At 38.9% G+C, this 104,494-nt stretch carries 95 protein-coding genes and 1 tRNA gene; 6 read left to right on the forward strand and 90 right to left on the reverse strand.

From position 1 onward, the window contains the following. Window positions 1-193: 193 nt before the first annotated feature. The 12 genes from E7303_RS03705 to E7303_RS03760 form a co-directional block, all read right to left on the reverse strand. Window positions 194-463, reverse strand: a complete 270-nt coding sequence (locus E7303_RS03705) for a DUF1858 domain-containing protein (RefSeq protein ID WP_292143896.1) — start codon at window positions 461-463, stop codon at window positions 194-196. 66 nt (window positions 464-529) lie between these two features. Next, window positions 530-1,564: an aldo/keto reductase gene (locus E7303_RS03710; protein WP_292143897.1), complete on the reverse strand. Its 1,035-nt coding sequence runs from the start codon at window positions 1,562-1,564 to the stop codon at window positions 530-532. Between the two features lie 33 nt (window positions 1,565-1,597). Next, the gene (locus E7303_RS03715) at window positions 1,598-3,970 is read right to left on the reverse strand and encodes an alpha-galactosidase (protein WP_292143898.1); all 2,373 of its coding nucleotides are present in this window, start codon (window positions 3,968-3,970) and stop codon (window positions 1,598-1,600) included. Next, window positions 3,967-4,545 carry a TetR/AcrR family transcriptional regulator gene (locus E7303_RS03720; RefSeq protein WP_292143899.1) on the reverse strand — a complete coding sequence of 193 codons (579 nt, stop codon included), beginning with the start codon at window positions 4,543-4,545 and terminating at the stop codon, window positions 3,967-3,969. The genes E7303_RS03715 and E7303_RS03720 overlap by 4 nt, the downstream gene beginning before the upstream one ends. A 25-nt stretch (window positions 4,546-4,570) precedes the next feature. Next, window positions 4,571-6,010, reverse strand: coding sequence for an aminoacyl-histidine dipeptidase (locus tag E7303_RS03725; protein ID WP_292143900.1), 1,440 nt, complete (start codon window positions 6,008-6,010; stop codon window positions 4,571-4,573). A gap of 138 nt (window positions 6,011-6,148) precedes the next feature. After that, complete coding sequence (rplT, locus tag E7303_RS03730) at window positions 6,149-6,505, reverse strand: 50S ribosomal protein L20 (protein WP_022773739.1); 357 nt, start codon at window positions 6,503-6,505, stop codon at window positions 6,149-6,151. 59 nt (window positions 6,506-6,564) lie between these two features. Next, the gene (gene rpmI, locus E7303_RS03735; protein WP_013280183.1) at window positions 6,565-6,765 is read right to left on the reverse strand and encodes a 50S ribosomal protein L35; all 201 of its coding nucleotides are present in this window, start codon (window positions 6,763-6,765) and stop codon (window positions 6,565-6,567) included. 68 nt (window positions 6,766-6,833) lie between these two features. Beyond that, window positions 6,834-7,358: a translation initiation factor IF-3 gene (gene infC / locus E7303_RS03740; RefSeq protein WP_022773738.1), complete on the reverse strand. Its 525-nt coding sequence runs from the start codon at window positions 7,356-7,358 to the stop codon at window positions 6,834-6,836. Window positions 7,359-7,530: 172 nt separating this feature from the next. After that, complete coding sequence (locus E7303_RS03745) at window positions 7,531-8,076, reverse strand: VanZ family protein (protein WP_103870203.1); 546 nt, start codon at window positions 8,074-8,076, stop codon at window positions 7,531-7,533. After that, window positions 8,073-8,687, reverse strand: a complete 615-nt coding sequence (locus E7303_RS03750) for a flavin reductase family protein (RefSeq protein ID WP_292143901.1) — start codon at window positions 8,685-8,687, stop codon at window positions 8,073-8,075. The genes E7303_RS03745 and E7303_RS03750 overlap by 4 nt, the downstream gene beginning before the upstream one ends. Before the next feature lie 46 nt (window positions 8,688-8,733). Continuing rightward, complete coding sequence (pepF, locus tag E7303_RS03755; RefSeq protein ID WP_292143902.1) at window positions 8,734-10,530, reverse strand: oligoendopeptidase F; 1,797 nt, start codon at window positions 10,528-10,530, stop codon at window positions 8,734-8,736. A gap of 13 nt (window positions 10,531-10,543) precedes the next feature. Beyond that, on the reverse strand, window positions 10,544-11,227 hold the full coding sequence (locus E7303_RS03760) for an HAD family hydrolase (RefSeq protein ID WP_292143903.1): 684 nt from the start codon (window positions 11,225-11,227) through the stop codon (window positions 10,544-10,546). 126 nt (window positions 11,228-11,353) lie between these two features. Here E7303_RS03760 and E7303_RS03765 point away from each other — a divergent pair. After that, window positions 11,354-11,425, forward strand: a tRNA-Trp gene (locus tag E7303_RS03765). A 1,130-nt stretch (window positions 11,426-12,555) separates the two neighbouring features. Here E7303_RS03765 and E7303_RS03770 read toward each other — a convergent pair. From E7303_RS03770 to E7303_RS03785, 4 genes are all read right to left on the reverse strand, one after another. Continuing rightward, window positions 12,556-12,903, reverse strand: a complete 348-nt coding sequence (locus tag E7303_RS03770; RefSeq protein ID WP_292143904.1) for a HEPN domain-containing protein — start codon at window positions 12,901-12,903, stop codon at window positions 12,556-12,558. A gap of 85 nt (window positions 12,904-12,988) precedes the next feature. Beyond that, window positions 12,989-13,369, reverse strand: a complete 381-nt coding sequence (locus tag E7303_RS03775) for a nucleotidyltransferase domain-containing protein (RefSeq protein WP_292143905.1) — start codon at window positions 13,367-13,369, stop codon at window positions 12,989-12,991. Window positions 13,370-13,720: 351 nt separating this feature from the next. Further along, the gene (locus tag E7303_RS03780; RefSeq protein ID WP_292143906.1) at window positions 13,721-14,137 is read right to left on the reverse strand and encodes a hypothetical protein; all 417 of its coding nucleotides are present in this window, start codon (window positions 14,135-14,137) and stop codon (window positions 13,721-13,723) included. Between the two features lie 694 nt (window positions 14,138-14,831). Continuing rightward, window positions 14,832-16,544 (reverse strand): alpha-amylase family glycosyl hydrolase, encoded by a 1,713-nt coding sequence (locus E7303_RS03785; protein WP_292143907.1) that lies wholly within the window; start codon window positions 16,542-16,544, stop codon window positions 14,832-14,834. A gap of 146 nt (window positions 16,545-16,690) precedes the next feature. On the opposite strand from E7303_RS03785, the gene E7303_RS03790 reads away from it, so the two are divergent. Continuing rightward, complete coding sequence (locus E7303_RS03790; protein WP_292143908.1) at window positions 16,691-17,212, forward strand: peptidylprolyl isomerase; 522 nt, start codon at window positions 16,691-16,693, stop codon at window positions 17,210-17,212. A 64-nt stretch (window positions 17,213-17,276) separates the two neighbouring features. Here E7303_RS03790 and E7303_RS03795 read toward each other — a convergent pair whose 3' ends face one another. The 43 genes from E7303_RS03795 to E7303_RS04005 all read right to left on the reverse strand — a co-directional run bounded on the left by E7303_RS03795 (window position 17,277) and on the right by E7303_RS04005 (window position 68,757). Next, window positions 17,277-17,888 (reverse strand): GTP pyrophosphokinase, encoded by a 612-nt coding sequence (locus E7303_RS03795; protein ID WP_442861642.1) that lies wholly within the window; start codon window positions 17,886-17,888, stop codon window positions 17,277-17,279. 285 nt (window positions 17,889-18,173) lie between these two features. Then, the gene (locus tag E7303_RS03800; protein ID WP_292143910.1) at window positions 18,174-19,409 is read right to left on the reverse strand and encodes a bacterial transcriptional activator domain-containing protein; all 1,236 of its coding nucleotides are present in this window, start codon (window positions 19,407-19,409) and stop codon (window positions 18,174-18,176) included. Window positions 19,410-19,418: 9 nt separating this feature from the next. Then, the gene (locus E7303_RS03805; RefSeq protein WP_292143911.1) at window positions 19,419-19,634 is read right to left on the reverse strand and encodes a hypothetical protein; all 216 of its coding nucleotides are present in this window, start codon (window positions 19,632-19,634) and stop codon (window positions 19,419-19,421) included. 180 nt (window positions 19,635-19,814) lie between these two features. After that, window positions 19,815-20,849: an acyltransferase gene (locus E7303_RS03810; protein WP_292143912.1), complete on the reverse strand. Its 1,035-nt coding sequence runs from the start codon at window positions 20,847-20,849 to the stop codon at window positions 19,815-19,817. A gap of 122 nt (window positions 20,850-20,971) precedes the next feature. Continuing rightward, window positions 20,972-28,888 (reverse strand): InlB B-repeat-containing protein, encoded by a 7,917-nt coding sequence (locus E7303_RS03815; protein ID WP_292143913.1) that lies wholly within the window; start codon window positions 28,886-28,888, stop codon window positions 20,972-20,974. A 36-nt stretch (window positions 28,889-28,924) separates the two neighbouring features. Beyond that, complete coding sequence (locus E7303_RS03820) at window positions 28,925-29,158, reverse strand: hypothetical protein (protein WP_292143914.1); 234 nt, start codon at window positions 29,156-29,158, stop codon at window positions 28,925-28,927. A gap of 332 nt (window positions 29,159-29,490) precedes the next feature. Next, window positions 29,491-29,682: a hypothetical protein gene (locus E7303_RS03825; RefSeq protein WP_292143915.1), complete on the reverse strand. Its 192-nt coding sequence runs from the start codon at window positions 29,680-29,682 to the stop codon at window positions 29,491-29,493. 239 nt (window positions 29,683-29,921) lie between these two features. Next, entirely contained in the window at window positions 29,922-31,913 is a 1,992-nt protein-coding gene (locus tag E7303_RS03830) for a thiamine pyrophosphate-binding protein (RefSeq protein WP_292143916.1), read from the reverse strand. Between the two features lie 6 nt (window positions 31,914-31,919). Further along, window positions 31,920-32,699: a glucose-1-phosphate cytidylyltransferase gene (rfbF, locus tag E7303_RS03835; RefSeq protein ID WP_103868408.1), complete on the reverse strand. Its 780-nt coding sequence runs from the start codon at window positions 32,697-32,699 to the stop codon at window positions 31,920-31,922. An 83-nt stretch (window positions 32,700-32,782) separates the two neighbouring features. Then, entirely contained in the window at window positions 32,783-33,583 is an 801-nt protein-coding gene (locus E7303_RS03840) for a glycerophosphodiester phosphodiesterase family protein (RefSeq protein ID WP_292143917.1), read from the reverse strand. Between the two features lie 91 nt (window positions 33,584-33,674). Further along, window positions 33,675-34,625 (reverse strand): hypothetical protein, encoded by a 951-nt coding sequence (locus E7303_RS03845; protein ID WP_292143918.1) that lies wholly within the window; start codon window positions 34,623-34,625, stop codon window positions 33,675-33,677. Window positions 34,626-34,772: 147 nt separating this feature from the next. Further along, window positions 34,773-35,840 carry a galactitol-1-phosphate 5-dehydrogenase gene (locus E7303_RS03850; protein WP_292143919.1) on the reverse strand — a complete coding sequence of 356 codons (1,068 nt, stop codon included), beginning with the start codon at window positions 35,838-35,840 and terminating at the stop codon, window positions 34,773-34,775. 67 nt (window positions 35,841-35,907) lie between these two features. Beyond that, a complete protein-coding gene (locus tag E7303_RS03855; RefSeq protein WP_292143920.1) occupies window positions 35,908-36,615 on the reverse strand; it encodes an IspD/TarI family cytidylyltransferase in 708 nt (235 codons plus the stop codon). A 14-nt stretch (window positions 36,616-36,629) separates the two neighbouring features. After that, window positions 36,630-37,670 (reverse strand): ATP-binding protein, encoded by a 1,041-nt coding sequence (locus tag E7303_RS03860; RefSeq protein WP_292143921.1) that lies wholly within the window; start codon window positions 37,668-37,670, stop codon window positions 36,630-36,632. Between the two features lie 223 nt (window positions 37,671-37,893). After that, on the reverse strand, window positions 37,894-38,091 hold the full coding sequence (locus tag E7303_RS03865; protein WP_292143922.1) for a hypothetical protein: 198 nt from the start codon (window positions 38,089-38,091) through the stop codon (window positions 37,894-37,896). Then, window positions 38,084-38,671 (reverse strand): hypothetical protein, encoded by a 588-nt coding sequence (locus E7303_RS03870; RefSeq protein ID WP_292143923.1) that lies wholly within the window; start codon window positions 38,669-38,671, stop codon window positions 38,084-38,086. The genes E7303_RS03865 and E7303_RS03870 overlap by 8 nt, the downstream gene beginning before the upstream one ends. Window positions 38,672-39,137: 466 nt before the next feature. After that, on the reverse strand, window positions 39,138-39,479 hold the full coding sequence (locus E7303_RS03875) for a hypothetical protein (RefSeq protein ID WP_292143924.1): 342 nt from the start codon (window positions 39,477-39,479) through the stop codon (window positions 39,138-39,140). Further along, window positions 39,476-39,853, reverse strand: a complete 378-nt coding sequence (locus E7303_RS03880) for a hypothetical protein (protein ID WP_292143925.1) — start codon at window positions 39,851-39,853, stop codon at window positions 39,476-39,478. Before E7303_RS03880 ends, E7303_RS03875 begins: the two co-directional genes overlap by 4 nt. Continuing rightward, entirely contained in the window at window positions 39,850-41,100 is a 1,251-nt protein-coding gene (locus E7303_RS03885) for a hypothetical protein (RefSeq protein WP_292143926.1), read from the reverse strand. The genes E7303_RS03880 and E7303_RS03885 overlap by 4 nt, the downstream gene beginning before the upstream one ends. Window positions 41,101-41,312: 212 nt before the next feature. Continuing rightward, the gene (locus E7303_RS03890; protein WP_292143927.1) at window positions 41,313-41,495 is read right to left on the reverse strand and encodes a hypothetical protein; all 183 of its coding nucleotides are present in this window, start codon (window positions 41,493-41,495) and stop codon (window positions 41,313-41,315) included. Window positions 41,496-41,839: 344 nt separating this feature from the next. Then, window positions 41,840-42,886: an FkbM family methyltransferase gene (locus E7303_RS03895; protein ID WP_292143928.1), complete on the reverse strand. Its 1,047-nt coding sequence runs from the start codon at window positions 42,884-42,886 to the stop codon at window positions 41,840-41,842. A gap of 87 nt (window positions 42,887-42,973) precedes the next feature. Beyond that, window positions 42,974-43,849 carry an SGNH/GDSL hydrolase family protein gene (locus E7303_RS03900; RefSeq protein ID WP_292143929.1) on the reverse strand — a complete coding sequence of 292 codons (876 nt, stop codon included), beginning with the start codon at window positions 43,847-43,849 and terminating at the stop codon, window positions 42,974-42,976. 18 nt (window positions 43,850-43,867) lie between these two features. Next, entirely contained in the window at window positions 43,868-45,238 is a 1,371-nt protein-coding gene (locus tag E7303_RS03905) for a radical SAM/SPASM domain-containing protein (RefSeq protein WP_292143930.1), read from the reverse strand. 19 nt (window positions 45,239-45,257) lie between these two features. Continuing rightward, the gene (locus tag E7303_RS03910; protein WP_292143931.1) at window positions 45,258-45,515 is read right to left on the reverse strand and encodes a hypothetical protein; all 258 of its coding nucleotides are present in this window, start codon (window positions 45,513-45,515) and stop codon (window positions 45,258-45,260) included. Continuing rightward, window positions 45,506-46,459, reverse strand: a complete 954-nt coding sequence (locus E7303_RS03915; protein WP_292143932.1) for a hypothetical protein — start codon at window positions 46,457-46,459, stop codon at window positions 45,506-45,508. Before E7303_RS03915 ends, E7303_RS03910 begins: the two co-directional genes overlap by 10 nt. 312 nt (window positions 46,460-46,771) lie before the next feature. Beyond that, a complete protein-coding gene (locus tag E7303_RS03920) occupies window positions 46,772-47,878 on the reverse strand; it encodes a glycosyltransferase (protein WP_292143933.1) in 1,107 nt (368 codons plus the stop codon). A gap of 270 nt (window positions 47,879-48,148) precedes the next feature. Next, a complete protein-coding gene (locus E7303_RS03925; protein WP_292143934.1) occupies window positions 48,149-49,024 on the reverse strand; it encodes an NAD-dependent epimerase/dehydratase family protein in 876 nt (291 codons plus the stop codon). Between the two features lie 5 nt (window positions 49,025-49,029). Then, window positions 49,030-50,940 carry a glycosyltransferase gene (locus E7303_RS03930; protein ID WP_292143935.1) on the reverse strand — a complete coding sequence of 637 codons (1,911 nt, stop codon included), beginning with the start codon at window positions 50,938-50,940 and terminating at the stop codon, window positions 49,030-49,032. A gap of 33 nt (window positions 50,941-50,973) precedes the next feature. Beyond that, window positions 50,974-51,771, reverse strand: coding sequence for an ABC transporter ATP-binding protein (locus E7303_RS03935; protein ID WP_292143936.1), 798 nt, complete (start codon window positions 51,769-51,771; stop codon window positions 50,974-50,976). Between the two features lie 5 nt (window positions 51,772-51,776). Continuing rightward, window positions 51,777-52,823 carry a taurine ABC transporter substrate-binding protein gene (locus tag E7303_RS03940; protein WP_292143937.1) on the reverse strand — a complete coding sequence of 349 codons (1,047 nt, stop codon included), beginning with the start codon at window positions 52,821-52,823 and terminating at the stop codon, window positions 51,777-51,779. After that, the gene (locus tag E7303_RS03945; protein ID WP_292143938.1) at window positions 52,820-53,587 is read right to left on the reverse strand and encodes an ABC transporter permease; all 768 of its coding nucleotides are present in this window, start codon (window positions 53,585-53,587) and stop codon (window positions 52,820-52,822) included. The genes E7303_RS03940 and E7303_RS03945 overlap by 4 nt, the downstream gene beginning before the upstream one ends. Window positions 53,588-53,634: 47 nt before the next feature. Beyond that, window positions 53,635-55,161: an ATP-grasp fold amidoligase family protein gene (locus E7303_RS03950; RefSeq protein ID WP_292143939.1), complete on the reverse strand. Its 1,527-nt coding sequence runs from the start codon at window positions 55,159-55,161 to the stop codon at window positions 53,635-53,637. Beyond that, complete coding sequence (locus E7303_RS03955; RefSeq protein WP_292143940.1) at window positions 55,161-56,282, reverse strand: hypothetical protein; 1,122 nt, start codon at window positions 56,280-56,282, stop codon at window positions 55,161-55,163. Before E7303_RS03955 ends, E7303_RS03950 begins: the two co-directional genes overlap by 1 nt. 22 nt (window positions 56,283-56,304) lie before the next feature. Next, window positions 56,305-57,228 (reverse strand): DegT/DnrJ/EryC1/StrS family aminotransferase, encoded by a 924-nt coding sequence (locus tag E7303_RS03960; RefSeq protein ID WP_292143941.1) that lies wholly within the window; start codon window positions 57,226-57,228, stop codon window positions 56,305-56,307. A gap of 17 nt (window positions 57,229-57,245) precedes the next feature. Further along, entirely contained in the window at window positions 57,246-58,538 is a 1,293-nt protein-coding gene (locus tag E7303_RS03965; protein WP_292143942.1) for an ATP-grasp domain-containing protein, read from the reverse strand. A gap of 47 nt (window positions 58,539-58,585) precedes the next feature. After that, on the reverse strand, window positions 58,586-59,299 hold the full coding sequence (locus E7303_RS03970; RefSeq protein ID WP_330601615.1) for a WbqC family protein: 714 nt from the start codon (window positions 59,297-59,299) through the stop codon (window positions 58,586-58,588). Between the two features lies 1 nt (window position 59,300). After that, window positions 59,301-60,416: a DegT/DnrJ/EryC1/StrS family aminotransferase gene (locus E7303_RS03975; RefSeq protein WP_292143980.1), complete on the reverse strand. Its 1,116-nt coding sequence runs from the start codon at window positions 60,414-60,416 to the stop codon at window positions 59,301-59,303. A 27-nt stretch (window positions 60,417-60,443) separates the two neighbouring features. Beyond that, window positions 60,444-61,046, reverse strand: a complete 603-nt coding sequence (locus tag E7303_RS03980; RefSeq protein WP_292143943.1) for an SIS domain-containing protein — start codon at window positions 61,044-61,046, stop codon at window positions 60,444-60,446. Beyond that, window positions 61,043-62,605: a sugar phosphate nucleotidyltransferase gene (locus E7303_RS03985; protein WP_292143944.1), complete on the reverse strand. Its 1,563-nt coding sequence runs from the start codon at window positions 62,603-62,605 to the stop codon at window positions 61,043-61,045. The genes E7303_RS03980 and E7303_RS03985 overlap by 4 nt, the downstream gene beginning before the upstream one ends. Before the next feature lie 404 nt (window positions 62,606-63,009). Beyond that, on the reverse strand, window positions 63,010-64,092 hold the full coding sequence (locus E7303_RS03990) for a CgeB family protein (RefSeq protein ID WP_292143945.1): 1,083 nt from the start codon (window positions 64,090-64,092) through the stop codon (window positions 63,010-63,012). Between the two features lie 82 nt (window positions 64,093-64,174). Continuing rightward, window positions 64,175-66,112: a LicD family protein gene (locus tag E7303_RS03995; RefSeq protein ID WP_292143946.1), complete on the reverse strand. Its 1,938-nt coding sequence runs from the start codon at window positions 66,110-66,112 to the stop codon at window positions 64,175-64,177. Window positions 66,113-66,147: 35 nt separating this feature from the next. Then, entirely contained in the window at window positions 66,148-66,864 is a 717-nt protein-coding gene (locus tag E7303_RS04000) for a ribulose-phosphate 3-epimerase (protein WP_292143947.1), read from the reverse strand. A 12-nt stretch (window positions 66,865-66,876) separates the two neighbouring features. Then, window positions 66,877-68,757 (reverse strand): LicD family protein, encoded by a 1,881-nt coding sequence (locus E7303_RS04005; RefSeq protein WP_292143948.1) that lies wholly within the window; start codon window positions 68,755-68,757, stop codon window positions 66,877-66,879. A 132-nt stretch (window positions 68,758-68,889) separates the two neighbouring features. On the opposite strand from E7303_RS04005, the gene E7303_RS04010 reads away from it, so the two are divergent. The 3 genes from E7303_RS04010 (at window position 68,890) to E7303_RS04020 (ending at window position 71,801) form a co-directional block, all read left to right on the forward strand. Then, window positions 68,890-69,834 (forward strand): LicD family protein, encoded by a 945-nt coding sequence (locus tag E7303_RS04010; protein WP_292143949.1) that lies wholly within the window; start codon window positions 68,890-68,892, stop codon window positions 69,832-69,834. Between the two features lie 29 nt (window positions 69,835-69,863). Further along, the gene (locus tag E7303_RS04015) at window positions 69,864-71,198 is read left to right on the forward strand and encodes a hypothetical protein (RefSeq protein WP_292143950.1); all 1,335 of its coding nucleotides are present in this window, start codon (window positions 69,864-69,866) and stop codon (window positions 71,196-71,198) included. 93 nt (window positions 71,199-71,291) lie between these two features. Then, window positions 71,292-71,801 (forward strand): hypothetical protein, encoded by a 510-nt coding sequence (locus tag E7303_RS04020; RefSeq protein WP_292143951.1) that lies wholly within the window; start codon window positions 71,292-71,294, stop codon window positions 71,799-71,801. Window positions 71,802-71,849: 48 nt separating this feature from the next. Here E7303_RS04020 and E7303_RS04025 read toward each other — a convergent pair whose 3' ends face one another. From E7303_RS04025 to rsxC, 31 genes are all read right to left on the reverse strand, one after another. Then, a complete protein-coding gene (locus tag E7303_RS04025) occupies window positions 71,850-73,283 on the reverse strand; it encodes a hypothetical protein (protein WP_292143952.1) in 1,434 nt (477 codons plus the stop codon). Window positions 73,284-73,286: 3 nt separating this feature from the next. Beyond that, window positions 73,287-74,336 (reverse strand): glycosyltransferase family 2 protein, encoded by a 1,050-nt coding sequence (locus tag E7303_RS04030; RefSeq protein ID WP_292143953.1) that lies wholly within the window; start codon window positions 74,334-74,336, stop codon window positions 73,287-73,289. Window positions 74,337-74,339: 3 nt separating this feature from the next. Continuing rightward, complete coding sequence (locus E7303_RS04035) at window positions 74,340-75,293, reverse strand: glycosyltransferase family 8 protein (RefSeq protein ID WP_292143954.1); 954 nt, start codon at window positions 75,291-75,293, stop codon at window positions 74,340-74,342. A gap of 7 nt (window positions 75,294-75,300) precedes the next feature. After that, window positions 75,301-76,254 carry a glycosyltransferase family 8 protein gene (locus E7303_RS04040; protein WP_292143955.1) on the reverse strand — a complete coding sequence of 318 codons (954 nt, stop codon included), beginning with the start codon at window positions 76,252-76,254 and terminating at the stop codon, window positions 75,301-75,303. 112 nt (window positions 76,255-76,366) lie between these two features. After that, window positions 76,367-77,257: a glycosyltransferase family 2 protein gene (locus E7303_RS04045; protein WP_292143956.1), complete on the reverse strand. Its 891-nt coding sequence runs from the start codon at window positions 77,255-77,257 to the stop codon at window positions 76,367-76,369. Further along, window positions 77,254-78,432: a glycosyltransferase family protein gene (locus E7303_RS04050; protein WP_292143957.1), complete on the reverse strand. Its 1,179-nt coding sequence runs from the start codon at window positions 78,430-78,432 to the stop codon at window positions 77,254-77,256. The genes E7303_RS04045 and E7303_RS04050 overlap by 4 nt, the downstream gene beginning before the upstream one ends. Before the next feature lie 148 nt (window positions 78,433-78,580). Continuing rightward, window positions 78,581-79,552 (reverse strand): flagellin N-terminal helical domain-containing protein, encoded by a 972-nt coding sequence (locus E7303_RS04055; RefSeq protein ID WP_292143958.1) that lies wholly within the window; start codon window positions 79,550-79,552, stop codon window positions 78,581-78,583. A gap of 229 nt (window positions 79,553-79,781) precedes the next feature. Next, window positions 79,782-80,705, reverse strand: coding sequence for a flagellin N-terminal helical domain-containing protein (locus tag E7303_RS04060; RefSeq protein WP_292143959.1), 924 nt, complete (start codon window positions 80,703-80,705; stop codon window positions 79,782-79,784). A gap of 260 nt (window positions 80,706-80,965) precedes the next feature. After that, window positions 80,966-81,445, reverse strand: coding sequence for a hypothetical protein (locus E7303_RS04065; protein WP_292143960.1), 480 nt, complete (start codon window positions 81,443-81,445; stop codon window positions 80,966-80,968). A 23-nt stretch (window positions 81,446-81,468) separates the two neighbouring features. Beyond that, window positions 81,469-81,873 carry a flagellar export chaperone FliS gene (fliS, locus tag E7303_RS04070; protein ID WP_292143961.1) on the reverse strand — a complete coding sequence of 135 codons (405 nt, stop codon included), beginning with the start codon at window positions 81,871-81,873 and terminating at the stop codon, window positions 81,469-81,471. A 29-nt stretch (window positions 81,874-81,902) separates the two neighbouring features. Further along, window positions 81,903-83,462 carry a flagellar filament capping protein FliD gene (fliD, locus tag E7303_RS04075; RefSeq protein WP_292143962.1) on the reverse strand — a complete coding sequence of 520 codons (1,560 nt, stop codon included), beginning with the start codon at window positions 83,460-83,462 and terminating at the stop codon, window positions 81,903-81,905. A gap of 97 nt (window positions 83,463-83,559) precedes the next feature. After that, the gene (locus tag E7303_RS04080; protein ID WP_292143963.1) at window positions 83,560-84,039 is read right to left on the reverse strand and encodes a flagellar protein FlaG; all 480 of its coding nucleotides are present in this window, start codon (window positions 84,037-84,039) and stop codon (window positions 83,560-83,562) included. 155 nt (window positions 84,040-84,194) lie between these two features. Continuing rightward, window positions 84,195-85,391: a CgeB family protein gene (locus tag E7303_RS04085; RefSeq protein ID WP_292143964.1), complete on the reverse strand. Its 1,197-nt coding sequence runs from the start codon at window positions 85,389-85,391 to the stop codon at window positions 84,195-84,197. Window positions 85,392-85,450: 59 nt separating this feature from the next. Then, window positions 85,451-85,666, reverse strand: a complete 216-nt coding sequence (gene csrA / locus E7303_RS04090; RefSeq protein WP_022773626.1) for a carbon storage regulator CsrA — start codon at window positions 85,664-85,666, stop codon at window positions 85,451-85,453. 75 nt (window positions 85,667-85,741) lie between these two features. Continuing rightward, a complete protein-coding gene (gene fliW, locus E7303_RS04095) occupies window positions 85,742-86,197 on the reverse strand; it encodes a flagellar assembly protein FliW (RefSeq protein ID WP_292143965.1) in 456 nt (151 codons plus the stop codon). 125 nt (window positions 86,198-86,322) lie between these two features. Further along, window positions 86,323-88,419, reverse strand: coding sequence for a flagellin N-terminal helical domain-containing protein (locus E7303_RS04100; RefSeq protein WP_292143966.1), 2,097 nt, complete (start codon window positions 88,417-88,419; stop codon window positions 86,323-86,325). A 78-nt stretch (window positions 88,420-88,497) separates the two neighbouring features. Then, on the reverse strand, window positions 88,498-90,345 hold the full coding sequence (flgK, locus tag E7303_RS04105) for a flagellar hook-associated protein FlgK (protein WP_292143967.1): 1,848 nt from the start codon (window positions 90,343-90,345) through the stop codon (window positions 88,498-88,500). Window positions 90,346-90,399: 54 nt separating this feature from the next. Next, on the reverse strand, window positions 90,400-92,058 hold the full coding sequence (gene flgK, locus E7303_RS04110) for a flagellar hook-associated protein FlgK (protein WP_292143968.1): 1,659 nt from the start codon (window positions 92,056-92,058) through the stop codon (window positions 90,400-90,402). A 99-nt stretch (window positions 92,059-92,157) separates the two neighbouring features. After that, entirely contained in the window at window positions 92,158-92,676 is a 519-nt protein-coding gene (locus tag E7303_RS04115) for a flagellar protein FlgN (RefSeq protein ID WP_292143969.1), read from the reverse strand. Window positions 92,677-92,708: 32 nt separating this feature from the next. Further along, complete coding sequence (flgM, locus tag E7303_RS04120; protein WP_022773617.1) at window positions 92,709-92,996, reverse strand: flagellar biosynthesis anti-sigma factor FlgM; 288 nt, start codon at window positions 92,994-92,996, stop codon at window positions 92,709-92,711. Between the two features lie 217 nt (window positions 92,997-93,213). Continuing rightward, window positions 93,214-93,831: a thymidine kinase gene (locus tag E7303_RS04125; RefSeq protein ID WP_022773616.1), complete on the reverse strand. Its 618-nt coding sequence runs from the start codon at window positions 93,829-93,831 to the stop codon at window positions 93,214-93,216. Window positions 93,832-93,872: 41 nt separating this feature from the next. Beyond that, window positions 93,873-94,655 carry a mechanosensitive ion channel family protein gene (locus E7303_RS04130; protein WP_292143970.1) on the reverse strand — a complete coding sequence of 261 codons (783 nt, stop codon included), beginning with the start codon at window positions 94,653-94,655 and terminating at the stop codon, window positions 93,873-93,875. Window positions 94,656-94,804: 149 nt separating this feature from the next. Next, window positions 94,805-95,860 carry a hypothetical protein gene (locus E7303_RS04135; protein WP_292143971.1) on the reverse strand — a complete coding sequence of 352 codons (1,056 nt, stop codon included), beginning with the start codon at window positions 95,858-95,860 and terminating at the stop codon, window positions 94,805-94,807. 237 nt (window positions 95,861-96,097) lie between these two features. Next, a complete protein-coding gene (locus E7303_RS04140; protein ID WP_103868339.1) occupies window positions 96,098-96,301 on the reverse strand; it encodes a hypothetical protein in 204 nt (67 codons plus the stop codon). A gap of 56 nt (window positions 96,302-96,357) precedes the next feature. Next, complete coding sequence (locus tag E7303_RS04145) at window positions 96,358-96,825, reverse strand: Hsp20/alpha crystallin family protein (RefSeq protein ID WP_292143972.1); 468 nt, start codon at window positions 96,823-96,825, stop codon at window positions 96,358-96,360. A 326-nt stretch (window positions 96,826-97,151) separates the two neighbouring features. Beyond that, window positions 97,152-97,949 (reverse strand): RnfABCDGE type electron transport complex subunit B, encoded by a 798-nt coding sequence (locus tag E7303_RS04150; RefSeq protein ID WP_292143973.1) that lies wholly within the window; start codon window positions 97,947-97,949, stop codon window positions 97,152-97,154. Window positions 97,950-97,972: 23 nt separating this feature from the next. Beyond that, on the reverse strand, window positions 97,973-98,560 hold the full coding sequence (gene rsxA / locus E7303_RS04155) for an electron transport complex subunit RsxA (RefSeq protein WP_292143974.1): 588 nt from the start codon (window positions 98,558-98,560) through the stop codon (window positions 97,973-97,975). A 2-nt stretch (window positions 98,561-98,562) separates the two neighbouring features. After that, the gene (gene rsxE / locus E7303_RS04160) at window positions 98,563-99,333 is read right to left on the reverse strand and encodes an electron transport complex subunit RsxE (protein WP_292143975.1); all 771 of its coding nucleotides are present in this window, start codon (window positions 99,331-99,333) and stop codon (window positions 98,563-98,565) included. After that, the gene (locus tag E7303_RS04165; RefSeq protein WP_022775990.1) at window positions 99,330-99,941 is read right to left on the reverse strand and encodes an RnfABCDGE type electron transport complex subunit G; all 612 of its coding nucleotides are present in this window, start codon (window positions 99,939-99,941) and stop codon (window positions 99,330-99,332) included. The genes rsxE and E7303_RS04165 overlap by 4 nt, the downstream gene beginning before the upstream one ends. Window position 99,942: 1 nt before the next feature. Continuing rightward, window positions 99,943-100,887, reverse strand: coding sequence for an RnfABCDGE type electron transport complex subunit D (locus E7303_RS04170; RefSeq protein WP_292143976.1), 945 nt, complete (start codon window positions 100,885-100,887; stop codon window positions 99,943-99,945). A 15-nt stretch (window positions 100,888-100,902) separates the two neighbouring features. Next, window positions 100,903-102,219, reverse strand: coding sequence for an electron transport complex subunit RsxC (rsxC, locus tag E7303_RS04175; RefSeq protein WP_292143977.1), 1,317 nt, complete (start codon window positions 102,217-102,219; stop codon window positions 100,903-100,905). 376 nt (window positions 102,220-102,595) lie between these two features. Between rsxC and E7303_RS04180 the strand changes: the two genes are divergently transcribed. Continuing rightward, window positions 102,596-104,398: a hypothetical protein gene (locus tag E7303_RS04180; RefSeq protein WP_292143978.1), complete on the forward strand. Its 1,803-nt coding sequence runs from the start codon at window positions 102,596-102,598 to the stop codon at window positions 104,396-104,398. Window positions 104,399-104,494: the final 96 nt, after the last annotated feature.

Below are 104,494 nucleotides of genomic sequence, written 5' to 3' on the forward strand. Positions count from 1 at the left end.
GCAATTATTCCAATGATCATAATCTTCCTCATCGCCCAGAAGCAGATCATGGAAGGCATGATCGAAGGCGCCGTGAAAGGCTGACCTCTTTTTACATCATATCGCTCGGAGTATTTGCAAAGAAACAGTAAATACATAAAAATTCGCCTCGTTTTCTTTCATGCTTATTCAGAACAGAAAACGAGGCGATTTTTTATGCATTATGCTCTGCGAGGTAGTCGTTGAGGGCGTCGACGATTTCTTCGGCGTCGATTCCGTGTACTGCGCAAGCCTCGGCAAGTGACTCCATCTGTGATGCAGGGCAATGAATACATCCCATTCCACATTCCATAAGGAACTGTGCAGCAAGAGGATGCTTTGTGATGATATCACCAACAAGCATTTCTGTTGTGACTAAGTTCTCGTTTTCCATTTCTGTTCTCTCTCCTTCTTCATTTCCGAAAAGTAGGTCCTTTAATCCCATATGATGACCTCCTTAGACTTTAAACTATAATGTTTTATTATATAAATTAAATTGTGTAAAATGATTTTACCGCACACTCACTTTACCTGCAAGTACATTTTTGTAATCTTCGTAATTCTTTTTAAGAAGTTCAGGTGTATTAAGCTCATATGGGCATTTCTTTGTACAGGCTCTGCAGTTTATGCAGTCATCAATCTTAGCCATTTCTTTTTGCCAATGCTCATCAAGCCAGCTTTCAGATGGGGCTCTTCTGATCATAAGTGACATTCTGGCGCAGTTATTTATCAAAATCCCCTTAGGGCAAGGCATGCAATAACCACAACCTCTACAGAAATCTCCTGACAATTCCTCTTTTTCCCCGGCAATAAAGTCCTTAATAGAATCTGTTAATGACGGTGATTCATCCATATATGAAAGCCATTCATCAAGCTCTTTTTCTCTCTGAATGCCCCAAATAGGCATAACATTATCAAATTGGCTCATGAAGGCAAATGCAGCATCTGACTTGTTTATAAGTCCTCCGGCAAGTCCTTTCATAGCTATAAAGCCCATGTTGTGCTCTTTGCACTTATGAACAAGCTCTATTTCTTTATCAGTAGAAAGATAGCTAAATGGATACTGCAAGGTCTCATAAAGTCCACTTTCTATGATCTCTTCAGCAACCATGAGCTTGTGAGTTGTGATTCCGATATGCTTTATAAGTCCTTTTTCCTTGGCCTCCACCATGCACTCATACATACCCGTGCCGTCGCCGGGTCTGTAGCACTGCGAAACCATATGGAACTGATAAATATCTACATGATCAGTCTGTAGAAGTTTAAGAGAAGTCTCTAAATCCTTCCAAAAGTTCTCGGGATCTTTGGCCGCAGTCTTGGTTGCGATATAGATGTTATCCCTTACTCCATATTCCATAAGGCCTCTGCCGAGCTTTTCCTCAGAATCACTGTAAGCTCTGGCAGTATCAAAAAATCTCATGCCGCCATCGTAAGCCTTCCTTAAAATATGGATTGTAGTCTCCATATCATCTCGCTGGATGGGAAGTGCTCCGAAACCATTTTGAGGTGCAGTAATGCCGGTACTGCCCAAAGTAATATTCTTCATATTAAATCCTCCTACCAGAAAGCAGCCTCTGCTTTAAGCCTGTGTGAACACGTAAAGCCTTGTGTCGCCGGTGCGCATTATACGTGTTCCATCATTGTTGCCCGTGCCACAAAATGCAGAGTTAAAAGCTACTCCATGTCCATTAAATGCAGCTCCAAGAGCAGTAGCCTTCTGCTCCTCACCATTAATGTCCATAAATTTATCGATTATGCCATGAACAATTCCGTCCTGCTTTACATGAACAGGTGTGAACATATTTATAAGACTTCCAAATTCCTTAATGCTGTGTGGAACTACTCTTCCGACCATGTTATAGATCTTTTCATCATCAAGGCCGATTGTCTTAAGGCACTTGTAGTCATTATTTGGTCTTGCATCCTTCTGGACAACAAAAGCAACTGCCTTAGTCTTATCTTTACTTACTATAATATAACCATCTTCAGGAAGTCTATAATAATCTCCGAACTGGAACAATTCTCTGTTCTTCTTATAGAATTCTACCTGATTTGTGATAGCTTTTTTGTCTGCATCAGACATATCACAAAGATTGAGCTCGTATCCAAAACAGCCTGCCGCTGCAACTTCAAATCTTGTCTCAAGAGGCACAGTATTGAGTGTCTGATGGTTAGGACATGCAGAAACATGGGCACCTACTGTACTTGCAGGATAGCCATAGCTGTATCCTCTCTGAATATCAATCCTGCACATTGCATCAGTATCATCACTTCCCCAGATCTGTGGGAAGTAGCTAAGGATTCCAAGATCAAACCTGTTGCCACCGGCAGAGCAGCCCTCGAACAGTATTTCAGGGAAAGACTCTGTGAGTTCTTTCATGATCCTGTACAGTCCAAGATAATATCTGTGCTGGAACTCGCCCTGTCTCTCAGCAGGAAGGCTCTTTGAATATCTGTCAGAGAATGTTCTGTTCATATCCCACTTTACATATGAGATCTTTCCTGATGAAAAGACCTTTTTCATGGACTCAATTATGTAGTCCTGAACTTCACTTCTTGTAAGGTCCAGGTTCATCTGATTTCTACAGGTTGAATGATGATGTCCCGGAACAGTAACAGCCCAGTCAGGATGTGCTCTGTAAAGATCACTGTTCTCATTGACCATCTCAGGCTCAACCCAGATTCCAAACATCATTCCAAGTGCATCAAGCTTTTCAGAAAACTCCTTTAAGCCTCCCGGAAGTTTCTTCTTATTTTCATACCAGTCACCAAGGGAGCAGTTGTCATCATTTCTTGCGCCGAACCAGCCATCATCCATTACAAAGAGCTCTATTCCGCACTTCTTAGCTTCTTTTGCAAGAGAAAGAAGTGAACCCTGAGTAAAGTTAAAGTATGCTGCCTCCCAGCTGTTGATAAGGATTGGGCGCTCTTTCTTTTTCCAGGTTCCTCTCACCACATGCTCTCTCACAAAGTCGTGCATGTTAATGCTCATAGCATTCATGCCCTTTGAAGAGAATGTCATGACAGCTTCAGGAGTCTCAAAGCTCTCTCCCGGTGCCAAAAGCCAAGTAAATCCTGTTGGCTGAATACCGCTTACAAATCTGCTCATGCTATAGCCATTAGAAGAAAGAGCTTCATAGTGGTTACCGCTGTAAATAAGGTTAAATCCATAGCAATCGCCATGGTCTTCACCCGCATCAACGCTGCTTACGATAACAAAAGGATTGGATCTTGATCCTGATTCTCCGGCTGCAAGCTCCTCACTTACTACCTTTCCGCCATTGCAGACGCTCTCATATTTGCCCATCTCATCTGCCCATCTTCCATGGAAAGATGTCATCTTATAGGATGAAGAGTTGAAGTCAACGGCAGTACTAAGGATTCTGTCCACTTTAATTTCCTTGTCGGAATCATTGTAAAGAACTGCACTTCTGGTGATCACATCACATTCAGGAAATACTGAATAGATAAGATCAAGTCTTGAGCCATACCCTTTGTCCTTCAAGGTAACTATAAGCTGCTCAACCTTACCATCAGAAGTTTCAACAGACTCCGCATAAGACGAAGGAAGAGACGTAAGCGCTGCCTTGCCTTCTTTTATCTCATATTTATCAAAAAGAAAATCCACAGTATTGGATCCATCGGCATAAGTAAGTTCTACAAAAGGATCCCTGATATCGCCCTTTCCAAAGCTGCTCATTTCAAGGCAGAGCTGCTCAAGAAGAATCTTATTGTGTTCATCTGAATATACGATTGTATTGCCGGCTCCGTTGAAATGCTTGGGTGCGATGGTCTCTGCAATACTGTCAAGCATGCTTACCCCGGTCTCTCTGTTTGAAAAAATCCTGTCCCCATAATGCAGGTGCTCCAAGTGGCCACTAGCAATCTTTCTAAACATGTATGATGTGTTTTTTGTCTGTAATAAAAATACCTTCTCGTTTGTTAAGATCATTTATCTTCTCCTTGTGGAAGTTTAAGTCCGTTCATTACTATATTGATCATCTCGTTAAGAGACTCCTCATAGCTGTATCCTGTGCTTGAGAGTTCTTTTGAACTTAAGAATTTCTCGATAGCACCTTCTATTATGAGCTTGATAAAAGAGATTGGCATTTTCCTGATCAGTCCTTCATTCATAGCCTGCTCAAGAAGTCTTTCTGTCTCCCCCCAGTCACTCTCTACTCTTTCAGCTATCTTTTTATATACATCAGGGAACTTTTCCCTTAACTGGTAAACCCTTCTGAAATCAATATTTTTGTAATTATCAGGAAGACAAACAATAAGCTTTTCTATCTTTTCAAGAAGCTCTAAAGAATCATCTGCAACGATCTCTGCCTCTTTTTCCTTAATGGCAGAAAAACCGTAGTCTACAGTTGCAAAGAATAGCTCGTCCTTGTCATTAAATTCCTTATATATGGTCTTTTTACTGATATGAAGCTCCTTGGAAATATCATCCATAGTGAACTTCATTCCCTTACTGTTGAACTGGCTGATAACCGCATCCATGATTTTCTTTTTAATTTCGTTCAATTGCAATCCCCTCCTACTTAAAATATCACTTCAAAACTGCCTTAAGGTATTCCCAAACATTTCCTGCTGACTTAACAGAAAGTCTCTCTTTTGTTGAGTGAATATCCTGCATATCAGGACCGATTGAAATGCAATCAAGGCCCTTTATCTTTTCACTTAAGATGCCACACTCAAGACCTGCATGAATAGCCATAAGTCTTGGACTCTTTCCGTACATTTCTTCATAGACCTTCACCATGTGTTCACGAAGTTCTGAATGCTGTCTGTATTTCCAGCCCGGATACTGGCCTGATACTGAATATGTTCCGCCAAAAGTAGTAACGATTGTTGTAACCTTTTTGATAAGCATGTTCTTGGCAGACTCAACGCTGCTTCTGACTGAGTGCTCAAGTGTGATAGCTGAATCTTCTGTCTTAATGATTCCAAGGTTCAATGAAGTCTCAACAAGTCCCTCAACAGCTGCGCTCATAGCCTGAACTCCGTCAGGTAAAGAAATGATTGCGCTGATGATCATTCTTCCATCTTCAAATTTAGCACATGCATAGTTATCCTCAGCTCCTACCTCAGTGCATGTGATATTTACGTTAGGATCCTTAACTTCAAGCTCACCCTTAACTTCCTCAAGAGTCTGCTCTACGCTCTCCTTAAAATCAACTACGTTTCCAGCAGGAACAACAACCTTAGCTACAGCGCCTGAAGGGATAGCATTGTCAGCAACTCCGCCTTTGATTGATACAAGTGAGATCTCAGCAGCATCCATCGCATTCAAAAGAGTTCTTGCCAAAATGTGATTAGCATTACCTCTTCCGCACTTGATCATTTCGCCTGAATGTCCACCGAGCAAACCGTCTACTTTTACTTCATATAAAACGCCGCTCTTATTTTCCTTTTCAAAAGAAAAATCCGAGTAAATTCTGGCACCACCTGCACAGCTTGTAATGAAAGCGCCTTCCACTTCGTTATCGATATTGATCATCTTCTTACCCTTTAAGGATGAAAGATCTATTGCTGTAGCACCAAACATTCCTGTCTCTTCATTGGTTGTGATAACAACCTCAAGTGGTGGATGAGGAATCTCATCAGAGTCAAGAAGTGCAAGGCAGTAAGCAACTGCAATTCCGTCATCTCCGCCAAGGCTTGTTCCCTCAGCCCAAACATATTCTCCATCTGTCTTGCAGCGAAGTCCCTCTGTGAGCATGTCGATATCACAAGAGTCGTCCTTAACTGCAACCATATCCATATGTCCCTGCAGGATTACAGGCTCTTTGTCCTCGTATCCCTTGCTTCCGGGAGCTTTAATAATTACATTAAGTTCACTGTCCTGAATAACTTCAAGGTTTCTTTCCTTGGCAAAAGAAACAAGATAATCACTTATTTTCTGTAAATTTCCGGAACCATGTGGAATATTACACAGCTCCTCAAAAAAATGAAATACTTCTTTTGGTTGTAAATTCTCGTATGCCATATCTATATCCTCCACTATAAAAATATCAGTTTCCTTCAAATCTACATTTTTACTGCATAAAAAAAGGAATATCACAATGTGATACTCCTTAATTCTATATCAAAAAAACTATTTTTTCAATGAAAGTTTCCGATTGAATTATGCAATCTTTGTTTTTGCAAGCTCAGCAAGTGTCTTGAATCCTTCTGGATCATTTACTGCGAGCTCAGCAAGCATCTTTCTGTTGATGTCAACACCTGCAAGCTTAAGACCATGCATAAGGTTGCTGTATGAAAGACCGTTGATTCTAGCAGCTGCGTTGATACGTGTGATCCAAAGAGATCTCATATCTCTCTTCTTCTGCTTACGTCCAGCAAATGCAGATGTAAGTGCTCTCATAACTGACTGCTTTGCTACTCTATACTGTTTTGATCTTGCTCCTCTGTAACCTTTTGCAAGCTTTAATACTCTATTGTGCTTCTTCTTGGCATTCAATGCGCCTTTAACTCTTGCCATCTTAATATCCTCCTAATTTCTAATAACCAAACTTGTCAATTCTTCACTAAGCGTAAAATTTATGCATAAGGAAGAATGCTCTTCATTGCCTTAACATTTGTAGCGTCAACAAGTCCAGCATGTCTAAGATTTCTCTTTCTCTTTGTAGACTTCTTTGTTAAGATGTGGCGCTTATACGCTTTGTTTCTCATGAGCTTTCCTGTGCCAGTAACTTTGAATCTCTTGGCAGCAGCTCTCTTTGTTTTCATCTTTTGCTGCATAACTTAAATCCTCCTGTGAATCTCAGTAATTTTGTGGAACTTTATTTTTAACCAATACTTGGCAAAAATCAATTCTTCTTTTCGGCAAGGAACATTGTCATACTACGTCCCTCAACCTTAGGCTGTTTCTCAACAACAGCAACATCGCTAAGTGCCTGAGCAAAATCTGTAAGAATATGTACGCTTGCTCCCATGTGAGCCATCTCACGACCACGGAAACGAAGAGTGATCTTAACTCTGTTTCCTTTCTCAAGGAACTTCTTAGCTGCATTCACCTTAGTATTAAGATCGTTTGTATCAATATTAGGTGAAAGTCTGATTTCTTTAATCTCGACAGTTTTCTGTTTCTTCTTAGCTTCTTTCTCTTTGCGAAGCTGTTCGTACTTAAATTTACCGTAATCAACAACTCTGCAAACAGGTGGTTTAGCTGTTGGCGCGATCATAACAAGATCAACACCCTCATCGTCAGCAATCTTTCTGGCATCTGCAATAGCCATAACCCCAAGCTGCTCACCATCAATACCAATTACACGAACTTCCTTAGCTCTGATCTGTTCATTAATAAATAACTCGCTAATGGTTTTATCCTCCATACTATGAAAAAAGGTGAATACACATTGTATCCACCTGTAATCTCAATTCATCCAAACATAATAAGTTTGTTTTGAAAGATATTAACACCTGAAGCCCTTGCCGCAGGGTGAGAGTGGATACTCTGCTTTGTTTTCAAATACTCATATACGATATCACAGTCCAAATATGCTGTCAATACCCTTTTTGTTTTTTCTTGTTAGCAAGTGGTCTGAATATCGTCATTCGCCCTGTCCAGCCAACAATTCTGGTAATAATTATACCAGGCAAAATTCCCATGCAGTCAATCAGGACATCTCTTTTTGAAGGACTACGCCCTGATACAAAGGACTGGTGGTACTCATCAAGGCAGGCAAATCCAGCGCAGAAAGCTCCGGCAAAAAGCACCAGGAGCGGCCCCCTGAGTCCATATACATATAGAGGAAACGCAACAGACACTGCCAGTAAAAAATATTCTGTGACATGGGCGGTCTTTCTGACATAGAACTGCGATGCTTCGGACAGATCTTCAATCTGAGCCTTGGACCAGCCCCTGTCAAGCTTCTCATTGGCATAGCTGAAAACCTTTATACCAACCTGATAGCTGAGCTGGCTGCTCACGTCGCCTTCCTGTCCTGAAAACATGAATATCACACACATCATTATGATCGCGGGTACAAAAGAAAGTGGCTTAAGCACAAACCGCAATGTTTGTTTGATATACATTAAAAAATACTTCATTTTTTCTTCTTTGCCTTAGCTGTTTTGCTCTTTCCTTTTTTATCAGCAGTCTTTTTTGCAACACTATAGCCAAACTTTCCGACTTTTTCCCCAAGCATAAAATACTCGCCATGGGAATAAGCCACAAGCTTAGCCTTTCCAAGATCAAGCCTTCCCTTGTCATCAAGTAATTTGTCATCTACTGTAACACACATAACCTCTGCGATAAAGATAGTATGGCTTCCCAGATCAATTGACTGTTTTACCTTGCACTCGATATTAACAGGGCTTTCAGCTATTCCCGGAGCTGATATTTTCTGGGATTCAAGAGGTGTTAAGTTCATTTCTTTAAACTTATCGTATTCACGTCCAGAACGTACACCGCACCAGTCTGCTGCCCTTGTAAGCTTTTTACTTGTGAGATTGACTACAAATTCCCCTGTCTCCTTGAGAATATCATAGGAATATCTCTCTTTACGCACAGATATTGATAGCATGGCCGGGTCACTACAGATAGTCCCAGCCCATGCAACAGTTATTATGTTAGGCTTTTCACCCTCACGCTGACAGCTAACCATAACTGCAGGTGTGGGATAAAGCATATTACCTGGTCGCCATATTTCTTTTGCCATATAAGCACCGCCTTATATCCAGGCAGAAAAAACTTTCTGCCACAACTTACTTCATGATTTCTTCCATCTCATCGAGAGCTTCGCCAAATACCTTAAGTGCCGCATCGATAGGAGCCTTTGTTGTAAGATCAACACCTGCGATCTTTAAGAGGCTTACAGGATCCTGTGTGCATCCGCTTGAGAGGAACTTCTTGTACTGCTCTACTGCAGGAGCACCCTCTTTAAGAATTCTGTCTGCAATCGCAACAGCAGCAGCAAAGCTTGTAGCATACTGATAAACATAGAAGTTGTAATAGAAGTGTGGAATTCTGCACCACTCCCATCCAATAAGTTCATCAGAGATCATATCCTCGCCAAAGTACTCCTTATTGAGGTTATAGTATACATTATAAAGAGACTCTGCTGTAAGAGGCTCACCATCTTCAGCCATCTTGCAGGTCTTTCTCTCAAATTCCTCAAACATTGTCTGACGGAACATTGTGCTCTTAAAGCTCTCAAGGAAGTGATTTACGATAAAGGCCTTTTCTTCCTTGCTCTTAGCATGATCTTTAAGATAATGATACAAAAGAACTTCATTAGTAGTAGACGCTACTTCTGCAACGAAGATCTTGTAACCTGCATCAAGAATGTGCTGTGCCTTGCTTGAATACCATGAATGCATTGAATGTCCCATCTCATGAACAAGTGTAAAGACATCATTCAAAGTATCATTGTAGTTAAGAAGCATATATGGATGCGTTCCGTATACATTTGAGGAATACGCACCGCTTCTCTTTCCTTCATTCTCAACAACATCAATCCATCTGTTCTCATATGCCTCTTTTACGACTGCAAGATAATCTTCGCCAAGAGGAGCAAGGGCCTTAAGAGAGATCTCTTTTGCCTCATCATATGTGACATTCATGTCAAAATCAGGGATCATTGAAACATATACATCATACATGTGAAGTTCGTCTACTCCAAGGAGCTTTTTCCTGAGTGACACGTATCTGTGCATTTTGTCCATGTTGCCATGAATGGACTCAAACAGCGAATCGCAAACTAAAGGTGATACGTTGTTACCATCAACTGCCGCCTCAAAGCATGAATTGTATTTTCTTGCCTTTGACTCGAAGATCCTGGCCTTAACTTCACCGTCATACATAGCAGTCCATGTATTTTTGAACTCTGCAAATCTTGTATAGAAAGCCTCAAAACTTGCCTTTCTCAAGTCTCTGTCATGAGACATCTGTGTTGGAACAAATCTTCCCTGTGAAAGCTGAACCTCTTCTCCCTTTGAATCTTTTACTGAAGGGAACTTAAGGTCAGCGTTTGCAAGCATTCCGAAGGCCTTCTGAGAAGCGCCCTCAAGCTCACTTGCTGATGCCAAAAGAGCTTCCATGTTGCTGTCAAGCATGTGAGCCTTTAATCTTCTGATGTCCTTTATTGCTCTCTTGTATCTGTCAAGCTCAGGAACCTGTGCATAGAGCTTTTCAAGCTCCTCATCAGAAATATCAACAATCTCAGGGTTCATGAAGGCTGTTTTTTCTCCTGCAGCAACGTAAGCTGACATTGACCTTCCGCTCATTCCCTGATACCTAGAGTTGGATGTATCCTGATCAAATCTCTTATGAGCATATCCATGAACTCTGTCCACTAAAAGTTCAAGTTCCTCTGAAAGTTTAAACGCCTCAAGAAGGCACTTTCCATCAGAAAGCTTCCCCTGAAGAGCTGCAATCTTATCAGCTACTTCACTTATCTTTTTAAGCTCTTCTTCCCACTTTTCCTCATTTTCGAAAATATCCTCAAGTCGCCATGTAAGTTCCTTTGCGACCTCATCTCTTTTTGGTAATCTTTCCTGCATTTCTTTTCTCCTTCTATATTATTTTAGAGAAATCTCCATCCTGTACGAAGATGTAATCTACGCCATTTGCCTTGGCTACTCCACCATCGCTAAAAACCTCATTCCCTATCATAACGCATTCAGTAGGGTTTAATCCATGCTTTTTTAACAGTTTTTCCATGAATTCTTTCTGAGGCTTTTTTACACCATTATCTGACGATATGAAAATGTCATCAAAGTACTTTGCAATATCCACATCTTCAAGCTCTTTCCTGGTAAAAAAGAGCTGTGCATTAGACAAAAGAAATACCTTTTTCCCGGCAGTTTTAAGATTAGTCAAAAGTCTGTCAGTATCAGGGTATTTGCATAGCTTATCACGTGAAGCTTCCCTAAAAAATATGCAAAGCCCTTCCAAACTAGTTGGATCAACTGTCTTATTGCCACAATTTCTGATTCCATCTTCTATTAGCCTTGCCCAGACATTTTCAATTTTTATCTCCGGATACTCCGCGTGAGTCTTCTCAATAAGGGCATCTGTTTCCTCTTTACATGCCAAAAGATATTTCTCACGAAGGTCTGCTCCTGTGTAATCTGCGCCATATTCTTCAGAAAGCTTTTGGACCATTTTCACCCAAAGCTCAGGCTGTTCCTCATCTGTGTGGATATCCACTAAAGTTCCATATAGATCAAAGATGTAATTCTTATATTTGTAAGCCATATTCCGCACTCCTTTTACAATTAGGAAGATTATAACATTTTTTACCAGTGCAAATTAAAAAATCTTCTTTACAACATCTATTGTCTATGCTAGAATAACATTCGTTGGTGCAAAAGCCATAAATAAAGGGGAATCATACAATGGCTAGTATGCCGGTCTCCAAAACCGCTCATGCGGGTTCGAATCCTGCTTCCCCTGCTCAAAAAGAAAAGACTGGAATCCAGATAATTGCTGGAGTTTCAGTCTTTTTTGTTGTTAAAAATCTTTTGTTGTAAATGTCTGTTTTGGTTCAAAAAAGTACATTTTGAAACATTTAAATTAGGGTAATTTTAGGGTACAAATCTGCGTACTAATCATGTATAATGTAGGAAAACAGCTATTGATCACGTTTCTTTATAAGAGTTTTATTTGACTGAACATAATAGTTGTAGTAATATGATGGTGCGGAAACGCAATTAAAAGCGATGATATATTCTATGGCAAAACGAAACCCTCGGTGTGGCGACATCGAGGGTTTCTTGCTCGTTAGAGTGAGCTATTCTCAGGCTAGTACCGTGCTACTCATCCCTGTCTAGCCATTTGCAAATATAGTAGGCGACTATACTTGCCAATACAGAGATAATGAATGCGATGATATACTCCATGTGCTGCCTCACCTCCTTTCTGCTGGAGGTACACGGCTTTACTACATTATCATAAGCATAATATCTTTACAATCTGTTTTTGTCTTTTATATTTTTGCATTTAAAAGGCACGAGCGTTCATGGCGCTCGTGCCCTCTATTCAATATTCAGTTGTCAAACGTTAAGGTTACTATAGACCACATGGATGAACAACCTAAATAGCTCTAAACTGGAAAACGTCATTTCTATTAACTTTTATCATATTGCATTCATTGACCATAAGGTTCTTAACATATAAAATGATTATAGTGACTAAGTTCCAGATACTCGTGAGGACTGGGACCGCGGGAGGACCTGAGGGCCCTCCTTTAATTTTTTTCTTGAGGAGTTTTTCTAATATGCCTAAGCCATATCTTCCGTATGGTAAACAAATCCAAAAACTAATAAATGATAAAAGGTTAATAATAAAAGATGCTCGATGCTCCTTTCTATCTGTATTTGGGAAAGTCAGGAAAGCGGGTTCGAATCCTGCTTCCCCTGCTCATAAAGAAAAGGCTGGAATCCAGATATTCTCTGAGGTTTCAGTCTTTTTTGTTACTATAATTCTTTTATTGTAAATGTCTGTTTTGGTTCAAGAAAGTACGTTTTGGAACATTTAATTTAGGGTGATTTTAGGGTGGTAAATCGCTTGTCAATCGTAAAAACTTATTTGAACTTATACTTGTTTCTATAATGCGTAATATTTTTCTTGTAGGATGGTTTTAGCGTAAGAAGCCAATCCTCTGCTTCAACCAATGCACCGATAATAGATGTAATTCTCACAGAGTATTTCAGTGAATAGCGGCTTTCAGCTTCCCATCTGGTATACTCATTTGCATTTTTGACAATCTTTTTGGGAACTGAAATGCCATATTTTACACAATGATCTTTGATAAGCCTATCCAAGTCATGGATATATAATTCCTTCACTCCATTTGTTTGCTTGTTATAGATGCAATATTTCAACATTTTCTCGATTGCCTGTTGAACATGATATGAAGCTAGATTCTTCATGTCTTTAAGTCCATTATTACTCTGGTAATTACAAATTGCCTGTCGAGCTAACACTAAATCAGACAACGATTTTGTAAGATATTCCTCAAACATTCTTAAAAATAATCTTTCCTTTCGTTAATATATCTCTGGCTACAAATTCTGTACTTTTATCAAGTGCAGCCTGTGAATTAAAAGTCAAGATATCATAATCCTGATCTTCGTTTATCTTATAGAGCTTTGTCTTGAAGTCATCATAGGACTTTGACCTAAACAACCTTGACCTTGTTACGTTACTCACTATGGCTAGATCGATGTCTGACCGTTTAGTACATCTCTTTTCCAGAGATGAACCAAACAGATAAATAGTATCAATCAGCTTACATTCTGCTGCAATCTTAATTATTTCTTCAATAATATCTTTCTTTATGTCTGCAACTCCAAAAGAGTCACCAACATTATTCTTCATTGTTACAATATTGCACATGATAACTCCTTTCATCACAAATAATAGCCCAAAAGGCTTCAAAACAAGGCATTGATTTTTATGATATCGAATATATCTAATGATGTCTTGGTACAATTATAATAACAAAAATAGGATGGTATTTCTACCATCCCATCATTGTCACAACTATCTATTTTCCACTAAGGGGCTCGAACCCACGACGGGAGTTCTATTTGACTGAAAATAATAGTTGTAGTAATATGATTATGCGGAAACGCAATAAAAAGCGATTATATATTCTATGACAAAACGAAACCCTCGATGTGGCGACATCGAGGGTTTCTTGCTCGTTAGAGTTACTGCTGTACTTCGATTATTATGTAAAAATAGTTACTCCTGAGTTGATGACTCTGATGATGTAGCATCTACAATAAGTTTACTCCATACAATATAATATGGCGTATCATAAATAGTTAGTTTAAGTGGTAAGTTTACTTCATTAAACTCGGTAATGCATGCATCTTCTGGATAATCAAAGACTGTCCCGATTAAATTTGATGTATAAAAATCCTCATTCTGTCCTGCATTTATTACAGCTGGGTCATTTAGGAAGTCTTCGACTGAATTAAGTGATTCTATTACATTATAAAAATCAACGTCATCTTCAACCTTCTTCACATATGCTGTACCACTTCCCGTATAATGATTGTCTTCAGTGAATTCATCCTCGAAGTTGCTTCTACAGCAGATGCAACTATAATTGAAGACATCGAGAGGTGATAAGAGTGGCATTTCTGACTCCATCATATTGCATTCATTGACAAATAAGGTTCTTAACATATAAAATGATTATAGTGACTAAGTTCCAGATACTCGTGAGGACTGGGACCGCGGGAGGACCTGAGGGCCCTCCTTTAATTTTTTTGGCTCCTTTCTATCTGTATTTATGAAAGTCAGGAAAACGGGTTCGAATCCTGCTTCCCCTGCTAAATGTAAAAAGACTGGAATCCAGATATTCTCTGAGGTTTCAGTCTTTTTTGTTACTATAATTCTTTTATTGTAAATGTCTGTTTTGGTTCAAAAAAGTACGTTTTGGAACAGTAAAATTAGGGTAATTTTAGGGTACAAATCTGCGTACTAATCATGTAAAGCAATCAATCATAGCTACAACTCAAGTGATCATTTACGAAAAAATAAAGCCTTGTCATCCTTATTACGATTTGGATTTACAAGGCTTAATTTATTGCTATATGGAAGGCTTGATTGCAGTACTTGCCCTTTGTGCAACGTTCTTTGGTCTTGGCTATTCCATCGGTAGGAATAGCAAGCATTAAAATAACCGCCAAGCCTGAACAACTAGCGGTTATTTTAATCACTATGTAATTTCGGACTAACCGTTGCTGTACGGGTAGCACCTTTTTATGCTTTCATTATAGCAAATTAATCTTAATAATCAACACAGTTACTCTAAAATTATTAATTTATTTACTGTACTGTAACTTTAGTTCCCGGCTGCTAATACTGCTATTCCATAGGCAGGTATTACCACTTTCCCATCATTATATTCACATTTCTCCTCGCCTGTGCAAAGGTTATACACAAGCTTCGTATAATCTTTCGACATATCATCTGTGGAAATATCCACTGTCTTGGCTTCATCTGATGTATTGATCAGAATCAGAAGCTTCTCTTCATCTGTATCGTAGCTGCTTTCCTCTTTTTTCTCCCTGACAAAGGCTGAGATATCACCATCTGAAAGAGAGTCCACAACTACAGTTTTCCCTCTTGCGATCACAGGGAACATATTTCTGAGTTTTATAGCTGCCTTGTAATAGTTAAAAATTGAGTACTCATCTGCCGCCTGCTCATCAAGAGCCGGATACTTCATATCAAACTTGTCCATATCAGCAGGGCCATTGCACATGCCTGTCAGGTCAGTAGAACTCCACTGCATTGGAGCCCTTTTATTCTCATCTTTACCAGAGCCCTTCATTCCCAGTTCTTCACCATAATAGATAAACGCATTTCCAGTCATAAGAAGGTTAAGTGCTCCGGCAAGCTTCACCTTGTCCTGACTGCCTTTTCCGGTAAAATACCCAGCAGATCTGGCCATATCATGATTAGTGTAAAAAGGCGCATCGATGGCAGTGCCGCTAATTTCAGCCAGCTGACTTTCTATCTTTTCAAGAGCTTTACCGTAATTAGCTGCAGCGCTCGTTCCTCTTGCAACGCCTGCAATAGTGCCCTCACTTCCCGCAAAGTCAAAGTCAAAAAAGCTGTCAACACCGCTCTTATAGTACTTCAGGTAAGTACTTGAATTAGTCCAGCACTCACCGACAATGTAAGCATCTTCTTTTTGTGATTTAACCGTGTCATTAAGCCATGTCAAAAACTCAATGTTTTTGGAATCATCGCCTGTATAATAGTAAGACACCGCATCAAGCCTGAATCCGTCAACGCCATGATCTATCCAGAACTGCGCAATATCTTTTATCTCATCCCTTACAGCCTCATTATCAAGGTTAAGGTCCGGCATCCCAGAGCAAAATCTTGCCTCATAATAAAAGTCAGTTCCCGGAAGAGGTTCATAACCGTCAAATTTCTCATAAGAAAAATTGTAGTAAGAAATATATGGGCACGCCTGATAATCTTCCTCAAAAAAGATAAGATCCGCAGTATCATCAGATTGTCTGTCTGCAGTCTCATTTCTGGTCAAAAGAATATCAGCATTATCTGATATATATTGTGCAGCCGCTTTAAACCAGGGATGCTCAACGGAGGTATGGTTTAAAACAGTATCAACAATAACATTAACTCCTCTTTTATGACATTCATCCACAAGCTCATCGAAATCCTCAATTGTTCCGTACTGCGGGTCGATATCCTTATAATCAGTTACATCATATTTGTGATATGTCGGAGATGGCGAAACAGGCATCAGCCATATCTCATTACAGCCAAGATCAGTATCTGTGGTATCATTCCCATCATTTATGTAATCAAGTTTTTCCGTAACTCCTTTGAGATCCCCGATTCCATCTCCATCACTGTCGTAAAAAGAATAAACAAAAATCTCATAGGTCGTTCTATACTTGTCATCAATAACATTCAGCTCTGAAGCCATTTTTTCGTTAACTGCTTTTCCACATCCGGGTAAAAGAAGCGTCGCAGCAAGGAAAGCTGCAGTAGCCTTATACCAACAATTCTTTTTCATAATTCTTCATCTCCTAACAAAGCATATGATAGCACATCTTTGAGCATATTTACCAATTGCAAATTCTATCGTATACGCCATTCATAACATCGATAAATCTGCTATAATAGGCAGAGATATTATCATATAGAAAAGAGGACGAATCTATGGCACAGAATCCTATTGTTACAATCACAATGGAAAACGGTGACGTTATCAAGGCTGAGCTCTATCCTGAGATTGCACCTAACACAGTCAATAACTTCATTTCACTTATTAACAAAAAATTCTACGACGGACTTATTTTCCACAGAGTTATCCGCGGTTTCATGCTCCAGGGTGGAGATCCTGAGGGAACAGGAATGGGCGGCCCAGGATATGGAATCAAGGGTGAGTTCTCATCCAACGGATTCAAGAATGACCTTAAGCACACTGAAGGCGTTATTTCGATGGCAAGATCAATGATGCCTAACTCAGCGGGCTCACAGTTCTTTATCATGCACAAGACTTCTCCACACCTTGACGGAGACTACGCTGCATTCGGTAAAGTTACAGAAGGAATGGACGTTGTAAACAAGATTGCTGAGACAGACACAGACTGGAACGACAGACCTGTTAATGACCAGGTTATGAAGACAGTTACAGTTGAGACCTTTGGCGTATCTTATCCAGAACCTGAGAAGGCCTGAATCATAGCTTTGGCAAAAGAAAAAGCAAAGACCTGAAAGCACTTGGCTTCCAGGTCTTTTTTTACTATTCTTCTTCGTCAATTTTTTCTCTTATCTGCTGCATTCTCAGATCCAGCTGATTGATAAGATCTGCACTAAACTTAAGATCGTCTGAAATAACATCCTGATGCTGAATGTTCTTTTTATACTTCATCTTGTGCTCAAGGCTTGCCCAGAAATCCATCGCGATTGTTCTGAACTGAACCTCTACCTTCATATACTCTTTTTCCGTAGTAAGGAAAATAGGCACCTCAATAATGAGGTGAAGGCTCCTGTAGCCGCTCGCCTTGGGATTCTCAATGTAATCCTTTTTCTGGATGACAGTGATATCATCCTGTTTAGCCAGGCAATCTGCAAGCATATAAATGTCGTCTATAAAAGAACATATAACCCTTATTCCGGCTATATCTGAAAGATTTTTGCTTATATTCTCAACGGTAAAATCCACACCCTTATTGCTCAGCTTGTTATAAATGCTGGTAGGTGTCTTTATTCTCATTTTGATCGATTCAAAAGGATTTCTATTATTTATCAATGAAAGCTCTTTATTAAGAACATCCAGCTTAGTCCTGACTTCTGATAACGCGCAATCATATTTCATCATCAGGATTTGGAAGTCCTTAACCTGATCCTTCATCTTAAGCAGATTCTCAATATCTATCTGACTGCCCTCTTCAGTATGACTTTTTTCAGATCTTCCCGTAAGCTTAGCAAAATCTATCTTAGAATAGTCTAATCTCTTGACTGCCATAGACTTCACTTCCTTTCGCCTAATATCTCATGTACAGTATATCAGTATACCTTAAACGTTCTGTGAACTAAATATTAAATTTTCAATAAACCCAAAATTCCGCGAAAGTGATAAACACTCTCGCGGAATCCTCATAAAAAAACCACTAGCCCCACTAATAATTTATAAAGATCATTTTGCCTCTGACAAAGACTGCGGAAGTTCAGCAAGTGAAACTACGCTGTATTCAATCTCAGCTCTTGGTCCGGCTAAGACTTTATATTTGTTCAATACTCTTCTATAAACTATTTTGCAACTCTCCTTGTTGGTTCCAGCAAGAAGGAGTAAGAACTGAGATGCTGAGTACTTGCAATATGTGTCACCCTGTCTCAAAGTCTGAGCAATGGCCTTCTGCAAGAGCTTAGCTTTTGTTTCAAGCTTGGTCTGATTAGTGATCTGCTTACCTTCATAATCAACCAAAGTGAGAAGCATCATATATACTGACTGGCCACTTCTTTCCATGTTGCGACTTAAAATATGATAAGCGTCAATGAAGCTTGGATATGAGCAATCATAAGCTCTTCCCGCGTCCGTCTTGGCACTGTCTCTTCTCTCGATGATGTCGTCTCTTATCTTAAGTATCTTACCTGGTGTATTAGTAATCTGTCTGCTCATTTTCTCATAGCACTCCATAAGGTCGCTACTTGGAGTGATTCCTAATTCATCAGTATAATACCTGACAGTCTCATCGTAAATAGCATATGCTTCATCGTATGATTCCATGCCTATAAGCGCATTGATCTCACCAACCTGCCACTCATCATCCGGATATAACTGAGCCGCTTTTTTGTATACGCGGTACATTGCATTGTAATCTTTTTTCTTTTCATAGTAATTGCCAAGGGCAACTACGCACTCTGCATACATCTTCTGAAGCTGAACGCTCTTGATGATAACCCATTCCTGTGTTGAAAGCTCCGGAAGAAGCTCCGCTTTATAGAGCTCTACAGCCTGCTTGTAGAAAAGAATCCCCTCTGTAGTATCACCGCACAATCTGGCATTACGCACTGCAGCCTCAAAGCTTCCTGCATCAGTGACTACCTCCACATTCTCATCAACATAGAAAATGCCATCCTTGTTCACTATGTACTCATAATCAGGAAGGGTAGAACTCTTAAGCTGTTTATGCATCTGATAGATCAGATTATTAAAGCTGTTATTAAGATTAGACTGCTCTTCTCTCTCGTAAAGCGTGTTAATTAGCTGCTCTTTGGTGATGCCGTTTTCACCAGCAAGCCACACAAGTTCAAGGAGCTGAATGTACTTAGCTCCTTTGTTCTTTCCAACGGATACGTTTCTTCCCTCATAAGAAATCGCAAGCCCACCGAACATTTGAACATCTAATCTGATTCCTAACCCCTCGTTCATAGTTTCACCTCAACTAGTGATTGCTGTCTCTACATTTCCCTCATAATTGCAGACACTTAAATTCTCAACTTCGGTATTTGTCCCTTCAATCCTGAAGTTAGACCACTTGCAACACCAGCACTCCCTCAAAGGAACCAAGACCCCTTTATCTGGCTCCCAATGCTCGCAGCAGTAGTCTTCCCGAACAACTCTTAACCCCTCATCATTGTAAATAGGATTACTCATATACCATCTCCTATACAACTACACTTTTATTTCTCTGATTTTAGATTAACATGAAATAAAATTACACTAACAAAGATTGTCGCAACTTGTATTTTTTTTGTCGTCTAATGTTCATATTATGATACAAAAAGAGCTCCTGATTTTTTTACCAGATCAGAAGCTCTTGAAAATGCCGTATATTTAAGGAACTATGCGTCTTACGACAGGGATTTTCCTCATGACTGCCGCCACCACAATTATCATAGGGATGATAACAAATGGCGCCCCAAGTCGATATAATAACGACCTGGTATCAACAAATGGCAGAAGCGGAATCGTCTTTATGAAAATAAATTGCATAAGGTAAATGGGATAGGTGTATCCACCAAGAAAAGAAATAAATCCCCTGGCCTTACTCTCCATAACCTTTCTTCCAATGTCTTTTAACAGGACAAAAACTCCGACAGAATAAAGGACACTTGGAACGTTCTCGTATCCCTTAAAGGTCCCATCGATCATTCCGATGCGCATCGACAGCGAATAGGTACCAATTATATGGAGCAAAAGACCTGCAATAGCAAGTCCATATATTGTAAACTTCTGAGGTTTACTGAACTCCGTATCATGAAGCAGCCACCCGATTGGTACCCAGATAAGCACTCCCATTACACTTGTAACTGCGTATGGTGTATTCATATCCAGCTGAAAAACGCCGGTAATAAATGGCGCCAGGATATTCAGGGCAAATCCCGCTGCGACAAGGTAAGAAAATACAAGTCTTCTCTTTTCTTTTTCTACTGCTGCATACAAAGGCATGCTGAGATACAAAACAAAAAGCGAAGAAAAGAACCAGTAATAATCCACAATGGTCGTTCCGGTAACACTCTGATAAATGAAATGCGGATTCACCTGCTCCCTTGGTATCTTGTGACTTAAAACCTTGCCAAACATAATGATAAGGCTCCAGGCAAGAAATGGCACAACTGCCTTATTCCATCTTTTTATAAAGAACTCTTTTAACGAATATCTATCATAGTAATCCATAAGAGTTATCCCGCTTATCATAAAAAAGAGGGGTACTCCAGGATAAAAAATGCACTCAATAATGTTTGCCGAAATCCAGTATTTCTCGGTCGCACTAAAGTCCCAAAAGCATTTGTTAGTATGAAGCACCAGCACGGAAAAAGCCGCTATCACGCTAACAAACACAATGTAATCAATTTTCTTTTTCCCCATAACAACACAACTTCCTCCCCGTTTGCTTTTTTAGCATATCATAAAACAGATTATTGGAAAATCCAAAAAAAGCTACCGGCCTTGCGACCGATAGCTCTTTTTTTGGATTTCTTAGAGTTTAATTACTCTTCTTCTTTTTTCTTTCTTGTAACGAAAAGTGAAATTGCTACTGCAGCTGCGATGACAATTGCAAATGCTCTTGATGTGTCATCTGTCTGGTCATCAGTTTTCGCTCTTCTTGATCCAAGAACTGCTGCGCCATTTGTTGCGGCTGTTCCTTCTCTTGTAGCTCCAAGTACTGCTGCGGCTGGTGCTGCTGCAGGTGCTGCAGCTACAGGTGCAGGTGTAACCGGTGTAGGTGCTGCCGGTGTAGGATCATCTCCGCCTGCTGGTGTAGGATCTGGAGTTGGAGTAGGTGTTGGTGCAGGTGTTGCTGCTGTGATAGTGAACGTATTATTCACATAATCAACCTTGAAGTTACCCTGATATACATCACCTGTTACTGTTATAGCGTAATCTCCTGCTGTTTCGCCAGTTGCACGAGCTACTGCATACTGAACAGTATTCTGTGCCTCTGTCAAAAGAGCTGAGTTAGTAGTTGAAACTGCAGCTGTAAGCGTAGGATCTGTTGCGCCTTCTACCTTAGAAGCACTGTCTGCTGTAACTTTTGCATCTGCGTATCCAATCTGGAGTTCACCAAGTTCATAGCTGATCTTAAATTCATCAGTTACAGGAACTTCTTCTCCATTAATTATCATTGTGACTACTTCTTTTCCAGTAGCAACGAACTTGTAATTTCCTACATTTTTTCCGCTTGCTGAAACTGTTACACCTGAAAGTGTATATGTTGTTCCATCCATATCAAATGGCACACCGGTTGTTGCACTGCTCTTAAGTGTGAAGAGATTCTTAATAGCATCCCAGATCATAGCTGCGATATTTACATCCTCTGTATCAGAAGATACACCATAACCGGTTGTATATGTCTGAACTTTGCCATTATATGTTACCAGAACGTTGTCAGCATGTACTGTTATACGATACTCATCACCAGTGTCTTTTCTGCTAGCAATCTTCATTGCACCTTCAACGTATTCAATTGAATAGTTATCAGTAACATCTTCCTTGAATATAAGGATTCCGTCTGTAATCTTTACTGAGCCCTCTTTGATGTTGAACTTATAGTTACCAACAGTTGTCTGAGTGTTGTTCTCAAGCTCAGCTTCAAGTTTCTGTCCATCTATAAGTCCTCCAGCCTCTGTTTCTTTTGTCCAGTCATATCCTGATGCTGTATGTGGCTTACCATCAAACATGAATGACTGTTCAGTTCCGTTTCCGGCCATTACAATAATAGGTCTCTTTGAAATTGTTACTGTTGCTGAAGCCGTAGCCACTTCATAGTTCTTATTCTCTGTCTTTACCTGGACAGTCTGGCCTTCAACAACATTTTTAAACTGAGGTGCATCTTTACTCCAATCAGTTCCATTTGTGCTGTACAAGATTGTTGTAGACTGCTCAAGTTCAGGATTCATAACTACATCTACTGTATGATCCTTAGCATCATATACGCCCTGATATCCTTCAACACTAAGTTCAAGAGCCTGACCGGATGCTTTCTTAATCTCGAAGTTACCGGGTACAAATGTGATATTGTAGTTACCATTAGCATAATGAGGTCCACTCGCTTCTGCGCTTGCGCTATCACTTGTTTCTTTTGCTATAAGAACCTTCTCATATGTTCCGGCATCAACATCCTTGTCAGCGTTCTTTCTGGTAATAGCATAACTAATTACATCATCACCAAAAACTTTGTCCAGTTCTCCATCTTCAAGTTTAAATTCAGGATCCACTTCACCATAAGTCTTCTCAGCGTCTGCAACTTTAAGTTCGATCGCTCTCTTTTTGATTCTGATCTTTACTTTCTTCTCAGCATTGTTGTAGTTTGCATTCTCTGCCTTTACAGTTACTTCGGTCTCATCTATTACATCTGTGTACTCTGGTGCTTTTGTTGTCCACTCACCATTTCCTACCTTGTAAGAGATTGTTGTTCCCGCTGTTACTGTTGTGCTTGCTGTTACCTTATGTGACTCTGCATCATATGTTACATCAAAGCCTTTTGCATCAAGTCCAAGAGCTTCTCCACCTGCCTTATTGATTGTAAGGGTTCCTGGCTTATATGTGATAGCATAGTTTCCTGTCACATCTGTGTTTCCATCCTTAACTACACCATTGCTGGCTGTTACGCTCTGGGTTCCCACATCTGTTCTCTTGTTTCCGCTAAGGGTTGCATCTGCCTTGTGGCTTTCCTTTGCAAGGCTTCCTGATGTTACTGTTACTCCTGTTACTTCCTTTTCTGTTCCATCATATACAAAGTCTGTATTGCTGTTTGCTGTAAGTTCGATCGCTCTCTTTTTGATTCTGATCTTTACTTTCTTCTCAGCATTGTTGTAGTTTGCATTCTCTGCCTTTACAGTTACTTCGGTCTCATCTATTACATCTGTGTACTCTGGTGCTTTTGTTGTCCACTCACCATTTCCTACCTTGTAAGAGATTGTTGTTCCCGCTGTTACTGTTGTGCTTGCTGTTACCTTATGTGACTCTGCATCATATGTTACATCAAAGCCTTTTGCATCAAGTCCAAGAGCTTCTCCACCTGCCTTATTGATTGTAAGGGTTCCTGGCTTATATGTGATAGCATAGTTTCCTGTCACATCTGTGTTTCCATCCTTAACTACACCATTGCTGGCTGTTACGCTCTGGGTTCCCACATCTGTTCTCTTGTTTCCGCTAAGGGTTGCATCTGCCTTGTGGCTTTCCTTTGCAAGACTTCCTGATGTTACTGTTACTCCTGTTACTTCCTTTTCTGTTCCATCATATACAAAGTCGGTATTGCTGTTTGCTGTAAGTTCAATCGCTCTCTTTTGAATAGTAACTGAGTTCTCGTTATTGTTATTAGCAAATACGAATTCAACAACATAAGCTCCTTTGTTGTATGCGAATTTTTGTGCATCCAGTATCTTCTTAGCTGTAGCTGAACCATTATCACTTACATTTGTAGCTTTAGCTGTTGTTGATGACAATGGCTGATTATTATAAGTAATCTTGCTCTTATCAATTGACTTACTGCCTGTTGCTGTAACTACTGCAGTATGTTCCTCACCATCATAAGTTGGTGTTTCCTGCTTGGTAGTAATAGTAATTGTCAGATGAATTGGCTTATAAAGAACCTGAACTGTAAGTGTACCATTATTATTTTTAATAGTATCTAGCTGAGTTCCATCATCATAGCCTTCAATAATATTACCGTCATCGTCAGTTGGCTTATTGGCTTTGAGTGCTTCAATTCCTAATACAATGCCTGCATCCTCATAAACAGCTGCATCGATTTCGTTTACAAAGCCTGTTTCTTTGAACTTTTCACCTGAAGCAACACTTTCGCCCTTGTAGTACTCAATGTTGTACTTATAAGTAACTCTTACCCAATTAGCTTTTAGAGTAATGTCAGCTTCTACAGGTTCATCAAAATTATATGCTTCGCCATTAAGTAACCAACCTTCTAATCTATAGAACTCTTTTGTAATTTCAACAGTTGGCTCTTTTGCCTTACCCTGATATACAACTGTCTGATTACCAGTCCCAATCTGTCCTGCTGTAGGCTGTTTATCTGTTCCACCATCAAGATTAAATGAAACAGTGTATTCATGTGGTGCCCATACGGCATATAGATCATTACCTGAATATACCTTGTTGCCATCTGCATCTAATGATGTAGTTGCTCCAGTTGTATCTGCAAAAATCTGATATGTTTCTTCAGCTTTCAGCCAAGCTTCAGTTGCTGTTGAAGATGCACTCCAGCCAAGGAAATCATAGTGAGCATCAGGTATTTCACCAAATAGATCATTATACGTTGGAGCTGTTACAGGATGATTAACTATAAGTGGCTTGTCATCATCATCTGTTGTTACTGTAACAACGTCAGCTTCTGTCTCTGGTCCGAAGTTCTTATGATATCTGATAAAGATAGGCTCTTCTCCAGGATCTGCAGTACCATTCTTCTGATAAACAGCCTTTACAAGAATCTGTTCAAGTTCTGTATCGATCATGTCCTCAGTAATAGAAATGATATCGTTTGGATAATACATTGTACCGTCACCAACAACTTTCCAACCGATAAATGTATATCCTTTTTCTACCTGATCAGGTGCAGCTGCTGCCTTAAATGCAGAATCACTTGCATATTTTTTTTCATCAGAATATGTTTTCTCTCCTGCAAATGTTCCGTGCTGTTCTCCTGTTGTATAATCTGCTCCGTCAAATACTACAGAAACATTGCGTTCAAAACGCCACTTAGCAATGAGTGTAGTATCTTTCTTGATAGGCTCATAAGGGAATGGCTCGCCTACTGTTCCATCCTCATTCTGATAGAACCAGCCAACAAGTTTCCAACCATCTTTATCAATAAAACTAGTAGATGTAAGCTCATTCTTGTCTATAGCCTCACCTGGGCTCTGGCTCAATACAGCATATCCTGTTTGTGCATCTACTTTGCTCTGTATACCAGAACCAAATGTTCCGGTATTAGGGTTAAATCTTAATGGATATGATACAGACATCCATGAACTATAAACTGCAAGATTAGAAGCAGGCATAGTACTTGTGAATGCAAACTGTTGTGAGCCAGCAACATCATATGCCCAATATTTAAATGTATAGCCAAAATCACTATAATCCTCGGAGTCTTCTGTACCTGAATATGCCGTAAGTGGCACGCCATATTTTACCTTTATAGTTTCAACTGTTGTCTGATTATGGTTATCTTCTGGCAATGGACTTACATCTATGAATGATAACTCATACTCTATTCTGTCAAAATAGATACATAGCTCATTACCCCAACTATCAGTTTGCGAAACTTCCTCATTGAGCATATTGCTTGCATCAATCTTTGTTCCATCTTCACCATAAGAATAATAAGCCAATTTGAATCCAGTATACTTATTTGTCAATCTAAAGTTATTATTATCTGTAGTTCTTACTGAATTTTTTTCAGTATATCCGTCACCATCAACATTTTCCTGGAAAAATCTTATTGTATGTACAGTTTCATTTACTTTTGTTCCAGTAAATGTCTTATCCTCAAAAAATGCATCCAAAAAAGTCGTTATTGTACCAGGGCTAACCCACTTATAATACTCATCGCTATCTTCAGGATGTGTTGGCCATACATAATTATTCTGAGTAAGTGTCTGACCGTAAAGTCCCTTCATGGTATCAGTTACTGTTTGACTGGTAGAACCATCATTTTCATAGTAGTAATACAGATCACCAGTATATGAGCTGCCATCTTCGTAATACCACTTTACAATTGTACTTGGTTCCTCTACACGATATACCTCTGTATAGCCCCATAATCTACTTGGTCGATAATATGTACCGTTTTGTGTAGTATTTGCCTTATCTATCTTTGTATAGATTGGATCTCCCCATCTATCATAACCACTGATATAGTATATATCACCGGTATACTCATTATAATATCCTCCCAAAACATAATTCTGATAGAACTTTACTTCAGTACTCGTCTCTTTCTCATACCTTAATTTGTTACCATCTTTATCATAGTAATCATACCCAGCAGTAGGATTATTCTTGTGATTACTTTGATTGTAATACTTCGCATAGCCTTCTTCGTGTGTCGGAACATCTTCATTATGGTTAAAAGTAAGTGTAATTACTTTACGTGTATAGTAAACATTGACAACCGTATCACCATTTCTACTGATAGATTTTCCGGAAACATCATTCTTAAGATACTGGAAGCCTGTATAATTAGCGCCGTCCATGCTAGAGATAGACCAATTATTATCATCCCAAGCCTTTTGTCTTAGTGCATCATTAACACTACTCTCAGTAAGTTCATCTCCTGTTCTTCCTGTGAGTCTTACAGCTTCGCTATAATCATATGTGTATTTTCCGTCTATATTGTTATTATTTGGATTTCCATCCTGATCATAAACATCATTAACATTCTGAGTCCAGAAAATAACAGTATATGTGGTGTTTGAATTTTCTTCCCAAACAGCATATAACTGGTATTCATTAGTCTCTTCATCAATAACATCATTAATTACACTATTCCAGTTAACATTAACGGTGTTGTCTTCACCACTATCTGTTGACCAGCCCTTGAATGTGTAACCTGTACGCTTAGGAGCGTTATCACCTGTAACTTTGTCCTGAATTGTGCTAAGTCTTGCGCCATCTTTAACACGCTGAGCACCAGTGAATGTTGCCCCGCTTCCATTCTTATCAAAACGTACCCAATAAGCTTTAGTAACAGATGCCCACAGCTCAGGTGTTGTATCAGCATATACAGTTGTATCGCTTATTACTATTCCTGCTTTGGCATTTGCTTCACTTGTAGACCATCCAATACATGCCTTGATATCTTCCGCAGGGATATATTCTGGAATGCTTGAAAGATCTACTGATGGTCTCTGATTTCCAGTTACTTCAATAGTTTCAACATGGAAAATTTCACCATTTTCTCCACGGAATGTGATGTAGTAATTCTTCTTAAGAAGAGGAACAACTTCGATTGTTGTAGGGCTCTCCTTCGTGATGTCACTAATTGTATCGAACTCTATGTCTACCTGTTCCTCATTAACAATCTTCTGCCACTTAACAAAAGATTCATTGTCACCAGTTTTCGGAACACCAGGATTTAACAGAGTATCGCCATTCTTGACAGCCTGAGTATTGAATACAGTTGTCTTATCGGGATCTTCATAAAACTTATAAGTTACAACCTTCTTTTCACTATTTGCGTCTTCACCTGCAAAAATGAATACTGAGAACTCATTTGAATCAAACTCTATTCCAGTCGCAACCTTAGTCTCATCCTCTGGATCTGCGTTCTTTTCTTCTGTAGCGACTGCAGCCTCGATTTCTTTCACCTCGCCGTCATGCTGATGGAGCACGGTGAAGTCTGTACCTTCGATCTTTTCAACAAGTGAAATTGATACATGAACGTACTGTGCATCTGCAGGCTGGATTTCGTCTTCATTGTATATGAACTTAATGTCAACACCCTTAGCCTCTTTTACGTTATCGCCAAGAGTATCCTGGGCTGTTTCAAGGGCCTGAGTTTCTGGAATAGCCTCAATTGATACAGTTGTACCCTCAGGGAAAAGACCTTCTTCAGCCTCTACAGATACATTCATTCCTCCAGTTATCTTGCTCTCGGAAATTGCAGGCATTTCTTCAAGTTTCATGAACTTGGCTGTGAATGTTGTATCTTTTTCCACATCAGAAGGAACGAGCAAGGCATCATTGGTTACAAAATTGCCATCCTCGTCTACCCACTCTGTGAACTGATATTTATCATTCCAAGGAGTTGCCTCAGAACCTTCAAACTCAGCATCTTTATCATTGAGATCAACGGTTTCTTCTTTTACAGAGACACGTCCACCCATAGATGCTTTGTACTTAACAGTTACAAGGTTCTGCTCTTTTTCTTCTATTTCAGTAGAAGCTGAGCTTGCAGCGTCTGCTGCCTCTTCAATAGAAGCAGATGTTGCAGCTGAAGCAGCTTCTGTGCTTTCCTCGTTTGCAGAAGTAGCTTCTGATGAAGCCTCTACAGCCTCTGTTGCAGAAGCTGTTGCCTCTGTTACTGCCGGAGCTGTCGCAGGTTCTTCTACAACATTTCCTCCATTAGTAATATCAGCGGTTGCCTCCTCGACAGCGCCTTCTGTAGCCTGATCTGAAGGTGTTCCCTCAGAGCCTTCAGTTTCTGTCTCGACTTCCGCCTCGATATCAGACTCATTTTCCTCATTTTCAGCAGGAGTTTCTTCATCTGTTTCGATGTCCTCCCACTGGAGTTCTGAAGATTCTTCGTTAGAATCTTCTGAGATCTGTTCAAGTTCTTCTTCGCTTCCTACAGCAAAAGATCTTGTGCTTGCATAATCACTACTAAAAGTAGTTGTTACAAGCGCAAGTGTCAGTAGGAATGCTAAAAATCTGTTAAACTTTCTTGACATAACACTATGCCTCCCTCTCATAAAAAAATCGCAAAATCATGAAGAAGTATGGGCCGTTTCCATACTGCTCATGTTACTACCGCTTTTAATGGCCTCATCCATTAGCTGTAACATTTCCAATGTACTTCTAAATCTGACACTCTTTTGTTCATTCGCCCAAACAAGTTCACCCTGCCAAGAGCCGTTCTGGCAATGGTCAACTTTTATAATGAACGTGTCTCCCATTTTATAAGTGCCTTTACAATACTCATTCATAACTCTTTTACTCATTACTTTCCCCCTAATGAGTAATTATATGGACCGGGTAATCATAAGACCTATCATAATTAACCATTTTTTTGAACTAAATTTCATAATCTATACATAAAATTCTAAATAATATTTCAACCATGCGGAATAGGGGATTTATGAAGTTTTTATAAAATGAGTATTAAGTAAAAATAAACCGCAATAGCTCGTATTCTGCGGATTTTCAGACACTAAATATAGACATAGCTTTATCTAAATAAGTTTATAGTTTTTTAAACAAAATAAAATACGGAGCTGGCGCACGTATAGTGCGACAGCCCCGCATTACATAAAGAATTTAATATTCTCTTTATTTATTCATTAACAGCTTCCTGATGGTTAATTCCTGCTGTTGCAGCTTCATCCATGAGTCTCAACATTTCCATCATACTTCTGAAATGTATAGTCCTGTTCGCTTCTGCCCAAACAATTTTTCCTTGCCAGGTACCATTCTGACAATCCGTGATCTTTACGATAAATGTCTGTTTGGCATCAAGAGATTTCATGTTTACCCCCTTTTCAGGTTACCTTGTACATCAAGTCCTAACCCAATTGCATATATTGTACGCAAACAGCTATCATAATTTTAATCATAATTGCTCTTATTTTTGTTGTTTTTTCGTGAAATAAGAAATAAATCGCTAAAGTTTTTCTAAAATATCGTGCTTTATATAAAAATAAAGCCTATATCTGAAACGATTAAGTGTGCATCAGACATAGGCTTTATTTTTTGTTTAGAAACTAATTAAATATACATATTTTCCGCAAGTTCTTCTCTAGGAAGAAATGGGGCAAGATCCTCTAATGGAGCGCTTGTAAGGCTGCCGTCAGCTTCTTTTTTCACTGATGACTTAGGAGCCCAGGGCTGAACTGTATCTGTAAACACTTCGCAGAACACAGGGGTATCGGAAGACAAAGCTTTATCAATGCCAGGCTCAAGGTCATTCCCTTTTTTAATTGAAACGTAATTGTAGCCAAATACCTCTGCCAGCTTTCCAAATTCAGGAAAAGCAAGGTCTCCGCTCTCTGGGCCGATTCCAAACTTGGAATAATCACTGAAGTGATAATTCTGAGTAAGTCTGATGGAGTGGTAACCATCATTATTTATAAGAAAGAGCTTTATAGGGAGCTTATTTGTAACTATAGTCTGAAGTTCCTGCAGGTTCATCATGATGCTGCCGTCGCCCTCAAGGCAGATGGTCTCTTTTTTACCTGAAGCAATGCAAAGTCCGATTGCTGCCGGAAGTCCATAGCCCATGCTGGCTACAGCGTTATTAATAATGAATCTGCTGCCGTTCTTGATATGCCACGCCTGAGAACCAGCTACGCAGCAGGCACCGTTGCTGACTGCTGTAAGCGAGCCTTCATGTGCCTTGTCAGAAAGAGCTCTGATAAAGCCATAGACATTTACAGGAGCATCACCGGTAGCGCGCTGATTTTCAGACACAACAGGGTATTTTTCTTTCCATTTGATACATTGAGCGCGCCAGTCATCGCATGATGCAAAGTATGACTGGTCATCATTCTTTAAGTTTTTCCAATCTTTTATCTCATCAAGGGTCTCATTCATGGCTTCCATGAACAATCTGGCATCTGCACAGATCTTTTTATCCACATGGATCGTGTGCTTTTCCATCTCAGCAGGGTCGATATCCACCATTATGACTTTGGCTGCTCTCGCCCAAGAACTCCAGGTATAACCGGTCTGTCTGATGGATATTCTGGATCCGATAACAAGCAAAAGATCTGAATTCTGAACTGCAAAATTTCCTGCTCTGTCGCCCATGTAGCCTCCGCGGCCGCAGTAAAGCGGATTCTCATCCTCTATGAGGTCAATAGAATTCCAATAAGTACAAACAGGAACTCCAAGTTTGTCCACCATCTCTCTGAAAGCATCAAAGCCCTTTGAAATGCGGATTCCGCCGCCCGCGTAGATGACAGGTCTTTTAGCCTTTTTGATCTCATCAAGGATCATCTGGGACGCTGCCAGAAGTTCATTGTGATTCATAGGCTCTGATGTAGAAGCATTGTCTTTTTCCACATCAGGGCAAAGACATGAATGCTCTTGTCTATACTCCTCGTCAAAGCTGCGAAGCTCGGCCGGATTAATTTCTTTTGCCTGGTAATTAACAGGAACGTCTACCCATACAGGTCCAGGACGACCGGTACTCATAAGGTGCCAGGCCTTCTCCATAACATACCTGATGTCTTCCGGCGCCTCAAGCATGACTGCGTATTTGCACATGTGCTTAGTCATCTGGGTGATATCGTATTCCTGGTCTCCTATGGAACGAGGAAGGCCTGAATCATTTATAAATTCATGGCTTGCAATCGGTCTTTCTGAATCAGAGTTTTCCTGAAAATCTGCGCTGCAGCCTCTTTTAGAGAGGCCGTACTCTGTGTTTCCTTCCATGTATCTGACTGTAGTGTCGTATCTGACCTGTCCACTTACAACGAACATGGGAAGTGAATCAAGCCATCCGCCGAGAACGCCTGTGATGGCATTGGTTCCGCCAGGGCCTGAAGTAACGCAAAGTGCTGCAACTTTTTCTCCGTATCTTGAGTAGCTCTCTGCAGCAATAGCTGCGCCCTGCTCGTGATGGAAATGGGTACAGTGCATGCCCTCTGTATGGCCAAATGAGTTGTTAAGGTGCATCGCACCGCCGCCTACAACTGTAAAGCAGTCAGTGACACCTTTTTTGATCAAAAAATCTACTATATAATCTGATAATTTCATAAAACCTCACCACTTGATCCAAGGAGCTCTGCCTGTCTCAATGAGATCAGAGAGTTCATCTCTTTCTCTTGCTGTATCCATGCACTTCCAGAAGCCGTCATACTTATAAGCTGCAAGCTCGCCGTCTCTTACAAGGTTGTGCATTGGCTCTTTTTCAAAGAAGGTGCTATCGCCCTCGATGTAGTCGAAAACTCCCGGCTCAAGTACCATATATCCGCCATTGATACGAGCTCCATCGATGTTGGCCTTCTCTCTGAAGTCCTTAACAACTGATGAGTCATCAGAATCTATATCAAACACACCAAATCTCTGTCCTGCAAGAATGGCTGTAACTGTAGCAATCTTGCCATGGCTCTTATGGAACTCAAGAAGTTTGTTCATATCAAGATCGCAGACTCCATCACCGTAGGTCATGAAGAATGTCTCATTCCCCACATGCTCTTTTATCCTCTTGATACGTCCACCGGTCATGGTGCTGTATCCCGTATCAACTATTGTAACTTTCCATGGTTCTGCCTTCTGTGAATGGAATGTCTTTTTATTCCTGTTAGCAAAATCAAAAGTCACGTCGCAGTTGTGGAGATAATAGTTATTGAAATACTCCTTGATCACTTCCTGCTTGTATCCTGCACAGATGATGAATTCGTTGAATCCATAGTGGGAATACTCTTTCATGATATGCCAAAGAATTGGTTTGCCGCCAATCTCAATCATTGGCTTTGGACGCAAGTGGCTCTCTTCACTGATACGTGTTCCGAAACCACCGGCTAAAATTACTACTTTCATTTAAATGCCTTTCATTTTTAAAACTCTCTTTTTTAACCTATATAATATAAACCAAGTTGTTTGTTTTAACAAGGATTGGCAATTTACAGGTACTTCTCTGGCTCGTTGAGGAACACGTCGGTTATGCCCTTTGCAGCATATGCCTCTATGTTCATCCTTCCTCCTGTAGGGACTTCAGGGTAAAGATGTCCGCCAAACCACGCACGCACTGTTCTGCCTTGAATTTTCTCAATCGGAAGATCCATGTGAATTCCCGCAGGGTGAAGCGCTATGCTGCCACCTGGCACGTCTTCCCACAATGACTCAAGGCCAATGGCCTTGTAAAGGCAGTTTGACAAAAGATCATCCAAAACGCCGAGCTTTGCTGTAGGCTCAAACTCATGGATTTTGAACAGGGATTCAGGGTAAAAGCTTGAATAAACAATTGCCTCCTTAACTCCCATTTCATCCACAAGTTTAACTATCTTTTCCTCAATTCCCGGATAGTTGTAAACTGATGTCTTAAGCTCAATATTGATACGCATGCCTTCCTTTATCTCATCTTCAGGTACGCCCCTTTTAACGGCATCGCAGTAAACTTTCAGTTTTGGCATCAAAAGCTCAATGACTTCACGCATTGTAGGAATCTTCTCAGCTGCCACGCCCTTGCCGGCAAAAATATGAAGAGCCTTTAGCTCCTCAAGAGTAAAATCTCTCACAAATCCAAATCCATCTGTTGTTCTATCCACACGTTCATCGTGGATAACTACAAGTTCTCCATCCTTAGTCAGCTGAATGTCCAGCTCAACTCCGGCAAGGCCATCAATTTCCATTGCCTTTCCAAAAGATGTAAGTGTATTTTCCGGATACATCTGACTGCATCCTCTGTGTGCCCAAAATCGCATATTTTTTCACAACCTTTCATTTAGAATCTAAAAGTTATCATAACTCTTTATAATTAAAAAGACTATACCATTTACTGGTATAGTCCGTTAATCATGCAGAAAATCGATTATAATACTCTTCTGCTTTTTCTCTGGTAATCTTGAATCGTTTTACTAACTTTTCAATAATCGTCGCTTTCTCGACTCCATCTTCAATTTTATCAACAATGAATGCTTCTATTCCTTGTTCTATTCCTTCTTTTAATCCATTTTCAAGTATAACATCACTCAAATTACACATATCATTAAGCCTCCGCTCAGTGTCTCTACTAACTTCTATCCCATACTCACCTGACAGCTTCTTCTTTTTCATTTCAGAATCTTCTTTTTTTAAGAGTGTCTCAAGCATCGCTATCAAAATATTTTTAGACTTCTCTAGGTTCTCATTACTTCTCAATCTGATTATAACACCTTGTAGCTTATCAATGTTTGGCAAATTCATTTTCTTGCCAAATAAAACCTCTTGAGTCAGAGAGATTCGATTAATTGAGTCCTCATCATCGCCAGCATCCATACATATCCATATACTGCGAACAGCCTTCAGACTATCGTAATCTGAATTTGTAAATTCTACTTCTTTCTGAGCAGAAATCATTCTTCCCAAATAAAAAACAATTCTGTTATCCAAGTGGTAACCAAGTTTTGTTACTTTAGAACTCTTCTGCGCCTCAATGTTAATCAGTATCTTAATGAGCTGCACCCCGCAATAAACAGAAAATCTTATATCAAAATAAATCTTCCCTTCACTCGGTACGTTATCTTCTTCAGAGCACTTTTTGATCTTATCAGCATTGGTATGCCCTGGTTCCACTCTGATCTTAGATATTTCCGGTTCATCAATATTGCTTATTATCGTCTGAATATCAGTATCCTTAAATTCATCTAATGTGTACTTAAGAATCCTAGCCAAAATCTGTTTATCTGCCAGCAATTCTTTTACATTCTCATCATACCTGGCTCTCTGACAAGTAATATCAATCGCCTGCGCTATATTTGTTTCCATTTGTATTACACTACTCCGTTTGCTTTACTTGTAGAAATAATATAGCACATATGTTCGCTGCGAACAAGTGTTTGTTTTTCGCTTGGAATTGCACTTTTTCCCATTGATTCAGCATTATGCTTAGTCAGTAATTTTCGTTTTTTAACTTCACCCTACATCCACCATAATCTTGATGTACTCTTCTGACTTTTTCCTCATGATTTGAAGGCCATCCTGTATGTGCTCAAGATCAAACCTGTGAGTTATAAGCATTGTCGGAGAAAAAGCCTGCTCACTCTTATGCCAAGTCGCAAGTCGCTCTAATGCATAATTCCAGTCGTCAGGATACGCAGAATTCCACGTTCCCATCAAGGTCATCTGGTTTCTCAATATCTTCCAATAAATATTCCTAGGAAGTTCCATGTCTGAAGCAGGATTGCCCACAAGCATGACTTTTCCAAGAGGAGCCGTCAGATTAACTGCCTGGGCGTAGCTCTCGGACCTTCCGATACACTCAAGATAGTAGTCCGCGCCTTTACCATCCGTATTTTCATTTACAAAAGCCGAAGGCTCACCATATCTCACATCGCAGAAGTGATCATCGCTGTACCCAATCTGCTTTATCATCTCTTTTTGAACATTCTTATTTCCTATGAAAAAGACATTTCGGTATCCTGCATCTTTTAGAAGCATAGCCACCAGAAGTCCAATGGTCCCAAGGCCGCAGACTACGATATTTTTTTCAGTTGCCGCTTCAAATCCATCTCCGACAAGTTCCAGTCTCCTCAGCGCATGCACAGCAACACACATAGGCTCAAGCATGGCCGCTTCGTCATCTGTCACTTGGTCAGGGATAGGCAAAATATTCCACAAAGGAGCGCAGACATACTCGCCAAATCCACCATCGGAGCGGGATCCCAGGTAATTATAGTTTTCACACATCTCATAATGCTGAGACTTGCACTGCCTGCATTTCATACAGGGAATCAGCGGAAAAACTCCAACTCTTTTACCTACAATTTCAGGATTATCGTCACACTTTTCCACAATTCCCATGAATTCATGCCCCGGAACTATTGGCATATTGTGGGCGCCGGTCTTAAAAATGCGTGGAACGTCAGATCCGCAAATACCGCACCTATGAACTTTTACAAGCGCCTCGCCCGCCTTGGGCCTTGGATCATTGACTTCCACGTACTTAAGATTGTCTATTCCATACAAAACCTGAGCTCTCATAGAATTTCATCTCTTTCTTCGCGAATATTGAATGCCGTTCGTATATCAATTTCTATTGTTTATGCGCTTAATAGTTTTCCCTCATAATCCCTTCTGCTCTCTCAAGATCCACCTGGGTTGTCACCTTAAAGTTTCTCTGATCTCCCGGAATCATGGCAACGTCCATCCCCGCCATTACCGCAGGTTCTGTGGAGCCCTTTATCATTCTGATCTTATCGGGCAAAAGAGCTTCATTAGCCTCTAAATACTTCTTATAATTAAAAGCTTCCGGCGCCTGCCCGGCAAAAATAGTATTGCGGTTAAGCAGTTCGTCCACACGGGCCCCTGTCCTGCTGAAATACACAGTATCGTTCATGGGAAGAACAGGCATCGCACCATCATGGCTATCAAGCGCCTTAAAGCACTCCTCTATCATCTCTTCTGTAACAAAAGGCCTTGCAGCGTCATGGATAATAATATTATCGGTCATATCGCCAAGTCCCATTTGCTCTATTTCTTTTAACGCATTATAAATAGAAAGCTGCCTGTTATCGCCCGGGTCAGAAAATCCCAGGATTTTCTCACTTATCTGCGGATCATCCGCGACGGCATCTTCAATCCTGTCACGCCACTCCTCAGCTGCCACGATAAGAATGTTGTTAACGTACACAGATCTGCCAAAGGGCGCCATGCTATGCATGATCATCATCTGTCCAGACAACTCCACAAACTGCTTTGGTACTTCCGATCCAATCCTGCTGCCAATCCCGCCGGCAAGAATAATTGCAATATTCATAGGCACCTCGCTTTCTAGTATACTTTCTTTACAAATGCATCAAATCTAGGCAATTTGAGTTTAATCATTCCCCGATCAGATACATCTATAAGTCCCTTGTCCCTTAATCTTTCCCGATATTGGGAAAACTCATTCTTTTTCTGCTTGGTAATATCAAGAAGCTCCGCCACAGGCATGACATCTTTTTGAACGATAAAAGACATAAACCATTTATCTTTCTCCGAAAGCTCCGACCAGATTTTTGTGTAAACATAGTGACTTAATGCTTCATCAAATTTTATCAGAACTGTTTCTGACACTTCGTGATTTTCATCTTCCCATACATACTTGCCCAGAGCTTGATAAGCAAAAGGGTATCCTTTTGTAATAATCGCCATATCCATAGCTTTTTCTCTATCTATCCCAAAGAGCTTAGAATATCGGTCTGCAATCAGTGTAAGGTTAAGTGGTTCCATTTCATATTGCGGTGTACGGTACAGAAACGTCAGATTCTTTTCATTCTTTAAATCATTGATATTCTCATATAAACCAGCCATCAGTAAAAAAATAGGGAAATCTTCCCTGATAAATATCTGAAAACTACTGGCAAATTCTCTCATTGAAGGTGTATTAGATACCTCATCAACAGATACCAGCAGTTTCTTTTTCTTTCTCTGTATTTCCTTCAACATTATTTCCAAAGCCGACTCTATATCTGCTACCGGTGACTTTTGTTCTATGTTCAGACCAATTCCAAATTTAGAAAGATTAAGATTAGCATCAACAAATTTCGTCATGAATTCTTTGCTGTCATATAGCTTACCCGCGAGGCTTTCCAACATATTTCGTTCAGCATTCAGTCTGATAACTATCCAATTATCTGATTCCAACACCCTCTGCTCTATTTCGGTCATCGTAACTGTCTTGCCGCTTCCTCTTGTGCCAGTTAGCATGAAGCAGTTATTCTGTGTATCTTCATCAATCATTTCCTGAACAATTTCATCAATTATGAGTTCACGACTTATATACTGGCTTGGAACTTTTCCAAAATTAATTGCAAACGGATTTTTTCCCATTCTGCAGCTCCTTATATACTTCTATATACTTTCAATATGCGTATATACTTCTATATACTCACATCTCAATTATATACTTTTATATACTTCTTAGCAATAAATCTATCAGAAAGCTCTTTATACCTATCTCTCCCCACTAAAAAACTCCTGAAGTAAAGGCTATACTTTACATCAGGAGCTGCTAATACTCTAATATCCAAAAGTCTTTTATTACTAGCAAAAATCAATTTTCAAACAAATAAAACTTCGTGCCCAGCTTAGAATAATCTTTCCTTTTACCTGTTCTAGGATGAGCTTTCATGTCTTTATATAGCACCTCAGCCCGTCTTTCAAGCTGTTCAATTGACATATTCAAAAATTCTTCAGGGATCTCATGCGAGTCATCTTCATAATACATATCGAGTTCTTTTTCTTCAATCATCCAAAATCACCTCCTTATAAGTAATATCGAAATGCTCGCAGCAATACTCAATTACCTTAATTCTTGCTTCGCTTTCATTATATCCTTTCTTCTTAAACATAGCAACTTTAAGGTCAAAGTATTCTTCACTAATAAACTCATTGCTACTATACGTGAAAACTTTTCCATTATGTCCCACAACTATTCCAAGATAATAGTTCTGCTCATAATTTGAATTAAAATCTGCAATACTGGGAGCTAGTCCAGCCGGGTGACTATGAACTGTAATCAATTTTTCATAATTCTTAATGGCTTTTTTTACATGCTCTGGATAGACAATTTTTCCTTCGATACAACTGTCAATCACCTGAGCTACAACGGACTTAGTTTCAGAATTTATCCAATACATATCCTCAAACTTTGTTCCTGAACGGTGTTTAAGTATCTTTTTAGCCAATTGATATATCAGCTTATTTAATTCAGGATCTCCTGAAAGCAGATCAAACTTTCTTCTGTATTCTCCGCTATCAATATATGATAAGTTGATCTGAGTATCCTTGTTTCTCCCGTACCGCTGTTCTTCAATCTCTGTTTCTTCCATCTTTCCTCCTTATACATGCCTTTGTCCCTTCGCATGCACAGATAAGAAGTTGTAGAATATCACCAGATTAAGAAAGCAACCAATTCTAAAAAACAACTTGTCATATAGTAATCAGGGGAATACTTGGCGAAGTGCCTTGAACTCCGTACATGATAAAGTACTTAGGTACAATAGCACATCATACCCTGATTGTAAAGTATGAGATTTTCAAGGTACTTATTATTCCTTTTCCTTAATGCCATAGCTCCTTACGAAGACGATTAAATTCGTTCTTTAACTCTTTTCTTTCCTGTTCGCCTTCTGCTTTCCCTGATCATAAATTCGAAAGCTCGGCAGATCCAATACTTTTCCACCCATAACATCACCTACTTTCTTTTGGATGTTCTTCGTGTTCATCGTATACTTATAAGCAACACTATGTGCTGATCTAATGATTGCATCATAGGATACCGCTGACAATAAACCATCATAACATTTTAATTGACTCAACAACTTCGTCAAATGTCATTATCCCTGTTTTAATATAATTCAATAAACTCCCATACTGCTGGCCATTATCAACAACCCAAAATCTATCTGAGAATTCATACATGTAGTAAAAATCCAACATTTCTTTTTCCATTACCGCAGAAATATTCTCAGCATTACTACAATCTACAGCCATTTCAAACGGGCAATAAATATGAAAGTCCTCATTTTCTTTAAATGCGCACAATACTTCTTTACATTGTGGAAATGATGAAGATATAAGCAATACTATCTTATATTTTTTTAGGTCCCGTTCCAGCTTATCCTTAACACTCATCATAGCTCCCTTCTAATTGCAGGGCCTTCGAATCTATCTCTATCCAAATTAATAGCTACAGACATTTCCAATCCCGAGGGCTTTCTATCATTCATCACTATCCTCTCTCCAAATGGCAAATTGAAAATGATATCATCATACCTTATCTTGTTCTCTCTAAGAAATATCAATGTCATTTCTTTAAATTCGTCAGTCCGTGAAGTAGTCAATATTATCCGATCGCCTTCTGGTAGCCGATCAAGATATTCTTTAGCGCCTTCCAACAGAGTGTCATGTCCATCAATCTTATAGCCATTATGTTTAACTAATGTACCATCTATATCAACAAACCAGGTTTTAGATAGCGTTGAAAGAATCATCTCTTTTCTATCGCTCATAATGCCTCCATGACTTTTGCGTAATCGCCGTCAAACACAATGTTTTCAAATTCAACAAGTCTATACATATCGATAGCTTTCCACTTAGTGTCCCCATAATTATAATCAGGGAAAAGAGCTATCTTCCTGCACTTCGCTGTTCTCAGTACATCACACATTCCACTCCGAATACCAATAAATATACCAGCCCTTTCAACCACAGCTTTCATCTCAGCTATATCAGGGCTAATGGCCATGGTCCCTGAAATAGGCTTCTCATCACCAACAACATTGGTATATACTTGATATCCCTCGTCCAAATACTTATCTGCAATCTTCTCCCACAGTTTGTCTGGCATTGCTGTTACAGACTTGGCATATGGAGAAAGAACTACCGCCTTCCCTTCAGGAATATCCGCACATTCACCATATTCACACCATCTGGTCGGTTCTACAGGAACCACATCATCTGAGAGTCCAAATATCCCACACCTATAAATCTGCTCTAGAGGAATACGCTTAACCTTTAGCGCCTTGTGCAGGTTGACAACGTAAGGCCTGTCCTGATGCGCAATAAACGCATTCTCGTCCCGATAGTAAAGCGCTGCCTGCACCATAGAATCCAGAACGTTCTGAGAAAAGACCTCCACCCGACAATTAGCAATATCAAAAAGCTCCGCAACTTTCCTGCAAGCATTTCCAACAACACATACCACTGCGCGCCCTACTTCCCTAGCTTCCATAAAACGCGGCAGATAGGACATGCAAAAATATATATCTCCAAGCGCAGCAAAAGGGCAAAAGATCAGGAATTCATCCTGTTTGCCATTTCTCAGGGCATCGATAGCCTCCTTGCCAGCTCTTACCCTCTCCATCTTCCTGACAATTGTCTCATCCGTAAGAGAATACTCCGAGTAAGTGTTATAATCTACAGCCTTGACTATCCTGCCCTTAAATCCCAGATCAAGGAGTTGAGCCCTCATAGCCTCATAGAACCTGGTAGCAATTAAAACAATTGCCTTGTCCGAGTTTCTTTCAAGCACGTGCTCTGGCCTACCTACCACAACACCCTTATACTCAATCCCCCACTTTTCCTCGTTGTTATCTAGGATCAAAGTGGGAGTAATGCCCCTTGCCACCAGCTCATCTATCATGGTCAAACTGGCCTCGCAGTGGGCAAAGATGTAAACGGTGCTTCCCGCAAAAGCCCCTTCTGAATTCAGCTGATCTATGCAATTTATCATCTCATCATAGTACGCTTTATCCATAACATCACTCTGAAATCAATGCCTTTAAGGCCTCATCAAAAGAGATCAGACCGCCCTCCACGTAATTCAGCATGCTGCCATATTGTTCGCCGTTCTCCAGCACTTGCTATTAAAATCACTCTTCTATTATCCTTTAATGTTCCTTCAAGCTTATCTCTGTTCAAAATAAAAACTCCTGATATAAATATGTCACTTTACATCAGGAGTATATTTTAAATAAAAAATTTAATTGATGATTTTGGCTTTTCCTTAATCTGAGGATGAGCTTTCATTTCAGCATACAATCTGTCCATCTCAGCCTCTTTTTCTTCAGGAGTCATTCTTTTATATTCTTCTGGCAATTCCTTAATTCGGTCATCTTCAGTATAAGTGCCAATTCCATATTCATAATTCATCAACGCCCACCTCCTTAACTACCTCAAGATTAAAAAGACAATACTACCAGAAAAAGAACTATCTACTTGTCAAATCGTAATCATGGAAATGTTGGCGAAATGCCTCGAACACTATTCATGAAATGATACCGTGTAACGATAGCACATCGCCCCCCTGATTGTAAAGTATGTAGTTTTCAAGGTCCCCGCATTATACTATCCAGCTAGTCAAAGAGCTAACGGGAATAATTAGTTATATCCGCATCTCTATACAAATCCTTTGAATCTGATCCCAAAACTCAGTTATTGATGACACTCAAAATTAATATTCCCGCCATACACAAAGCCCACATCCTCAATACGTTTTACACCCAAGCATATAATACTGTTTCACCCTGATGAGACATATATTGACGAAAAGCAAGCTTATATTCAGGGTTCAACTCCAATATATAAGAAGCCAGATCGACAAAATCCATAAGATGATGATAAACACATATAGCAAGTTTAGGTGAATAACGCAATATTGTATTCTTACTTCCTTCAAGCGCTTTTAGCTCAGCCCCTTCAATATCCATCTTAATATACGTAACTTTGGATTCACTAACAAGTGAATCTATATCAATTCCTTTAACTTCTAGTGTTCCTTGCGCAGACTGCGCAGAAGCGGAATCGTCCTCATTAAAAAGTAACAATTCCTGCTTATCCCATGCTGCCGTGTTAGATATTGAAATCCTTGGTTCATCTTTAAAGCGTTCACATGCCCGGTTATAAATATCCGGCATTGCTTCCATCCCAAATACCTTGCTATAATTTCCATCTGTCCACTTAATAAAATCAGCAATTGTTCCACCAGTATATGTTCCAGCATCCACGAACACTTCTTCATCCTCGGGCTTAAAAAAATCAAAGTATTGCCATCCCCTTTCCGCTCTGACCATTTTATAATGCGGACGTACTACCTGATCTTTGGGAATCCCTAGTTTCTTCATATCATCAACTATTTCTGCACTCCATTTAAGGGAACCCACTAAATATGTAGCATTGGGATATTTCTTTACTGCATCCTGTGGGCTGATTACATCTAATCCATTCAGTTTCCTGCCATAGTTTTTATCGCAGTAAACAAGTGGTTTCATCCCCAACCCAGTCAAAAACCAATAATCCAGATTTCCTTCTCCTCCGCCCCCCCAAATTACTATTCCCTCGGGTCTTTTAAGCTTAATGTCATACCTCCAATCATCATAGAAAACATCAACAACCTGACTCCACTCTCGTAAGCTTTTATTCTTAAGGAAACTGAATCTTGCATTAAACAAGAACTGTGATTCTCTATCTACTAAACGCTCATAAACATTTGTTGCCTTTCTTATCCAATCTATCCAATTGAATTCCTTATATTCTACAGCCATGTGCAAACATCCTTTCTTCAATGCTTTTCAAAACAAATTCACTCTCCAGAACCATCAATACAAATTATATAACAGTTCAAAACGTCTCTACCCTGCTGTCGTCATGTAGGCCATAACAGCCTCTGAGTACAGCACCACCCCATAGTCCGCATTAGGATGAATATGATCGACAAGATACATTTTCTGGGGGTATTTATCTATAATTCTCTTAATGCGTTCATTCGGATCTATATACGTATCGCCATTATTCTTACAGTACTCAAGTAGAGCCTCACTATATTTCTTATTTAAGATAAGCTTTTCGTCATATGTTAAGCTTGTATATGGATCCCCATCTGAAGAATACCAAGGTGCTATAAACACAAAATGACAATCTGGTTTCTTCTTTTTCAAGCCATACCTAAGAATATCTATCTTGTCAACATATTCTTGGGCAGTCATAGCACATCTTAACGGGTCTCGATATCTTACATCATTGGTGTCTATTGCCACCGCATATAAATCAGAATCAGGAATGCGTGTTATTTTTTTAACAATACTACTTACAGTAGCACTGCCTTTTGAAAGTGTCGTCAATGTGCTGCTGAAATCATATACACTAATACAAGAATTCACTTTTTCATTTCTATCTATAACAAATACATAATCCTCATCTCTAAGGAAGCCACTTTTTGACAAAAGAGTGTCTATTTCACTTTTGTAAGTCAGCAACGAAACAATAATAAACGCATTTTCTGGGGTGATAGCATTAAGAGATACTACCGGTAATTTACAATAATCTTCCATTAATCCGGCTTTTTTATCAATAAATCCTTCGGGGCATATCTCCGAGTCTGTCAATTCCTTAAGGCACAGTTCTCCTCCATGACCTGCGCCATATAAAAAAACACTACGCCCCTTTGATAATTTTATTAGATTACCTATTTTAGTTCTTAATACTGATAAAAAAGTAGCATCATTCATACTGTATTGTCCTTTTCATCAATCTACCAGATCAGTTATTCCAAAAACTCTTCCTTTATACCCGGAACTCTCCAACATTTTTTTTACCGTATCTTCTATTCCAAACAATGAAATAATTACAGATACATCTTTATCTAATTCATCAAATCTATTTATTCCAAAGATTGGAATTCCTAAATAATTCATGCCATCCATTTTTCTATCCAAGCAGTAACATACTTCCATCGATGACATCAATCGTGTTACAAGTACCTTTCCAACAGATGTCATACCATAAACTGCAATTCTGTTTCCTTGAACATGTTTTCTTACTCTTTCCTCGAAATCAGAATCCAGTATTCTCTCTATGAAAGAATACATCTTTCTAGTTTTTATGTATGGCTCAGGCCCTAATCCACTCTCTTTTCCCCCACCCCAATCATGCACTTTAGGATGTTTAAAAATAGGATCTTTCATCACTTCTAGAAATTCTTCATGATGAGGATGATATACATTTCTAACGTCCATCATCCACTCCTTCATCCCAACTTCTCCCCAAGGATCAAAAGGGCGAAGGCGAACATAATCCGCTCCAAATTCCTCTATACAACGCTTTGCAAACTCTGGAAGTTGCCTGAAATTTCCATCCTGATATACTGTCGCCAATTCAAGATTATTAATTATTCCCTTTTCTCTTAGCCCCTTCACGAATTTCAGGTTATCAATAAGCCGATCCACAGTCGCATTAGTTCCTGAAAGCCTTTGATATATCGCATTGTCGAAACTTAAGACAGTAATAGCTACAGAAAGATTATACTGCCCAAGGTTTTCAATCTGTCGCCAGTGCTGCTCGTCAAATAAAGAACCATTCGTTTCTAATGATACTGATATATCCTCAGAAGGAGCGGTTGGTTTCCAAGAAGATAAAAGATTTAATATATGTTTACTTACAAATAACTCGCCAAGACCATTAGCGCTAATATGCCTGACGTACGGAAGGACTTTTTTTAACTCCTCATCTATCTTATTTAGTTTTCCTTCTCGGACCTTTGCATCTGCCCTAGCCATAACATTGGGTATATCACACATAGCGCATTTATAATTACATGTATTCTCATATGCGAGATAGATTGAATATGGCACTCGTGGTATTTCTTCTATTTCCAATAAATGATTCTTTACCGTATCATTGGCAACATATGGGCATTGATTGACATTACAATTAGAATGATCACCCGAAGCATGCATTTCATGTATCAGGTTGGCAGCAGGACCATGATATATTTCTTCCAGAGAATTCTTGGTAAGATGACCAATTATTCCTCCATCACAAAGCCAGCTGCACTGTCTTACAGCACCATCTTCGTTAATAATTTGAACAAATTCCACAGCCCTTTTACAAATCTTCATAGCAGATTTCCTCACTTATTTATCCTAGCGGCATATATTCTTGAAGATTAATTACTTTTCCTTTGTATCTTCTTTCTTTTAAATCCTCTAAAACAAACGAATTGGTTGCCAGGATATAGTCAGCTTTTACTAGAGCATCATTTGTATGTATGATTCTATTTCCATATTTAGTCGTTTCATCAATATGATCATTTGTAATGTCACAAACTCCATCAGCATGTATGTTATTGTCATAGCGGAACTTTTCAAAATCAGTCCCCCGTCGTCCTAACCCCATACAATAACCATTCCTTCAAGATGCCCGAGCAATCGACATATCTCATCCCGCCGGTCATCCAATTGCACATAAAAAGTCGTATATGCCTTTAAGCGTTCCCTTATTACAGAATGATACTTTCCACCGGTCTCAACATCTAAAGCTTCCAACATTCTTTTTTCTAATGACCATTGCTTCTCTAATTTATCCTTATCTTTCAAAACACGCATGGTCCATGAACCTTCTACGTAACGCCTGTCCTGATGCGCAATAAACGCATTCTCGTCCCGATAGTAGAGAGTTGCCTGCACCATAGAATCCAGAACGTTCTGAGAAAAGACCTGCACCCGACAATTAGCAATATCGAAAAGCTCCGCAACTTTCCTGCAAACATTTCCAACAACACATACCACCGCGCGCCCTACTTCCCTAGCTTCCATAAAACGCGGCAGATAGGACATGCAAAAATATATATCTCCAAGCGCAGCAAAAGGGCAAAAGATCAGGAATTCATACTGTTTGCCATTTCTCAGGGCATCGATAGCCTCCTTGCCAGTTCTTACCCTCTCCATCTTCCTGGCAATTGTCTCATCCGTAAGAGAATACTCCGAGTAAGTGTTATAATCTACAACCTTGACTATCCTGCCCTTAAATCCCAGATAAAGGAGTTGAGTCCTCATAGCCTCATAAAACCTGGTAGCAATTAAAACAATTGCTTTGTCCGAGTCTCTTTCAAGCACGTGCTCTGGCTTCCCTACCATAACGCCCTTATACTCAATTCCCCATTTCTCCTTACTATTATCCAGGATCATGTCGGGGGCAATTCCTCTTGTCATAAGCTCATCAGCTAGTGTCAAACTCGCTTCACAGTGGGCAAAGATATATACAGCGCTTCCATCAAATGCCCCATCCGCAGCTAAACGCTCTATGCAGTTAACCATCTCATCAAAGTGCGCTTTATCCATTTACTCACCACAATTCTATGATACGTACACCAAAAATTCATCGCCATTCTAAGGCATATAAAACTACTGAACTAAAGAGTATACTTTACATCAGAAGTTACTCCCATTAGTTTAGTAAAACAATTAATTCAAAAAACAACTTGTCATATTGTAATCACTAGAATATTTGGCGAAATACCCAGAACTCCATATATGAGCTAGCGCTGAGTTTCGATAGTACAACAAATCCTAATTGTAAAGTATATGATTTTCAAAGCACAGAAAAACAATGGTTATCAAGACCCTCACTTAAAGCATATCTCTTTATTAGTCTTAGCCATATGGCATGAACGGCGAAAGATCAATCACCTTACCATCTGTTTTCATACGCATCAAATCATTATACGCAAATTTCGTTGACGCCCATATAGTCTTAGCTTTTTCCAACACCTCATCTGTATGAACCACTAAATTTCCATACTCGTCTGTTCCACCTACATTTTCATTAATAGCGTCACATACTCCATCAACTACTATTTTTTCGTCCATTAAAAAGGCCTCTAGACTTCTACCTCTTCTTCCTAGCCCCCATATATATGCAGGATGCTGGCATCCTCCAATTATTTCTAATACTACTTCTTTTCTATCATGCAACTGGTCTAAAAAAGAACTATATGCTTTCAACCTTTTATCAATTACTTCTTTGTACTGCCCACAAGTATATTCATTAAATCCAGCCAAAAGTTTTCGTTCTTTTTCCCACTGCAAAAATAATTTCTCATCATTCTTCAAAACATCATTTGTCCAAGAACCATGGGCATACCTTCTATACACCGCCATTTTTCTATCCAAATACATAATGCCTCCACGAACAGCACCAAGCATCTGAATAGCATAATCCAAATATCCAAACTTTTTTAATGCATCGCTCAATGTTTGTCTGAAAAACAAGCCCGCTGTAACTAGATATTGCCCTCCTCCTAAAATAGTATCCTCCACGGATAGAATACCATCTCCTATTCGTGGTCTTATCTGACTTATTTCTTTTTTTCCATCTTCAGTAACTGTACACCCCCAACAAGCACATAAATCACATTCAGGGTGACTTTCCATGATATCATACTGGCTCTGAAGCTTGAAATCGTCTATCCAATAATCATCCCCATCACACAGAGCAATGTACTTGCCCTTTGCATAGTTTTCAACAACATCCCATAAAAAAGGTATTCCATTTAAATATTTATTTTTTTCTTCATAAATCACTCTTATCTGTGAATACTTTGATTCAAATTCTTTAATTATTTCCGTTGTTCCATCGGTTGATGCGTCATCATGTATTATTATTTCATACTCAAAGTCCACTTTCTGTTGTACTATACTCTCGATTGTTTCTCTAATATATTCTTTTTGATTATACGTAGCGCAAACTACTGATACCATACAATTTCCATACATACTTAACTCCATCCCAATCAAATAAGTTTACTTCCAAACGTACAATTCTGTTTTTTCATCATGTGTTATATACTGCTGGATAGCGAGATAATAGCCCTTATCCAATGGCTAAATAAAGAGGTTAGATCAACAAAATCCATAAGATGATGATAAATACATATAGCCATACTTGAGCTATTATTTTTATCGCTTACTTACATCCGTCAAGTGTTTTAATCTCTACTCCAATCTCATCAAAACTGGCTTTTCGTCATTTTAATGTAATAAATATCTATAAATTTTGTTTATTGATTCAATCATAGTTATTTCCGGCTTCCATTTTGTTCTTTCAAAAAACCGGTCACTATTCAATGAATTGTTTGTATATATTTCCGAATCTTCAACCATGATATCAACTTTGCTTAACCCCTGATTGGTCCCCACTTCACAAACCATATTTGCTAATTCCATTACGGTATAAGAATCATTCCCACCTAAATTATATACTTTTTGTAACCCTTCATTGTTAATATATTTACAAAACTCTACTATTCCTCTTGCAGCATCCTGAACATCTAAATATTGGAATAGCTGATAGCCTTTCACCACTTTTATCTTATGATTGGTAACTGCAGACAACACAAATCTATTAACAATCCTTGCTTCCAATTCTGGTCCTATCAAACTACCAAGTCTTATGCTTGTGTAATGCATATCTCTACATATAGCAGTCATCATACTTTCGACAGTATATTTCCCCACTGAATACTGATCTCGCAGGCAAAGCATATCTTCCTCCATAGCTGCACTTTTCCTTAAGGGATCATATACACTTTGGGATGAAATATTAACAAAATATTTCACTCCACTTTTCTCAGCTCTTTGTATAAGCTTTTGGATATAATCTAGTCCTTCAAAAAAAGCTAGTCCATCGGTCGTCATGGGAAAAGCACAATTGATAATAATGTCAAATTGAGAAAGATCAAAATAAGTATTCAAAGTATCTTCTCGGCTTATAATAGCGACATCATTCCTAGTGATCTTATTAGGATTTCCGGTACTTGCAAAAAGCATCATCTGCCTATTGTCCCATAAATCCATGATTTTTCTACCTAAAAATCCGCTTGCACCGGTAAGTAATACTTTCCACATAGTTGTTATTCCTCTACACATCCAGATATTTCTCTTGACTTACTTATAAGCAATTTAATATAAGTCTCAATACTAGATATCTGCATACGATCTTTCATCAACTTGCTTCTCTGCAAATAAAAATCCTTATCATCATGCAGTTTCTGAACATATTTTTTACACTCGACATACCCTCCATTAACCGCATTTTCAAGTCCTAATCTTGGTAAAACATCAGATGGAAATCGAGTTGTGACTAAAGGTAACCCACATCTCATAGCGCTTCCCATGCTTCCTCCAGCCCCCGTTCTATCAGGATTCCAATAGACATCGCAGATTCCTTCATAAAATCCCACCAAATCATACTCATATCCCCATTTGACTATTTTTTTCTCATCACATAAACGAATGCATCTTTCATTATCATTTAAATATTTAGGATATTTTCCTCCTACCAAAATCCAACAAGCATCATCATTATCTTCTAAAAAGTCACAAACCACTTCACAAAACTCTGGTGTTGCTTCGCTATTAAGCCTCCCGCCAACCGTTGTAATAACAAAAGCATTATCGGCAATTCCATAATCTTTTCTCACGAATTGATGTTGAGCCAAGACAGGAATACTACAAATTAACGCTTCCACCATCTGTTCTTTATTTACAGAGTGATATTTTTCATTCTCCTTTTCGCACAATTCAAGATTTCTGCAAAAATACAAATCACATGCGCTACTTGTACAATATCCTCTCATAGGCATTGCTATTACTTTAAACAGCTGATTGATTTTTCCCGAAAAATAAGAATACTCACCACAAAAATCTAAGACCGTCATTGGAGAAAAATCCACCATCCACTTCAATGTATTTGTTGCCCTCTCAATCATGTCTTCTCCGACGGGATAATAGATATCTATATTCTTATTGATTGACTCATCATGATATTCTTTAAACAATTTTGAATTCATTTCCATGGGATTAATAGGCTGCATAAACGTTTCCCCAAGTCTATATCTATGCAAATCCAATGGGAAGATTCCCACTTTAATCCCTTGTCGGTCAAGTTCATTGGCGTATGGGATTATAAGTCCATTATGTGATGATCCTTCTCCTCGAAGCTCCATACAAATAATCGCAATTCTCTTGCCGTCAGCTTTATATGAATTTGTAGGCACTTCCACTTCATCAAAACATGATTTTATTATCGCTCGTTTATCACAATAAAAATCAGGATATCTCAATGAAGAATAGTTCAACTCCATAATTGAAATATCAAATAAACTCCATACCTTTTCATCTGTTCTTGATAATTGTTTTATATCCGCAAGATATTGCCTAAATATCTCTTCATTAAGGAGTCGGCTTTCATAAAGGAACCTATATATCAGTATATTGTTTTTATAATTTGTTCCATCAGCAAATGAAATAATATAGTCCCTTATCTTTTCTTTTTCTTCTAGATCAAGTCCTTTAATTTCTTCAATCCATTCAAAGAAAAAATCACTCACTCTGCTTTCATTTACCCAGTAATTTGAAAGCGCTTCATTCATGATTTTTCGATCATTTAATGCACTGGTCAAACTATAAACTACTGTCTGTGCGATAATCTTTCTGTCACTTAAGTAAACGCACTTTGCTGGGTCAACCCCATACGTTTGACAAAGCTCTCTCTTTATCTGGCCCGCCAATGCATCAGACTCCACAGATATAACAATATAATCATAGTTATACCTCTGTATTTCAGTAGGTAATACAATGTTATATTTAGTCTCCACCTCTGAGTTCGCATGCTTATCTACACACGCGACTATCTCGCAATAGTTGATTGTTGTTAACTGATCAAAAAAACTTCTCCCAACCTTACCCATGGCATATATTATTATTCTTGATCCTTTGGGAATTCTCTCATAAGGAAATACGTAAAATTCTTTTGTTCTCATGCTATTACCAATACCATCTCTTTCTATTCAGGATTAAAGCAAATCCAAAATATGTCTACGCAATTCTATATATTCTCCGGTACGTCTCAACTTGTCATCCCCAACATTCCCATCTAAAGGAGTCGAAAACATCGCATTAAACATCCCTTTTATCCTACATGGGCTATCTCCCAACACCACGATTCGACTCGCTAATTCTAGCGCTTCATCCACATCATGTGTAATTAGAACCACAGTATTATTTGTATCACGCCATATTTTCCTTACCAATATCTGCATCTTACTTCTCGTGATGGCATCTAAGGCACCAAATGGTTCATCCATTAAAATAACCGAAGGCTCATTGATAAGTACCCTTGCAAGAGCCACTCGTTGCTTCATTCCGCCGGAAAGCTCATATGTTTTTGCATGTGCACAATCAGCTAGTCCAACCAATTCCAAATATTGATTAACTCTATCAGATATTCTAGTTTTATCTTCGCCACGCATCTTCGGACCATATGCTACATTATCAAACACATCATACCAAGGAAAAAGAGTTGGTGATTGGAATATAATTTCTCTCTTCCAATCCATTCCCCGTATTTCTTCACCCATCATGGTGATTTTCCCCGCAGTAGGTTGAATGATTCCTGCCATTAGTGATAATAATGTTGTCTTCCCACAGCCGGATGGCCCCACCAAAACAACAAATTCTCCTTGATGTACTTCAAAATTAAAATCATCTATTATCTTTTTCCAAGATTGAATGCTTTTTTCGTCATACATATAGGAAACATTTTGAAGATTCAATACACAGCTATTATCATATCTATAAAAATTTCTTTTCATTCCATTCATTCCACGCCATTTATAAATTCAGAATCAACTTTTTCTCTAAATGACTCAAGTTTTGGTTCCTCTAGAACATCTCCTTGCTCATACAAGAAAACAGCCGTCTCATATAAAGTATTTGCCAATGAATCTGATCCAAACCATTGAGTTCCTTTTTGCTCATCACACGTAAGCCACAAAGAAGATTCGATTTGATTTATGCATGTCTTTTTATCTATTCCTAAATCCTTAGAAAGTGAAAGTCCTGCTTCATCTGGATCACTCTTATAAAGCCTAACTGCTTGATCCATCAATGAAATGTATTTTTGAACTAAAAACGGATAATTCTCCGCGAACTTTGTGCTTACTATTTCCACATCCATCGTTGCATATCCATAATTCGACAATTCTTTAGCACTCGTCAGTCTAAGTGCCCCCAGTTTCTCCAATTCAGTTACCTGCGGGTCCCAAATAAATGCTGCGTCTATATCTCCTCTTTGATACGCAGCAACTATACTACTTGCATTCATGTCAATAATATCAACATCTTCAGCAGATACATTGTTGCATTCTAAATATTTCAATAAACTATAATGTGAAGTCGAGGAAAAAACTGTTGCGACAGTTTTCCCTTTTAAATCTCCTGCGTTCTTTATTCCAAGTTTTGGGTTTACCATGAGGGATTCTATATCTCCCAAAACACTTTGAATATATATCACCTTACAATCAACATCATTTGATATAGCCAAAGCAGCCGGAACAGATCCCAACAATCCAAAATCAATCTCTCCACTAGCCATAGCCATGTTTACATCCCTGCCACCATCAAACTTTACTATCTCAACAGGAATCCCCATTTGGGCTTCTAACCATCCTTCAGCTTTAGCTATTCCCTCTGGATCAGCTAAAGTCTGTGTCCCTATGATTACTTTTTCAGGCAAGTTTTCATTTCTTTCATTATGTCCACATCCAATAAAAAATAATGTTGATAATGCCAAAAGCATAACAACTATAGAAGTTTTTCTGGCTTTAAGTCTACCTGAATTCTTTATAAATCCATTTCTAATCATACATTTTTACCTTTCCACGGGGCTGCCAACCGCCCTATAATGATAATGATATTGTCAAGAATAATTCCTGTTATTCCCATAATCAGTATTCCAACAAAAATAATGTCACTTCTTAAATAATTTGAAGCATCCAAAACCATCCAACCAATACCTCCTCTAGAAGCGACCATTTCAGCAGCTACAAGAGTGGTGTACCCCACTCCCATAGCTGTACGTAGTCCAGAAAATATATCCGGTAATACATATGGAAATACAACTGTTCTAAAAACCTGTCTTCTCTTTGCCCCTAATGCTTTAGCTGAATAAATATAGTTGGGTTCTATTCTAGATACTGCTTGAGAACAGGAGATATATAGTGGAGCAAAACTTGCCAAAAACAATAAAAAGATTTTTGAGCCATCACCTATACCTAGCCAAAGAATCAGCAATGTATAATATGCCAAAGGTGGCAAAGGCCTATAAAAATTTATAATCGGCTCAATCACATCTCTGAACACAGAATTATATCCGCTTAACAATCCCAAAGGAATTGCCGTTATTGCTGCTAACAGATATGCTATAAACAATCTCCTAAGGCTTTCAGTTATGTGAACAATTAAGGGCACCCCTTTATATCCATTTAAACAGATTTCTACAAAAGCTTTCCATACACGTTGAGGACTTGGTAAAAACAAGTCGTTTACAAAGAAACAATTAGATGCGCAAAACCATATCACAATAAAAATAGCAACAACAATATATTTGAGAGGCAGACTCTTTTTCATAATTTACTCCCACCCATAATTTTTAACTAATACAATATAGCTAACTATTACCATAGCTCACCTATTTTTTTATCCATATCAACAGAATCAAACGGAATTAATCCTCCACATGGTGTAAGCGTTAATTCCGCTATATAAAATCGTTTCTTTGTAACAAAAAAATCCACTCTTAAAAAATCAAACGCGCCTGATATTCTTTCGGCCAGCAGACGCATCTCATCCAATCTTTCGTCTATCTTATCAATTTCAAGCGACGGATGAACTCTTCCACGTATTCCTTCCATCCGTTTTCCATCAGGATAGAAAAATGACGTTTCTATTCCTAGAAAGGCCCCATTTTCATCAAAATAGTCCCTTCCTATGTTCATCAGCCCCATCTTCCCATGAAACATCCATAGCCTGTAATCAAACACATCATCATCTATTAGCTCTTCTGCAATTATTCTTGGCTTAACATGTTTAAATGTCCCATTAAATGATGAGTAATACATGCTCTTGTATTTTCCAACCCAGCCCTTAACTATCTCCATAATGCTAGGAATATCAATACTAGCCTTATCCTTTACAAGTATAACTCTTCTGCCGTCTCCACCATTTGTAGCCTTTAAAACAAATGAATTAGGTAGCGACTCTAAATCTATATCTTCAGGTCTTTCCCAAATGCCATAAATTTTCGTGGCAAGATCATCCGCCCCTAGAGTTTCAGCTAAATACGATCTCATCTCATATTTATCAGTAACACGCATGAACAAAGGATTGTCGGCTTCTCTTATTTGCATGACAATATTCTTTTCGTTAAACCTAATCGGATTATCATAATCCAAAATATATTCATTTCCGTATACATCATTGAAGTAATAGCTAATCTGTTCCTTTTTTAATTCTTCATCCCCACTATTATCAATCAATGCATTGACCACTTTATCTGTATGCAAAAAATATTTGTATCTTTCCGTTTGTCTCTTTTGTATTGCTGCCACCCAAGTCTGTAGAGCGCTTATTTGATTTCTCATTGTTTCAATAGTAGCTCTGGCTTCTTTTGTCCTCTTATACAAGCGAATCATTTCGCTTCTTGCCATGTTATTCCTAACTTCTAATTGTTCACAGCATCTCCGCCTCTTTCTACTGGTTTTTATTAAAAAAGTTCCCAAAACATTGAACGGTTTTGAACGTTCCATATAAGCAAATGAAAATACATCACTAATCCCTAACCCCAAGACATTAGTATATATTTCATCTATGTGTTCCATCGGCGTTATTAATACTACGACATCTTTTTCATCTTTTAGCTTTTGGGGAGGACAAATACATTTATTGTAGATGTATTCCATAGAATTTAAATCAGTTATCATCCCATCAACAATATAGCTTACTGAAATATCGGAATAGATATTTAGAAATAAACTACACATTACGCCGCAGCCGTACAAAACAAGCTTTTTTTTTCTTGATAAAATATCAAACTCGCGCCATGTCCTTTTTTGCAATTCTACTGGGCAATGCATTTTTCCATGTTGCTGCTGTAAATATAGATGATATTGTAACAATAATCTATCTACATCACTGGCTGCCATCACAAACCTCCTTTAACCAAATCACTTAACCCATACAAATCATTTTCTCGCCAAACGCTACCAAAGAGTTTTACAAATCCGTTACTAATCTGCTCTCGCATTGCTAAGCCTATATATAGATAAGTACTCTTTTCTACTTTTTTCTTTTTATCATACACGTACAATCGTCGATTACTCCTGCAGAATATCAAAGTGTAGTTGTCATTCTCGTCGACATATGAAAACTTTGTAAAATCACCACTACCAAAGACTAATTCTCCGTCAGAATACATATCTGCTGACTCAAAGCTGATATTTTGTTCATTTAATATATTCCACCGAGCCATATGATTGGCGCGATCCGGAAAAACTATCAAATCAGTTCCCATTCTGCACATTTTGAAAAATTGAACCTTCTCACGAATCACGTCACTATATGGGAAAAGTTGATTATTGTCAGTATCCCAAATCGAAAAGCTTTGATTTAACCCAGGAACCAAAAAGAGTTTATGATCCACTTTGTACAGATTATTAAAACCGCCATTATCGTCACCTAATTTGATAATAGAATAATCCATACTAGATGCATCAAATTCTACTAGGACATTTGCCTTACCTCCCAAAAGAAAAAAACGCTTCTCATCAAATTTGCAAATTGCCCTAGAAAAATAGAATGGAACATCTCTTTTTCCTATTCGCCTCATTTCGTCGTATAGTTCAAAAAATGACTGAGTCAGTAAGGTATCCATGTCTATTCTGATAAATTCTGCACTCATATCACCAAAAACATAAACAAAGTGATCCCACTGTGCCAAACAATAGAATCTTCTATTCGAACAGTCTTTTTTTTCCAACTTTATCTGATAAAAATCCCCAGTTAACGTATCGTATACAGCAATATTATCAGCACTATCAGGTGCAAAAATCAGCTTATGCATCCAAATAATGCAGCTACTAAACAAAAATGATTTCCATATAGCTTCATTTGGAAAAAAACCCTTCCATTCTAACTCATCTTTCTCAATGTCATAGCAAAACAAACTATTGAATCCCATTGCGCTGTACCACAGCCTTCCTTCCTCATCAATAGCTCCTGCACCTATTTCTGTATAATGGATTCGTTTTTTATTTACGGTCGTCAAAAAATACACCTCACATCCAAAGTTAATTATCTATTTGTTTCTCTAATACCCTGAACATTTCATTAATATCTTCAATATTTACATCTTGATGAACCGGCAAATTTAAGATTCGTTTTGAAACGTACTGAGATGATTCTGCTTCAAAGCTCTTTAGTTCGTCAATCATCGTATGGTACAAGCTTATCACTCCAAATCCAAGTTCGTTTACATTCTGGTAAATCTTATAACGCTCTTCTTCATTAACCAAAATTGGATACGTTTGAGGAGTGCATTTTAGATTAGTTGCCAACTTAATGGTTTCAATATTTAATGAACTGCAAAGCTGCTTCCACGCCTCTGCATTTTCTTTACGTTTACGAGCAATGCCTAACAAATCATACTCAAATACATTGACAGATTCGTTTTCCGGCGACAGCTCATCTAAGATGGCTCGATTTGCATCTGGTACATTCAAAACACCTCCCTGAGAATACGGAAGCATTTTATGTAATGAATATAAAAAATAATCGCCTTTCCCACATGCTTCATCTACTAAATGTGAAAACATAGCATGTGCACAGTCTTCAATAATGATAACGTTTTCACTTTTAAGGACATCAGACAATAAGTCATAGTTTGGATCAATATATCCAAAATAATGTACCAAAAGAATAGCTGTAGTTTTATTTTTATTTCTGTTTTTGATTTGTTTAATGAGTTCATCCACACATACACATAAGTTCCTATCAAGCCGATAAAATTCATGCTGAATTCCCAACTCACAGATTGGATCAAAAATACCACTCCCTTCTTTAGGGGAGATTCCAATGTAAGCTGGCAAATATATCATTAAGTCATTATTTCTTTTCAAAACACCAAGTAGATCTTTAAAGGCATTCCTTGCACTGTTATAAGCAAGCATATGCGTTTTGAAATTACTTACCTTCGTTGGTTTCTTATCAATCATTACACTCCTCACAGTTATTACAAATTCAAAATAGCTTCAGGTATTATCTTGCTATCCATTGTTTTACCATTTGAATCACTAATGCTTATGCAGTCATTTATTCTTTTTATGTCATTCACCATATCTTCTCTGTTATTAGCTACAATTGTAAACCTCAAAACTAATTGTCTTAACGTATCTCCACTTGGTATTTCATCTCCCTCAAAATACCTTTGTTCAAAAAATTTTATATTGCTAATAGTGTTCAATACATCTGTCACACCACTTATTCTTCCAACCTTTCCACCCGGACTCGCTATCGAAATAATCCCAGCGCTCTTTCCGCTAAGAAATGGATCTTCTTTTCTTATTTCATACGTTGATTCTCCAGCAACTATTTCATCAATGAGCATCTGTGCAAAGTTTTGGCCATTGATTAATGAAGTAATCTTATACACTGATTCTGCGGCAGGACGCAGGCCTGCTTCAAATAATTTAAATTCATCCGCTTTGTCATCATATATTCCTTGTACGAACATCACTCCATACTTTAGTCCAATATCACAACATAACAACTCCATCTTCTTTTCCATCTTTTTTAAAAACTTTTCAGCAAACAAAGATGGAAAAACCCTTCCAATTGGAATAGTTGTAACAGCCCCTTCGTGTAAACAAACAGGATATCTGTTGTCAACAGTGACCAGTCGTGCAAGCCCATTATGTATCACATAATGAGCGGTAAACTCATAGCCTTTTACATATTCCTCTATAATTATGCGTTTACTTTTGGAATGTTTCTCAGCCAACCCAATCGCATGATCAAATTTGTTTTTATCATCTACTATAGTTATTCCGATAGAAGCTGTAGAATCAACAGGTTTTACTATTATAGGATATTTTATTGCTTCGGCACTTATATCATCAATATCGCTAGCAGGACCTGAGTAGTATGTTTTTGTCGATGATACACCATTTTTATTGCATAAGTTTTTAAAGAGTTCTTTGTTCGATATCATATCCCATTGCTCTTCATTACAATAAAAAGGAAAATCCAGCAATTCATTTAACCGAATCGCCTGAAGAAGATTAACCTCGCTAATACCTGACAAAATATTCGTGATTCCATTTTGCTTCACAAGTTTGATGATCATTTCGGTATCTAGTGTACTCACATTCCATATTTCATCTGCCACTTGTTTAGCAGGAGATTTACTTTTAGGCAAGTTATCAGTCACATATACAAAAGCGTTTTTTTTTCGAAGATAATTGACAATATCTACTGATGCCACATTCGATCCGAGCATTAATATTCTTTTTCCTGACAAATCCATAGTTTTACCTCTCTGACCCATTTATTAGGCTGATTACAACATAGAACTCAATGAGATAGGCTAAAATCTTTGACCATTCCTTTTATCTCATCTTTTCCGCAATACATCATTACATCAATTATCGAAAGCCCTGGAACCCATTTCCCAATCCGCTGAATATATGATGGTAAATTAGATTCCAAAAACACCAATTCAATGTTCATGTCCTCATACTTTTTTTTGTTAAAAAAGCTCTTCCCGCCAGGTGGATTCACATATATATCTCCTCCCAATGCCTTAGTTATGTACAAAGCCCACTCATCAGGAGATTTTACAGTATCAATTTCCAGATGCATTTCTGAAAAAACATCATACTTGCTATCAATGCCAATCTCCTGACTAATCCTTTGGGTAGAATAAACATTCAACTCTGAAAGATTGTTCCATTCACGACAATCAAGTATTTCATGTATCAATTCATTGACATCTTTGTAATTAGGTGCTTTTCTTTTATACACACTCAATTGACCATATATCTTTTCTTTCCATTTATTACTATTATCTATGAAGATATCTTTTATCGCAGTTTCCTGTGGCGCTTTTTTTATCGGAACAGTTATATATGTCGGTTCACTCTGCTGTGACAATATGCGATTTCTATTAACCCACCCATGAGAAATATACTGAGGAGTATCAAAAAAAATAAACCGATCCGAGTACTCGATCAAAGAAAAGTATCCGATATATGGAAAAAAATATGGCTGCATTATTCCCAGTTTCATATCAGGCTCCTTCCAAAATCAAACCGACAATCCTATCTATTATTTCGTCAGTTATACCTTCATAAATAGGAAGCACCAGCACCTGTTCCGCCAGTTTTCTTGCTACTGGTACGTTAATATTTCTGTATTTATTCTTAAAACATGCTTGGTCGGAAGTTAGTGGATAGAAGTATTTCCTTGAGAAAACATCATTATCCTTTAGTTTTTCATACACTTCATTTCGATCCATTCCTCTTTCTCCTGTTATAAGTATCGGATAATATGCATAGTTATGATTGCTCTGATAGTCCTCGCTTCCACTGAAAACCACAATGCCTTTCCTTCCCGACAACATTTCTGTATAATGTTTTGCAGCCTTTTTTCTCCATGAAATAGCCTCTTGAAAATGCCTTAAATTACATAAGCCAAATGCCGCGCAAAACTCATTCATTTTCGCATTAGCGCCAACTTCGGAAACAAGTTCTTCTCCGCGAATACCAAAGTTTTTTAAGTTGTACAACTTTTCATATATTGCATGATCTTTAAAAGTAACTGCACCACCCTCAATGGTATTAAAAACTTTGGTCGCATGAAAGCTGAAAATAGAAGCATCTCCATAACTTCCTACGCCTACACCGTTATACTCTATTCCAAAAGCATGTGCCGCGTCATAAATCACCTTAAGATTATATTTTTTAGCTATGTAATCTATCTTATCAACATTACAAATATGACCATATACATGCACCGGAACAATTGCCACTGTCTTTTCTGTTATCAGATCTTCAATCTTCTCTTCATCTATAGTACCGTCATTTGGTTTTACATCACAAAATATCGGCGATAAGCCATTTCTTACTATCGCATGTGTAGTAGAAATAAAAGTGAATGGAGTAGTAATCACCTCAGCTCCAGTCGGAAAGCCAAAAGATTGTATTGCCAACTCCAATGCCATATGTCCGTTAACCATAAGTGACAATTCTGGAACTTTGAGTGCCTCCCTAAGTTTAGCTTCCAACTGCTTATGATAAGTACCCATATTGGTTAGCCAATGTGACTCCCATAATGGCTTGATCATTTCTGTATACTCTTCAAAACTAGGCATAGATGATCTTGTTACTAATACTTTTTCCAATATATCCACCTCAATTCTACTGTTTTTTTCTTATTCTTTGACATTATCTGTCTGCTGTTTTAAAACTTTTCCAATGTGTCCACCTGGATGATTTCTCATAAAATCTGACAAAGTAAGATTCATCTCATCCGCTATCTTCATTGCCAGCCCTTGAAGCACAATAAGATTAATCGTTGTCGAATTATTTGGCATTATATTCCATTGATCTCCTTCATGGATTAGCTCTAGTATGATGCTGTGAGGTATTTCCTTTGATAACGTGCTGTTTTTTTCAAAAGTAAGTAACCATAACCTCACATTTCTTTCTTTTAGCAGCCTAGTCAAATAAATGGATTCAGCCGTTTCTCCACTTTTTGTAAGGATTATTACCATATCACCTTCTTTGACTACACCCATATCTCCATGTACGGCTGAATTGGTATTGAGAAAGTAAGCATCAAGTCCTAATGACTGCATTGATCCAACAAACTTTTCGCATACAGGAACGTTTTTTCCTAGACCTGATGCGATAATTTTATGTCCACTTTGCAGGGTTGCCACTGATTCTTTTAACCACTTATCAAACATCTCCATATCCATAGAATGAATGGAATGTTCAAACTCTTTTAACTGTCTTTCAAAATAAGATGTCACAACACTTCCTCCAAATAGTAAAGCCCATTATAGAACGCACCACAAATTGAATCGTAGTCTTGCCATGCATAGGTTGTCAGAGATAGCCAGATGATTGCATGAAGAAGCTTAATCTCATACTCATTAGCTCCAGTCAGTTCAAAGAAATCTTTTTCCATATCTTCCCAGTTATTAGATTTGATAGAAAGATTAACTTCTGCATCATCCAACTGTGGCTTAGAGTTTTCAGTGTATTCTGAGTATATTGAATGGCCACCTATGTCGAGATTAAAATCTTTAAGATTGAATCTGTCATAATTGCCAACAATTGAATAATAGAGTTTAGCCCAATCATAGTTTTCATCACCATAAAGCTCAGTAAATCCAAAATAACCTCTTGGGTCTATGAGTACGGGATCTCCATTATCTCTGACCATAAGATTGGAGAAAGTACAATCACCGTGAATGAATGAGAAGTGGCTACACTTTAGTGATTCAACTTGTTTCTCGAGCTCTCCCAAATGGAAGAATACATTTCTGCATTTTCTGCCATTTATGGTAATGACTCTCTCATCTGCAAGAGGCAGCATATTCTGGATTTTGGATAATCTATCCAGAGTTTTTCCGTAATAAGCCTCATACATACTAAAGTAATCCACTGGAACATTCTCTTTTGAATGAAGTTTTTGAAGTGCCTCAACCAGTTTCTCTAAGATTATTCTCTTTTTAGCTTTCTCAAAGTCGCACTCATAGATATTTTTTCCAGAAATAAGTTCCATAGTTAACGGCTTTGTGGAATAGATCTGTGGAAGTACCTCTATACCCATAGACTTCGCTTTGTCATACCATGCGCATTCTCTCTGTGCTAGTTTCTTTCCCTGTTCATCTATAGGTTCTTTGATAAATCTATCATTCTCTATGGTCACTTTGTTGAATGGCCTGCACTTGGATACATTAAGATCTTCATATTCCTTAAGAATGCCAAACTCTTTTGTCCCCGCAAGGCTGATTTCAGAAAACTTCATACTTTTTTGTTGCATCCAGCGGACCAATTCTCCGCTTTCAGGAACATCTAAAATCTGTTCCCTATTTTTGAACAGAAAAAATCCTGCAACACCATGTTCTGTGGATCGTTCTTCAACAAATTCATCGTTTTCGTATTTCCATCTACATGGAAACGTAGATGAAATACCAACATAATTATCGATATTACCTGTAACTAATCCATCTTTATAGCCATCTGGCAGTTCAAATCCCTCTGGCAAAATGAGATCAGACCAAACCAGCATGAATGGCTCATTATCCGGTATCAGATTAATTGACTGCTTTACTCCAGATGCAGTACCCGTTCCTTGTGCATCAACAACCAGATATTTAACATCGGCAAAAGAAGACAAGTACTTTCTAAGCACTTCTTTATGGTAGTCCGCAATTATTATAAATTTTTTATCTGGAAACAACTTGAATAAATGGAAGATCATAGGAAGATTATCCACAGAGACTAGAGCTTTAGGTTTATTTTTTGTAAGGTGTTCCAATCGTGTACCTTTTCCACCAGCCTGAACTATAATGTATTCCATTTATTATGCCATCCCTTTCACGCTGCGTATATTTAAACTCTATTTTTTCAACTCATATCATATATCGGCATATTCATTTGGAACTATTAGATGTGCTATTCCGACACAAATAAAACTATATATAGTATATCATATTATCTGAATATTTTCTTTTTTCGCACATTTCAAAATGGAGTTTAGAGAATTTTTTATTTTACGTATAATAATAGGCGTAGCAAAACGCTACGCCTATGTTATGAACTATGTTCTGTTATTGCTGCTTTGAATATTTCCTATAATACTCTTCCGCTTTGGCTTTATTCACGTCAAATCGCTTCATCACTTTTTCAATAATAGTAGTGACTTCTATTCCATCCTCAACTTTGTCAAGAATGAAGGCTTAAAATAGCATTTCTTCCTAAAACTCATGTCCCCAATAACGCTTCTATCCTATCCTCGTACCTGAACTCTCTCTTTATTTTTTCAAAACCCGCCGCTGCAATCTGCTTCCGGGCTTCCTCGTGCCTAAGATAAAAGTCAGCTTTAGCAATTGCATCCTCCAAAGACGAATACATCACGCACTCCTGCCCATCAATGAAATATTCATAAAGCTCAGGCTGATAACTTGATAAAAGGAATCCTCCACACCCCATAATATCCAGCGCTCTAAGGGGAATTCCGGACTTATTCGCTTTCAAGACAGGGCAAATATTTATCTTACTTGCTCTAAACACCTGTGGCATTTCAGTAAGATAGTCAACAGACCCGCAATACTCCACATTGGGGAGCATTTTCTTTTCATCCTCTGTAAGTTCAAACGTATATAGCTTCATCTGATGCCGCCCCGACAACAAGCTCAGCAGTGTCATTCGCTCCAAATGAGTGATATATGAAGCAACCGCCCATGCCAATTCTTTTTGACTAACCTGAATAGCCTTATCAGAAAGCTCTTTATACCTGTCTCGTACCTCCTGAACAAATCCTTCGGAAATCACATCGTCAACAATATAAGCGCCATATAGCTGCATCTGTGTCCTTACCACTCCATCAATATACCCCTTCTGATATTCAGTCATATGGGACATTAACGTAGGAAGCATTGACTCATACAGCTTTCCGACAAAGGAAACCTCACTTCCGTATTTTTTATAATCCGTGGAAACGCTTAAAAGTCTGTCAACATTGACAGCCAAAGGCAGATAAAACACATTGTCAAGCCCCAGCCCCTTGTAATATTCATAGTCAGCTCGCGCAAAGAAAAAAATCTTATTACAGGAGTACTCCATGCACTCTGCAGTCGGAAGATTAGGCGGACTGTCAAAAAACCATGAAACATATCTTATATCATGCTTTTTGCAGACTTTTGACACCACTGGCCAAAAATTAGTCGTAAGCACCAGATCATAGTTCCCATCTTCCAAATCCTTTTCCATTTTCATGGTAAAAGAATTGTCGTTATACTTGTCCACCTGCTGGCTATAGCTTACGTTATTGCAATTATGTCCCATTTTTTCCAGATAATATACCAGGTCATACTGAATGTATGAATTTAGAAAATCATATAAAAGGATGTTCATAAGCTAATAAATTTTATACCTTCACATTTTCAATCATCACAGGAATTCCCATTTCAATGCATCTATGAGCTAGTGCACCTGGTTCACCATAATAGGAGCTCCACTGGTCCATATTATTGAGAGCATCTCCTTTTTTGTCAAAAGAGATTTTTCCTCTTTTCTCAAAATCCGAAATAGCCGTCACATATTTTTCATGTAACCCTCTATCAATTTTTTCAAGCTGAGAACCGATAGCTTCCTGTTGCAGATATATAACATCTATCTCCGCAGAGGAGTCCTCAAATATCTGTAACGACCGCCTTATCTTATCTATCGCCTTTTCCCTATAGCGTAGCAGCATGCTGATCGATACGTAATAAACGACAGTCTTTCTGTTTTCTGAACTTAAGTTTCTCTTATGTTCCTCACCTTCGCCACCAGATGACAATTTTCTTCCCACCTTGGCTTTAAAATCCCAAACTAAAATCTTCGCTTCCCAATAATTTCTGGTCTCTTCACCGCATAGCTCCACAAGAGTTTCCACATACAGTTTTTTCATCATTTCGCTCTTAAGTAGCACTTTGTCTGCATTTATCACAACTGGTTGTTCTATGAGTGGTTTAATTGAAGCTGCTGCCTTATCCTCCAGCTCTTTTGGATCTTCCATATCAAAACAAGGGATATATATTAGTTCATCCGTGTATTTTAAAAGGTTGTCAGAATAAAAGAACTCATGAACAGTCATGGCAGTATTAAATCCGTCATAAGGAACCTGAACAACTATCTTGTCAGGATGTATCCTTTCAAAATCAAATTTTTCACAGTCCTCAACTGAAACATATTCAGGGAACATAGCTCTTTCATCATGATTATCCCCAATTTGCCCATTATAATCACAGTCAAAATAAAAAATAGGAAGGACATGGACTTCCTTGTTTTCATCACTGACACATGCTCTATAATATCCTTCCATACTCTTCCACCAAATGGCTCTGCACGGAAGAAATACAACGATTTCTTTATCCCTTTTCTTTGGCGGTTCAATCAATTTTAATGTATATCTTTTTATGGATAAAAGAAGTGCATTCAAATCCAAAGTATATCTATAGGGATTTTTCCCTATATTTTCCTTAAGTATTATTTCAAGTTCACCAAAAGCCGGATACTCATGATATTTCCAGTCTTTAACTACCTGCATATAGTTTCTGTATTCAATTGCAAGCACCTCTTCATATCTGGCAGGAACATTGATGTAAGTATTCTCAAACGGAAGCCTCACAGCATATTCAAAGAGAGCCTTTGGGTATTTATGGGAGCCTTTTGTAATCCAAAAAGGCATCAGAGCAACTTCCTGTGCTTTAGAGGAAACGCATTCCGAGTAGTTTCTTTCTATCTGTAAAAGCAAATCTCTTTTCTTATGAGAACCACTACAGTTTTCATACTTTTCAATAAGTCTTTTCCCCCTCTGGCACCTTTCCTTTTCTTTTATCTCATCTTCATATATACCATCCAACGGAAATATATCAATGCCCACAGTATATGGGCATCCATGGAACTTCTCAAGAAATTCTCTATTAAGATCAATGACAGAGCTGTTCACCACACGTCCTATGATCTGCTCGTATTCTTCCTCCTGTGAAATAGTAAGAAGCTTATAGCTTTGGGGAAGTTCTTTTTGGGCCACATCAAAAAAAAGAAGCCAATCATCACGCAGCATGCAAATATCAAGGTCATCATCCCATGGAATAAAACCTTCATGCCGGATTGCTCCAATAAGGCTGCCACAGTCGGCAAACCATTTGATATGGTGTCTCTCACAGACTCTCGCAATCTCAGACAGCACCTCAATCTGCGCAGCCCAATAGCGTTTCATCATAGTCGAAACAAAAAAGCCTTCTCTTACTTCACCTTGAAAAAAAGAAGGCTCAAACTTTAAATTCAGTAATTCGCAAACAGTCCTGTCACTGCCCATAACCAACGTTCCTGTCTTAGATCCAATCTATAATATCAGCTCATATATGGCTCATTTACTATCTTTTTCTCATGCTCCAGATACTCAAAATCAAGTCTTCGAATAGAATCTATTATCTCCGTATAAGGAGTCTTTTTTCCAAACAATAGTGTAGTACCCAGAACAAAACCATCAATCCCCTTAGGAACATACTCAAGCATTCTGGCTTTGCCACAGGCTCCATCCCAAAAGAGCTTAAATCCCATTTGGTTTCGGAGTTCTATGAGTATGTCAATTTTCTCGCCAACATAAGGCAAAAACATCTGACTGGCATTTCCAGGATTAACCGCCATTACCAAAACATGATCAACAATTCTAAGCATTTCTCTCACAGTCCCAACACTGGTTCCGGGGTTTATTGCAATCCCCGGGTGCATTCCGGCATCTATTATCTTCTGCAGAGTTGTTGAAGGATGATACTCTGCCTCCGGGTGGATATATACGGTATCCCCGGGGCGAAGTCTCTTTAAAAAAAGATCTATGTTATTTCTGGGATGTTCGATCATCAGGTGCACATCCAGAGGTTTCTTGCTAACCTTCGCAATTTCAGCCATATCATATAGTGACATGGCAAAATTATTCACATATCTACCATCCATGATATCGATGTGAAAAGAATCAATTCCTGCTTTTTCAAGATTTCTTACTTCCTGACGAAGGTGCCCGAAATCTGCACACATCATGGAAGCGGTCAAAGTAAACTCTTTGTCCATAAAACCTCCGTTTCAAATTTTATAATCAGCAATCATTACAGGCTTATTAAGGGTTACAAACTTATGAACAAGTGGCATGGAACTCCCGTAGTATGCTGCATATTGATTAAGTATTTTTTTAGAATCAGATTCAGCCATCTGTATTATTTCTATTTCAAATTCATTTGCCAAGCTGATAACAATTTCATAAAACTTACCGTAGTCTTTATTTAAAGCACATCCCGTCTCATGGTAATCCGGATATACAACAATCCCAGTCCTGATGTTATCTTTATTATCTCTAAATATTTCCATCCGGGATCTCAAGGCCTTTTCAAATACCTCTTTATTCTCGTAATACTCATAAGAAGAAATCCCAAAGAGAATGCTCTTTGTCTGCTCTTTTTTTGTTTTTTTACTTTCTCCATATAAATCAGCAACTGCAACTATCTTGTTTTCCCAATATTTTCTATCACTCCCAGTTGCAAACTCAGAAAGCCTGTCTACGTAATGCTTTCTAATATTCTCTGACTGCACCATGATTTTATCAGCATACACCGGCCCCGGCATGGTAACATAAAAATTCATTCCCTCCATGTCCGGAATATCCTTATCGCCAAACTCACCAACCGGCCCCAGCGGAATATATATAAGTTCTGTCGTGCTGTATCTTAAGCCTTCGGAATAATAATAAGGAGGAATTGTAAGGACCGGATTCCACTCATCATATGGACTCTGAATATAAATCCTGTCAAAAAAAGCACTATCCAGATCAACCTGCAAAAAGTCAAAAGCTGCAGCTTGAACGTTTTCAGGGTATTTATCAAGCTCGGTTGCAGCTATTATTTCTTCATCAGACAGCTCAACATTTCCAAAATAGTCCTTGGGCATCAATGGTAGTGGAACCACATACACATCAGTATCAGGATTTTTCGCCTCTTTCATAAATGCACGCTCCATACTATCCCATTCTCTTGGACCAATTGGTAAAAAAAGCACCGCTTCTCTTCTGAAATCCTGGTCTTTCGGAGGTTCAACTTCAGGCCTTTGGAGCATCTTAGATGTAAACTCAAAACGCGGAATTCTAGCCCCGGTTTCTTTCTCAAAAGCCTTTCTCTGTCCCTCAAAGGTGGGATAATCGTGACCTGCAACACCTTTTTTTATCACATTGTAGTCACGATAGCGTCTTTTCAAAACTTTATTGTATTTATATGGAACCGGAATATAGGTATCTTCAAAGGGAAGTAGTTCCGTTTTTTCGTAAGATTCTTTTTCCTCCCCCTTGCCACCTTTTAGAATCCATGGAAAAATTTGTCCAACTTCATCTGCTTCGTCCTCTGAGACCTCAGCCATAAGCCTTTCTGCCTTGCAATAAAGTGTAATAGCCTTTTCTCTATTTGTTTCAAGTATTGGTTCTGCTTCAGCTAAAAGATGCATTATTGCATCACATCTTTTCCTTTCCTTATCAGCATCTTTGTAGAGGTAATCCTTTAAAAATATATCAACACCGGAAAGCCATGGAAAATTGTTATGCTCATTTAAGTACTTTTCATCAAAACAAATATGTTTATTATTCACTACTCTGGCCAAAAAAAGCCAATGATTCTGCTGCCTTTCATAATCATGAATACAAAAGTTTTCAGGTAATTCTTTATCAGCTATTTCCCTGAATTTCACGTAGTCATATCTTTTCATGCATATATCAAGATCATCATCCCAGGGAACAAAGCCACCATGTCTAACTGCTCCAAGAAAACTTCCCCAGTCAGCATAGTACATAATCTCATGTCTTTTACATATATCGTCAATAACTGTAAGCACATCAAGAGCTGCTGCCCATGACTGTTTAACAGCAGTAGGAATATAAAAGCCATTTCTTATTTCATCTCTAAAAAAGTCAACGCCATGATGCATGAAAAAAACTCCCAGTCGTTATCGTATTTAAGTATATTTTATCACACTATATGGATTTAATCACATTGTTAAACACTTGCAGGCATTTTTGTAATATAATTTATCTATAAACATTTTATCGGAGATTTGTTTATGCTGACAATTCCAGATTCTTTTTTTAAAGCAGAAGAACGAAATGATTTTTATATTCCTGAGCCTATGAAAAAAGCTTGGGCTATTCAGATGACCATGCTTGACAGGACTCTGGGAATTGCCAGGAAGCATAATATTCAGATATGGATGGATTATGGATCTTTACTTGGCACTGTACGCCATAAAGGCTATATTCCCTGGGATGACGATATTGATATCTGTATAAGACGTGAAGACTATATGAAGTTCATATATATTTTACAGGATGAACTTCCAGAGCACTGTCATGTTGTAAGTTTTTATACGGATGAGCGCTGTGATCAGCCCAAAGGTTTTGTTACCAATCGTAAGGTAATCGATATAGGAACCGATCCTGAACAGAAAAAAATATCCAATTTATATTTTAACTGCCCTTATATGACAGGTCTGGACCTATATCCTTTGGATTACGCCCCAATTGACCCCCAAAAGTGGGACTATGTCAGAAATCTCTATAGCGCTGCCTATAGTCTTGCAATGGATATGGAAAGCTACATTGCATCAGGTGAATTCGAAGGGTACCTTTCACAGATTGAAGACATAACCGGTAAAAAGGTTAAGAGGGATGAACATATAAAAAATTCTCTATGGAAACTTGCTGATAGCATAGCCATGATGACAAGGCGGCAGGAAAGTCGGCACATGCTATGGTATCCCGATTCTACTTTCAGAAAAAATGACATGCGAAGAAACACTTCCTGGTACAAAAACACAATACAAAAGCCTTTTGAATTCATGGAAGTTCCCATTCCTGAAGGATACGATGGCGTTCTTTCCACCTGCTATTCCAAGGACTATATGACTCCAAAAAGGGCAAAAGCTGCTCACGGATACCCCTTCTGGGCTGAACAGGAGCGAAAAATCCTTCTTCATAATTACCTGGGAAAAATGAAAGATGTACTTTGATCAGATAGTACTTGATGAGGTGAAAAATTTTGGATAGACAAAAGAGAAAAGATCTAATTGAAATATTCAACATATTAGAAGAGGCAATTGACCATGTAGATAATCTTATGTCTTCTAATACTGACGCCATCTTTTCACTTTTGTCTCAGTGTCAGGAAAGTGCTGTCGTCATTGGAAATACTATTGAAGAATTCTGCGGTCAGGGAACTGATTCTGTCACTGCCCTGGAGCGTTTCTGCGAAGATGTCTATAATTTCTCAGAGAAATTATCCAAAAATACTCCCATTTCAGATGCCGGCATGCTGAAAAAAAGTCTGGAAGATGCCAGACATATCTTTAGTTCTGAATTTCCCATGATAAAAGAGATAGTTTTTTTACCCTGTTCTCCAGATTACTGGGACGGCTTTGACTATATATACAGAAAACTCTCCAAAGACAATAATAATAATCTAAGAGTAATTCCAATCCCCTGGTATGACAGACTTCCAAACGGAAACCTTGATGGTAGTAATCCGCACTTTGACATCGATGGATATCCAAAAGATATCACCCTCATCGCTTTTGATAAATACGACTTCGAAGGTATTCACCCTGATATTGTCTATATTCAGAATGCATTCGACAACCAGAATCTCGGCGCAAGTATATCGCCGCTTTTCTATACAGACTATCTTCATGGGGTTACAGATGAACTAATTTACGTTCCACACTTTGTTTTAACCGAGCCCGAAATTAAAAGTAACGATCAAATAGAAAAGTTAAGAGAATACCTGACAGTTCCCGGCATAAATTATATTGACAAGATCATCCTTCAATCAGAAAATATGAAACTTGCCATGATAAAAATGTTGGCAGGCGATGACCGCGAGCAATATAAAGCTTCATTAGAAAAGAAAATAACATGTGAAGATTTTCCAAGAGTAATGGAAGTAAAAGAATGTCAAAGCGCTGAAATACCTGCAGCGTGGGAAAAGTATATATTAAAGCAGGATGGCAGCAGAAAGAAAGTAATTCTTTATTCAAATTCAGTTTCTGCACTTCTAAGCGAAAACACAAAACTCATCACAAAAATCAAGAGTACTTTTCAGATATTCAAAGATAACAACAATGATGTAGCTCTGATATGGCGTCCTCACCCTCTGCTTAGTGAAGTTATTGCGCAACTCAGGCCTGAGTTTGCAGATTCATATTCATCTCTTATTGAAGCTTACAAGAGCGATGCTATCGGTATCTTAGATGAATCTGACAGCCCGCTTACCGCCATATCAGTTTGCGACGCGTTCTATGGAGATAAAGGCTCTGTATTAGAGCTTTTTAAAGCTACCGGTAAGCCTATAATGGTAGAAAACGTTGATGTTCTCTGATGGTTCGTATTACTCAAATTGCCATATAGATTTTTATTTCTCTATGTGTTATCATTTCTTTGTTACAAGGTGGGGACCTCTATAGGAGAGAAAATGAGTTTAACAAAAGAAGATTTAAATGCCATTGAAGCATTATTAGACAAAAAACTTGGAACACTGGAAAACGATGTCAGCACATTAAAATCTGATGTCGGAACATTAAAGTCTGATGTCAGCACATTGAAGTCTGATGTCGGAACATTAAAGTCTGATGTCAGTACATTGAAGTCTGATGTCGGAACATTAAAGTCTGATGTCGGAACATTAAAGTCTGATGTCGGAACATTGAAGTCTGATGTCAGCACATTGAAATCCGAGATGGTTTCATTAAATGACAGAGTAAGCAATTTAGAAGATGATATGCGGTACATCAAGGTTGACCTTTTGGAAAATAACGTTATTCCAAGATTGTCGACAATTGAGAGTTGTTACACAAGCACTTATGACAGATATAAAAATGGTGCAGAAAAATTTGATGCAGCTTTCAGTGATATTGTAGTTATGAAGGTTGCAATTGCAAAAAATGCTCAAGATATTCAAGAATTACAGTTAAAACAGGCCTAATTTTCTAAAAGAACGAAACACCGGTGCCGTCGCACCGGTGTTTTTTAGTTATTTATTCGTTCCCAAATTAAATACAAATATGTTTTTATATCTGCCTCCGTTCATCTTTTTTGTCTCTCCTAAACCGGCGCAACCGCCTGACGCAATAAGAGAACTACATCTGGACAAAAGAGTAATTGAGAGAATATACTCTGCTCCAAGCAGAAATCCCTCTCTCTTATCTGGGTTATTTCTATGCATATCACCTAGTAGTTGGCCTTTATTAACTGTAAATCTTTCCTGATCTGTGAAGCAAATCTTATCCCCATATTTTTCTTTGAAAAAATCACAATAAGACGCATCTTCAGTAGCAAGATAAATAAAATCAAGGTTCCACTTATTGAGACACTCATCTATTTTTTGCGCAATCATTTCTTTAGTCGCATGTATGCTGTGGTTAGATAAATGCGTATTTACATAATCTGTCCCCCTTGCCAATACTCCCAAAGTTTTTTCGGGATAAGGCAAAAACTTATCTTCTCTTTCCCTGATATAATTTAATACCCTTTTGTTATATATCCCTTTTGGCCAGGTAATCTCAACTCCTTCACTATATTTATCCATAAGCTTCTGCATTATAGTGGCATTATAGAAAAAGGGAGCAAAATATACATTTTTACTTCCGCGAATATCCTCAGGAGTATATCCATCCGGATACTCGTAGAATTTTTTCCAAAAGTCATCATCTTTACTATCCTGATATATACCCAAAAGTCCCCTCGAATCAGTCAGAATTGGTATAGGAATATAGCCCTTTTTCTTGGCATATTTCATGCAGCAAAAAGATTTATTAAACACATTGAAGATGCCCAGATTTCCATAATGAGCATCAAACACCCAAAATTTCTTATCCGGGTTTCTTTCTCCAAAATCTTCCTTGTCAGAAAATAGATAAGTAAACGCCATAACTTCATCATATGTCATAATATGATTTTCATAGCGTGCCATTGGTTCTTCGCCAGGAATACCCAATTTTATCTGTAAATATGTCATCCCGTCAGAAAGACTTTTCATCAATTCTTGATCTAAAGCATCTTCCCATATGCACTCTTTTTCAAGCAGCTCTGGCAGCAAATCAATAACATACTTCCAGTCTTCCCCAACAAACACCAGGCGTTTCCCTGTCCATTTATCAAGTGCTGTCCTGCACAGTTCAACCGAATACTCATTGCACCCAAACAAAAACAGGCACTTATACCCATTTAGAAACTCAAGATCAATATCCCCATTATATTTGTAACTATGAACATATGAATTGGCATACCAAGCAAGGACAGCAATATCTTCGCCTTCATTATTAGTAACCAAAGCATATTCATAATCAGCAATTACATTTTCTGCCTCTCTGAACATATTAAGTGACCAGTTGACTCTGGCATTACTTCCAGCATTACCAATTCTTTTTATAGCTTCTCCATACTTTTGATTATCTATAATCACCATTATCTATAGCCCTCTGCTTATCTTATTGTTCCAAATAATGGCACATCCATCGCAATATGTATTAAAATTCTCTAGCAAAATAGCCTTTTCAAGAGGCCCCTGAAATTTATTGCGGGTTTTAAAATTCACGCAATAATCTTTCATCCATGATAACGTAAGGTAAAATATGGCAACCTTAGCATTTAGCTCCATATTATTGGTACGTACATATGTCAAAGCTATTTCATCAAGTAGTTTTTCATAAATTATCTGGTCAATTTCTATCCCTATTTTTTTCATATCAGATAACAGAATTTCCCTAAGCCAGTACGCATCAACTGCCTTATTACTGTTTTGGGATATTTTACTGATCCCATCAATGTTATGCCTATACGCGTAGACCACATTCCTGATCTCGTATGCATTTTTTACCCTTGGTGCGATAAGATATGAAACTATTGCATCTTCAAACCAATAGGTTTCAGGAAAAGAAATTCCATCAAACAGCTCCGCTCTATAAAGCTTTGCAACCGCAAATCCATCTATATTAAATGGTTCTATTCTCTCTATCTCATTATTGCCATCTAGTTCTGTAAGTTGCTGGTACTCTGTAACATTTTTTACTTTGCCCTGAACTATATCTGCATCAAACTCACAGGCATTTTTGATCATGCATTCCAGTGCGCCCGGAGCCATCCAGTCATCCGAATCCATGAAACAAATGTATTTAGCATCAGCATATATCAGCCCTGTATTCCTTGCTGAAGATAATCCACCATTTTCCTGATGAATGACTAAAGCGTTTTCAAGTTCACCATATTCATCAACAATAGTCCCTGTTTCATCCGCTGAACCATCATCTACAATTATGAACTCAAGTCTATATGTTGTTTTTTGCTTTAGCACAGAATCAATCGCAGTTTTAACATATTTCTCCACGTTAAAGCATGGGATAATAACAGCCAGGTCATATTGATTTTTATTTAAGTTCCTATCAGTGATACAGGAAATATCTCTTTTAGGATCTATACTGTTAAGATATTCTCTTGATATGATCAATTGTTCTTCAGTCATTATTCACCCAACAAGATTCTGCATTCTCTTCATTATCTCTTCCAGATTATTTTTTAACGCGCTGTTCTGCTTCAAAAGATCCTTTATATATAATTCTACTGTTTTATCCATAACGGCAGTATAAACAAAATCCTTTAGCAATCTCTCATAGTAGCTTGTTCTTTTTGCATAATCCCACCAAAGCCTTTCGATATCAAAGTGAACGTTTTCATTATTCCAGGGCTTTGCGCCTGCAAAATGGACTATTGCAACCGCCTCTTTCACTTCTTCGTATGTTATTTTCGCATTGTGTGCAAGTCTGGCGAAAAGATCATACACCATGCAATCAGCATATCCGACACTTCTCCAATGGACCCAGTTCAAAATATCCTGATCCGGCGCTTCCATCTTGTAATCCCAAGCATCAATTGCGTCAAGATATGTTTGAAAGGAATACTTTTCACGAAGTTTTTTAACATTAAGCAACATTACACCTGCATTAAAGTACCTGTATCCGTTTTCATATGCTTCTCTAAACATCTCATTATGCTTAGGGCCATATGTTTCCGGCTCATTAAGACCACACTTATCATCACAGGCTATAATTTCAGTTTCCCCAAATTCATAGGCATAGAAGCTATCTAGTTCCTTATTTATCACCATATCACCATCAAGATACAAAGCTCGTTCTACCTCGGTGGGCAATAATTCCAACATCATCAACCGATAATAGGTTTCAATGCTCCACTGATCATTGTGTGGAAGTTTTGAACTGAATTTTGTTCTATCAACATAAAGTGGGTGAATGTAAACGCCATTCTTATTCAGTTCATTCTGAATTTGCTTAATATCTTCTTCAGTAAGCTCGCTGTGTAAAAGATAAGCATCAACTTTTGTTCTTTCATTAACTCCCAATGAACACAACATGACTACAGTATAGGGTATATACTTTCTGTTAAGTGCTGTTATTACATTCATAGAATCATCACCTTATCAGCTTATCAACTATCTGCTTAGCTTCATTAATAGCTTTTTTATATTCTTCTTTTCCGTCTTCAAGTTGTAATACTATTTTTTCAAGTGATGGATTTGACAGTGCCTGTTCCAACAATACTTCCATCAGTTCTATATTAATCGGTGTAAGCGCTGCGTAGTCCCACCATAACTTTTCTATTTCATATCGCGTATTATCAAAACTCCATGGCTTTGTTCCTGCAAAATGAACTATTATATTGTCTTTTTTCACTTTTTCGTAGGACCAGCCATCGTTGTAGGCAAGCTTTGCAAAAAGATCATACTTCTCCCACTGTATTATTTTTACTTTATCATGGTGAACATAATTCAATATATCCTGATCAGGAGCTGCCATCTCATAATCCCATTCTTCCATGGCTTTTAGATAAAAAGAAAATGAATAATGCTCTCGCATCTGAGCTATGTTCATCAATAAAACGCCAGAGTTAAAATATGAAAACTCCTCTCCATACAAGGGAAGGAGCATTTCTCTTACCTTGTCCGTGTAATTGCCCATAACATTGGTGTTATTAGAATCAAGAGCCGCCATAATATCAGCGCCTTCAAAATCAGAAAAATAAAGATCATCCAAGGCCCCATGTACAATGACATCTACATCCACATAAAGGACTCGATCGACATTATCAGGAAGTTTCTCAGGAAGAAAAAGCCTGTAATACATTTCACTACTCCAATCCACGGTGGTAGGGAGTTTTAGGTTCTCTATATCTGCCGAAACATCTATGGTATTTACTTTCACATCATATTTTTTTAGACAATTCTCAATCTTTTCTATATCTTCTTTTTGCAGTTCACTATGAAGAATAAAAATCTCATTGTGACACGTGTTGCTTTCACAAAAGGATGTCAGCATCACAATAGCGTAGTTGATATACTTTTTATTAAAAGAAGCTGCAAGATTCATACGATTCCCTTATCATTCATTTCAATAATTGCAATATCAAGATCACTAATTCTTCCGATTACATTTTTATTTTCCCTATATGGTGTTTTTATTATTTGCTTTGCCAAAGCTCTTAATCTATTGAGTTTTTTTTTTCTCCCTTGTCAAGGCGGGTAAAAAACTTATCAAGGCAGTCTATACTAGCACCATATTTCCTAATGTTTCTCATGAGACACCTGTTAACACCGTAAGAATATAGTTGAACAATTTCATATTCGATTGCCTGTCTGCATTCTTCATAGTTATCCATCACGGAAGTTACATTATATATCGCACTCATTGCGCCATATATGGAGTTATAATATGTTTCAAAATCAATTGTCTTTGTTGCAGAATCAAAGGTATCGCAATATTTATATAGAATTTCTTTTACATTTCCTATACTTTTCGCTCGCATCAACATATAAGTAAGTATTTCTGAATCTTCAAGGCATAAGATATTCTCCCGCATTCGTATTCTTGGATCATTCCATAATTCTCTTCGGATAAGCCTCGTAACAAGATATCCACCTGCTACAATCAGGCTATTTCTTTTGGTTGCATTTAGTTCACCGGTATCATTATCTCCAGTATATAATCTGGCTTCATCAGTGGCTTCACGGTAAAAGCCACAATCAACCATATCGTAGTTTCCTTCTGCCGCCTTGGAATATAGAAGTTCATACATATTGGGAACAACATAGTCGTCACTATCAACCAAGCCTATATATTCACCCGTTGCCACTTCAAGTGCCTGATTTCTTGCGCCTCCTGGACCTCTATTCACTTCAGAATTAATTATTTCAACCTTATCAGGAAATTGTTTTTTACATCTTTTCATAATTTCCCATGTATCATCTTTGGAGCAATCATTAACCACTATTACTTCAATTTCCTGAAGTGTCTGATTAACAAGACTTCCAAGACACCTTGCAAGAGTATCATGCGCATTATAAGCAGGAACTATAACACTGACCTTTTTCATCCAAGAAGTACCTTTCTAATTTCTTTTGTTACCACTTCATAACGGTTATCCCATGTGTCATATTTAAGCGCTGTCTGATATCCTTCAATTGCAATATTCTCTGCCTTTTCAGGATCATTAAGTAAAGACACCACGTCTCCGGCCATTTTGACAGGATTATTAAGATCAAAATAAACTATATTTTTATTATTCTTGTAGTGTTCATTTAGATACTCGCTAAAATCAGTAACACATACTGCTCCATGCAACATAGAGTTAAAGTTTTTTTCACTGCATCCTCGTTTAAACCACGGAATAAAACACAATGAAATTTTTGAATCGTCTAAAACATCTAGTATCCTATCCGGCTCAATCCTTGCATTAATTTTAATATTTTCACCATAAGGATAATTTTCATCTTCCCATCCGGTTCCATAAACTTCCACATTTACCCCAGCATCAGATAACGCTTTCATTCCCGCAAGTTTAGTAATACGCCTTACCGTTGCTTCTATGCTCCAAGCTGCAGTTCTATTTACTTCATAAATGTCTCTTTCGCTAATATGATTCTGATTTTGTAAAAGATATATTTCTATCGCCTTTTCTGTTGTAATGGTTGTATCATTTAGCATCATCCCTATAACTTGTCTATATAGCTCTGCCCCATTATCAGAAAGAGTGTCTATTGAATTGTAATAATCTACTCTTTCATTGCAGTTTCCCATATACAGGACATCTATACTTCGATCTGTGTATCTTTTGATTTTTTCAGATGAAGTAGTACCACCATTAGGCGAAAAGACAACCTTTTTAACTAATTTATAGTATTTTCGTATAAAATCCACATGATTTCTGTCCAGTGCAAAGACATATAAATCGCAAGGTGGTCTTAACATAGTATCTTCAAAATTTCTTGGATGATCTACTATATAATCAAATACCGGAATAGAATTTTCCTTCCAAAAATTACCACCCCCATCGGCCATTAAATGCACTCCAATATTATTAAAAGTGAACATAGCCGTTTCAGGACGCGTCGCATATTCATCAAATTCGAGGCAGTTATATGTTTCAGGTCTGTTTACATCAACAACATAATAATCCTCGAATGTAGAACTTTCTTCTATGTATTTAATATATTGGCCCACAAAAAAAGACAATTCAGCGTGTCTGCCTTGGAATAGAATAATATGCATATCATCGCTCCTATCGTATATATTTATTATATCGTGATTATAAGAATTTGTCTTTTCGTTTATAGCAAAGAAAAAGGGCTCCGAAAACCGGAGCCCCTTTTGGTAGTTGTAATTTTTCAAACGACAACTTGTTCTTATGAACTTTTTATTAACCGAGAAGTGAAAGAACACCCTGATTGGACTGATTAGCCTGTGCCAGCATTGACTGTCCAGCCTGTGCAAGGATGTTATTGTTAGAATACTTAACCATCTCGGTAGCCATATCTGTATCACGGATCTGTGATTCAGCACTCTGAGTATTCTCAACAACGTTATCAAGATTCTTGATAGTGTGCTCAAGTCTGTTCTGGATAGCACCAAGGTTAGATCTCATTGTTGATACGTTAACCAGAGCGTTCTTGATTGCCATGATAGCATTCTTAGCGAGTGAATGGCTCATTACACTGATCTGATCTCCGCCACCTTCAACAGTAGGAGCTTTTGCGTCTGATCTCTTGCTTCCATCAACTTCCTCACTAGTGTATTCCTTCTTATCGCCAAGTTCACTTACTTTAGTTGCTGTAGTTGTTTTTCCAGTAGAATTAATCTTAGCTGAAGGAAGAGCTGCTACACCGAGAATAGATGCACTCATTCTCTGAATGTCTACCTGGATCTGATTCTGACTGTTTGTCTCAGAACCAACCTGAAGCTGCTTGCCTGTGAATGTACCATTAAGAAGCTTTGTGTTGTTGAACTCTGTTGCCTCAGCTGTACGTGTAATCTCTGTTGAAAGAGCTGCAACTTCCTGCTGGATGTATGCGCGGTCTACTGTCTGCAATGTGTCATTAGCAGCCTTTGTAGCCAACTCGTTCATTCTCTGAAGCATATCATGTACTTCGTTAAGTGCACCTTCAGCTGTCTGTACTACAGAAATACCATCCTGAGCGTTGGAAGAAGCCTGTGTAAGACCTCTTACCTGACGTCTCATCTTTTCGGAAATCGCAAGACCTGCTGCATCGTCTGCTGCTCTGTTGATCTTGTAACCGGATGATAACTTCTCACTTGATTTTGCCTGAATACCAGTTGTGATACCAAGCTGTCTGTTTGAGTTCATCGCTGTAATGTTGTGTTGTACTACCATAATATATTCCTCCTTGAATTTGTACGGCAGCATCCTTGCTGCTCGTTTGCCTTGTTTATGAAATAGTTACTAATGCTGGCTTAGAAACTATCTCTGTTTTGTATTACACCTTTATTATCGACTATAATTATAAAAACTTTAGGGGTATTTTTAAAAAAAATATATAAATTTTCTTTTTATACTAAAACAGGCTCCAGTACTGAACCGGAGCCTGCTAAATACTCTATTTTTACTGAAGAAGTGAAAGAACACCCTGATTTGTCTGATTTGCCTGAGCCAGCATTGACTGGCCAGCCTGAGCGAGAATATTGTTGTTGGAATATCTAACCATTTCCTCTGCCATATCTGTATCACGGATCTGAGATTCAGCTGCCTGAGTGTTTTCTACTACGTTATCAAGGTTCTTAATTGTGTGCTCAAGTCTGTTCTGAATAGCACCAAGATTTGATCTCTGTTCTGAAATTTTCTGAAGTGCCATCTTGACCGCCATGATAGCATTCTTGGCAAGTGAGTGTGTCATTACACTTATCTGGTCATCTCCAAGATTCTTAGGCGTTGCCGCATTACTTGCTGAAAACTTTGTATTCTTCTGTGCCGGGTCATTAAGCCATGTAGCCGGATCACTTTTTGCCAATGCAGCCACTCCAAGAAGGGATGCACTAAGTCTATCAATATTTATAGGAATCTGAGCCATAGAATCTGTCTCTGATCCAACCTGAAGCTGTTTATTAGTGAATGTACCATCAAGAAGCATCTGGTTATTAAACTCTGTAGATTCAGCTGTACGTGTAATTTCAAGAGAGAGCTGATTCATTTCAGATTGAATATATGAACGGTCTGTTGACTGAAGAGTATCATTGGCAGCCTTAACAGCAAGTTCATTCATACGCTGAAGCATGTCATGAACTTCTACCATAGCACCTTCAGCTGTCTGTACCGCCGAAATACCATCCTGAGCATTGGCAGAAGCCTGTGTAAGACCTCTTACCTGACGTCTCATTTTCTCGGAAATAGCAAGACCTGCTGCATCGTCCGCTGCTCTATTGATCTTGTAACCTGATGATAACTTTTCGCTAGACTTAGCCTGGATATCAGTTGTGATTCCCAACTGACGATTTGAGTTCATCGCTGTGATATTGTGTTGTACTACCATTATTTAATCCTCCATGAACGGGGCCCGCTTCCTTGCTGCCATTCCTTTCTTTTTTATTGTGCAGCTTATCGCGGAGTCCCTTCCATGGCTGCTTTTGTTTTGTTTTCACTAGTATTATCGGCAGCTTTTCCGGCAACTTAACCCTTTTTTGAAATAATTTTTTGTTTTTTTTGAGCAATTTGAAATTTTTTTACATTTTTTTATTTTTCCTATAAAGATAAAAGAGCTTCACGCCGATATATGGCGGAAGCCCTTAAGTACTAATTCTTATTGTCCAAAAACTGGGGTGGTATATCTTTGAAATTGTTCATTGTCTGATAATAGTTAAATGCGGCTGCCGAAGTCCGTCTACTATAGTTCATTTTTTCTCTTGCACTACTAAAATATTCCTCGGCAAGTTTTTTATTTCTATGCTCGGCAGCTTCAATTGAAGCGCTCTTCCCTGTAATCTCCTGAATTAAATCCTGCATGCGCCTGATCTGATCCTTGTACTGATCTTTGTGATCACTGACTTCCTCTTTTACCCTGTCAAAGAGCGTCTGAAAACCATCATCCAGTGCAATTATCTGCTCAATCAGTTCTCCCTTCACATCAAGAATATTGTCAAACGCTTTTTCATCTACATTAGATACATCCTTGAGGATATCTGTCTGTTTTTTGTTCTCGTCCTCAATCTTCTTCATGATCTCAAGTTTCTTGATCAGACTTTCTTCCAACATGTCAAGACTGGCTGATACCATTTTTACCCCCTTTGGCTTTTGAATCACGCATCCTTTACATATACATGGTTTGCTTTCATCACTTCAATCCAATTATCTCGAATTGAGTGCATGTGCTTGTTGACCTCTGCAAGTATATCTCTGTCTTTACCTATATTGGCCTCAACAAGTCTCCTTGCAATATAAGAATACATATTTTCAAAGTCCTGCGCAACAGGGTATTTCATATCAAGTGTATTTCTTAAATAGTCAATTATTCGTTCGGTTTTTACAATATTCTCATGAGCTTTTGAAATATCATTCTTCTCAATAGCTACATCAGCAATATTTAAAAACTTTATTGCTCCGTCATAGAGCATCAGAGTAAGTTCCGGACCTGATGCACTCATGACTTTGTTGGTCTGATATTGATTATACATTGCACGATGCTGTGACTGTAATGTTGGCATAAGCGCTCCCTCGCATTTTTCATATTTCTTTACTGACTAGATCCTGTTCCAAAGAAACTTGATAATGAACCACTTGCACTATTAACCTTGGCCAGGGCTGTTTCCATTCTTGAAAACTTCGTGTATAACTTATCCTGAGCTGCCTCAAGTGCTTTCTGCGCTGTGTCTATCTTGTCATTATAGGCACTGTATTGTGAAGCCATAAGTTTGTCTTCATAGATGGTGAATGAGCTGCTATATTCAGTACCTTTCATAAGATCAGACAACTTTGAATATAGACTTCTTGATAACTGGATAAAGAAATCCTGAACCATATCCGGATCTGACTTAATATACTTATTCAAAAGATCTGTGTTACCACTAACAGTATCATCATCAGGATCGCCATCAATATGAAGAAGGTCTCGCTCATTCTCTTCAGCCCCGAAATAATCCGCCGTTGTAATTCCAAAGGAAGCAAGCCCAATATTCTTTGTCTCGCCATCCTTTGTCGTTACTGAAAATCCCTGTGCCATTATGCCCCTTAGAGCAGACCTGACAGTAGAAATGGTTTCGTCTCCACTAAGAAGGCCATCCTTGATCTTGTTCTCCCATTCCTCGACTTCCGTTTCGCTCATTGCCTCTTTTTCATCGTCAGTGAGCATTTTGTACTTGCTGGCCTTATCAGCATTATAAAGAGTAGCAAATTCCTTCATCAGATTATTGTACTCTTTTATCATAGACTTAATGTTATCATAGATACCACTTGTGTCCTGCTTTGTTGTAAGCTGGATACCTGTTACCTTTTCATTGGCTGTGATAGTAAGTCCATTGATTTCAAAAGTGTTTGAATTGGATTCATACTCAACACCATTAAGCACAATCTTAGCATTAGCTCCTGCGACATAGTTGGAGCTATCCGCCTCAGAAGAAACCTCATTACCATCACCGTCATACAGTCCAAATCCAAGTGCTGACATAGCATCTGTTGATACCAAATGGAAGGCTGCTGCTTCGCCGGCCTCTTTAGCCGATACAAAGAATCTATTATTATTCTCGTCAAAGTTAAAATTGAGTTTTGTCTTTGTTTCAGAAGACGATGCATTTTTTAATTTGGATAGAACATCATTTATTGAATCTGTAGCTTTTACATCCACAGAAATAACATCAGTTTCACTATCTCCAATAGCAAACTTAAGTGTTCCTCCATCTTCAAGCCCTAAATCTTTCATCTTTGTTGATTTAGTAGCATTACCATTCTCTGTTGTTAGCTTTTTGCCTGTTAGATAAGCAGCTGTTGAAAGTGAAGTGATATCAAGTGTCTGCGAAGTCTCCATTGCACCTTCGCTTGTCACAATAGACACAGCGCTGGTATTGGACGCAGTCGTAGTTTTCTTGGTATAAGCAGTTGAAAATCTCAGGTTACTAAGCGCTCCATTGTAAAATGAAGTTACTTTCTTATTTAATTCTTTCCACTTCTCCTGCTTCCACGTCAGCTTCTTTTGATCGCCAGTATAAGTATTTACCTTATCCTGCTTGGTCTGTGTCAGCGCGGTTATGATACTTTCAGTATCAAGCCCAGAGTTCATTCCTGTTATTCTGATAGGCATAAGCATTCTCCTTTCTCAATCCATGAGCGTGTTACATTGACTTCCATGTCAATTTTCTGTTGCAATCACAATGTTTCTTATTGATTGCAACATGTTTTTATCTTTTTTCGTCTACCATGATGCCGGCGATTTCCCAAACCTTGGCGATCATATCCAAAGTCTCATCCGGTGGAAATTCTTTGATTACTTTCTTGGTTTCCTTATCCACCATCTTGATGGTCACACGATTTGTCTTCTCATGTATACCAAAGACAGCTTCGGCATTGGATCTGACATTTTTAGCCATTTCAGAGATGGCCTTTTTAACCTTCTCATTATCAGCCTGAATCTGTTCTTCAGTAGCTTCTATCTTGCTCTGACCATCCGAATAGTTCTGGGCGCCACCCTGAGCACCACCATTAGACCCGGACGCATTATCCGCGGTCTCAACCTTTAAATCCACGTTTTGAGTAGTGCCAGCTGCTTCTGCATTTGCAATTTCAGAATGCGACTGACTCTGCTCCTGTACCTGTGTTCTTACCTGTGGCTGTGCCTGCTGAACAAGAGGCGAAAAGCCATTAATTGCTTCCATTCCCATAATTCATATACCTCCGTGTCTGAACAAGGAACCTGCCTTATCATAAACGTTACATCCCGTTATTGGTTTATATAGCATTTCTTATCCTCTATATCGGAATGTGCGTCAGAATCTTTATAGGTTTAAATAAAAAAATCCTAAAATTTATAAAAATTTTAGGATTTTTCATCAAGAATCATTGGAAGCAACTTTGTATACGCAAAATTTTCCAAAACTTTCTTTTGTCCGTTAATTGCAATCTGTTTTCTTTCGTCATCATGTCTGAGATAATAAGCCACTTTCTGAATCATGTCCTCCGGAGTATATGCCATAACAAGGTCCACTCCATCTTCAAAGTACTCTGCAATCTCTGCCTGATAATTTGTAACCAGAAAGCCCCCTGCTGCCAGAATATCAAGAACTCGTAGTGGCACTCCCACCAAGATCGACCTAAGCGAGATATTTAGATTTATCTTACTCCTATGAAATACTCGCGGCATCTTGTCAGTATAAGACGCAACTCCAAGATTGCAGACTCCATCAATAGGCTTGGCTCCCGGCATGGTATAAAGAACTGTATCAAATTGCCTGCCCATCTGCTCCAGTATGTTGTGACGCTCGTTTACAGTTACTTTCTTCCTAAGTATATCCAGCATAACACCGTCATAATCAATCTCATACTTGCCGGTCTGCTCAAACTTTATATATTCTCTAAGTTCTTTTATCTTTTCCTGAGGGTATATTGAACTTTCAGTAAAAAAATCCTGCCCAAAGACCTGTTCCTGCGCCTTTATTACTGCATCAGTATAGCCTTTCAAAGCCGGAGGCAGAAACTTAACCTGATCATAAAAATTAAATTCATTATCATACAGATTCCCCAGAAAGCTCACATCATGCTCATAAACTATCTCTCCACCTGTCTCATCATCAAGCTTCCTGCACAGCTCAGATAATCTCTTATCATTAACTCCCAAAGGTGAATATCTGACTGTAGAAACTCCTTTACCCAACAATCTCTTATAAAGCATTGAATCAAAAACAAATATCCTGTTCACCGGGTTATTTGTTACATGAGAATCCAGCGTATAGTGCGGGCAGTCAAACACCCAGCTCACATAGGGCATTTCGTATTTTTGGCATGCCTCTGAGATATTAGGAAAAAAGTCAAAGCTAAACAAGAGGTCATAATATCTCTTGGCATCATCGCCTTTTTTCTCACAAAGACCTCTTATCTTCTCATCCATCTCCTGTGTCAGGTCAAATCCATGCATATCAAGCTTAAACACGTCAACCTGATGTCCAAGCCTTCTCATTGCATCCCTGCAATCCTCACCATTAAATTCGTCCCAGTCATAATAAAGAATTCGCATCATTTAACCTTTAAAAAGGCTGCTGCCCAATGGGACAGCAGCCTCTATTATCATAAATGTACTTACAACAACTTCTTAAGAGCATCAATTCCGGCAACATCTGTTGCTTCTTTATTCTCATTCTGAATCTGGATATAAACTTCTTTTCTGTAGATTGGGATTTCCTTTGGTGCAGAAATTCCAAGCTTTATCTGGTCGCCTCTGATATCCAGTACTGTGATCTCAATATTATTATTGATGATGATTGCTTCATTCTTTTTTCTTGATAATGCTAACATTCGCTATCCCTCCATGGTTTTGTAGTTGTGCAGGTATAAATCTCCCCATCCCTGCTATATTTCTAGTAACTTTGATCACCCTTTTTCTTTATTCTTCTGAAGGATGTCGTAAATCGGAAACTTCACCGGATATTCATCATTATCAATAATTGTCTGGGAAGCCTTCATTTCTTTTGTATTAATTATAAATGGTCCCTTGAGATTTACAGTCATCTTGGTAAGATCATGTGGCACGGTTACTGTAACAAGAACCAGCATATCATCCTCAGCCAGTTCGCCAATGGCCTCTACCTCTGTCTTATCAACAAGTGGCTTATAATCAGGGCAAACAACAAGCGGATCCATAACCGGCATTGCAAAATTCGGCTCATCGATGGACTGAAGCCACTTGATAGTATTTGATCCCTGCTCTTCATCATGCATAAGGGTAAACTTCTGAAGGTCAGGAAAGCCTATGATACCGTTTGGAAAGCAGATTATCTTACTGTCATCAATTTCAACTTCTCCGAAAATCCTTGTCGTTAATTTCATTATGTAACCTCCATGCTATCATATGTACATATGTATATTGGTGTCACGATGATGAAGAGGTTCTCTCCTATCACCATTAATTATATACGTTATTTCGTCATTGTGCTACAAATAATTAATACCCATCAGATATAATTTATAAGAGAACTCTGACTGATCTTACCTGTAGCCATAAGACTTGCTTCATATGTTACCTGGGCTGAAGTAAGCTGTGTAACAGTCTCAGCAAGATCAATATCTTCGTTGTCAGACTGCAAAGTCTTAAAGGTAGTTGTCTGGCTCATTAGTCTGGTACTAACCAGATCAAGTCTCTTTGACCTGGTTCCGTTTTCTGTAACCGCAAGGTTCGCTGTATCAAGGGCCTTCTGCATGGAAGTGATCTTGTGTTCAAACTCCTTCTGAAGCGTTATTCTCTGGCTGTCATAGGCTTTCTGTGCTGCTTCAATCTCAATCTTAAGCTTTTCTTTTACAGCTTCATCTGTAGTTACTGCCAGTTTTTCATTGAGAGTTTTCAGTGTTCCATTCATCTGCTTAAGCTCATTTATTATGTTATCAAGGTCATCCACATCTCTTTTAACACTGGTTGTGAAAACCGCGTCTGCTGTTGTATTAACAACTACAGACTGGGCAAATCCTACATCGTAGGCAATATCATGAGCTGCAGTTCCATGGTTATAAAGAATCGTGCCCTCTTCATCAGTATATGTGCAATTAAAAAGGTTCTCCGGCTTAATATCGCCAGTACTCCATTCCTTCTTGTCATAGACAACGTCGATAGAATTGGCATTGATAAGGTCAGGAAGCGTTGAGAGCTTATTAGTCAGCTCTTCATTTAAAAGAATCTCTCCGGTAACCGCATTTAAATATGCCACAGAGCCGGTGGGCTGATCATTTATCTCATTATAAAAATCATCGATTTCAGCATCATCACTGGTTGTATAAATAATATTCTCAGGCTCTATCTCAAGTGTCGTCTCAACATAGGATGAATGAATACTTCCATTTCCGGTGACATTCACTATATTTTTTGAATATGTGCCATCGCCGTTTTCAGTAACGATATTATCTACTATAGTGTAGGTTCCATCGCTGTTTACTGTGGCAACTGCAGTATTTCCGTTATATTCAAGGTCCATTGTGTAGGTCTGACCAATAGCAGGCAAAAGAGGTATTGTATACTGAACCTGCTGTCCCGATGCATTTGTATAGGTAACGGTGGTCTTCTGCACAGACTCTATGTTTGTTATGCCTGATGCTACATTGTCACTCTGACCTGTGGAATCATACACACCATTTTCATCCATTTTGAAAACATATTCTTCAGTTTCAGTCTTTCCTGTAATCGTATAGGTAGCATCAGAATTTTGGCTAACAGTATAGGTAATGCCATCATTGGTCACAGAAAAGCTCTCGCCTTCAGCTGTGTCCTCATTCATAGGTATTGATGCGTAATGGGTATATCCCTCTGAAGTAGTAAAGGTCAGTTGAACAATCTTGGTCGTATCATCCACAGCACTTGTAGCCGGCTGTAAAAGAGATTCTCTCCATTTAAGCTGCGCTGTATTGCCATCATTCTTCTTATAATTCAAAGTGTCATAAGACAGTCTCAATCTTCCAACATTTACTTCAACAATGTCGCTCTGATAAACTGTCTCCGAGCTATCATTTAGGATATTCTCTGAGCTAAGCTTACTCATTCCGGTAACTCTAGTGGAGGTACCGATATTCCCTGCATTAAACTCATCGTTTATATCCGTATAATCTGCAGTTGTTGTTCTGTCAAAAGAAAGAGCGTTATCCGTTCTGTACCCGGTAAAAATGTACCTTCCTGCAAAATCCACGTTACCTGTTGAGTAGTACTCTTTTGAAAGAGCTCCCATCTGAGTAACGATAGTAGAAAGGTCATCCAGAGTAAGATCCATGTTGGCGCCCTTGGTTGCCTGCTTTACGCAATCAGTCAAAACGGCCGTAACTGTAGAAAGAGCATCCGCTGTAACATCAAGCCAGCTCTCGGCATCCTTGGCATTCTTTTCATAATATTGGGAAATCTGTGTGACACTGCTTCTGAGTCTCAGAGCTCTGATAGCAATAACAGGATCATCCGAGGGTCGGGTTATCTTTTTACCTGTAGACATCATGGTGTTTAGCTGATTCTCGGTGATCTTGTTGTTATTGATATTATAAAGAGAATTGTTCTGCATTATTTTGTTGGTGATGCGCATAAATATTCCTCCGGTTGACTTTCCATGTCAAAATAATGCATCCTTGCATATTATTCCTACACATATATAATCGGCAGATTATACTCCGGTCTGAAGTATCAGTCTGTCATAAATTTCCGAAAGAGTCTGGATCATCTTGGAGGAAAGAGAATATGCATTCTGGTATTTAACCAGGTTTGAAGCTTCTTCGTCTTCATCGACACCGGCATCCGAAAGTCTCTGATTCTTAATGGTCACTTCAAGTGCATTATAGGTGTCCTCCAAAGTTCCGGCGTTACTGGAATTAAGTGCCACATCCGCCAAAACCTTTGTAAGGAATTCACCTGATGTTGATCCTCTGAATATCTTTTGTGTGTCCAGCATGGTCTTGAACTTGGTAAGATTTCCAAATTCAGATTCTCCCTCTGTAATATCGGCCTTTGTGGCAAGTCTGTCCGCATTGTCCATCAGCACAGAATTGACCGCAAAGTTTCCACCATTCAGGCTGTAGTATCCCTTATTTTCAGAAAGAGAGGTCAGCTGCTCGTAGCTGTACTGAGCGGCTGAGTTAGTATCCATTGATCCTGTAAGCATCGCTACACCCTCAAGAGAATCTGAAGTATAGCCGCCTACCATTATTTCATTTACTTCTTTTGAAAACTGTCTTATCCACTCATTCATCTGAGACATGTAATAAGGAAGTCCCTGGTATTCATTGGCAAATCCAATATAAGCAACCCTGTTTGAATCAGGAATACTTGTCAAAGACTCCTCATCTATCGTAAACACATAAGTGTGCTCGCCATCATATTCCCATGAATCGTACTTATAGTCCTTGTCGCCTATGTGGATCTTTCCATCAGCAGGAATCGTGCACATGGACATATCCATAAGATGAGTATCTGAAACTTCAACCGTAACCCTTACGGGGCTTACCTTATCATTAACTACCGTACATTTTCCGTTAAAATAGTGATTATTATTGCCATCACGCATTGCAAGAAGCCCCTGAAGTTCGCCGCCAATTATCCTTGACTCAATGGCAAAATCAGAGAGCTCTTTTACGTTATCTCCGTCCTTGTAATTACCGCTCCCCCACTTAAGTTCATAAAGACCTGACACATCATTCTGGTTAACAGCGCCGTCTTCATCCCTTGCAACCGGAATAAGTTTCCTGTATTCATAGGTATCAACGAGCTCATATGCACCGGCCACCCAGATCTGATATCTTGTAGCACCGGTAACTCTGTCCGGATTGTTCTCATCAACTACCGGAGTTTCTTTGGTCTCAACTGAGATCATCTTGGAGAGCTCATCTACCAGCATATCTCTTTTGTCCCTGAGCTCGTTGGCCTTGGCCCCTGTCATCTCAATGATATTGATCTGCTTATTTATAGAAGCCACTTCCTGAGAAATTGAGCTGATTCTGTCTGCGCACAGCTTTATCTCAGAATTGACATCGCTCTGAAGTCCCTGAAGAGACGTATAAACATTGTTAAAATATTCCGTCAGCGCCTGCATGCTTGATATATAGGCGGTCTTGGTCTCTGTCGTACCTGCAGCAGTCCTTACCGATTCAAGAGCTACTTCCATCTTAGAGAAAAGAGATGAGAATCCGCTGCTTCCATCGTCTTCAAGATACTGCTCTGCAAGCTTTGTGTAATAGTTTTTCTGTGATACCTGCCCCAGGAGCTGTTCATTGTTTCTGAACTTCACATCATAAAAACTATCGCGAACTCTTTCTATTGCGATAGTCTCAACGCCTGCACCGGCACATCCATATCTCGCAAATACCCTGAGGGCATCTGATGCCTCCTGTTTTACCTTCTGCCTGCTGTAACCATCAGTGTTGGCATTTGCTATATTATTTGCAGTTGTATTTAATGAAGCGTTGGCAGCTCTAAGTCCTGAAGCTGCGATATTAAGTCCAAAAAACTGAGAAGTCATAGGTTTTCCTCCTATAAGGAGCTAATCATCCCTGTAATCCACAAAGATCAAAGATTATGCTCCTAACGTACTGACAAGATGCTCAAGCATCTGACTTACTACATTTATGTATCTGCTGGATGCGTTATATGCATTCTGAAACTGTATCATATATTCAAGTTCTTCATCACTTGATACTCCGACGATCTGCTCTCTTGCCGCAGATACCGCTGAAACCGTCTGCTCCTGGGCCTCTTTTACGCTGTTATGTACATCGCCGGAATTGGCAACCTGTGATACCAGACTGTTATAGTAAGTGATAAAACTGTTTCTGCTTGCAACGTTCGGGTTCAGCACATATTTTTCACTGGTAAATGCTGCCCTGAGCGCCTCTGTTGTATCATTGTCTTCATTTCCATCTTTTGTTCTGAAGGTAAAAGTCGTAGGGTCTTTTAACAAAATAGGATTTATCTGAGTATTCTTAATAGTAAAACCTGTAGTTACCGAGCCTGCAGGATGATCATCATCAATATCATAGGTAAGAGCATCAGTCTTATTGGCTACCACAAACATTGCAAAATCTGAAGTTGTTCCAAGGCTGTTATCAAGCGTTGCCGGATTACTTTCTGCATCTTCCATGATCTGATTTATCGCAGTCATGATATTGTGGATCATCTGGTCGAACTCCGCCTGAACATTCATGATCACTGAATTAGCGATATTTGAATTGTAATAGTCTTCGCTTTCAGTTATGTCATGATATGTAGCGTTGTGATCACCTCTTGCCAAAAGAACTGACTTAAGCTTTCCAACATCGGTATTAGTAGAAGTTGAGATTGTTTGCGTCAGGTCGTATAAGTGGCCGCCCGAAATAGATGTGATTATCTCTTCTCCGTACATGTTATATTCTTTTTTGGCTGCGTATTCCCAGTATGGTGTGGCATATCCAACAGGGCTGTCCAAAGTTGTATCTATTCCGATATGATTGACGTGATCTGTTGTAACAAAGGATGATCCTTCAAAAAGAACTGTCACATTACCAAAAACATCCTCTGTATACTCTATTCTTCCCATTTCGCCAAGCTTATCCAAAAGATTGTTTCTCTCATCCCTTAGGTCGTTGGCTTTTTCATGTCGTCCTGATTCTATGCTTACAATATCTTCATTGAGCGTTCTTATCCGGTCGCCGTAACTGTTTATGTTATTAACCATTTCATATACGGACAGATCAAGGTTTTCCTGATAGGATACCATTCCGTCGTAAACACTTTTGGCTCTGGTTAAAAACTCGTTACACCTTGTTACAAGAGAACTCTGCGTAACTGCTGAACAAGGATCCTTTGCCAGCTCCTGAACTGCAACCCAGAGGTTGTTGAGTGACTCAGCAAATTCTGTCCCGTTCATTTCCTGAAGCTGATCCTCGATCTCTTCAAGGGCCTTCTGTGAAATATCATAAAAAGCGTATCTTCCGGACTCCAGCCTGTAGGAAATATCCAGAAAATCGCTTCTTACCTGCTTACAGTTATTATATTCAACACCTGTACCAATCTGTTTCCAGGCGATGGCCTCATTTCTTTTTTCAAGAGTCTGATAAGCTCTTGTTCCCTGTGAGACCTGCTGCCTTGTGTAGCCCAATGTATCAACATTAGCCAGGTTATGTGCAGTTGTATTTAATGCGTTTTGTGATGTTGCCAGACCTGACTGACCAACATACAGATTAGCCATAAGTGACATATGCTGCCTCCTAAAAAAGGGTACAAAAAAGACACTACCGCGTTTAAACGGTTTCCACATGAGTTATCTTCTTTGCGCTCCCCCTAAAAGGGGGAGATTTTATTGCTTTGCATCGAATCCGCCCTGTGTGTAACCTAAACATTCGCCTGTAGTGTCTAAAGCTCTTGAATAATTCGCCGTCTGCGGAGCGCTTTTTGACGCTTGGATGATGTTCATTTCAAATTTCACCATTTCCAAAGAACTAATAAGAAGTTCCTGGTTCTGGCTATTCACACGTCTGACACTATTAGCGACAGTAACGAGTTTATCCCGTCTTGATGCCAGATTTTTCTGATCTTCTGGTCTTTTCTCTAAAACTACGATCAGATCGGTCAGTTTCAATGAATTAACATCCTTGTTAAGCACGTTTGCAATATCCTGCATCGCGGTCTGTCTTTTCTTCTCGAGCGACTGGATATTACCTATTATGTGCTGCTCCTCATCCGTGATCTTCGCAAGTGCAGTCAGATCGCCCTTTACGATAATAGGGGTCTTTCTGCTTGATAACTCCAGTAATTGTTCATACATAGTACATTCCTGATCAAGCACGCTGACCAGATTCTCCATAAGACTAGCCACTGGAATCATCCTCCTGATATTTATTTAATTAATTACGCAAGCCCGTTAGCTTCGTCGAATTTAGCCAGTAATTTATCTGCAAAAGCCTCTCCACTCACGTCATAAGTTCCATTTTTAATAGCTGCTTTAAGCGCCTGCACTTTGTCTTCCCTGACATCCGGAGCAGCGTTCACAGCCTGTTTAGCAACCTGAATTTCTTTTCCGATAGAAGAAAAGGATACAGTATCCCTTGCGCCCTCAGTCTTCTTAGTTGCTGTGGTCTTATTAACTTTGCTTGTCGAGTAAATCTGCTGAACCTGACTGTATGCATCTATTCGCATAATCTTTTCCTCCTTCCTTGGAGTTTTTTTGCTTCTACTTCATTTATCGGTAGAAGTTGCCATTACTTTAGCTGTTTCTGAAAAATATTTCCCCAAATATTATTCACAAAGAAATGGCTAAAACACCCAAGGTTATCATACTTTTTACGGGTTCCAATATCTTTATCGACCAAAAATTAAAAAACTTTAGAGTATTTTTATAATTTTTTTTATTTTTTCAGTTAGTTTCTGAAAGGTCTCTTTCTCTGGCTCCGTCAACCTCGCCACTGAGGAAATGTCTGCGGCAGAGGGAAACATAGGATTCATTTCCGCCCATCATGATCTGTTCACCGCTTCTGACAATCTTGCCGTTACTTACACGTGCATTAAAGTGAGCCCTTCTTCCGCACCAGCAGACTGTAGGAACTTCTTCTATATAATTGGCAATTTCCATAAGTCTCTTTGATCCGCTGAATAAGTGACTTGTAAAATCTGTTCTAAGTCCATAACAGATCACCGGAAGATCATACTTATCCACAACCTCTGCCAGCATATCCACCTGCTCCTCTGACAAAAACTGCGCTTCATCGACGATCACACAATCAAGCTTCTTCCAGTTATCACTTTTTCCTGTGAGCCATTCATTTTTTACTTCTTCCAAAAAGTCCTCAACAAATGTGCACTCAGCACTGAGGCCAATCCTTGATTTTACAGTTTTTTCGCCATCTCTGTCTTCAGCCTTTGGCTTCAATAAAATAGCTGTCTGCCCCTTCTCAAGATAGTTGTAACGCACCATAAGCGCATTAGCTGTTTTGGAACTCCCCATTGCTCCATACCTGAAATACAGTTTTCCCATTGTTTCTCCCCTTGACTAATATTTATTTGATCCATGTAACTTTATTCATTACCTTTTATAAGTACCAATTTGTTATAAGGAATCTCGATACCTTCCTCATTAAACCGCTTCATAAGCTCAATGCGAACATCAGAGCAGGCTGTCGGATTATCCCTGAAATCAGCTGTCTCCATAAGCGCTCTTAAGGTCACACCGCTGTCATCGCAGCTTCTGCACAAAACATTTGGCCTCGCCCCGAAGTGCTTTGGATGAGATTCTATCACATCTGCCATTATTTCTTTTGCCTTCTCAATATCAGTGCCATAAGCGACTGAGATATCTATAGGATATGAAAAAGACTGTTCCTGAGTATAGTTAATTATTGAAGCTGCCCCAACTATGGAATTAGGAATATAGATGATCTCATTTTGATAAGTCTTAATAACTGTGTGTCTCAAGGTGATATTCTCAACAAAGCCCGGTTCATAGGAGTTGATCATTACCCTGTCGCCTATGTCAAAAGGCCTTGAGTGAGACGCAGAAAGCGCTATTCCGGCAAACACATTTGCAAGAGTCGACTGGGCTGCAAGACCAAGAACTACAGCTGCTATTCCGGAAGAAGCGATCGCTGTCTCCCAGGTCTTTGAAAAAGCAGGAATCTCACTCATTGCTGTAAGTGCTGCTATCACCCACAATATCGCTATTATAATGCCCTTTAGGAAAATGAGATGAAGTTTGCCCCGAAGCATCTCCTTGCTCAAGAATTTATTCATCAGAAAGCTCAGTAAATAAGCCACAACAAATGGTAAAACATATTTTAGAAAAACATTTAAGAATTCTGTCATAATTGCTCCATATTGTACATTTTTAGTTATTTAACTTCTAAAGTATACCATATATGGACATAAGAAAGAATGCCGCTTGCAAAGCATTTTATTAATCAAAAAAAGATCCCACCCGCATATTGATTACGGATGGGATCATGATCATTTTTTTACAGAGCCGCCATATCAAGCTGGTGCACTGTTCCGACACCACCACTTTCTCTTAAAAATAGCCCCGACGCCTTCATCATACCGGCAATCACAAATTCACTGTTCTGATGCGTGAACTCAGTTGATGCACTTCCAAGATAGATTGCTCCCACATCTGCCTCTTTTAGCGACATCAGATGGTCCTTCCCCTCTTCATCCCGGATCCATATCCTGAGAGCCTCATAAATCTCGTCGTTTTCATCAATCCACCCATTGTTGTCTTTGTCATATACTCCCAAATCCTTGAAGCCATCCCCACTCTTCGTTCCAAAAAGCTCTGAACCGTCATTGATCTTTCCATCGCGGTTTCTGTCCAGGGCAAGATACCCGCTCCCTTGTGAAAGAGCAGAAATCTTTTCCTCTTTACCATCACAATCAAGATCAAAATAGAAATGCTGGTCAGAAATAGATGAAACATCACTTCCAACATTGATGACAAGCGGATCAATAAACTTTGCAGCACTTGCCATAGTCATTCCTGCGTACTGACAGAATCTCCTGGACATTGAAAAATCCACATTAAAGTCAATGCTTCTGCCATCTTCGGTCAAAGCCAGTCCCTGTCCTGAAAATGTAGTCATCTCTTCCTCAACATGCACCATCTCGACAGTTGTCACCTTAAGGAAAGAATTACTTGTCAGCATATTGGCTGTGTTAGAGATCGTATCCTTGAAATGTCTGCTTTGGTCTTCACCTCCAAGCATTTGCAGAAGACTCATGATTCTTTGAAGAATTGAATTTCTGATCTCTGCAAGCTGCTGTTCAAGCGATGACTCGTAATTTCCAAGATACTCTGTCTTTGACGGTTTTAACGAAGAATAGTTTTCACTTCCCGTTGCCTTGCTTTCGGATAAGTCGCCCGTTGTGATCTCAAGACTATCCATCTTCTTTTCCTGATCATTCAAACTATCAAGAAAAGCGCTTCTGGTCACTACGCCACTTTGTACATTAACCGTATTCTCCTCGTAGTACTGGTGGCTTGAGACCATGTTTACCTGTGCCTGTGCAATTTTCATGGTACCTCCTTTGGGTCACGAAGGTTCATATTTTGCGCTAACAGAGGCAGACTCTATATTTGCGCAAAGAAAATGAACCTTCAAATGAAGATGTTGATCCTCCATGAAGATTCACGCTTTCCATAGCTATAGTCGTAAGCCGCTGGCACTGCTTACTTTTTTGATGCAGCATTTAAGCTACTTATTGTATCGGTTAAAAAAACTTATACATTAGCCAAATAATAAAAGACTAAATATTCAGACTTCTTCATCATCCATTTCTTCAAATGCAATGATAGAATCAATGATATCCTCAAAGTCCTCCTGAAGTTCCTCTAAAGTATCGCCTTCGTAGGTGTAGATCTTGCCGTCTATCTCAACTTCTCCGGTATAAAAATCGCACTTCTCATCATACTCTACAGTTCCCTTATATCCTTCGTATTCAAGTTCTTTTTTTGACATAAAAAATCTCCCTCGGTTATTCGCCGCGGGAGACTTTTATAAATGACTGATCAATATCAGTCTTTAACTTCGATCCTTGCTGCCTCTTCCTTCTCAGGAATTGCTTCCTTCTTAGGAAGTGTAACTGTCAGTACACCATTTCTGTACTGGGCGATTATATCTTCAGGCTTAAGGCCTTCTACACTAAAGGACCTCTGATAAGATGAACTTCTTCTCTCACGACGGATGTACTTACCTTCATTATTTTTTTCATCCTTATTTTCGCTGTGAGAAGCACTAATTGTCAAGACATCATTCTTAAGGTCGATACTGATATCCTCTTTATTAAATCCAGGGAGCTCAGCTTCAAGCTGATAGCAATTATCTTTTTCGATCACATCGGTTCTCATGAGGCCTGACATGTTATCAAACTTTTTGCCCGCGCCTTTGTTGTAATCGCAAAGCTCGCCAAAGAATCTGTCATTAAACAAATTGTCCATCTCATCAAAAATATCATTATTACTCCAAAGCATAGGCATTAACATAAAACATCACTCCTTTTCTATTTATATTTTTATTTAGGTTGTAGTAGTTTTGTGCCGCCACTTAAGATTGCTTAAAATTTAATTAGCACTCTTATGTATTGGCTGCTAATTTCTTGTTACAAGTATGTTATAGAACATGTAGCACATAATGTCAACACATTAATTTCTAAAAAAAATATAAAGTTTCAACTTCAAACAAGTAATTAATTTACTATCTCTTTGTATATGCGTAAGTGAGACAGAGGGAAGACAGAGGGACGGTTCTTTTGACTTATTGTAAGCAATAAGTCAAAAGAACCGTCCCTCTGTCTTCCTCTCTTATTCTATTAAGATATCTTATGAATAGCTTTCTTAGGACACTTCTCTACACAAGTACCGCAATGTGTGCACTTCTCCTGGTCGATGGTTGCCACATTGTTTTCCACAGTGATTGCGCCGGCAGGACAATTCTTTTCACAAATATGGCAGGCAATACATCCAACCTTGCAATATCCGTTAACAAGTTTACCCATATCCTGTGATTTGCAGGCAACTGACTCCTGTGCTGAATATGGAATAAGATTGATAAGATGTCTTGGGCAGATGTCTATACACTTTCCACAAGCCTTACAATTCTCTTTATCCACAACCGCTACGCCATTAACCACATGTATTGCATCAAACTGGCAAACCTGAACGCAGCTTCCGCCGCCGAGGCATCCATAAGAGCAAGTCTTTGAACCGCCGCCCGGAGCCTGCGCCTGAAGTCTACAGTCTGAAACGCCTTTGTACTCATATTTCTGAGCTGCATTTTCACAGTCACCGTTACAATGGACAAATGCAACCTGTCTCTCTGTTTCAACAGCTGCCACTCCCATTATCTCTGAGATTGCTGCTGCAACAGGAGCACCACCAACAGGGCACTGATTAACTGCTGCCTCGCCTTTAGCTATGGCAGCCGCACAACCTGAACATCCGGGGAAGCCGCATCCACCGCAGTTATTACCAGGAAGTGCCTCTAAAATAGCAGCTTCTCTTTCATCCACATCAACATGCAGTTTCATATCTGCCAGTCCAAGGATAAGACCAATCACAATTCCTACACCGGCTACAACTGCTGTTGCAATGATAATTCCATAGGTCATAGTCTTTTTTCTCCCTTTATCACTCACTTCAAAGCTGAGAATCCGGTAAATGCGATAGCCATAAGTCCGGATGTCAAAAGAACCATTGGCATTCCCTTAAATGGTGCAGGGATGTCATTGTATTCCATTTTCTCACGAAGACCTGCCAGAATTACAATAGAAATTGTAAATCCAACAGCTGTGGCGAAACCGCAAATTGTACTCTCAAGAATTGTGTATCCATCAGTTACGTTATTGAGGGCAACACCAAGAACTGCACAGTTTGTTGTAATAAGAGGAAGATATACACCAAGTGCCTGATATAAGGAAACGATGTATTTCTTCAGGATCATCTCTACGAACTGAACCAGCATGGCAATTACCAGGATGAATACAATAGTCTGAAGATATGAAAGATCCAGTGGATTCAGAATAAACTTATAAATAATGCTGCACACAAGTGAAGCAAGTGTGATAACGAAGATACATGCGCCACCCATTCCAAGAGCTGTATCAGTCTTCTTTGAAACACCAAGGAACGGACAAAGTCCAAGGAACTGGCTAAGTACTACGTTATTAATAAGTGAAGCTGAGATCATCAGCCCAATTAAACTAAGTATTGTCTCTCCCATGATTACTTAGCCTCCTTTTCTGCTGCAATCTTATCGGCCGCTTTTTCTTCAGCTGAGCCGCAGCAACCCTCGCCAAATTTTGAAGTATCCTTGCCTTTCTTGGCCATGTTTGATTTGATCTTGTTCATGATAGCAATCAGGAATGCAAGAACAAAGAAGGCTCCGGCCTGCTGTACAAAGATGCTGATTGGCTGATATCCGGAAAGGAATGCACCAACTGGTCCGGGAACAACAGTACCTGCTCCAAGGATCTGAACATCAAAAACTGTGCCTGCTCCGACAAATTCACGAACAAGGCCAATAACAGTGATAGCACAGGTAAATCCAATTCCCATTCCTATTCCATCAAAGAAAGCCGGAACGACGCCGTGCTTACTTGCGTATGCTTCTGCTCTACCAAAAATGATACAGTTAACAACGATAAGTGGAATATATACACCAAGTGCGCTGTTAAGTGCCGGTACATAGGCCTGCATAAGAAGCTGAACCAATGTAACGAATGAAGCAATAACTACGATAAATGAAGGAATTCTTACAGTTCCCGGAATTACCTTACGAAGAGCGGAAATAACCGCATTACTAAGTGCCAATACAAAAGTTGTTGCAAGTCCCATTCCGAGACCATTTATTGCTGATGATGTTACTGCCAGGGTAGGGCACATACCGATCATCAACACAAGAGTAGGGTTTTCAGCTACAAGGCCGTTAAAAAATCTCTCTAAAGGAGTATCTTTCTTAAATCCTAAAGCGCCCGTTTTTACATCTGCACTCATGACTGACCTCCTTTCAAAACATTCTCAAAATAGTTCACAGCTGCATTCACACCATTAGTTACGGCTCTTGAGGTGATCGTTGCACCTGAAATAGCCTCGATCTGTGTGGCTGAATCTGTCATCTGACCATTCTTAACAACTGAGAACTGCTGAGCATTTTTGTCAACGAACTGTGGAACAAGTACCTTTTCTGCATTCATTCCAAGTCCGGGAGTTTCAGCAATTGAAATGATTGAAATACCATTTACATTTCCATCATTTGTGATACCAACTGTGTAAGTAATGAAATCGCCATATCCCTTTGAGCTTACCTGAATTACATATCCAAGAGCTGCACCTGAAGCATCCACTGCCTCTTTTACGCTCTCAATAGTAACACCCGGGAATGCTGCACCAGCCTGCTGTGCGCCGGCTTCATCAATCTCTGCATCATTAAATGTTGCAGCTGCTGCAAATACTGACTGGTTTGCCTTATCCTGTGCAAGCTTTTCCTGATAAGCTATAGGCTCTTTTGTCACCTGGTATACAACTCCAAGAAGTACACCTGCGACCAAAGTGATTGCAAAAAGGATCAGGGCGTTTTTAATCATGCTCTTTGTATCGTTCATGTTATTTCGCCTCCTTTTTTGCAACTCTCTTTATACCAAAGGCTCTTGGAATAGTGAACTTCTCGATAAGTGGAACAAGAAGGTTTGAAATGATGATCGCATATGAAACGCCTTCTGCATTTGCTCCAAATATACGGAATATTCCTGTCAAAAGACCTAATATAAAGCCATAGATATATCTTCCCTTGGTAGTGATAGGACAAGTCACATAATCAGTTGCCATAAAGAAGGCACCAAGCATAAGTCCGCCACCTGCAAGGTGTGCTGAAATATAGGACCAGTTAAATCCATATCCTCCAAAAAGACCTACGAAAATAATGAAGGTGATTATGTAAGTAAATGGAATTACGTAATCAATAATGCCTATTGCAAAGAGGATCATAGCTCCGATTGAAATGCAGAGCATTGATGTCTCACCAATAGTACCTGCTGTTCTACCGATAAGCATATCCATTACGTTGACCTCTACACCGTTCTTCAAATTGGCAAGTGGTGTAGCTCCTGTGTAAGTATCTGTAACGAAGTTGGTCATAATAGCAGGGAAAGAAATAACCAAAAAGCATCTTCCACCAAGTGCCGGATTCATAAAGTTCTGACCAAGTCCGCCAAAGAGCTGCTTAACAAGGATAATTGCGAAGATACCTCCAAGGATTGGAATCCAGAACGGAACTGTTGATGGAAGGTTAAGTCCAAGCAAAAGTCCTGTTACTACTGCGGAGAAATCTCCGATAGTTATCGGCTTGTGCATTGCTTTTTCGTAAATAAACTCTGAAAGCACGCAGGAAGCAATCGATAATAAAATAATAATTAGTGCATCCAAGCCAAAGTTATAGATACCAAAACCTGTTGCAGGCAAAAGAGCTATCACAACCCACATCATAATATTTGAAGTAGTGGTTTTGGATCTCACATGGGGATTGGATGATACGCTTCTTAAATCACTCATCTTATCTCGTCCCCCTTACTTTTTTCTTTTTCCTAGCTGTATTTTTCTCATGCCCTTAATGAGCTGAGTAAGCTGGCGCCTTGCCGGACAAACATAACTACAGCATCCACATTCGCAGCATTCCATTCCATACATATCAAGGAATGCCTTCTCGTCACCATGTTCCACAGCATCTGCCAGATTCTTTGGAATAAGTCTTTCAGGGCAGGCCTCTACGCAACGTGCACAGTTGATACATGCACTTGGCTCAAACTCTGCTACTTCATCCTTAGTAAGGCAGGTAAGTGCTGAAGCTGTCTTTGTGGTAGGAACGTCGAGATCAAAGATTGCAAATCCCATCATAGGACCGCCAGAAATGATCTTGGCAGGTTCTGTCTTAAATCCGCCTGCATCCTCTAATAGCTCTTTATAATTGGTTCCGATTCTTACCTTATAGTTTCTAGGATCTGTGACAGCGTCACCGGTAATAGTAACAATTCTCTCCATGAGAGGACGTCCCTCTTTTACCGCTCTGCACACAGCACAAAGAGTATCAACATTGTCAACGATACATCCAGCATCTGCCGGAAGCATTGAAGAGTTGATCTCTCTTCCTGTAACTGCATAGATAAGCATACGCTCAGCGCCCTCAGGATACTTTGTCTTGACGGGCTTAACGCTTATCTTTTCCTCATCTTTTGTTAATTCTTTGAATTTAGCGATTGCATCAGGCTTATTGTCCTCAATTGCAAGAATTCCTCTCGCATTAGGGAAAATACTAACCGCAATCTTAAGACCTTCCAGCAAAAGCTCAGGCTCTTCTATCATACGCCTGTAGTCGGAAGTCAGATATGGCTCACATTCAGAGCAGTTCGCGATAACATAGTCGATCTTATCCGGCTCTTTTGGTGAAAATTTAACAGCAGTTGGGAATCCTGCACCTCCCATACCAACGACACCAGCCTCTCGAACAGCTGCAATCTTGTCCTCGGCGGTCATTTCTTCGTACGGTTTTAATGGCTTAAATTCCACTTCGTCATACTTACCATCGTTTTCAACTATGATGCTGTCACACATAGCTCCTGTTGCAAGACGCCTTGGCTCAATTGCCTTGACTGTTCCTGAAACAGTTGCATAGATTGGCGCAGAAACAAAGCCACCTGCTTCTGCAATCTTCTGTCCTGTAAGAACATGATCCCCAACAGCAACGATTGGTTTAGCCGGTGCACCTATATGCTGTGATATCGGATACACCAAATCCCCTTTAGGGAGGACTGATTTGATGGGCTTATCCTTGGATAATTCCTTACCTTCGTAAGGATGGATTCCGCCCGTAAAAGTACCTCTTGCCATCTCCTACCCTTCTTTCATATTTTTGTTTATAGTGAAAGTACTGTGCCAATCCCAGCACTTAATACTACTTATACAATTATACTAAATTTTGTACAAACTTGCTTGATTAATATCAAAAAAATCTGTCAATTTTTACCCACCTGTCTATATATTGTGTTAATTAACCTTTCCACCCCTATATATATCGTTTTATAGATGCGTTATATTTGCTTTATCGTAATTTAATGTTTGCCATCAAGCCCAGTATTTCGGCGAATTCCCGCATTTAGCAAACGCACGTTCGATTGTTTTCACTAGAGCCAAGTGCTATTGTCATGTGCAGCGAAAATGATTTCGCTTAGCAACACAAATAAATTCTATGGAGGGAATTAGTGTTATGCAAAAGAAATTTCTAGTATCTTTAACAGCAACAGCAACTGCTTTCTCAATGCTCGTTGCACCAAGTCTCACTGCATTTGCTGAGGATGCAGCAGCTGAAGATGTTACTACCCCTATCAATATAACTTCTGATAGCGAAAAAAAGGAAGTTGTAGTTGAAAGTGTTACTGTTGACACAGGCAATAGTGCTATTACTGTTTCAACTTCTGAAGGCTCTGTTACCGTTAATGAAGATGTAAATACAAGCGGATCAAATGGGACAACTACTAAAACCTACACAGATGGGGAGAAGACATATAACACTTCTAGTCCTGCAATTATCGTATCTGCCGGCAGTGTTGATGTCGGAGGCAATGTTAACGCAACAGGAGATGATCAGACAGGTATCGATGCTTATTCTTATAACTCAAATGATAAAGTAAATGTAACTGTTGATGGGAAAGTTTCTGCGAATGGAACTGGTATATATGCAACTGGTAAAGATACAACTGTTGAAGTTGGAAGTGTTAATTCAGGAGATGATGCCATATCTGCATTTAACGGCTCAACCGTTATCGTTAACGGTGATGCTATTTCAACAGGTGCCGCAGGCACAATTTCATCCGGAGATTACAACAAAGAGACCAAGCAGTACGAAAAAGAGACCGAGAGCTATTATGGCTCAGGAATAGATACTGACGGTAGCTCTAATATTTTTGTAGATGGCAATGTTATTGGTGTAAATTCTTCATCTATTAGCATCTATCAGAGTAAATCAGAGCATGACAATAATGAAAAGCAGGGATCAATTATCATTACTGGCACAATTTCAAACTCTGATGATAATAGATCTCGAATCTCATTCGACTATTCTTCTACCAGAGATAATGACGGTAATGAAATAAAGCCAACATATAAAGACGTAGATGATGTTTTGAAATCAATTCCAGAACTAACCATCTATGAGATGGATAAAGGGTATATTAGCGTTGGTAGACCATTGGCAGAAGATGCTAATGTAACTTATAAGGACGTTTATGACGCTGTAGTTAAGACAATCAACTATATCATCAACCAGGATACAGAAAGCCAGAAAAAATATGGCCTTAAGTTAACTGAAGATAATGAAAACGTGAAAACAATCTCTGGTCCTCATGGTGAATCCTATGACACTGTAAATATAAAAGAAGCGTTTAAGGTTGCTGCTAACGTTCCTGAAGGATATGAAGTTACTGCCGGAGAGAACGTTACAGTTACAAATAATGGTGATGGAACATTCACGCTGGTTCTTGACAGCAAAAAGGGTGGAATCAATGTTAAGGTAACAGCAATTGTTAAGACTACTGAGAATACAGATGGTTCACAGAGCTACGAAGTTGTAGTAGAAAATGTAACTCCATCTTATGCAGATCCTGCACAGGCTCCTGCAGGTGCAATCGTTGTATCTAACACTGTTAGCGCAGCAGATACTCCAAGCCAGATTGCAGCAATTAGCGGAACAAAGCCTGCACGTACTGTTTCCTATAACATGTCAAGCATTACTCCAATCCAGTACAAGGAATCAATCATTTCTAACGTAGCAGCAGCTCCTCAGGGCGGCGCTATGAACATTGAAACTGACAGAGTTGCCTGCCTCGATTCAAAGATGATCGCAGCAATTGCATCTCGTCCTGACATTGATGTAAACGTAGTATTCACATACGGCGGAAAGAAGCTTAAAGTTACTATTCCTGCAGGATATGACGTAAATAGCCTTCTTGATGAGTATGGCTACTGCGGATTCTTAAGACTTATGTCAATTCTTGGATCTACTGAGCTTTAATAGTTTAAAAAAGAGTCGCATTGAACAGGGGTCTGTCAAGTGGACAACTCAAATAAACAAAATTAAGTCAAGAAAAAGGTGATCACGTTCATGTGG

The sequence above is a fragment of the Butyrivibrio sp. genome, assembly GCF_015056685.1.
GTDB lineage: Bacteria > Bacillota > Clostridia > Lachnospirales > Lachnospiraceae > Butyrivibrio.

Bases quoted from the DNA above. Each gene is read 5' to 3' on its own strand.
- fliS (WP_292143961.1), bottom strand. From the start codon at position 81,873: ATGCCAACATTACAGTCACAGCATCGTGCAATGTATAATCAATATCAG.
- E7303_RS03790 (WP_292143908.1), top strand. From the start codon at position 16,691: ATGGCACAGAATCCTATTGTTACAATCACAATGGAAAACGGTGACGTT.
- E7303_RS04165 (WP_022775990.1), bottom strand. From the start codon at position 99,941: ATGAACGATACAAAGAGCATGATTAAAAACGCCCTGATCCTTTTTGCA.
- E7303_RS03775 (WP_292143905.1), bottom strand. From the start codon at position 13,369: ATGTGCAATATTGTAACAATGAAGAATAATGTTGGTGACTCTTTTGGA.
- E7303_RS03800 (WP_292143910.1), bottom strand. From the start codon at position 19,409: ATGAACGAGGGGTTAGGAATCAGATTAGATGTTCAAATGTTCGGTGGG.
- E7303_RS04150 (WP_292143973.1), bottom strand. From the start codon at position 97,949: ATGACCTATGGAATTATCATTGCAACAGCAGTTGTAGCCGGTGTAGGA.
- E7303_RS04145 (WP_292143972.1), bottom strand. From the start codon at position 96,825: ATGTTAATGCCTATGCTTTGGAGTAATAATGATATTTTTGATGAGATG.
- E7303_RS03855 (WP_292143920.1), bottom strand. From the start codon at position 36,615: ATGAATATTGCAATTATTCTTGCCGGCGGGATTGGCAGCAGGATTGGA.
- E7303_RS03965 (WP_292143942.1), bottom strand. From the start codon at position 58,538: ATGGATTTGTCAGGAAAAAGAATATTAATGCTCGGATCGAATGTGGCA.
- E7303_RS03865 (WP_292143922.1), bottom strand. From the start codon at position 38,091: ATGATTGAAGAAAAAGAACTCGATATGTATTATGAAGATGACTCGCAT.
- E7303_RS03960 (WP_292143941.1), bottom strand. From the start codon at position 57,228: ATGATTGATAAGAAACCAACGAAGGTAAGTAATTTCAAAACGCATATG.
- E7303_RS04135 (WP_292143971.1), bottom strand. From the start codon at position 95,860: ATGAAAATTGCACAGGCACAGGTAAACATGGTCTCAAGCCACCAGTAC.
- E7303_RS03760 (WP_292143903.1), bottom strand. From the start codon at position 11,227: ATGGCTTACAAATATAAGAATTACATCTTTGATCTATATGGAACTTTA.
- E7303_RS04060 (WP_292143959.1), bottom strand. From the start codon at position 80,705: ATGGTAGTACAACACAATATCACAGCGATGAACTCAAATCGTCAGTTG.
- rplT (WP_022773739.1), bottom strand. From the start codon at position 6,505: ATGGCAAGAGTTAAAGGCGCATTGAATGCCAAGAAGAAGCACAATAGA.
- E7303_RS03950 (WP_292143939.1), bottom strand. From the start codon at position 55,161: ATGGCAGCCAGTGATGTAGATAGATTATTGTTACAATATCATCTATAT.
- E7303_RS04065 (WP_292143960.1), bottom strand. From the start codon at position 81,445: ATGGTATCAGCCAGTCTTGACATGTTGGAAGAAAGTCTGATCAAGAAA.
- E7303_RS04080 (WP_292143963.1), bottom strand. From the start codon at position 84,039: ATGGGAATGGAAGCAATTAATGGCTTTTCGCCTCTTGTTCAGCAGGCA.
- E7303_RS03900 (WP_292143929.1), bottom strand. From the start codon at position 43,849: ATGAATGATGCTACTTTTTTATCAGTATTAAGAACTAAAATAGGTAAT.
- rfbF (WP_103868408.1), bottom strand. From the start codon at position 32,699: ATGAAAGTAGTAATTTTAGCCGGTGGTTTCGGAACACGTATCAGTGAA.
- E7303_RS04085 (WP_292143964.1), bottom strand. From the start codon at position 85,391: ATGATGCGAATTCTTTATTATGACTGGGACGAATTTAATGGTGAGGAT.
- E7303_RS04005 (WP_292143948.1), bottom strand. From the start codon at position 68,757: ATGCATCATGGCGTTGACTTTTTTAGAGATGAAATAAGAAATGGCTTT.
- rsxA (WP_292143974.1), bottom strand. From the start codon at position 98,560: ATGGGAGAGACAATACTTAGTTTAATTGGGCTGATGATCTCAGCTTCA.
- E7303_RS03770 (WP_292143904.1), bottom strand. From the start codon at position 12,903: ATGAAGAATCTAGCTTCATATCATGTTCAACAGGCAATCGAGAAAATG.
- E7303_RS03925 (WP_292143934.1), bottom strand. From the start codon at position 49,024: ATGTGGAAAGTATTACTTACCGGTGCAAGCGGATTTTTAGGTAGAAAA.
- E7303_RS03815 (WP_292143913.1), bottom strand. From the start codon at position 28,888: ATGTCAAGAAAGTTTAACAGATTTTTAGCATTCCTACTGACACTTGCG.
- E7303_RS03995 (WP_292143946.1), bottom strand. From the start codon at position 66,112: ATGGGCAGTGACAGGACTGTTTGCGAATTACTGAATTTAAAGTTTGAG.
- E7303_RS03830 (WP_292143916.1), bottom strand. From the start codon at position 31,913: ATGAAATTATCAGATTATATAGTAGATTTTTTGATCAAAAAAGGTGTC.
- E7303_RS03705 (WP_292143896.1), bottom strand. From the start codon at position 463: ATGGGATTAAAGGACCTACTTTTCGGAAATGAAGAAGGAGAGAGAACA.
- E7303_RS04100 (WP_292143966.1), bottom strand. From the start codon at position 88,419: ATGCGCATCACCAACAAAATAATGCAGAACAATTCTCTTTATAATATC.
- E7303_RS03990 (WP_292143945.1), bottom strand. From the start codon at position 64,092: ATGGGACATAATTGCAATAACGTAAGCTATAGCCAGCAGGTGGACAAG.
- E7303_RS04000 (WP_292143947.1), bottom strand. From the start codon at position 66,864: ATGGACAAAGAGTTTACTTTGACCGCTTCCATGATGTGTGCAGATTTC.
- infC (WP_022773738.1), bottom strand. From the start codon at position 7,358: ATGGAGGATAAAACCATTAGCGAGTTATTTATTAATGAACAGATCAGA.
- E7303_RS03905 (WP_292143930.1), bottom strand. From the start codon at position 45,238: ATGAAGATTTGTAAAAGGGCTGTGGAATTTGTTCAAATTATTAACGAA.
- E7303_RS03785 (WP_292143907.1), bottom strand. From the start codon at position 16,544: ATGAAAAAGAATTGTTGGTATAAGGCTACTGCAGCTTTCCTTGCTGCG.
- E7303_RS03915 (WP_292143932.1), bottom strand. From the start codon at position 46,459: ATGGATAAAGCGCACTTTGATGAGATGGTTAACTGCATAGAGCGTTTA.
- E7303_RS03885 (WP_292143926.1), bottom strand. From the start codon at position 41,100: ATGGATAAAGCGTACTATGATGAGATGATAAATTGCATAGATCAGCTG.
- E7303_RS04030 (WP_292143953.1), bottom strand. From the start codon at position 74,336: ATGACTGAAGAACAATTGATCATATCAAGAGAATATCTTAACAGTATA.
- E7303_RS04130 (WP_292143970.1), bottom strand. From the start codon at position 94,655: ATGACAGAATTCTTAAATGTTTTTCTAAAATATGTTTTACCATTTGTT.
- E7303_RS04010 (WP_292143949.1), top strand. From the start codon at position 68,890: ATGCTGACAATTCCAGATTCTTTTTTTAAAGCAGAAGAACGAAATGAT.
- E7303_RS04050 (WP_292143957.1), bottom strand. From the start codon at position 78,432: ATGCATATTATTCTATTCCAAGGCAGACACGCTGAATTGTCTTTTTTT.
- E7303_RS03860 (WP_292143921.1), bottom strand. From the start codon at position 37,670: ATGGGAAAAAATCCGTTTGCAATTAATTTTGGAAAAGTTCCAAGCCAG.
- E7303_RS03795 (WP_442861642.1), bottom strand. From the start codon at position 17,888: ATGAAGGATCAGGTTAAGGACTTCCAAATCCTGATGATGAAATATGAT.
- E7303_RS03890 (WP_292143927.1), bottom strand. From the start codon at position 41,495: ATGAATTATGAATATGGAATTGGCACTTATACTGAAGATGACCGAATT.
- E7303_RS03940 (WP_292143937.1), bottom strand. From the start codon at position 52,823: ATGATTAGAAATGGATTTATAAAGAATTCAGGTAGACTTAAAGCCAGA.
- E7303_RS03750 (WP_292143901.1), bottom strand. From the start codon at position 8,687: ATGGCAAAAGAAATATGGCGACCAGGTAATATGCTTTATCCCACACCT.
- E7303_RS03845 (WP_292143918.1), bottom strand. From the start codon at position 34,625: ATGGAAACAAATATAGCGCAGGCGATTGATATTACTTGTCAGAGAGCC.
- E7303_RS03745 (WP_103870203.1), bottom strand. From the start codon at position 8,076: ATGAAGTATTTTTTAATGTATATCAAACAAACATTGCGGTTTGTGCTT.
- E7303_RS03930 (WP_292143935.1), bottom strand. From the start codon at position 50,940: ATGAGAACAAAAGAATTTTACGTATTTCCTTATGAGAGAATTCCCAAA.
- E7303_RS03910 (WP_292143931.1), bottom strand. From the start codon at position 45,515: ATGGGGTTAGGACGACGGGGGACTGATTTTGAAAAGTTCCGCTATGAC.
- E7303_RS03970 (WP_330601615.1), bottom strand. From the start codon at position 59,299: ATGAAACTGGGAATAATGCAGCCATATTTTTTTCCATATATCGGATAC.
- rsxE (WP_292143975.1), bottom strand. From the start codon at position 99,333: ATGAGTGCAGATGTAAAAACGGGCGCTTTAGGATTTAAGAAAGATACT.
- E7303_RS03825 (WP_292143915.1), bottom strand. From the start codon at position 29,682: ATGAAATCTCTTGATGCCAAACAGACATTTATCGTAAAGATCACGGAT.
- E7303_RS03850 (WP_292143919.1), bottom strand. From the start codon at position 35,840: ATGAGAGCTCAGGTTTTGTATGGAATAGACAATCTTAAGTACGTGGAA.
- pepF (WP_292143902.1), bottom strand. From the start codon at position 10,530: ATGCAGGAAAGATTACCAAAAAGAGATGAGGTCGCAAAGGAACTTACA.
- E7303_RS04040 (WP_292143955.1), bottom strand. From the start codon at position 76,254: ATGAATCTTGCAGCTTCTTTTAATAAAAAGTATATCAACTACGCTATT.
- rpmI (WP_013280183.1), bottom strand. From the start codon at position 6,765: ATGCAGCAAAAGATGAAAACAAAGAGAGCTGCTGCCAAGAGATTCAAA.
- E7303_RS03780 (WP_292143906.1), bottom strand. From the start codon at position 14,137: ATGATGGAGTCAGAAATGCCACTCTTATCACCTCTCGATGTCTTCAAT.
- E7303_RS03710 (WP_292143897.1), bottom strand. From the start codon at position 1,564: ATGAAGAATATTACTTTGGGCAGTACCGGCATTACTGCACCTCAAAAT.
- csrA (WP_022773626.1), bottom strand. From the start codon at position 85,666: ATGTTAGCATTATCAAGAAAAAAGAATGAAGCAATCATCATCAATAAT.
- fliD (WP_292143962.1), bottom strand. From the start codon at position 83,462: ATGCCTATCAGAATAACAGGAATGAACTCTGGGCTTGATACTGAAAGT.
- E7303_RS04020 (WP_292143951.1), top strand. From the start codon at position 71,292: ATGAGTTTAACAAAAGAAGATTTAAATGCCATTGAAGCATTATTAGAC.
- flgM (WP_022773617.1), bottom strand. From the start codon at position 92,996: ATGCGAATAGATGCATACAGTCAGGTTCAGCAGATTTACTCGACAAGC.
- E7303_RS03805 (WP_292143911.1), bottom strand. From the start codon at position 19,634: ATGAGTAATCCTATTTACAATGATGAGGGGTTAAGAGTTGTTCGGGAA.
- E7303_RS03715 (WP_292143898.1), bottom strand. From the start codon at position 3,970: ATGATCTTAACAAACGAGAAGGTATTTTTATTACAGACAAAAAACACA.
- fliW (WP_292143965.1), bottom strand. From the start codon at position 86,197: ATGAAATTAACGACAAGGATTTTCGGAGAAGTTGAAATTGATGACAGT.
- E7303_RS03945 (WP_292143938.1), bottom strand. From the start codon at position 53,587: ATGAAAAAGAGTCTGCCTCTCAAATATATTGTTGTTGCTATTTTTATT.
- E7303_RS04125 (WP_022773616.1), bottom strand. From the start codon at position 93,831: ATGGGAAAACTGTATTTCAGGTATGGAGCAATGGGGAGTTCCAAAACA.
- E7303_RS04055 (WP_292143958.1), bottom strand. From the start codon at position 79,552: ATGGTAGTACAACACAACATTACAGCGATGAACTCAAACAGACAGCTT.
- E7303_RS03840 (WP_292143917.1), bottom strand. From the start codon at position 33,583: ATGCGATTTTGGGCACACAGAGGATGCAGTCAGATGTATCCGGAAAAT.
- E7303_RS03880 (WP_292143925.1), bottom strand. From the start codon at position 39,853: ATGAGCGATAGAAAAGAGATGATTCTTTCAACGCTATCTAAAACCTGG.
- E7303_RS04140 (WP_103868339.1), bottom strand. From the start codon at position 96,301: ATGTCAAAAAAAGAACTTGAATACGAAGGATATAAGGGAACTGTAGAG.
- E7303_RS03895 (WP_292143928.1), bottom strand. From the start codon at position 42,886: ATGGCTGTAGAATATAAGGAATTCAATTGGATAGATTGGATAAGAAAG.
- flgK (WP_292143968.1), bottom strand. From the start codon at position 92,058: ATGTCACTTATGGCTAATCTGTATGTTGGTCAGTCAGGTCTGGCAACA.
- E7303_RS03810 (WP_292143912.1), bottom strand. From the start codon at position 20,849: ATGGGGAAAAAGAAAATTGATTACATTGTGTTTGTTAGCGTGATAGCG.
- E7303_RS03985 (WP_292143944.1), bottom strand. From the start codon at position 62,605: ATGGAATACATTATAGTTCAGGCTGGTGGAAAAGGTACACGATTGGAA.
- E7303_RS04035 (WP_292143954.1), bottom strand. From the start codon at position 75,293: ATGAATGTAATAACAGCACTTAACAGAAAGTATATACCCTATACTGTA.
- E7303_RS03935 (WP_292143936.1), bottom strand. From the start codon at position 51,771: ATGAAAAGAAATTTTTATAGATATGATAATAGCTGTGTATTGAATCTT.
- rsxC (WP_292143977.1), bottom strand. From the start codon at position 102,219: ATGGCAAGAGGTACTTTTACGGGCGGAATCCATCCTTACGAAGGTAAG.
- flgK (WP_292143967.1), bottom strand. From the start codon at position 90,345: ATGACTTCTCAGTTTTTTGGACTTAATATCGCAGCTTCAGGACTTAGA.
- E7303_RS04180 (WP_292143978.1), top strand. From the start codon at position 102,596: ATGCAAAAGAAATTTCTAGTATCTTTAACAGCAACAGCAACTGCTTTC.
- E7303_RS03725 (WP_292143900.1), bottom strand. From the start codon at position 6,010: ATGGCATACGAGAATTTACAACCAAAAGAAGTATTTCATTTTTTTGAG.
- E7303_RS04025 (WP_292143952.1), bottom strand. From the start codon at position 73,283: ATGGTGATTATAGATAATCAAAAGTATGGAGAAGCTATAAAAAGAATT.
- E7303_RS03920 (WP_292143933.1), bottom strand. From the start codon at position 47,878: ATGGTATCAGTAGTTTGCGCTACGTATAATCAAAAAGAATATATTAGA.
- E7303_RS03875 (WP_292143924.1), bottom strand. From the start codon at position 39,479: ATGATGAGTGTTAAGGATAAGCTGGAACGGGACCTAAAAAAATATAAG.
- E7303_RS03870 (WP_292143923.1), bottom strand. From the start codon at position 38,671: ATGGAAGAAACAGAGATTGAAGAACAGCGGTACGGGAGAAACAAGGAT.
- E7303_RS03820 (WP_292143914.1), bottom strand. From the start codon at position 29,158: ATGAGTAAAAGAGTTATGAATGAGTATTGTAAAGGCACTTATAAAATG.
- E7303_RS04170 (WP_292143976.1), bottom strand. From the start codon at position 100,887: ATGAGTGATTTAAGAAGCGTATCATCCAATCCCCATGTGAGATCCAAA.
- E7303_RS04045 (WP_292143956.1), bottom strand. From the start codon at position 77,257: ATGAAAAAGGTCAGTGTTATAGTTCCTGCTTATAATGCGCATGATACT.